Below are 103593 nucleotides of genomic sequence, written 5' to 3' on the forward strand. Positions count from 1 at the left end.
ATGGCTTCGCCCTCGGCCGTGCGCTGCTGTTTGGGGGTCAGGCTGCGCGTGTTGCGCACGTCGGGCAGGAAGGTGATCGAGAACTTGCAGTAGAAATTCACGCGTCGGGCGTACATCTCCACCAGCGCGGCGACCTCTTTCGAATCGGTCTTCCCGATGACTATCAGTTCGATCGACATGCCTTACAGGTCGGTGTTCCACTCGCCGTCGGCTCCGGCATAGATCACCGGCCGCGACTTTTCCACCCCTTTGAGCCACTCGTAGGCCTTGTACATGTTGTATCCGTTGCCCGAATCGCCGCCCAGCGCGTAGGCGATCACCGAGGTGAAATTGCGCGAACGGTAGTACATGGCTTTCACCCGCTCGAGAAACTCCCCGGCCAGCGCCGGGTCGTTCGAGGGGGTGCCGCCGACGCGGCGGTCGTCGCGCTTTTCGGGCGCGTCGATGTTGGCCCGGTCGATCACGTAAAGGCCCAGTTCGTCGCACAGTTCGTAGAACCAGGCCGGCTGCGGATAGTCCGGAGCGATCGTATTCACACCTTTGGCTCTCAGGGCTTTGAGTTGCGTGAGGGTCGTCTTGCGGTCGGCCCCGGCGTTGTAGGTGGAAGCGTTGATTTTCAGCTCCTTACCCAGCCGCACGATCTTACCGTCGCGCAACTCCGTCTTGCCGAAGCCCACCCGCAGGGGCATGTACTCCTTGTAGGCGCCCTGGCGGCGCGAGAAGAGCATCACCCGGTAGAGCGGCGGATTCTTGGCCCCGGCCTCCCACTTGTTCTCGAAAGTGTGGTAGATGTAGGGGCGGAAGCGCACGGTATCCGTCGATCGGCCCGGAATACGGACCTCGACGATGTTGAAATCGAGCAGTTTGCCCTGCGGCGAATAAATGTCGTAGCCCACCTCGACGGGCTCTTCGTAATTAAAAGCGTTTTGGGCGATGATCCGCAGGTCCAGCACGCCGAAATTGCGGCCTGCGGAGTCGGGAACGAGTGCGATCTCGAAATCGCGGATCGAGCGTTTGTTCTGGTAGTAGAGGTAGCTGTTCTCGTAGGGGGTGCGTGCGACCGACGGGGCGTTGAGCTGCGCCCGTTGGCCGGGGTAGCGGATCAGCCGGATGGTGTTGGCGCCCTCGCGGATCGCGGGCGTGAGGAGGAATTCGGCGGGCGTGGCGTAGTCCTCGACCTTGCCCACCAGCGTGTCGTTCACCCAAAGCGCATAGGCCGAGGGGACGTTCTCGAGGTGCAGGTAGACTTCGCCGTCGGTCCAGACATAGGGTATTTCGATCCGGGCCTCGGCTAGCTCGCCCTCTCCGGTCGAAGCCAGCGTGCGGGGTGCAAAGTCGATTGTATGGCCCGAACCGGCGCGGTTGCGCGCCTCGGCGTCGTGGCGCGTATCGTAGGGGATCACCTCCGTGCGGTAGATGCGTCCGGCCTGTTGCGCTGCAACGGCGGCGGTGGCGAAGAGGGCGGCCGCAAGCAATATCGTTCGTTTCATCGTGTACATAAATATAGGTCGGACAAAGGTACTTTTTTTTCACGAAACCGCAAACTGTATCTTTCCGCCGCCCTGCCGCGCACGGGAGGCGGTGCCCGGGTTCGGCCCATTCGGGACGGCGAGCGGGCCGAAACGTCGAATTTCGGTGCAGGGATTTTGTTCCCGGCGCGATTTTTACTACTTTTAGGCGCATTTTTCAGATAAACCCATGATCCGCACCGTCAATGTCTTCTCTCCGGGGGATTCGCGCAGCATAACCCTTTGGTCGAACGTCCCTTACATGCTTTGCCGCGCGCTGGAGCGCTGCGGCTACCGGGTCAACCGCATCGACTACCACGACAACGCTTTCCGCCGCCGCAAGTGGCTCAAGCCATTGGTCAGGCTGTGCGACGTAATCCGTCTTTTGGGGATCAATTTCAGCGTCTACACCTGGTTCTACTACCGTTCGGCCGACCGGAAGATCCGGGAGGCCGACCGGAAATTTCCGGCCGACCTCCAGATCACCACCTCGTTCGACATGTGCAACCGCTTCTCCGCGAAGCCCAACGTGGTGATCGGCGACTGGACGCAGGAGTACCTCTACCGCCGCCGGCTGCACCGCCGCGTCAAGGGACACGACCGGGTGCGCATCCTGCGCCAGAAGCAGGCCATCGAGCGGAGCGACTACGTGGTGTCGCTCTTCCCGCAATGCGCCGAAGACATGCGTGTGCACTACGACAATCCGCGCATCTTCCACTTGGGATGCAATGCCGTCAACTCGGTTTACGACGGGGTGTTCGACCCCGAGGCGGTCTGCCGCGACAAAGCCTCCTCGCGCAAGATTCTGTTCGTGGGCCGCAAACGGTACCTGCGTGCTGCGCGCCTTTTGGTCGAGAGCTTTGCCGACCTGCTGTTGTCGCAGCCCGATGCCGAACTGCACATCGTCGGGCTGTCGGCTTCGGATCTGAAAGTTCCCCCCCCCGCTGCCGCAAGCGTCCATTTTTACGGTTATCTGAACAAGGCCGACGCCGCCCAATGCGCGCAGTATTACCGCCTGATGCTGGAGGCGCGGGTCTTTGCCAACCCCACGCCGCTCTGGGGCGGCTACTCCTCGACCATCGAGGCCATGTATTTCTGCAATCCGGTCCTGATCTCGCCCTACGAAGATTTCACGGCCGAGTTCGGGGCCGACAATCCTTTCACCTACTACTGTCCCGAATTTACGCGCCAAGGGCTTGCGGGGGTGTTGGAGGGTATCTTCTCCGAGCCCGCCGAAGCCTATGCCGCCCGGTGCCGGGCCGCCCGGGCCGCGGTGGCGGAGTACACGTGGGAGAACTGGGTTCGCCGGCTGATCGCCCTGGTCGAAAAGGGGTGAACGGCGAACCGGGCGTATTCGAATTATCGACCGCAAGATTTCGTTGTATAAGTAAAAAACCGTATCTTTGCTGCTTCGGTAAGAGACCGTTTCAAAATGCAAGATATGAAAACGCAGAGAATCGCAGAAATTCTGAAGTCGGGTGTCGTGGACACAGACATCGTCGTCAAAGGTTGGGTGCGCACCAAGCGCGGGAACAAGAACGTGGCTTTCATCGCCCTCAACGACGGCTCGTGCGTAACCAATATCCAGGTGGTCGTCGACCTGCAACAGATCGCCGAGGAGCAGCTCAAGACCGTAACCACGGGCGCCTGCATCCGGGTGGACGGGCGGCTGGTGGCCTCGCCGGGCCAGGGGCAGGGCGTCGAGGTGCAGGCCGCGAAGATCGAGGTGTACGGCACGGCCGACCCCGAGAGCTACCCCTTGCAGAAGAAAGGGCACTCGCTGGAGTTCCTGCGCGACATCGCCTACCTGCGTCCGCGAACCAATACGTTCGGCGCCGTGCTGCGCATCCGCCACGCCATGGCCTACGCCATCCACGAGTATTTCAACCGCGAGGGCTTCTACTATTTCCACACCCCGATCATCACCGCCTCGGACTGCGAGGGCGCCGGAGCCATGTTCCAGGTGACGACGCTCGATGTGAACGACCCGCCCCGCACCGAGGAGGGCCGGATCGACTACTCGAAAGACTTTTTCGGCAAGGCGTGCAACCTCACCGTCTCGGGGCAACTCGAGGGCGAGCTGGGCGCGCTGTCGCTGGGCCGCATCTATACGTTCGGCCCCACGTTCCGGGCCGAAAACTCCAACACGCCGCGCCACGCTTCGGAGTTCTGGATGATCGAACCCGAAGCGGCGTTCTACGAACTGGAAGACAACATGGAGTTGGCCGAGGATTTCCTCAAATACCTGATCCGCTATGCGCTGGAGCATTGTGCCGAGGACCTCGCGTTCATGAACAAAATGTGGGACAAGGGGCTGCTGGAACGGCTGAATTTCGTGCTGGAAAACGATTTCAAGCGCCTCGACTACACCGAGGGCATCGAGATACTCCAGGCTTCGGGCCGCAAGTTCGAGTTCCCGTGCGAGTGGGGCTGCGACCTGCAATCGGAGCACGAACGTTACCTGGTCGAGGAGCATTTCAAGCGACCGGTAATTCTCATCAACTATCCCAAAGAGATCAAGGCGTTCTACATGAAGCAGAACGACGACGGCAAGACGGTACGCGCCATGGACGTGCTGTTCCCCGGGATCGGCGAGATCATCGGCGGTTCGGAGCGGGAGGCAGACTACGGAAAACTGCATGCACGTGTCAAGGAGCTTGGGATGAGCGAGAAAGAGCTTTGGTGGTACCTCGATACGCGCCGCTGGGGTTCCGCCCCCCACTCGGGCTTCGGCCTTGGCTTCGACCGGCTGCTGCTCTTCGTGACGGGTATGACCAACATCCGCGACGTGCAGCCGTTCCCCCGGACACCGCAGCACGCTGACTTTTAGGATAACCGCCTGCGAAATGTTTCCGTCGCAGGCGGTTTGCCGAGGTTCGCAACGGTTTTTCGTGGTCCGCAATGGGCTTGTCCGGCAACCCGGACCGGACGAACCGGGAGGCAAATCGACTGTTGGAACGAATTTTGCCCGGATGCGGCCGGTTCCGGGCCGCAGCCCCGAACGAGGGGCTATTACGATCCTCGATATGAAGAGACCGAATTGAACGTGTGAAATCTCAATTTGGTAAAAAAATATGGCAATCAATCAGAAACAGGTTCTCTCCCTCCAGCAGAAACTCTCTCCGCAGCAAATTCAGATGATCAAGCTGCTGGAGCTGCCCACCGTGCAGCTCGAACAGCGCATCAAACAGGAGATCGAGGACAACATCGTGCTCGAAGAGGAGGAGCGCTCCCCGGAGGAGGATGGGCAGGAACCCCAGCAGATTTCGGTGGACGAGTACCTGCGCGAGGACGATACGCCCTCGTACAAGAGCCGGGTCAACAACTATTCGAAAGACGACAAGCAGCGTCCGATCTTCCTCACGGGCGGCCGCTCGTTGCAGGAGTACCTCGTAGAGCAGTTGGGCTACCGCAACCTCTCGGAGCGCGACATGCGGCTGGCGGTCTACCTCATAGGCAGCATCGACGAGGACGGCTACCTCCGCCGCGATCTGGAGTCCGTCTCCGACGACATCGCTTTCACGGTGGGGATCGAAACCTCGGTCGAGGAGCTCGAGCGCCTGCTGGGCATTCTGCACGAGCTGGAACCGGCCGGTGTCGGGGCCCGCAACTTGCAGGAGTGCCTGCTGTTGCAGATGGCGCAGATGCCCATCAACACCCGTCCCCGGCGGCTGGCCCGCAAGATACTGACCTCTTATTTCGAGGAGTTCGTCAAGAAACATTACGAGAAGCTGATGGCGCGGCTGCAAATCTCGGAGGACGATTTCCGCGAAGCCATCGCCGAGATCAAGCACCTCTCGCCCAAGCCCGGCAACCTCTACACCGAGGGCGGCACCGACACGACGCCCTATATCATTCCGGATTTCATCCTCGACTACCAGGACGGCCATTTCCAGCTCTCGCTCAACTCCTACAACGTCCCGGAGGTGCGCGTCAACCGCCGCTATATGGAGATGATCCGCGAAATGGTCTCCTCGGACGGCACCGTCAAGGAGAAGGACCGGGAGGCGATCCAGTTCGTGAAGAACAAGATCGACTCGGCCAAGTGGTTCATCTCGGCCATCAAGCAGCGGCACGACACGCTCATGCGCACGATGCAGACCATCCTCGACTACCAGGAGGAGTATTTCAAGGACGGCGACAAGTCCAAGCTGCGGCCCATGATCCTCAAGGACATCGCCGACCGCACGGGGCTCGATGTCTCGACCATCTCGCGTGTGGTGAACAGCAAATACGTGCAGACGCAGTTCGGGATCATCCTGCTTAAATCGCTCTTCTCGGAGGCGATGCAGACCGATTCGGGCGAGGAGGTGTCGAGCTACGAGATCAAGAACATCCTCCAGGAGTGCATCGACGAGGAGGACAAGCGCCACCCGCTCACGGACGAGACGCTGATGGATATTCTCAACTCCAAAGGGTACCGCATCGCCCGGCGCACGGTGGCCAAATACCGCGAAATGCTGGGTATTCCCGTGGCGCGGCTGCGCAAGCAGATTTAGACGGAGCGGAGGCTAAGGTGAAAGGTGAAAGGTGAAAGGTGAAAGGTGAATTGGGGTAGGGCAGTTTTAGTGCTCCGAGCCACCGAGTACAGAGCACCCGATCTCTGAGCTTGTCCAGTCGCAAAAAGGGTGAAAGAATTCGCCCCGGAAGGCCTGAATGCACGGCCGCAACCAGTTGTAACCCGACGGAGCTTGATCGCACAAGGTTCGGAATGACAGATGGAGTCTTCGGCGGCCGCAGTCCGAAGCCACCCGGTGAGTGCATCGCATTGTGAGGGGCCTAATTGATCCGCAAACGGCGGTCCGCAAACGGGGTAGATCGAATAATTTTAAATGACGATTAAGTAAAAAATGAACTATACCAAACTTGCATCCGCCCTTTCGTGGGCGTTCCATCCGTTCGTGCTGCCCCTCTACCTGATCGCGGTCCTGCTGACGCTCACGGTCTTCGCCCAATACCCCGCGGGCGTGAAATTCTACCTGCTGTGGGTGGTTGTGCTTTACACGATGGTTATTCCGCTGCTGATGCTGGGTGTACTGCGGTCGCTGGGCCGCATCTCGTCCTACCGGATCGACGACCGCCGGGAACGGCTGCTGCCCCTGCTGATCGGCGCCGTCTGCTACCTGCTCTGCGCCCTGACCATCGCCAAAATCCCCTCGGTGATCTTCCTGCGCAAGTTCATGGTGGCCGCCGCCTGCTGCGAGGCGATGTGCCTGGTGGTATCGCTCTACTGGAAGATCAGCCTGCACCTGACGGCCATGGGTGCCGCCGTGGCGCTGCTGGTGGTGATGAACGTCGTGGGCGTAGGCAACATGCTCGTGCCGCTGATGATCGCCATTCTCTCGGCCGGGGCGCTGGCCTCGGCCCGCCTTTACCTCGGCTGCCACAACGGACGGCAGGTGTTGGCCGGCTTCGCGGGCGGCTATGCCGTGGCGACGCTCGCGGTGCTCTTTCTCTGAAAAACGAAAGGCAGCCTGCTTAGCAGGCTGCCCCGTCCGGTCGCACTTTGCAAGACACTACCAGGCAGAAATCTTGTTCGGATCGAAATAGGAAGCATGATTCCCGTATGCCGTCGTGCCCGAACCCCACTCCGAAGCCTTGTAGGCAGCGACGGCACCGGAGGGCACCTTGACCGTCCAGCCGGCCATCGTTTCCCTGGACATCCAGTCCGAAAGATCCCCGTTAGCGAGGGTATAATACACTACCGTCGGTGGCGTCGTTCCCTCGAAGAGGATCGTGCCGGGTCTGTTCTCCCAGTAGAATGCGCAATCGGCCAGCGATTCCAGCGATGCGGGCAACTCGATACGCTCCATCGGAACGTAGTTGAACGCCGACTGCTCGATGCGCTTCAAACCGTCGGGGAAATCCACCGAATTCATGTTGTTGCAGGAGGCAAAGGCCCGTCGGCCGATGACCTCGAGGCTTGCGGGCAGCTTGCCCAGCACCAGATTGTCGCACTGAGCGAACGCATCGTTTTGAATCTCGGTGATCTGGTCCGGAAGCGAAATGTGCGAAAGGGCGTGACACATGTAGAAGCAATCCGCGGGCACGACGGTGATTCCCGGGTCGATGTCGACCGAGGCGAGTTGCGTGCAGCCGTAGAACGCGCCCTGGCCCAGCGTGGTGACCGTGGCGGGAATGCGGATATTGGTGAGGCGCGGGCAGGCTTCGAACGTCCAGCCCGGAATCTCGCTCACGGTCGAGGGGATGCGCAGGGTGAAAATGCCGCAGCCGTAGAAAGTCGACTGGGAGAGCGTTTCGAGCCCCTCGTTCAGCACGACCGTTTCCAGGTTGGTGCACCCCTCGAAAATCCAGCGGCCCAGCGTGCGGGTGCTCTTCGGGAACTCGATCTGCGAAAGCGAGGTGCAATGGTAGAATGCCGAATTGAGGACAGTTTCGAGCCGGTCGCCCAGGTCGATCCGACGCAGTGCCGAGCAGCCTTGGAAAGCCCATTGCCCGATCTGCACCGGATTGCCCGCGTCGATGTATTCGAGGGCCTGGCAATTCACGAAAGCGGCCTCCTCGATCCCGCCCACGCTTTCGGGCAGGATCACGCGCCGCAGCGTCGTGTTGGGCGCCGCTTCGTTGAAAGCCAGTCCGCGGTCGGGCATCGAAGCCAGATCGGTCATCGAGAGGTCGAGAACCTCCAGTGCGGTCAGTGTCGTGCGGATGTATTCGAAATCCGTGGCGTCGATGCTGCCTTTCAAGGCCAGCCGGGTAACCGCCGGATTGATACCGGCAGCGTTCAGACCGCCGGCCGTGCTGGTGCCGATAGCCCCCTCGAAATATTTTACGGGGCGCGTTACCGACTGCTCGCGGCCTTTCGAGTCCACGATCGTGACTTTCAAGAGAGCCGTCTCGGCAAGTGCGATGTTTTCGGGAGCGGTCAGCGTCACATACGAACTGCCTGCAACGGGTTTGTCCTCGGCGTTGTACTCGGGCAGGGTGACCTTTACGCCCCAGACCTTGTCCGTGGCAGCCGAGCGGGTCTGAATGTCCATGCCCGTGCCGTTTTCGTTGGTTACGGCTGCCGTCATGGCGGTGAAATCCCCTTTCTTGAGTGTTGCGGGGAATACCAGCGTCACCTTGTTGTTCTCCCTCGATGCGAAGAACGTCTGGTAGCTGTCGAACGCGACCGTCACCGCACTTTTGCGCGGCAGGGTGATCTTGGTCGTTCCGTCGGCCAGCGTGAAAGTTACGTTGTCGGGGTCGGAGGTGTCCACACCGTCCTTGGCGAAAATGGCATCGCCCTGGGCGCCCGTGGCGGGCACTTTGGCTCCGTTGTCGAGTAGCCACTCGTTGTCGACTTTCCAGTAGAGCACGCCCTCGAATTCCGCTACGCTGATCTGCGGGGTATCTCCTTTCGGTCCGGTGGGTCCGGTGGGTCCAGTGGGTCCGGCAGGACCCGTGGCGCCCGCTTCCCCGTCGGTGCCGGAGGCGGGAATCTTGTTCCCCTCCTCATCGAGAATGTAGGTGGGATCGGCCTGACCGATCTGCACCGTCCAGTAGTATTTTCCGTCGATGAACTGCTTCACGCCGATAATCGGGGTGATACCGTCCTGGGCATCTACGCCGTGGCGGATGGAGATGGGGGTGCTTTTTTCGAAAGCGATCGTGTAGCCGACCTCTTTCGACCCCTCCATGATGGGCGTTATGCCCGTGATAAAGTCCTTTGCTTCCAGGGCGGAAACCAGCTCCTGCAAGGCGCCGATCTGTCCGTTGACCGTGTTGCACCAGTGCTCCAGGTTTTCGACCCGTTTTTCGAGGTCGTTCACGTCTTTGCGCAATCCCGTGTCGTCGTAGTCGTCGCACGACGCCAGGGCCGCCGCTGCCAGAAGCAGCATCCCGTAAAATTTCAGTTTTTTCATGCCAGATTTTTTTGTGAATGGATTAGATAGGTATACAACAAGCCCCACCTGCCTGCGGACCGGTGACAGGCGGACGGGGCTTGAAAATTAAATAATAAGGTGTTCGGATATTAAGCGAATGACCGGAAAATCCCCCCCCCACGGAGGGCGGCAGAAAGTAACAGGCAGGCGAAAGCGGTATGTTGTGTTCACACGCATCGAGGCAGTTATGGTTAAACAAAGATAATGAATTTATCCGACAATCCAAATCCTCTCCGGCAGTGCACTGCACGACCGAACAACCGGCCGGTTCTGTCCTCGGCTTCCGCAACGGGCGACAGGTGCCGGCCGGCTTTGCGGGCGGCTAAGGGGTAGTCGCACCCAGGGGCTGCTTCTCTGAGAATCCCGGTCGCGGATCGAAAAAGGGACGAGCCGCACGACCCGTCCCCTTTTTTGACGTCTAATTCTTAATTCTTGATTGGTTATACGCACCCTTGCGCCAGCATGGCGTTGGCCACTTTCATGAAGCCGCCGATATTGGCGCCCACCACATAGTTGACGTATCCGTCGGGTTGGGTGCCGTAGCGGACGCAGACCGCGTGGATGTTCTGCATGATCGATTTCAGCCGGGCATCGACCTCTTCGGGCGTCCAGCTCAGGCGCATCGAGTTCTGGCACATCTCCAGCCCCGAGGTGGCCACGCCTCCGGCGTTGGCCGCCTTGCCCGGGGCGAAGAGCAGGCGGTGCTCGTGGAAGATGCGGATGGCTTCGGGCGTCGAGGGCATGTTGGCGCCCTCGGCCACGCACTGGCAGCCGTTGTCGACGAGCACCTGCGCCTCCAGGCCGTTCAGCTCGTTCTGCGTGGCGCACGGCATGGCGATGTCGCACCGCTCGCCCCACGGACGCTCGCCCGCATGGTAGGTGGCCGAGGGGTAGCGGTCGGCGTACTCCTTGATGCGGCCCCGGAAGACGTTCTTCAGCTCCATGACGTATTCGAGTTTCCCGGCGTCGATTCCCTCCGGGTCGCAGATGTAGCCCGACGAGTCGGAGAGCGTGATGACCCGGGCGCCCAGTTCGGTGGCTTTGCGGCAGGCGTATTGGGCCACGTTGCCCGAGCCCGAGATGCAGACGGTTTTGCCCTCGAACGTCGTGCCGCGCGTCGAAAGCATCTCCTGGGCGAAATAGCAGGCCCCGTAGCCCGTCGCCTCGGGGCGCAGGGGGCTGCCGCCCCAGTCGCGGCCCTTGCCGGTGAGCGTGCCGGTGAACTCGTCCCTCAGACGCTTGTACTGGCCGAACAGGAAGCCGATTTCGCGGCCGCCGACGCCGATGTCGCCCGCAGGGACGTCGGTGTCCTGGCCGATGTGGCGTTGCAGTTCGGTCATGAACGACTGGCAGAATTTCATCACCTCGTTGTCCGACTTGCCCTTGGGGTCGAAATCCGAACCGCCCTTGCCACCGCCCATCGGCAGGGTCGTCAGGCTGTTCTTGAAGGTCTGCTCGAAAGCCAGGAACTTGAGGATCGAGAGGTTGACCGAGGGGTGGAAGCGGATGCCGCCCTTGTAGGGACCGATGGCGCTGTTCATCTGCACGCGGTAGCCGCGGTTGATCTCGATTTCGCCCCGGTCGTTGAGCCACGGCACACGGAAGATCACGATCCGCTCGGGTTCGGCGATGCGTTCGAGAATCTTCATCCGTTGCAGCACGGGACTCTGGACGATGTGCGGGGCCAGCGACTCGGCCACCTCGCGCACGGCCTGGTGGAACTCCGGTTCGTTCGGGTTGCGTGCGATGAAGCGGTTCATGAAATCTTCGACCCACTGTCGGATTTGTTCATTCATAAGCGAGGGTAGGGTTTTGTCTGTTTTCGGGGTTAAAAATAGTGCATCCGGATGTGTTTTGCAAATTCTTTAAGAAATCGGTTCCCCGGACCGAAGCGGGCATGGGGCCGGTCTGCTTGCGGTCCGGCGACCGCGGCGGCTTGCGGGGTTTTGATCCGTAACGAAAAAGGACGGATTCGCTGTGAATCCGTCATGCAGGAAAAAGTTATCGAAAAGTTATCGACTTTTCGGGGCTGAACTTGAATGTCGCCGCCGAGGCGTTGCTCAGAGCGTCTCCAGTTCCTTGAGCCATACGGCCGCCGAAGCGTCGGAGGGCATGCGCCAGTCGCCGCGGGGCGAGAGGGCCACCGAGCCGACTTTGGGACCGTCGGGCATGGCCGAACGCTTGAACTGTTGCGCGAAGAAGCGGCGGATGAAGACCCTGAGCCATTTGAGGATCGTCGTCCGGTCGTAGGTGCCCCCGAATGCGGTCTCGGCCAGGAACAGCATCTTCGCGGGTCCGTAGCCGGAGCGCAGGAAATGGTAGAGGAAAAAGTCGTGCAACTCGTAAGGGCCGACCAACTCTTCGGTCTTCTGGGCGATGCTCCCCCGGCTGTCGGCGGGCAGCAATTCGGGGCTGACGGGCGTGTCGACGATGTCGTGCAGGGTGTCCCGCGCCGCCGGGTCCTTTTCCGTGTCGGCGGCCCAGCTGACCAGGTGGCGCACCAGCGTCTTGGGCACCGATGCGTTCACGCCGTACATCGACATCTGATCGCCGTTGTAGGTGGCCCACCCCAGGGCCAGTTCCGACAGGTCGCCCGTGCCGACGACCAGCGCCGACTCCATGTTGGCCACATCCATCAATACCTGCGTCCGTTCACGCGCCTGGCTGTTCTCGTAGGCGACCGAGCGGTCTTCGGGGTCCAACCCTATGTCACGGAAATGCTGCGTGCAGGCGTCCCGGATGGGAATTTCGCGGGACGTGACGCCCAGCTGCCGCATCAGATCGAGGGCATTGCGGTAGGTGCGGTCCGTGGTCCCGAATCCGGGCATGGTGATGGCGATGATGCCTCGCCGGTCGAGCCCCAGCTTGTCGAACGTGCGGACCGCGACCAGCAGAGCCAGCGTCGAATCCAGCCCGCCCGAAATACCGATCACGACGCGCTCGCAGCGGGTGTGGCGGAGCCGCCGGGCCAGTCCGTGCGACTGAATCTGGAAAATCTCCTCGCAACGTGCGTTGCGCAGGGTTTCGTCCCCGGGTACGAACGGCAGCGGGTCGATGTCGCGGTCGAGCGCCGCGGCGCGCAGCCCCTCGGGGACCTCCATCTCGATGACGGTATTTTCGGTCGCGCCCTGCCCTTGCCGGAACGAGGTGTTGCGTCGGCGCTCGAACTCCAGCCGCTCCAAGTCCACGTCGGCGACGACGAGCTGCTCGCCGAGCGAGAAGCGCTCTGCTTCCCTCAAGATACGGCCGTTCTCGGCCACGAGCGCGTTGCCGGCGAAGACCAGGTCGGTCGAGGATTCGCCGAACCCCGCCGAGCAGTAGACATAGGCCGAAATCGTGCGGCCCGACTGCTGGGCTACCAGCTGTCGGAGGTAGTCGTGCTTGCCCACCGCCTCGGGCGAGGCCGAGAGGTTGAAAATCACTTTTGCGCCGTTCAGCGCCAGTTGCGACGAGGGGGGCACGGCCGCCCAGAGGTCCTCGCAAATCTCGATGCCGAACTCCGCGCTGTTGACCTCGAACGTCAGGTCGGCGCCGAAATCCGCTTTCCGGCCCGCCACGGCGATCTGTTCTTCGGTGATGCCCGCGCCCGATGCGAACCAGCGGTTTTCGTAGAACTCCGTGTAGTCGGGAATGTAGGTCTTGGGCACCACGCCCAGTATGCGGCCCTGCGAGAAGACCACGGCGCAGTTGTAAAGCGACGAGCCGTGGCGCAGCGGCGCGCCGGCGATCATCGTCAGCGGCAGTTTGCGCGTCGTGCGCACCAGCTCCTCCAGCGCTGCGTCGGCCGCGTCGAGCAGCGCGGGCTGCAACAGCAGGTCGCCGCAGGTATAGGCCGTCAGCGCCAACTCGGGGAAGACGACGATCTCGACGCCCCGCTGCGCGCCCTCTTCGGCCAGCGCGGTGATCCGCGCAGCGTTGTAGTCGCAGTCGGCGACGCGCAGGTGCGGGATGGCCGCCGCTACTTTCAGAAAACCGAAATTATCCATAGCTTCGCTAATTGAGAATTAAAAATGAAGAATTAAAAATTAAAAATTGGCGACGGTTCCGTGTTGTAGATGCACTTTGGCGATAGAAAAAACTGTTAATTCTTAATTTTTCATTCTTAATTTTTAATTGTCAGCATTCCGCCCACAGCTGCGCCAAGTTGAGGATCACCTGCTGGGCCTTGCGCATGGTGGTCAGGGAGCAGTACTCGAACTTGCCGTGGAAATTCATGCCTCCCGTGAAGAGGTTGGGGCACGGGAGGCCCATGAACGAGAGGCGCGCGCCGTCCGTGCCGCCGCGTATGGGCCGCACGAGCGGCTCCACGCCCGCCATCCGCATCGCTTCGATCGCCTTGTCGATCACCTGCGGATGGGGTTCGACCATCTTGCGCATATTGAAATATTGGTCTTTAAGCACAAGGGTCAGCACCTCGTCTCCGTACCGCTTTTTCAGCAAATCGACCGCAGCCCACATAAAGACCTTGCGCTGCTCGAAGCGCTCGGCGTCGTGGTCGCGGATGATGTAGCTGATCGCGGCTTTCTCGATCGTGCCGTTCAGTGCGACGCAGTGGTAGAAACCCTCGTAGCCCTCGGTGTGCTCGGGCCGCTCGGCCGCGGGCAGCAACGCCTGCAACTCGCAGGCCACCTCGATGGCGTTGATCATCTTGTTTTTGGCGTAGCCCGGGTGGACGTTGCGGCCCTGAATTTCGATCTTGGCGCTCGCGGCGTTGAAATTTTCGTACTCCAGTTCGCCCTCCATGCCACCGTCGACCGTGTAGGCGAAATCGGCGCCGAATGCGGCCACGTCGAAATAATCGACCCCGCGCCCCACCTCCTCGTCGGGGGTGAAGCCGATCCGGATCTTGCCGTGCCGCATCTCGGGATGCTCCATCAGGTACTCCGCAGCGGTCATGATCTCCGCCACGCCCGCCTTGTCGTCCGCACCCAGAAGCGTCGTGCCGTCGGTGTGGATGAGGGTGTGGCCCTTGAAAAAGGCCAGTTCGGGGAACTCCGCGACCCGCATCGTCAGCTGCCCGTTGAGCGCGATGTCGCCGCCGTCGTACTCCTCGATGATGCGGGGCCGGACGTTCTCTCCGCTCATGTCGGGCGAGGTGTCGACGTGGGCGATGAAGCCGATGACGGGCGCATTCTCGAGTCCCGGCGAGGCGGGGATCGTGCCCATGACGTAGCCGTTTCGGTCCATCACGACCTCCGTAAGGCCCAGCGTCAGCATCTCGTCGTGCAGGGCTTTGAGCAGCACTTTCTGCTTCTCAGTCGAGGGAAAGGTCGTGCTCTCCTCCGAAGACTGCGTGTCGTAGGAGACGTATTTAAGGAAGCGTTCTTTAAGTTCCATCTAATAGTGAATTGTGAATTATGAATATTCTTTCTTGGCCCGGACCGTATGCCATGCGAAATAGCCGATCAAAAGCAGGTACATGGCCAGGCCCACCCATTCCGCGGCGTTCGAGGCGGCCCAGCCCGAGAGGAACCAGTCCACGTTGAGGAATTTCAAAAGGGCGCTCACTACGCCCATCAGGGCGCCGCCCGCGATGAATCCCGAGGCGATCAGCGTGCCGCGGTCGAAGCGGGCCTTGTTCAGCGCCTCGTCCTGCGAGCGGGTCGAAACCCACCAGGCCACCAGGCCGCCAACCACCAGCGGTGCGTTCAGCTCCATCGGGATGAACATGCCCAGCGCGAATGCCAGGGCCGGAACGCCGATCGCCGTCAGCACCAGCGCCAGCGCCGCACCGCAGAAATAGAGCATCCACGGGGTCTGGCCGCCCGTCATAAGCGGCTGGATCACCGCAGCCATGGCATTGGCCTGCGGAGCGACCAGCGCACCCTCGCCCACGAAGCCGTACGACTTGTTGAGGATAATCATCACGCCCGCCACGGTGGCGGCTGCAACCAGCGTGCCGAGGAATTTCCACGACTCCTGCTTTTTGGGCGTCGTGCCGAGCCAGTAACCGATCTTGAGGTCCGTAATGAAGCCTCCGGCCATCGAGAGCGCCGTGCAGACCACGCCGCCGATGATGAGCGCGGCGGTCATGCCCGTCGTGCCGCTCAGACCCACGCTCACGAGGATCAGCGACGAGAGGATCAGCGTCATGAGCGTCATGCCCGAGACGGGGTTGGTGCCCACGATGGCGATGGCGTTGGCCGCCACGGTGGTGAAGAGGAACGAGATGACGAAGACGATCAGAATGGCCGTTACCGACTGTACCCAGCCGTCCAGCAGCCCGAAATGGAAGAAGACGAAGACCGAGATCAGCGTGGCCACCAGAATCGTCAGCACGCGCTTCATCGTCAGGTCGCGCTCCGTGCGCACGGTCGTGGCCTCGGGGGCCGAGCCCTTGCCGCCGAATTCCGAGACGGCCAGCCCGACGGCCTGCCGGATGATCTTCGACTGCCGGACGATGCCGATGATGCCCGCCATGGCGATGCCGCCGATACCCAGCGGTTTGCCGATGAACGCAAAGAGGTTTTCGGGCGTGAAGATGCCCGCGGGGTCGGCCATGAGGTCGGCGCGCGTGACGCCCAACATCGAGACCAGTGCTGCGGGATCGATGGCCCCCTGGAGCGACCCGACCAGCGGGACGACCAGGAACCACACCAGACACGATCCGGCGGTGATGATGAGGGCATATTTCAGTCCGATGATGTAGCCCAGACCGAGCACCGCGGCCGAGGTGTTGAGCGAAAAGACCACCTTGAACCGGTCGGCGGCCGCGGCGCCCCACTCCGCCATGCGGGTCGAGACCGACTCGGTCCACAGGCCGAACGTGCCGACCGCGAAATCGTAGAGTCCGCCGACGACTCCCGCTACGGCCAGCAGTTTGGCCTGGTTGCCGCCCTTTTCGCCCGAGACGAGCACTTCGGTGGTCGCCGTGGCTTCGGGGAACGGGTACTTGCCGTGCATCTCCTTGACGAAATACTTGCGGAACGGAATCAGCAGCACGATGCCTAACAGGCCGCCGAAAAGCGACGAGAGGAACACCTGCCAGAATGCGGCTTCGAGCCCGAGGATGTAGAGCGCCGGCAGGGTGAAGATGGCGCCCGCGACGATCACGCCCGACGAGGCGCCGATGGACTGGATGATGACGTTCTGGCCGAGCATGTTTTTCTTGCCCAGGACGTTGCCCATGCCCACGGCGATGATGGCGATGGGGATGGCGGCTTCGAATACCTGCCCGACTTTCAGCCCCAGAAAGGCCGCTGCGGCCGAGAAGACGACGGCCATCACGACGCCCATCCCGACCGAGTAGGGCGTCACCTCGCGCGGTGTGGCCGAGGCGGGCATGACGGGGGTGTAGGTTTCGCCCGGCCGGAGTTCGCGGTAGGCGTTCTCGGGCAGCGAGGTTTGTAGTTTTTCCTGTTCCATCAAGGTGTAATTATGAATTTCGAATTTTGAATTCTGAATTGCAATCTTTCGGCAAGAGCCGAAAGATTATCGGTTGTCGCCGCTGCCCGTGAGGTGGTTGCGCTGCATGCGCGAGCGGAGTTTTGTGACGTTCATCTGCGCCACCTCGTCCAGTTCGTAGCCCAGGTCGCGCGCGAGCGTGGCGCAGTACCACAGTACGTCGCCGATCTCCTTGACGATTTCGAGCCGCTTCTCGTCGGTGAACTCTTCGCCGCCGTCGCGGATGACTTTCTTGACTTTGTCGGCTACCTCGCCCGCTTCGCCCGTCAGGCCGAGCGTGGGGTAGATGATGCGCCGATTGTCGGGGTAGATGGCCGTTTCGAGGGCGTGCTGCTGGTATTCGTTGAGTGTCATGTCTTTGGGTTTTACACGTACTTAATCGGACAAAAATAGCAAAATAATTTTACAAACGGCATGAAAAAGCCCCGTTTCCTGCCGGGGCGGGGCGTGTCGGGTTGTCAGGCGGCCCGAAAGTTTTATCCGAAGCCGCTGCCGCTCGGGGGCGGTTCGGTTCCGCGGTCGACCCGGGGGCGAGCCGTCCGGATCAGAGCAGTTCCACGCTCCGCTCCAGCCCGGTGCCGCGTGAACCCTTGACGAGCACGAGCGGGTCAGAGCAGTTCCACGCTCCGCTCCAGTCCGACGCCGCGCGAATCTTTGCCGAGCCGTCCGGGTCAGAGTCATCCCACACTCCGCTCCAGTCCGACGTCGCGCGAATTATCTTTGCCCAGCCGTCCGGATCAGAGCAGTTCCACGCTCCGCTCCAGTCCGACGCCGCGCGAACCCTTGACGAGTATGAGCGCATCGGCAGGCGGGTTTTGTCCGAGAGCCGCACAAAGCGCCTCACACGAGGGGTAGAGCGTCGTGTTGGCGGGCTTATCCGCCAGGCTCTCCCAGGCCAGGGCGAACTCCCCGCCGACGAGCAGCAGCTGCGCCCGGGGGTCCGTAGCGGCCAGACGGATGACGGCGGCATGCTCCTCCGCGGACCAGTCGCCCAGTTCGAGCATGTCGCCCAGAATCAATATCCGGCGGCTGCGGCCGGCGAGCGGTTCGGTCAGGAAGTTCGTGACCGAAGCGCGCATACTCGACGGATTGGCGTTGTAGCAATCCACCACGAGCGTGTTGCGCGACGTCTGAATGCGCTGCGAACGGTTGTTGTCGGGCGTGTAGGAGGCGATGGCGTGGCGGATGCGGTCGTCGTCCACGTCGAAATAGCGGCCCACGGCCACCGCGGCGGCGATGTTGAAGCGGTTGTAGTCCCCCTCCAGGTGGTGCTCCACCCCGTCGGCCAGCCGCGTCGAGTAGTACTCCGCAGCCAGTCCATACCGCTCGGCCGCCAGCGCCGTGAGCACCTCGTCTTCGGAGCGGACGAATGCGCGGCCGCCGTTCGCCGCCAGGTAATCGAGCAGTTCGCCCTTGCCGCGGCGCACCCTCTCCGGACCGCCGAACCCTGCGAGGTGGGCGCGGCCGATGTTGGTCACCAGGCCGTAGTTCGGCTGGGCGATCGAGGCCAAAAGGGCGATCTCCCCGCATGCGCTGGCGCCCATCTCCACCACCCCGAACTCCGTGTCGCGGTCCATCGCAAGCAGCGTGAGCGGCACGCCGATGTGGTTGTTGAGGTTGCCCCGGGTGGCATAGACCGTAAAACGCTCGGCCAGTACGCGGCTGACAAGTTCCTTGGTGGTGGTCTTGCCGTTGCTGCCCGTGATCGCCAGAATCGGGATGGAGAGTGCGCGGCGGTGTTCGCGCGCCAGCTCCTGCAAGGCGCGGAGCGTGTCGTCGACCAGCAGCGTGCGCTCGCCCCTCACCGCCGAGGGGTCGTCCACCACGGCGCAAAAAGCCCCTTTGGCGAGCGCTTCGGCGGCGAACCGGTTGCCGTCGAACGTCGGCCCGTGCAGGGCGAAAAAGAGCGAATCCGGTTCGATCCGCCGCGAGTCGGTCGAGATGCGGGGGTGTTCGCGGAAAAGGTCGTAGAGTGCGGACATGAAAAACGTCAGATGTGTTTCTCGCCGTCGTTGAATTTCACCTCGTCGATGAATTTCTTGATGTTCTGCTCGTCCGAGCGGGGGCAGATCATCAGCACGTCCTCCGTGTCGACGACGATGAAGTCCTTCAGGCCGCTGATGACGGCGATCTTGCCCTGCGGCAGCGAGACGATCGACGAGCGCGTGTCGTAGAGGTAGCAGCCCGTTTCGGGTATGGCGTTGGCATAACGGTCCTTGCGCGAATGCTGGTAGACCGAGCCCCAGGTACCCACGTCGCTCCAGCCGAACTCGCCGCAGCGGACGTAGACGTTGTCGGCTTTCTCCATGATGCCGTAGTCGATCGAGATGGCGCGGCACTCCGCGAAAGCCATTTCCACCACGTTCTTCTCGGCGTCGGTGCCCAGCGCGCGCTGCACGCCGCCGAAGAGCATGTGGTGCTCGGGGAGGTATTTCCGGAACGCTTCGACTATCGTGTCCACTTTCCAGATGAAGATACCCGAGTTCCAGAAGAACTCGCCGGTCTGGAGGAACGTCTGGGCCAGCTCCAGGTCGGGTTTCTCGGTGAAGCACTTGACCTTGCTGATGGGGCGGGTGTCCGAGACCTGGATGTAGCCGTAGCCCGTATCCGGACGCGTGGGTTTGATACCCACGGTCAAAAGGGCGTCGTGCGCCGAGGCGAACTCCAGGCATTCGGAGATGATCGCCCGGAAATCGTCTTCGTTGAGGATCAGGTGGTCCGAGGGGGTGACGATCATCTCGGCGTCGGGGTCGTGCTTCTGCAAGGTGTAGGCCGCGTAGGCGATGCAGGGGGCGGTGTTGCGGCCGATGGGTTCGCACAACACCTGCTCTTGGCCGATCTCGGGGATGTGCTCCAGCACCAGGTCCTTGTACCGGCGGTTGGTGACGACCAGGAAATTCTCCGCCGGAACGAGCTTTGCGAAACGCTCGTAGGTATGGCGGATAAACGATTTTCCGGTCCCGAGGATGTCGAGGAACTGTTTGGGCATCGTCTGCCGGCTCTTGGGCCAGAAGCGGGAACCGATACCGCCCGCCATGATGACGCAATATTTGTTGCTTGCCATGAGTTATAAGGTTGCAAGTCCGGCCGATTCGGTTTCTTCCGCTCCGAAATCCTTTCGGCCACGAACCCGCCGGACCTGCGTTACGGCGTCCGCGACGCCCGGTTCGTGCTTCACTCTGCGCGCATCTCCCTTTTTAAGGGGAGTCCAGCCCGCAAGGGGGCGGACAAGTTAATGGCGCAAAACCACACAAAGATAAAAATATTTTGTAACTTTGCCGCCTGTTGCAGAAATTAAATTTTTTTCGCCGGCCATGAAGATCAGACTTTTCACCCTGCCCAACCTGCTGACCCTTTCGAACCTCCTTTGCGGATCGTTCGCGGCGGTTGCGGCGTTGGTCTCCGGCAATCTGACGGCCGCGTTCTGGCTGGTCGTCGCTGCGGCCGTGTTCGACTTTTTCGACGGTTTCGCGGCGCGTCTGTTGGGGCAGAGTTCGCCCATCGGGTTGCAGCTCGATTCGCTGGCCGACGACATCTCGTTCGGCTTCGCTCCCGCGGCCGTGCTTTACACGCTCTACGAACGAATGCAGGGTGTGTGGCTGCCCGATACGGGGTACGCCTCGCTGGCGGTCTTCGTCTTTGCGGCTTTCGCGGCCCTGCGGCTGGCCAAGTTCAATATCGACGAGACGCAGCATGCCGAGTTCGCGGGTCTTCCGACCCCTGCCGCAACGCTTTTCTGCGTCTCGCTGGGCCTGTTGGCCGAGGTGCGCGGTCTCGAAATACCGCGCGAGGCGGTGCTGGCCGTGGCCGCGGTTCTTTCGCTGATGATGGTCTCGCCGGTGCGGATGTTCGCCCTGAAATTCGCGGGCTTCGGCTGGCGGGGCAATGAAATCCGGTACGGGTTCATCCTTTTCGCCGTGGCGGCGGTCCTGCTGTTGGGAGTTTACTCGATTCCGCTCGTCATCGCGGTCTACGTGCTGGTTTCGCTCGTCCGCTGGCTGGGGTGCCGGAAGCGGGAGTAATTGCATATTTAAAATTTTTTAATTATCTTTGCCGCGGATTTCCGCTCTTTGGGTCGATATGTCGGGATTTTCGAAAGCAATATTGCTCACGCTCTGGTTCGGTCTGCTTCTTGCAGTGCCCCGGGAGGTGCGTTCGCAGAATTTCGATGCCAAGTCGATCATGCGGGCGCAGCAGCGGGGCGAGTCGGGCAGCCTCTACGGGGGCAATCCGTTCGAGCAGACCGACGAGGAGAACCCCGATGCCGAGCCGCAGGACACGACCAAGAAAGAGCGCAAGATCCGCAAGCCGCTCGAATCCTATTTCTTCAGCGATTCGGTGCGCTCGCTGCCCAATTTCAAGTGGCACGTGCGGCGCGACTACAACCGGGTCGAGATCGCGGATATGGACACCACGCTGACCGATTACCGCATCGACTACCCGTTCTACCGCGAGGATGTGGGCGACCTGGCGCAGGGCGCACTGGGCCAGACCTCGCTGCCGCTCAACTATTTCCGTCGGCCCCAGTTCTTTGATTTCAGTTTTGCCAGTCCCTACTACGCCTACATCTACGACATGGAGAACGTCCCGTTCTACAACACGAAAAAACCCATGATCCGGCTCAGTTACGCCGAGTCGGGGCAGAAGCGTTACCGGGAGGAGAATTTCGGCATCATGCACGCGCAGAACATTTCGCCCACTACCGGGTTCAATGTCGACTACAAGGCGCGCGGCACGCGCGGCCAGTACGTCTGGTCGCGGACCAAGAATCACAACCTCGCGGTGGCGTTCAACCACACCGGGCGCCGCTATTCGGTTCATGCGGGGTACTACAACAACCACATCGAGCAGCAGGAGAACGGTGGCGTGGTCGGAAAGTGGGCCATTGCCGACACCACGTTCCAAATGCCCTCGGGCGTGCCGATGAAGCTCTCCGACGCCGAGGCCGAGAACCTCTACCGCAACAACGCCTTTTTCGTCACGCAGTCGTACGGCATTCCGTTGCAGCGGCTCACCGAGAGCGACTTTTCGATGGCGAACCTCTCGGCGGTCTATGTGGGGCACTCGTTCGAGTACAGCTCGTGGAGCAAGGTCTACACCGACCAGCGGGCCTCGTACATCGATGAGCGGGGGCACCGCGACGAGGCGGGCAATTTCGTTCCGGATACGCTCATGTATTACCAGAACTGGTATATCAACCCGCTCGAAACGCGCGACTCGCTCTACGAGCGCAACATTTCCAACCGCTTCTTCGTCCAGGCGCAGCCCTGGGACCGAAACGGCGTGGTGGGCACGATCGACGCGGGCGTGGGGCTCGACCTGCACACCTACTCGCAGTTCGAGCTGAACGACTACATGACCGGAAAGTATACGAAAGTAAACAAGACCAGCTATTTCGTCTACGGCTCGGTCGGCGGCAAAATAAAGAAGTATGTCGACTGGGATGCGAATTTCAAATTCTTCCCGTCGGGATACAGAGGCGGAGACATGACCCTCGGCGCACACCTGGCGCTCACGGGATTTCTCCGCGGACACCCCCTGATTCTCGAAGGCAGGTTCACGATGGACCGCCGTTCGCCATCCTACTGGCAGGAGAATCTATTCTCGAACCACTACATGTGGTCCGCTCCTTTGAACAAGGAGAATGAGACTCGTTTCGAGGTCAAGTTTTCGGTTCCCGATTTCGCATTCGAAGCGGGAGCGTGGCAAGGAGTCGTCACGGACAAGATCTACTACGGTCCGGACAGCCACGTCGCCCAGAGCGACGGAAACGTCAGCCTGACGAGCGTGTATGCTCGCAAAGATTTCCGCTTAGGCGGACTTCATTTGGACAACAGGGTATTGTTGCAGTGGAGTACGGATCAAGAAGTCATACCCGTTCCGCTTTTGAGCGCCTACCTCTCGTATTACTACGAATTTTGGGTGGTGCGCAACGTACTGCGCTTACAGATCGGTCTGGACGGACATTACCACACACGGTATTATGCGCCCGGTTACAACCCCGCTCTGTCGGTGTACTACAACCAACGCGAGGTCGAGGTGGGGAACTATCCCTACGTGGACGCTTTCGTGATGGGAAAGTGGAAGAGGATGCGGATATTTCTCAAGTATCAGCATGTCAACAAGGGACTGTTCGGCAACGGAGAGTATTTCTCGGCGGCGGGTTATCCGCTCAATCCGGGCATGTTCAAGATAGGTATCTCATGGGGTTTCTATGATTAGCGTATTGTTCTGCGCGGTATAAGCTGCCCGCAAAACAACCATTTATGTTAAAAAAGACAGTTTTAACGTTTGCGTTCTTAACCATTCTTACCACTTTTTACGGCTTCAACGCCCAGTTCAGCGCACCCGTGACGGATGACATGCTGCTGAACGAAGAGAAGACCGGGGTTCCGGACAATTCGCTACTCACGGAGGGCGATTACGTGATCTCGGTGTACGACAACCTCATTCGCAACATCAGCGAGCAGGAGGGGCACGACTGGCGGCTCATGTCGGCCATCGCCTACCACGAGTCGCGCTTCACGGCGGACATCACCTCGCGCAGCGGAGCCCGCGGGCTGATGCAGATCATGCCTTCGGTGGCGCGTCAGTTCGATGTGCCGCAGGAGCGGGTAGCCAATCCCGAGACCAATGTCTGGCTGGCCAACAAGCTGCTCTCGAAGATCAAGACGACGCTGCGCCTGCCGGAAAGCACCTCCGAGAAAGACCGCATGGCGCTCGTCCTGGCCGCGTACAACAGCGGCATCGGCCATGTGAGCGATGCGCGCCGCCTGGCCCGCGCGAACGGCGAGGATCCCAATTCGTGGGAGGTCGTGGCCCGCTACCTGCAACTCAAGGCGGACCCCGCGTACTACGAAAACGCAGTGGTCAAGTGCGGCCGTTTCACCGGCAGCCGGCAGACGCTGGCCTACGTGAACGACGTGATAGGACGCTACGACAAATACTGCCGCATTACCCGACGGTAACGACGGACAGGAGATGATAAAAAGCAGCACCTCGCTTCAGGCGGGGTGCTGTTTTTTTGTGCGGCTGCGGGAGGCAAGGCCGTTGCGGCCGGCCGGACAAGAAAGCGCGGCCCGGTTTCTTGAGTCGGGCCGCGCCTGTCGAACGGGGCGTGGAGCCTATTGCCCGCTGTCGGGCAGCGGGTCGTAGACGAGTTCGAAATCGTCGAGCCACATTTTGCTGTCGCGGCTTCCGGTGAAATAGTCGCCCCAGCGCGAGGCCGAGCAGACGACCATGATGTGCGTCGGGCGCAGGCTTTTGTCGGGGTAGTCGATCGGAATGGTGATCTGCTGCCACTCGGCGACGCTTTCGGTCAGGATGCGTTCGCCGTAGCCGATCACGTCCTTGCCGCGGGGGTTGAAGAATGTCTTCACGTCGCGTGTGTCGATGCTTACGGGCGAGTGGTCGGTGCCCATCAGTTCGCCCCCCTTGGCCAGGCCGTACTCCTCCTTGGTCCAGGTGCCCAACGCCACGAAGATGCTGCCGTTGTCCGGATCGCCCTTTTGGATGGTCATGCCTGCCGGTACGCCGCTGACGTCGGTGATGGTTCCGCGGATGTACTTGACCCAGAGGCGCAGGGCCGTGGGGCGCAGCGTAAAGGGCCGTCCGAAATTCACCACGCCGTGCGTCACGCCGCGAATGCCGGCGAACTCTCCGGTAAAGAGGTTCCCGGCCGCCAGTTTGACGGCCACGTAGGTCGATTCGAGCCGGGCCGATTTGCGGCCCGTGCTGCCCGGGCGCAGGTCCGTTTCGTCCGGCGTGGTGACGTTGTATTTGTCGCCAAGGGTGACGGCGCCGTTGTTGCCCGAGCCCCAATAGGCCGTCTCCTCGGACAGGAATGGGAGCCACGGCTTGCCGGGTTTCGACCAATCCTCCAGGCCGCTGTTGGGCAGCTGCTCGACGCCCTGGGTCGTGACGGTCTCGGGGAGGGTCTCCTCGTCGCCGCAGTAGGAGACGAACTGGTAGGTGGTGCCGGGCTGGCTGGCGAATGCGGCCGAGAACGAACCGCCCTCGATCTGCACGTTCGGCACCTCGAACCACTCGCCGGAGGTCCCGATCCGGTAGCGGAATCCCATGCGGTCGACGCCCTCGATGCCCGTGCCGCGCAGCCAGATGGTCTTGGACCAGGCGTCGACGGCTTCGGTCCGTACGGTCTTGTCCGTCGGCAGCACGTAGAGCACCCACCTTTCGGTGCGGCCGTGGAAAGCGACGTCGACGAAATGGGGCGTGCCGAGCGTCGGGTCGTCGGGGTCGGGCGAACTGTAATCGAGCGTCGAGAGCTCCTCGATCGAGGGCGAGCAGACCGTAATATCCTCGGGACCGAGTTTGAGGGCGGTGATCGCCACCCGGCTGCGGTCGGCGTTTTTGGCTACGTAGGCCGTGGCGATGCGGTTTTCGAGGTCGAAATCGCTTTCGCCGACCTGTCCGGCGACGCTGAAGATGCGGGGAACGGTCTGCTCGGCCACGATCTGCCACGCATAGTCCTGGTAGAGCGAGAGCGTGACGTAGAGGGGCGTCCGCAGGTCGAACGTCCCGGTCAGGCTGCGCGAGGTGCGGATCCGGTCGAGAAACGTCTGCGGGTCGATGTTGGTGTTGTGGGCGTCGATGGCGAAAGTCACCTCGTCGATCTCGACGTTTTGAATGTCGGTGGTCTCGTCGAGCGTCAGGGTGGCGGTCCGGTTCGTCAAATCGATGCGCGGCTCGGAAAACCCCTTGCCCGCGATCCCGTTGATGTGTACCTCGACCGTGGGATAGGGTATGTCGTTCTCGATGCACGCCGCCGCGAAGAGCGCCGCGACCGGGAACAGGATGCGTATTAAGCGTCTCATGTCTATCTCTTTTTCTTGTCCCACAAATGGATCGTCATGCCGATGTTGATGGCCGCGATGTTGAGTTTGAACTTCATGTTCGAAGCCTTGCGCGAACCGATCTTGTTGCCCTCGGCGTCCCGCTGCGTCACGTTGGTGTACTGGATGCCTCCCAGTCCGAACGAGAGCGTGGCGCAGACGTTGGGGAAGATGTAGACCGCCGCTCCCGGATTAAACGAAAGTTTGACCTGCGTATTGTCGCTCAAAGAGTGTTTTATCTCGCCGTTCGACTCGTAGGAGAACTCCGACGACCCGGTCGAGACGGCCAGCTCGAACTCGGCGAAGAGGCCGAAACGCCCCTTGGGATCGAGCCCCGCATAGGAGCGGTGGAAGATGCCGAACGAGTAGTTGTCGCTCGTCAGATCGAGGTAGGGCAGGTTGAGCGAGACGTCGTTGCTCTCGCCCAGGTCGAACAGCGCGCCCTTGTCGAGCGTGCCGCCCACGTGGGTGTAGCCGAAGCGCACGCCCACGCAGTTGTTGTCGCGGTAGAAATAGCCCGCGAAAGGCTTGACGGTGGCGATGGTTCCCGAAGCGTTGATGTTGTCCAATACGAGCATGAAATCGGTGTCGTCGCTCGACAGGGTGCCGTAGGAGGCCGTCAGTCCGGTCATTACCTCGCCCTTGTAGGCGAACTTGATCTTGTTGATCTCGCGGTCCATGCGGCGGCGCGTGGGCAGAAATCGCTGCTTGCGGCGCTCGACCTCGGTCAGGGTGTGCGATGGCTGTTGTATGACGGATGCGGCAAGGGTTTCGGCCGCGGTCTTCGTCCCGGTTTGGGCAACGGGGCCTCCAACGGTTTCGGCAGCCTCGGTCTCGGTAACGGCTTCGGCTGCGGTCCGGTAGGGAGCGGAAACCGGCTCGGGCCCGACGATCTGCATCGGTGCCTGGTCTTCCGCCTCCTCCTGTGTTTGCGCAGCGGTCGTTGCGGGAGCGGTTCCGGTTGCAGGCGCGGCGGCGAATTCTTCAATCGGTTCGTTTCCGGCTTCCGCGATTTCGGTTTCACGACCTGCCGGTGCGCTCTGCGAAAGCGTCTTTTGCGCAGGCGCGGCCTCGGCGATGCTCTCGGGCGCACGCTCCGCAGAGGAGAACAGCTGCTCCGGATCTTCCGTTCCGGTCGACAAGAGCGGTTCCGCTGCGGCAGCCGTCGCCTCGTCCGCCGCGGGTCGTTTGCTGGCACACGAGATGGGCAGGATCAGCAGCAATAGGAGTATGAATCGTGTCATGTGTTTGCGGTTTTAGAGGTAGAAAGCCATGCCCAGGCCGATGGAGAAGATGTTGACCTTGAAATTCATCATGCTCGTCGTCCGGTGGCCCACCGTCACCTGGTTGTGCACCTGCTTGGCGCGGTCGTAGGTGATACCCATCACGCCGACGTTGACTTCGACGGCCATGTTGTTCGTGGCGAATGCGATGATGCCCGGCGAGATGCCCAGCGAGAGGGTGTAGCCCGTCTCGTAGGTGCCCTTGACGGGAGAGTCGTTGGCAAAACGCGCCTCGGTGCCGCCGGCCGAGAGCTGCATCTCGTTGAAGAGCGCGAAACGCTTGCTGCGCCCCAGCGGAATGTACTGCCGCCAGATCACCGCCACCTGATAGGAGTGCTTCAGGGAGTAGAAATCCCTGAGGTTGATATCGACGTTCGAATCCTCGTTGCCGAAATTGAGCTGCGCCTTGTCCAGTTTCAAGAGCGTGCGCGAGTAGATGAAACGCCCTCCGAGGGCCATGTTGTCGCGGAATGCATAGGCGATCATCGGGCTTACGCGGAACGTGTAGCCTTTCGAATTGATCCCCTCGACCACCAGGAACTGGTAGCCCTTGTTGGAGTGGGTCGAGTAGGAGGCCGTGCCGCCGAAAATCCACTGCCCCTTGGGGACGAAGAGGTTGTGGGTGTCGGTAAGCCCGCGCTGGCGCCGCATTTCGTTGATCGTGAGCGGTCGTTCCGCGATGACCGGCGTGTCGGCCGCAGGGAGGCTCCCGCCCTCGGGAATTTGCTGTGCCCGCAGCGTTTGTCCGGCCGCCGCGAGGCAGACGAGTAGCAGCGTGCGGAGTGTCTGTATGCGCATGGTCGTGCGTTTAGTCGTTAATATACCCATTCGAAATCGTCGGCCCACAGGTGGTTGTCGCGGCACCCGTTGAAGAAATCTCCGTAGGCGTTGGCCGAAAGGGAGATTACCAGCGTGTAGTTGCCTGTGGGGGCCGCTGCGTCCTTGTCGTACCAGTGTATTTGCAGGGAGTGGTCCGTCGAAACGAGTGCATCGCCGGCGGTCGACTGCTCGATCCACATCGAGCCGTAGCCCAGGATCTTCCCCTCGTTCACGCTCTCCATGCCGTTTTCCGGGTCCCACGAACCGCTGCACGTCGAGCTGCCGATGATGTTGAACGTCGAAGCGACCTCGTGTCTTCCGCTCCAGTTCACGATGGCTACGAACACGCGCGCCTTGTCCTGCTCGCCGATAGCCAGCGGTCCGCCCGCCTTGTTGTCGGTGACCTTGCCGACCTGGGCATGGTATTTCAGCCGCAGGGCACGGGGCCGGGCGGTGTAGGTATAGGGTTGGCCGAATCCCACCGTTCCCGTCGTGCCGCTCATGTTGAACGTGCCTGTGAAGAGATTTCCGGCAGCCGGGGCGGCAATGTAGTAGGTCGACTGCATGTTGGCGTAGTGGTTGGTCCCGGCCGACCCTTGCGTGCAGAGCGTCTTGGTGTTGTTGTTGTTTCCGCTGCCCCAGAACGTCGAGTTCTTGCTGTCCGATACCGTGAAACAGGGCAGCGAACCGTTCTCCATGTCGCCGTCGCGGATGATGTCGCCGGTCGGGGTGGCGATCGTGAGCGGATACTCCCTTTCGCCGAGCAGCGCGCGGCATTCGTAGCTTTTTCCGGCGGAGATACCCGTGCCCGCTTTTTGGGTGTATACGGTTTGTGCTTTAGAGTTGACCGACGCAACCCACTCGGGCCGGAAAGTGGCCGTGTAGTGTCCCTCGCCGTCGGCGGTGCCGGCCGCCTCCTGCCACTCTCCGCCGGGGGTGCGCATGCCGAACGTCACGGACGTGACTGCCGGATCGAGCACCAGCGCTTTCAGGGTGAGGGTGTTGTGCCACAGGTCGCAGTCCGCGGCCGCGGGCTTCAGTATGCCCTGCAAGCGGAAAACTGCGTCGGTCGTGAGCGTCCCGCCCGCATTGTCGGCGACGCTGAACCGCAGCGTCTGCTCACCGCCCGGGCGGCCCGCGAAGAAAGCGTCGGAGAGGGTTACCGTGAGCGTGTTCTCATCGGGATGCTCCGCCGTGACGCCCTCGATGGGTGTCGTGGCTGCGGCCAGCAGGTCGCAGGTCTCGCCGCCGAAGAGGAGCCTCGCCTCGGTCATCGGCTTGACGGTCGAGATGTTGAACCGCTTTTCGCCCGTGAGGAAGTTCTGCACCTCCTCGATGTCGAATCCGTCGCCCTCGATCGTCGGATCGGGGCTGAAGATGATCGTGTCGTCCGCATCGTCGGTCGAGTCGTCCACCACCAGTTCGAACACACCCTCGATGAAGCCGGGCAGGTCGGGTTTGTAGGTGAACGTAAGCGTGTATTTGCCGAAGCTTTGGATGCCGGTCATGGTTCCGGTCTTGACGATGAGCCCCTTGTCTGCATGTTCGCCGCGGAACTGCCATGCGAGCGTGGTCATGCCCTCCGGCAGAACGAAATAGCCTGCCGCGTCGGCCGTGTAGTGCAGCACGGGAGTGGTCCCAGATTCGATGAGTTTTTCATCGAACGTCTCGGCGGCCATCACCCAGGCGTCGCGGTTCGTGCCGAAATTCTCGGCGACGCCCTCGTCGAATTTGACCTCGACCACCGTGTTTTGCAGTTTGCACGCAACCTCTACCGGGGTGGTCTCTCGGGCCACGACGGTGAACGGCTGTTCGCCCTTGTAGAATCGCCGGGTGAACGAGGCCGGGACGCTTTCGCCCGCCTCCACCGCGATACGGTATTCTCCGGCGAGCAGTTCGAGCCGTGCGGGCAGGTCGGCGCGGGAGGTGTACTTGCGGATCAGTTCGCCCGAGGCCTTGTAGATACGAACGGTGAGGTAGTCGAGCGGTTCGTAATCCCCGCTGTCGGCCGTGCGGGTCGTCGTGATCCGCAGCGCCAGCGCGCCCGTGCCGTCAGTCGTGTCGGGCACCGGCTCTTTCGAGCAGGCCAGCGCCAGCAGCGCGAGGGCCGGAACGAGGTATTTCAGGAGTCGTCTCATTGTTTGGTCGTTGCGGGTTGTACCATCGTCAGCACCGCGGCGGTCTTGCCGCCCGCGTTGTCGATCACTTCCAGGTGGAATTTGTAGGTGTTGGGAACGCCCGGAGTAGACGGGTCGAGGTCCTTGAGAATCCCGACGAACGTCGCCCCGACGGGGAACGTGACGGCGGTCCGGTCCTTTACCTGGTCGAGCACGGGGAAGCCGACGAAACTGCCCAGGAATTCGGCCTGATCCTGATTCACGGTGCAGAGGTCGAACCACTCGAGCAGCGAAGACATACTCACCGCTTCGAGCAGGGGAACGAGCGCCTCGGATTCGATCCGGACCCGCAGGGCCTGGATGCCGCCCTCGGGCGCCTCGATGTCGATGATGACATCCTCGGCCGCCTCCAGCACGTAGGGCTGGGCAATATCGTGTCCTGCCATCACGATGGTCGGTCCCTCGTTCGTTTCGTTGTTGCGGTCCACCGTCAGCACGAGCGAGGCTTGGGCCGTCTGTCCCTCGGCGTCGGTTACGGTGAATGCGAACGTGTGCGTGCCGTCGAAGCCGTAGAGCAGCCACGGCAGCTGACCGCCGATATAGAATGTCTTTTCGGCGGCATGCAGCACGTCGTCGCCCACGGGGAATCCGAAGCCCTGCAACAGCGCCGCCGGGGCGCCCGAAACGGTGCAGAGGTCGAATGCGGCGGGAATGCCGGTATCGCCGAGCGCCGTGAGGAACTCGGGGCTGGTCGAGGTGATCGCCACCTCGAACGAGGCGACCCGGCCGGGGGCCGCGACTCCGATCTCGAACGGTTCCGAGCAGAGGTTGTTCTCATCGAAGAGCGACGCCTTGAGCCGGAACGGCGTACCGAACTCATGCCCCGTCCACCCGAGGGTCGGCGCCTCGACAAGCGGTGCCTCCTCGTAGACCGGCTCCCATAGATTCTCGGTGCCGTTGACGGTGATCGTCTCGTCGAGGATGAAACTGTCCACCACGATGTCGAATTTCGCGTTGCCCTTGTCGGCGTAGTCGATCACCAGCGTGATCTTGCGCCACTGCCCGGCACGCACGCCCTTGATCTGCTTCGAGAATTTTACGGCGCCGCCCTCCACGAATTCGCCCTCGAGCCGGAAATCGAGCGTATTCTCCTCGGCCTCGGACAGAAAGAACGCCGCGCGGGTTTCGCCGATCTCGAACGTCGTGCGGGCGCTGCCGATCGTGACGGTGGCGGCGGTATTCTTGCTCAGCTGCTCGGCCAGGTCGACCGCGCACAGCAGCGTCACCTTGATATTTTGCAGCGTGCAGACCACCTTGTCGATGGTCGTGGGCTTGTTCTTGAGGATCGTGAACGCGTGCGAGGTGCCGTAGACCGGCTTGTCCCAGGCGACGGGCTGGAGGGCTGCCGGGTCTGCCGAGCAGATTTCCATCCGGTAGCTGCCGACGGGCAGTTCCAGCGGTTTTTCCTGCAAGGCCGCCCGCAGTTCACCGTAGGTCGATTGGTAGACCGAAACGTCCTCGGCATCGAAAATTTCGACCGTATAGCCGTCGGTGTCCGGCGCCGTCCGGGTCGATTTGGCCGTGGGTCGCTGCGTCTCGTCCTCCGTGTCGTCGGGCCGGGTGTCGGTCTGGGCGTCGAAAATCACGCGCAGGTCCATGGCACCCGTCAGGAATCCGGTCGCCTGTCCGACGGGTTCTTCCGGCTCGGTATTCTTCTTGTAGGGCGGTTCTTCGTTCACGCAGCCCGCGAAGAGCGCGATCGCGGTCATTGCCGCCAGCATCTTGGTAAGAGTCTTCATATCGCTTGTCGTTTTTTTATTCGTTGTCCGGAATGGCTCCGTCGTTCAGCTCGACGGGAATCAAGCGTTCCTCGACGAAATCTTCAGTCAGATTTATCTTCAGCGTCACGCTGCCCGCCTCGCGGGCGTCGAACAGGAACGTGTGGCGCGTGCGGGGCGCGGTGGCTTCGAGCACCTGCTCGGGGAACGTGTAGGGACGGTCGAACGCCGTTCCGGTCTGGCTCTGGAGCATGGCCGTGCCGTTGAGCGTCAGCCGCGTGCCGGCTTTGACCCAGACGGCCGGGTCGGCCGTTTCGGCCCCGGGCGTGAAGCGGAACGAGTTGCCCGACTCGGTGGTCAGTGTGAACTCTGCGTCGTGGAAATAGGCAAGGAACGCCTCGGTGGCGCGCACCGCGGTCTGCGAGTTGGCCACACGGGCCGTGACGGTCGCCCGATTGAGTTGGCGGGCTTTGATCTCGATCGTCTCCTCGCCCGTGTAGTACGGTTTGTCCGCGCCCTCGGCTTCGGGGTCTCCCCAAACGATCCGGGCCGTGTAGCTGCCCTTGACCAGCAGTTCGTCGCTTCGGTCGAAAGCCGCGAGGTTCTCCCACGTTCGGTCGTAGTCGTCGCCCGTGATTCGGAGTGCGAACTCGTCGGCCGAGGGTGCGGGCCCGGTTTCGACCTGGGCGCGGGTTGCGATCCGGTTGTCGGCGGCGGCTTGCAGCGCGAGCCGTCCGCAGCCGTCCGAACCCTCTTCGGTTGCGGTTTTCGAGCATCCCGCCGCCACGAGCAGCGCCGATGCGAAAAGAGCTATTGCGTGTTTTTTCATGGCGTAGTCGGTTAGTGGGCGATGGATACTTTTACGTTGTCGATGTAGATGTAATAGAAATAGGAACCGCTGAAACCGCCGTCGCTGCCGTAGGCGACCCAACTCAGACGCGTATTGTTCCGGCCCGTCGCGGTGAAAGGCGTGATCTTCTGATTGACATTGGTGTAGGAACCGTTCGTGTTGGCCGTGATGTTTCCGGCCTGCGATTCGATGTCCGCATTGGCTCCGTTCTGAAGGCCCGCTGCGGTCGAGGTCCCGTATTTGAGTTTGGGTGCGCCCTTGTTAGTCGAACCGCTGTAATCAAAATTGATGCGGACATTGACCGACTTTCCGGCCTTGATTCCCGCGAGCGGTGCCGAATCCATACGGGCTTCGTAATCGGCATAAACCCACAGGCCTCCTTCTCGATGGCCCGCGATCCGCACGCTTTTGCCTGCCTGGCCGCCTGCGCGGGCCGCCGACCAGCCGGAGAGTCCGGGAATCCAGATGGCTGCCGGGTCGTTGTTGGCTCCGGTCGCGCCTTCGCCGTCGGAAAAAGTCGTTACCGTATCGAAATTCTCCTCCAACAGGTAGGGCACCGCCAATTCCTGCTTGTTTTCCGTAGACCACGCTTCGACCGCATCGAATTTCACGCTCTTACGGACCACGGCGCTCTCCGACTCGTACTCGACCTCGACCTCGCGGCCCGAGAGGCGGTCCTCCCAAGAGGGCTTGAGCATGATGGTATGCGTTCCGTTGGCATCGGGCCGGAACTCCAGCGTGTTCGAATCGTTGCCGAACGTGGCGTCGGCCGGAGCCGTCAGCTTGATGCGCGTCACCGCCTCGCCCAGGGTCGCCGTTCCCTTTTCGGCGGGCAGCGCGAAGCGCAGCCGCGTGAAGAGGCGCCCCGCGGCGGGCACGTTGTAGTCGATGGGTGTGGTGCGGCCCGGCCGGAAATCCTTGCCGGCGAAGGAGGCCGTTTTCGACTCGCAGGTCTGCCCCAGCGCAACGATTTCAATCGGCTGGTCTTCGGGAATATCCAGAGGCCGGATAGCCGCGAACACCACGTCGCCGGCGTTCTTCGGTTCGGCGAAGCGGAGCGTCAGCGTATTCGAACCTCCGGTCAGCACGCTTTCAGCCTCGGGATCGGCCGCGTCGACCGTCAGCCGTCCCACGACGGGTTGGGGAAAGGTCAGCTGCAACTCCGAGACGGGTTCGTTCAGGTCGTTGCGGGGGATGCTGATCTTCAGCACGTGGACCTTGTGGGTGAAATGCAGGCTGATGATGTCGCTGTTGTCGCCCTCGGCGAGCGCCTCCGCGCCCGCCACCGGATCGGCGACCATTACCAGGCAAGGTATCTTCCGGCTGCCGTCCTGCACGGCCGGAATGTCGAACGAGGCGCGCGTACCGTCTACGGCCGCGGGCCGGGGCGATACGGCGTAATAATTATAGGTCCCTGCCTCCATCTGCGGAATGTCGGCCGTGAACTTGGCCGCGTTCCAGTCGGCGTTGTAGTGGTAGAGGGCGAATTCGTGCGCCGAGAGGGCGAACGTGCCCCCCCCCGTATGCTCGGCCCAGAGGGCGATCCGGTCGTCGGTGTTCCACTTGACCGTGATGCCCTCCTCGTCGATCTCGCTGCGGGTCACGGCCTGGGAGGCGATTTCGATCCGCGGACCGGAGGCCACCGTCACCCGTATGGTTTTCGCGTCCGGCTGCGCATCCTCCTCCGCCCGCTGGGAGCACGAGGCAATCAGCAGCGGCAGCACGGCCAGCATTTTCCAAAACGTTATTCGCATAGCGCTGAGTCTTTTATTAAGATGTGCAAAAATAGCCAGCCGCACGTTTGTACGGAAATAAATTCAACGAACACCCCGATTTTCATCACGAACAGACCGCTTTGCGGGTTTTCGCACAGAGCGTTTGCGCACGAAAAAAGGCCTGCCGCAAGGCAGACCTTTTCTTTTCGGACGATCGGAAAGACGCTCCGAACGGGCGGAAACGTTTATTTGACGTACCGGTCGAGCCAGCCGAAAAATTCGCGGTTCCAGACCAGCGAGTTCTGGGGCTTGAACACCTGGTGCGCTTCGTTCTCGAACGCCACCAGCCGGGCCGGAATGCCCCTTACGCGGGCCGCCGTAAAGGCTTCGAGCGACTGCGTGTAGGGGATGCGGTAATCCTTTTCTCCGGTGAAGATCAGCATAGGCGTGTCCCACCGGTCGACGAACTTGTGGGGCGAATTGGCGTAGGAGCGCTGCGCCGTGGCATTCGCCTTGTCCCAGTAGGGGCCTCCGTAATCGTTGTTGACGAACCACAACTCCTCCGTCTGGCCGTACATCGAATCGAAATCGAAGATGCCGCAGTGGGCGATGAACGCCTTGAAACGCTTGTCGTGGTTCCCCGCGAGGAAGAAGACCGAATAGCCGCCGTACGATGCGCCCACGCACCCCATGCGGGACTGGTCGGCCCACGGCTCGCGGGCCACGTCGTCGATGGCCGCGAGGTAGTCGCGGATGTTCTGTCCCGAGTAGTCGCCCGAAATCTGGTCGAGCCACTCCTGCCCGAACGAGGGCAGGCCCCGGCGGTTGGGCGCCACGACGACGTACCCTTGCGCGGCCATGAGCTGAAAGTTCCAGCGGTAGCTCCACGCCTGCGACACCACGCTCTGCGGGCCGCCCTGGCAGTAGAGCAGCACGGGGTATTTCCTGGCGGGGTCGAAATCGGGCGGCAGGATCACCCATGTGAGCATCTGCTTGCGGTCGGTGGTCTCGACCCAGCGTTTCTGCACCTCGCCCATCCGAATGCGGTCGTAGACGGGTTTGTTGATGGCCGAAAACTGTCGCAGCGCGCCGTTCGCGGGGTTCACCTCGTAGAATTCGGTGTCGGACGAGATCGTACACAGTTCGGCCACGATGCGATCCCCGGCCCGGCTGAACGCATTGATGTCGTGGTCGCCCGCGGTGAGCACCTCGACCTCGCCGTCTTCGACGGCCACGCGGCAGATCTGGTGCGTGGCCTCGATCGGGGCGATGAACCAGACGCTTTCATTGCCGTCCCAGACGACGTTCAGGGCGTTGTAGTCGAAATCCTTGGTGAGGTCCGTCAGGCGTCCCGTCTCCAGATCGCAGACCAGCAGCCGCTCCTTGTCCGACTCGTTGCCGGGGCGGCGCTGCGAGCGGAACGCGATTTTCCGGTCGTCGGGCGACCAGACGGGGTATTTGTCGTAGCCGACCATCTCGGCCAGGTCGAGGACCGCCTCGCCCGGCCCTGCGTTACGGCCCGTGAGGGGTTTGCAGATATTGCGGGTTTCGCCCGTCGCGGTGTCGTAGACGAAAATATCCGAATCGGTCGAGACGGCGTATTCGGTGCCCTTCAGCGGCTTGCAGGTGTAGGCCACTTTGTCGCCCGCATGGTTCCAGGCGATCTCGGCCATGTCGAAATAGGGAGCCAGCGGGGTGTCCCATGCCGCCTGCGGGCCGATAATGTCAACGCCCGGCTGCATTTTCCCGCCCGTCAGATCGCCCACGAAGAGGTGCATGTGCTCGCCCTCGTCCCAGTAGTCCCAGTGGCGGACCATCAGGTCGTCGTAGATGCGGGCACGGGACTTGTCCAGGTCCTTGTGGATGTCCGCCGAACGGCGGTCGGCCGCCTGCACGCGCTGCACGTACCACGCCCGGTCGCCCGCGGGGCTGATGCCGAAGCCCTCGACGTCGCGGTCGAAATCCGAGAGTTGCCGTGCGTCGCCGCCCGCGGGGTTCATCGCCCATACCTGCATCTTTCCGCTGCGGTCCGAGAGGAAATAGATCGCTTTCCCGTCGGCGCTCCACCGGGGCGAGACGTTGTTCGAGGAGGTGTCCGTCAGGCGGGTCACAGCGCCCGAGGCGAGGTCCTGCACCCAGAGGGTCGTTACGCCGCGGTTTTCGGCCATCGAGTAGTCGGTCTGCTGGTAGAGCAGGGTCATGCCGTCGGGCGAGAGCGACGACGAGCCGGCGCGGCTCATCTTCCACATCACCTCGGGGGTCAGTATGCCCCGGGCCGTCTCTTCGGCCGTCAGGGCGTTGTCGATCTTCAGGGGTTCGGGGCGCCGCTCGCACGCGCCCAGCCCCGCAGCTGCAATAGCCATAAGGAGCATGATTTTTTTCATTTTCGTCGGGGTTTCTCTATTTATTTCTACCTTTGTTACTCTAAAAATCGGAAAACATGGACCGCACCGTTTATTTTGCAGACAAGGCCGTGCTCTTTACTGCACACGATCCCTCGGGCGCTTATCATGCGGTGGCCGCCGACATGTCCGGGGCCGTTTCACGCGACAAGGTACTCAAAATTTTGGAAACGCACAACCCGGTGGCGCTCGTTTCGGCGGACCCCGAGCGCGCTTTCGGGACTTTCGCCGCCGGGTTCACGCAGGTGGAAGCCGCCGGGGGCGTGGTTGTGAACGAGGGGGGCGAGTGGCTGATGATCCGCCGCAACGGCCGCTGGGACCTCCCGAAAGGGCATGTCGAGTGCGGCGAAGACACCCCCGCGTGCGCGGCCCGCGAGATCGGGGAGGAGACGGGCGTCTGCGCCGAGGTCGGGCGTCCGCTGTGCGACACGTGGCACGCCTACTGGTTTCCCCGAACGGCCCGCTGGGAGCTCAAGCACACGCATTGGTACCTCCTGCGCGCCACGGGCTGCCATACGCTTGCGCCTCAGACGGAGGAGGGGATCGAAGAGGTCGCGTGGTGCTCCCCCGAGCGCGTCGAGGAGAATCTGCGGGGCTCCTTTCCCACCATCCGCTGCGTGGCCGCCGCGATGAAAAACCGAAAATAATCCGCCCGACTGCATGACCCGAACATCCTGCCTGCATTCCAAACCCCACTACGCCATTCTCGACGGCCTGCGCGGCGTGGCCGCCGTGCTGGTGGTCCTCTTCCACCTCTTCGAAACCTTTGCCGCCGACCGCTTCGATTACGTCATCGACCACGGCTACCTGGCCGTCGATTTCTTCTTCATCCTCTCGGGCTTCGTGATCGGGTACGCCTACGACGACCGCTGGGGCCGGATGACGTGGCGCGATTTCGTCAAGCGGCGGCTCATCCGCCTGCACCCGATGGTCGTCATGGGCATGGCGATCGGCGCCGTCTGCTACTACGGGGGCGACTCTTCGGCCTTTTCGGTCATCGGAGAGACCCCGGTGTGGAAGATGCTCTTGCTGCTCGGGCTCGGGTGCTTGATGATCCCCGTGCCGCCGTCGATGGACATCCGCGGCTGGACGGAGACCTATCCGCTCGACGGTCCCGCCTGGTCGCTGATGTTCGAGTACATCGCCAATATCCTCTACATGCTCCTGCTGCGCCGCCTGCCGACGCTGCTGTTGGGCGTGGCCGTAGCTGCGGCCGCGGCCGCGACCGTCTGGCTGGGCATCACGGGACCCAACGGCGACTTTATCGGCGGCTGGGCCCTGACCGGGCACGAACTCACGGTGGGATTCGTGCGGCTGGCCTATCCGTTCCTGATGGGACTGCTCATGGCGCGCATGAACCGCCTGATCCGCATCCGGGCGGCGTTCTGGGTGTGCAGCCTCGCGCTCATCGCCGTCTTCGTCTCGCCCCGACTGGGCGGCCCGGAGTGGGTGAACGGGCTCTACGAGGCGGGCTGCATCCTGCTCGTCTTTCCGCTCATCGTGGCCGCCGGCGCCGGAGGCCGCATCTCGGGCCGCTTCTCGACGGCGGCCTGCCGTTTTTTGGGCGACATCTCCTATCCGCTCTACATCACGCATTACCCCCTGATCTACCTCTATACGGGTTGGGCCAGCGACGTGCATCCGTCGCCCGGAGCGGCCGCGGGGTACGGCGCGCTGCTACTGGCGGGGAGCCTGGGGATTGCCTGGGTGTGCCTGCGCTTCTACGATCTGCCCGTGTGGGCGTGGCTGACGCGGCGGTGGCTCGAAAGGAGGCGTTCCGCATAAAGCGTAACGCTTCGGTCGGAACAGCCCGTCTCGTCGGGTCAGGCGAAGAGGTCGTTGAACGTCTCGGTCATGCTCGGGTGGGTGTAGATCCCCTCGCTCAGTTCGCGGGCCGTGATGCCGTGCCGCATGGCCAGCGCCACCGCGTCGATGACTTCGACCGACGAGGGCCCGAAGAGCGTGCAGCCTACGACGAGGTCCGTGCTGCGGTCGATCACGGCCTTGAGCAGCCCCTCGGCCGAACTCATCGTCCGGGCGCGGGGGATCGTCGAGACGTCGATCCGGTTCACGCGCACGTCGAGACCCTGCCCCGTGGCCTCCGCCTCGTGCAGCCCCACGTGCGAAAGGGGCGGCTCGATGTAGACCGAATAGGGAACCGGCCCGCGGTTGAGCGTGGTGCGTACGCCCTCGCCGAAAAGGGCGTCGCGGATAATGCGCGAATCGTCCAATGATATATAGGTAAACTGCGGGCCGCCCGTCACGTCGCCCGCAGCGTAGACGCCCGGCGCGGAGGTTTCGAGGTGCTCGTCGACCCGGATCGCGCCCCGCTCGTCGGTTTGAATGCCGGCGGCCTTGAGGTTCAGCCCTCCGGTGGCCGGGCGGCGGCCCGTGGCCAGCAGCACGGCGTCCGCTTCGAGCGCATAGCCGGCGGCCTCCGCCTCGCCCGCCACGTCGATCCGCACGCCCTGCACCGTGTCCTGCACCGCGGCGACCCGGGTGCCTGTCCGGAATGCGATCCCGCGCTTTTCGAGCACCCCGCGCACGGCTTCGGCCACGTCGCGGTCCTCGTGCGGCAGCAGTTCCGAAGCGCTTTCGAGCACGGTCACCGCGGAGCCGAACGAAGCGTACATCGAGGCGAACTCCAGTCCGATGTATCCGCCGCCGATCACCGCCAGCCGATGCGGCAGCCGCTCCAGCTCCATGATCGTCGTGCTGGTGTAGACCCGGTTGCTTTCGGTCAGCCCCCGGATGGGCGGAATGACGGTCTCGGAGCCGGTGTCGAGGATGATGCGGCGTCCGGCCAGCAGCTCGACGCTCCGGGCCCCTTTCACCGCCACCTCGTGCGGCGAGATGAAACTGCCCTCGCCCGTCCAGAGGTCGATCAGCGGGTTGTCGGCCAGCTTGCGGTAGTTCAGTTCGCGCAGCGACTCGACGAGCGCTTTCTTTTCGGCGATGGACTGCCGGTAGTAATCCTGCCGCTGCCCGAACGATTGGGGGCGGCTGGCCGCGGCCAGCGATGCCTTGTGGATGAGGAACTTGGTGGGGATGCAGCCGATGTTGATGCAGGTGCCGCCGTACATTCGCTGGGAACGTTCCACCAGGGCCACGCTCCAGCCGCGCGCGGCCAGCTGCCCGGCGAGGGTCTTGCCGGCCTTTCCGAATCCGATGATCAGGGCGTCGTACTCTTTCATAGTGCTTCCTTTTTGTTGTCGAAACGATACCGATGCAAATTTCGGGTCTTTTCGCCGCGCAGGCGTCGAACCCTTTCCGCCGGGGGTGCAAAAAAACGGACACGCGAGGGGCGTGTCCGTTTCTGCCGAAGCGTCAAGTGACTATTGCTGCATGGCGCGGGCGACCCCCTCGGCGATCTGGTCGATGGCCGTCTGCAATTTGCCGCCGATCATCATCTTCATCATCGTGTTCAGTTCGACGTGCAGCACCAGCCGCATGCGGGTGTCCGCGTCGGAAACCTTGTGCAGCTGGATCCAGAACGCGAAATCGAGCGGCACGCCGCCGTCGTCGCCTACGATCTTGACGTGCCGCGGCTCGGCGCGCTCCTCCATGCGGAGTTTCACGGTGAACCCCTTGGCCTTGAACGAACAGGTGTCCTCTGTGGCCTGCCACTCCTCGACGCGCTCCTCAACGGCGGGCGTGAGGTTGTCGAAGCGGCTGACGACGCTGTAAATCTGCTCCGCGGGGCGGAGAATGCGGTGTTGTTTGGAGATGTATTCCTGCATGTAGTCTTGTTTAGATAACGGTGGTATCGGGTGCGGCCCAGAAGCGCTCCTCGTCGGAGGTCAGCATGTCGCTGCCCTCGAGCTTGAATCCCCCGAATCCGGGCGGCAGCAGGACCACGGAGCGGCCTTCGTAACGGTTCTCCTTGCCGTATCCGGTCTGCTCCCAGCAAATGAACCAGTAGAGATTCTTGGCCCAGTAGGCGAGGTATTCGTCGTCGGGGGCGGTTTCGAGCAGGGGGTGAACCCGCATCGGCGCCCCGTCGATGGTGCGGCGGCGCATCTGCTGAAGCGAGAGCGGTGTGCCGTCCGGATCGGAGACCCAGGCACGCTCGTCGGAGTCGATCATGGCCCATTGCTGCCGCTCGGGCAGCCAGACGATGTTGACCACATGGCAGTCGCTGTCGAGCGAGTCGGCCGGCAGACAGGTCACGAAGCGGTTTGTGATCCCCGAGGCGAGCAGCAGTTCGTGCAGGAGGATCGAGTGCAGCCGGCAGTTGAACGCCGGTTCCACCTCGCGCGTGTACTCCCACAGCCCGATGGCGTCGCGCCGCCGGGGATAGACCTTTTGGTTTTCGTGGGGGATGTGGGCCGCGACGAAGCGCGCCACGGCGAGTGTGTTCTCCCACGTCGACGCGCCGGGCGCAAGCAGCGTGTCGAGCCGGAAATAGGTGCGTATTTCACGTGCCTGCACGTTGTCCTGCACGTAGGCGAAGCGGTAGGCTACGCTGTCGGACTGGTAGCCTGCGGCACTGCGCAGCAACTCGGCACGCCGCTCCAGCTCCCCACCGGAATGCGATGCGCAGCCGGCGAGCAGTGCACCCGCAGCCACGGCGGATAGGATTTTCAAGGTTTTTTTCATGGGTATTTGTTTTTCGGGAACAGTCTATTCGATCTCGAACGTGCGGGCTGTGTCGCTGTCCACGGCGATGCGCACCGTGACGACATTCTCGGGAAGCAGCTGCTCGATCTTCTCGGGCCACTCCACCAGGCAGAGGTCGCCCGAGTAGAAATACTCCTCGTACCCCAGATCGAAGGCTTCGCGCGGATCGTCGATGCGGTAGAAATCGAAATGGAAGATACGGCGGTTCCCCGCACCCCGGTACTGGTTGACGATGGCGAACGTGGGGCTGGTCACCGTATCCGTGACGCCCAGCAGGGCGGCTATTTCGCGGATGAGCGTGGTTTTCCCGGCACCCATTTCGCCGCGCAGGGCAACCACCGTGCGGCGGCCGGTCTGGGCAATGACCGCCTCGGCGACCTGCGGGAGCTCGTCCTCGGCGGTGATGTGGATGGTTCTCATGTTATTGTTTCGGTTTCAGAACGATGTACGGTACGATCATCTCCTCCATCGATATTCCGCCGTGCTGGAACGTGTTGCGGTAGTAGCGGATGTGGCGGTTGGCGTCGTTGTTGTAGACCAGAAAGTCGGTGTTGTAGGCGAAGATGTAGCTCGACGTGAGGTTGCTCGACGGCAGCTGGATGTCCTCCGGGCGGAGCACCTCGTAGACCTCGCGCGAGTTGTACGCCAGGTTGCGCCCCGTCTTGTAGCGCAGGTTGGCCGAGGTTTCGCGGTCGCCGGTCACTTTCACCGGGTTGTCCACGCGGATGGTGCCGTGGTCCGAGGTGATGACCACCGTATGCCCCCTCTCGGAGAGCATCTTGAGGATGGTATAGAGGTCCGAATGTTCGAACCACGAGCGCGTCAGCGAGCGGAATGCCGCCTCGTCTTCGGTCAGCTCGCGGATGATGTCGGTCTCGGTGCGCGCGTGGGAGAGAATGTCCAGGAAATTGTAGATGATAACCGAAAAATCGGCATCGTAGACCTTTTGGATGTTGTCCACCAGGCGCCGTCCCTGTTCGGGCCGCACCAGCTTGTCGAACGAGAATTTCCACTGCTTGCCGTTCTGGGTCATCAGCCGCCGCAGGAACTCCTCCTCGTACTGGTTCTTGCCGCCCTCCTCGTTGTCGTTGAGCCATTTCTGCGGCATCAGACGGTCGATGGCCAGCGGCATCAGCCCCGCGAATACGGCGTTGCGCGCATACTGGGTGGCCGTGGGGAGGATGGCGCAGTAGAAATCGTCCTGCGCCACGTCGTACCAGCCCCGCAGCAGGGACGAGATGGAGCGCCACTGGTCGTAGCGGAAATTGTCGATCAAGAGCAGCGTGGTCTTCCGGTTCTCGTCGGCCACCGGGAAGATGCGGTTGCGCATGAGCGTGTGCGACATGACGGGCGTGTCGTCCGCACGCTTGTTGATCCAGTCGTAGTAGTTGCGGCGCACGAATTTCGAGAACTCCTGGTTGGCCTCGCTCTTCTGGTAGGCGAGCACCTCCTTGATGCTCTTGTCGGTCGAGGAGTCCAGCTCGATCTCCCAGCCCGTCAGACGGCGGTAGAGCGAGCACCAGTCGGCGAACGTGTCGGCCATTTGCAGCGACTGGGTGATGCGGCCGAACTCCGAGCGGTAGTCGGCCGTGGTCTGCTCCGTGACGAGCTGCTGCGAGTGGACGTTCTTCTTGATCGAGAGCAGCACCTGGTTGGGGTTGACGGGCTTGATCAGGTAGTCGGCGATCTTCGAACCGACGGCCTTGTCCATGATGTTCTCCTCCTCGCTCTTGGTGACCATGATCACGGGCGTGGTGGGCCGCACCTCCTTGATCTTGGGGAGGGTTTCGAGCCCCGTCATGCCGGGCATCATCTCATCGAGGATTATCAGGTCGTAGGCCTCCTCCGAAGCCATGTCGATGGCATCGTAACCGTTGTTGCACGTCTCGACCTCGTAGCCTTTCTGCTGAAGAAAAAGCACGTGGGGCTTGAGGAGTTCGACCTCGTCGTCTACCCAGAGTATTTTGACCATACTGCTTGAATTGGTTTGCAAAATTAGCGATTTTTAGATCAAACGCAAAAACCCCGCGGTTTATTGGCTGCATCGGGTTATTTCGCCGGCTGCTGCGCGGAAGAGCGCTGGCGGGACCGGCGTTGCGAAAAATTTAATTTTTCTCATAACATAGTGTCTTTCAATTTGTTGTTAGAATTTAAGGCGGCTCGGAAGGTAATTAATTAACCCACTGACACAGAATATTTTGATTTTTGGTTCGGTTTTGCCCGATATTTGTTATCGTGTTGTGGTAGTGGAAAGTAGGACGCGGATTAAAAAACGTGAAAAAATTTCCGGGTTTATTGGCGGAAATACAAATAAAGCGTATATTTGCAGTCCGAATGTTTTGCAGGGAACTTAATATTTTAAAAACTAATAATTATGACAAAGGCAGATATCGTAAGCGAAATCGCTAAGAGCACCGGCGTTGAGAAAGTGCAGGTGCAGGCCATCGTCGAAGCTTTCATGGATAGCATCAAGACGTCGCTGACCAATAACAACAACGTGTACCTGCGCGGCTTCGGCAGTTTCATCGTGAAGAAGCGTGCTCAGAAAGTTGCCCGCAACATTTCCAAGAACACGACCATTACCATCCCCGAACACAACATTCCTGCTTTCAAGCCCGCCAAGAGCTTCGCAGCGAAAGTAAAATAACTCAACGAATAAATCAAGAACCTCTAAAATCAAAGGACTATGCCAAACGGAAAGAAGCATAAGCGTCACAAGATGGCTACCCACAAGCGCAAGAAACGTCTTCGCAAGAATCGCCACAAGAAAAAGTAGGGTAGCACCTTCGTGCTAACGATAGATAAAGCTAAAGGGGCCCGGGGCTCTTTTAGCTTTACCTGTTTTTGAACTTGCGCGGCTCCTGCCGCATTTTACCCGACCCGAACGCCCGCCGTGCGCGTGTCCGGTCTTCCCATTGGAGTTATCCGCCACTTCATCGCAAAAGGCGCACCGATACTAATTTCAGCCATTCGCCGCTCCGTCGGAGCGCGCACACGATAAATGAACAGAGAATTAATCGTCAACGTCAACCCGACCGAAATCTCCATCGCCCTGTGCGAGGACAAGGTCCTGGTCGAGCTCAACAAGGAGCAGAGCCAGACGGGTTTCGCCGTAGGAGACATCTACCTGGGCAAGGTACGCAAGATCATGCCTGGTCTGAATGCGGCATTCGTCAACATAGGACACGAAAAGGACGCTTTCATCCACTACCTCGACCTAGGGACCCAGTTCCCCTCGTTGCAGAAGTTGGTCGATTCGCAGCAGCCCGGCAAGCGGGGCATGCGCGTCGAGGGGATGAAACTCGAACCTCCCGTCGAGAAATCGGGCAAGATCGCCTCGTACCTCCAGGTCGGGCAGTCCATCATGGTACAAGTCGCCAAGGAGGCCATTTCGACCAAGGGGCCGCGCCTGACGGCCGACATCTCGCTCGCGGGCCGCAACGTGGTGCTGGTTCCGTTCTCGTCCAAGGTCTTTCTCTCGCAGAAGATTCGCTCGACGGACGAGAAGAAGCGCCTGCGCCGCATTGCCGCCGCCGTGCTGCCCAAGAATTTCGGCGTCATCATCCGTACCGCGGCCATGGAAGCCAGGGACGAGGACATCGAACACGATATCCAGACCCAGATCGACCGCTGGCGCAAGACCTGTGCGGCGATCAAGAAGAGTACGGCCCCGGCCCAGTTGATGAGCGAGATGAACCGCGCCAATACGATCATCCGCGACTCGCTGAACGGTTCCTTTTCGCAGATCGCCGTGGACGACGAGGCCATGTACAAGGAGATCCGCAACTACATCCGCGAGATCGACCCCGAAAAGGAGAAGATCGTCAAGCTCTACCGCGGCAACGTACCGATCTTCGACAACTTCGACATCTCGAAGCAGATCAAGTCGCTCTTCGCCAAGTACGTGTCGCTGCGCCGGGGCGCTTATCTCATCATCGAGCGCACCGAGGCCATGAACGTCATCGACGTCAACTCGGGCAACCGCACCAAGGCCGAGGACAACCAGGAGCAGACGGCGATGGACGTCAACCTCGCGGCGGCCAAGGAGATCGCCCGCCAGTTGCGCCTGCGGGACCTGGGCGGCATCGTCATCATCGATTTCATCGACCTGCACAAGGCCCAGAACAAACAGGCCCTGTTCGACGAGATGGTCCGCCTGATGGCCACCGACAAGGCCAAGCATACGGTGCTGCCGCTCACGAAATTCGGGCTGATGCAGATCACACGCCAGCGTGTGCGCCCCGTGGCCGTGGAGAACGTCTCCGACGTCTGCCCCACCTGCAACGGCTCGGGCAAGATCGAACCCACGGTTCTGCTCGACAAGAAGATCGAGAACCAGATTTCGTTCCTCACCGAGGACCGGGGCCAAAAGTTCATCAAGCTCGTGGTCAGCCCCTACGTGGCCGCCTACCTCAAAAAGGGCCTCTGGTCGTTGCGCCGCCGCTGGGAGTGGAAATACAAAGTGCGTCTGGAGATCGCCGAGGACCAGAGCGTCGGCATCGTCGAGGTGCATTACCACGACAAGAAAGACACGGACTTAATCAACAAGTGATTTCGATTCTCGCGGGCACCTTTCGTGCTTCCCTTGTCGTCCGGGACAGACGCATACCTGAGTATGCTCCTGTCTCGTCCGTCGCACGAAACACGAAATCTGCTCCACGACAATCAAAATCCGGCGCAGCTCGCCTGAAATCGAAAATCGATTTTATCGAGTAGCGGTGGCATGAAGATGATTTTTAATTTTTAATTCTTAATTTTGAATTGTCGATGACCGCCCGTGAGCAGCTGGCGCAGTTCGCCGCAGGCGCGAAAGCCCTCCCGAAACTGTGCCGCGAATACAAGAACCGAAGCGCAACCGTCCATCTGAAAGAGCTGGTCGGCGGGGCGCTTTCGTTTTATGCCGCCGCGGCCGTGGCCCGCACGGGCGGCGTACACCTCTTCGTGGCCGAGGACCGCGACGCCGCGGCCTACCTCCTGAACGACTTTTACAACCTCCTGGACGAAAGCCGTGTCTATTTCTTTCCCACGTCGTGGAAGCGTACGGTGGCCTCGGGCACCGAGGATGCGCAGGGCGTGGTGCAGCGTACCGCAGCCCTCAATGCCTTGCGCGGTTTCGCGGGCAAGGGCTACCTGGTCCTCTGCACCTGGCCCGAAGCGCTGGCCGAGCGGGTCGCCGACGCCGAGGCCATCGAGCGGGGCACGATCGCGGTCGGGGTGGGCGACCGCATCTCGATCGAGGTGCTGGTCGACGCCCTGACGGAAGCCGCGTTCCGGCGCGTGGATTTCGTCTACGAACCCGGCCAGTACTCGGTCCGCGGCGGTATCGTGGACGTCTTCTCCTACTCCGAGAGCAAACCCTACCGGCTCGATTTCTTCGGCGACGAGGTCGACTCGATCCGCCGTTTCAACATCTCCAGCCAGCTCTCGGCCGACAAGTTGGAACGGGTGGAGATCCAGCCCGACCTCTCGGGTCAGACCGCGGGCGCAAGGGTTTCGCTGGCGCAATTCGCCGACAGCGAGGCCGCCTGGTGGTTCTACGACCCCGATTTCGTGCTGCGCCGGGTCAACGACGTGCGCCGCCGGACGCTTCAGGATATGGAGGAGCCCGAGCGGATCGACACGCTGCTCACCTCGCGCAACGGCCTTTTGGCCGACCTTGCGGACAACCGGCTTTTCGTGCTGCGCGACAACCTCCCCGAGCGCCCCGCAACGGCCTCGGTCCGGTTCTCCACGGCGCCGCAGCCCCGCTTCAACAAGAATTTCGAGCTGCTTGCGGACGACATGATCCGCAACGCGCTGCGCGGTTACGAGACATTCATCCTCTCGGAGAACAAGGCGCAGGTCGAGCGGCTGGAGAACATCTTCCACCAGATCGGCCGCGGGCAGGCCGTCGTCCGGGCGATCTCGACGACCCTGCACGAGGGGTTCGTCGACAACGACCTGAAGCTCTGCCTCTACACCGACCACCAGATTTTCGACCGTTACCAGCGCTACCGCATCAACGGCGAAATCCGGCGCGACGAGCAGCTGACCGTGGCCGAGCTGAACCAGCTGCGCCCGGGCGACTACGTCGTCCACATCGACCACGGCGTCGGCCGCTTCGACGGGCTGGTCAAGATCGACGAGAACGGCAAGCAGCACGAAGCCATCAAACTGGTTTACAAGGACGGCGACGTGCTGTTCGTCAACGTCCACTCGCTCCACCGCATCGCCCGCTACAAGGCCGGCGACGGCGAGCCGCCGAGGGTCTACAAGCTGGGCAGCGGCGCCTGGCAGAAGCTCAAGAACGCCGCCAAGAAAGCCGTCAAGGACATCTCGCGCGAGCTGATCGCCCTCTATGCCCGGCGCAAGGCCTCCAAGGGCTTCGCCTTTTCGCCCGACAGCTACCTGCAACACGAGCTGGAAGCCTCGTTCCAGTGGGAGGACACGCCCGATCAGCAGGCGGCCACCGCGGCCGTCAAGAAAGACATGGAGTCCGACCAGCCGATGGACCGCCTCATCTGCGGCGACGTGGGATTCGGCAAGACCGAGGTGGCCATCCGTGCGGCGTTCAAGGCGGCCGTCGACGGCAAGCAGGTCGCCGTGCTGGTCCCCACGACCATCCTGGCGTTGCAGCACTACCGTTCGTTCTCGGAGCGCCTGCGCGACTTTCCCGTGCGGGTCGAATACCTCAACCGCACCAAATCGTCCAAGGAGGTGGCCCGTATCCGCGAGGAGCTGGCTGCCGGCAAGATCGACATCCTGATCGGCACGCACAAGATGCTGGGCCGGCAGATCGTCTTCCGCGATCTGGGGCTGCTGGTCATCGACGAAGAGCAGAAATTCGGCGTCGCGGCCAAGGAGAAACTCACGCAGATGAGCGTGGCGGTCGACACCCTGACCCTCACCGCGACCCCCATTCCGCGCACGTTGCAGTTCTCGCTGATGGGGTCGCGCGACCTGTCGGTCATCTCGACGCCCCCGCCCAACCGCCAGCCCATCCACACCGAGTCGCACGCTTTCTCCGAGGAGATCGTCCGCGACGCAATCGAGGCCGAACTGGCGCGCGGCGGCCAGGTCTATTTCGTCCACAACCGCGTCGACGACCTTCTGACGCTCCAGGGGCTCATCACGAGGCTCTGTCCCAAGGCCCGTGTGGGCGTGGGGCACGGGCGCATGCCCGCCGAGCAGTTGGAGAAGCTGATCATGAATTTCATCTACGGGGAGTTCGACGTGCTGCTCTCGACGACCATCGTCGAGAACGGCATCGACATCCCCAACGCCAATACGATCATCGTCAACGACGCCCAGCATTTCGGCCTGAGCGACCTGCACCAGCTGCGCGGCCGCGTGGGACGCTCCGACCGCAAGGCCTATTGCTACCTGCTCTCGCCGCCCGACGAGCTGCTCTCGTCCGATGCGCGGCGGCGCCTGCGGGCCATCGAGGAGTTCTCCGACCTCGGGTCGGGCTTCAACATCGCCATGCAGGATTTGGACATCCGCGGTGCGGGCAACCTGTTAGGTGCCGAGCAGAGCGGCTTCATCGCCGACATCGGCTTCGAAACCTACCAGAAGATCATGAACGAAGCGGTGGCCGAGTTGCGGGCCGAGGGGCTGCACGTCGCGGGGCTCAGCGCCGACGAGGAGCAGGTGGTGGGCCGGATGCGCTACATCGACGACGCACTCATCGACATCGAGGTCGAAGCGGGTCTTCCGGACAGCTACGTGGCCCAGCAGGCCGAGCGCCTCAAACTCTACCGCGAGCTGGATTCCATTCAGGACGAAGAGGCTTTGCAGGCGTTCGAGAGCCGCCTGGCGGACCGTTTCGGGCCCCTGCCGCGCGCCGCGACGGAGCTCCTGAACGTGGTGCGCCTCCGTTGGGAAGCCATCCGCCTGGGCATGGAGCGCGTGAAAGTCAAGAACGGGCTGATGATCGTCCATTTCGTGGGCGAGGAGGATTCGCCCTACTACAAGAGCGAAACGTTCATGGAGCTGCTGCGCCGCGTGACGCAGCGTCCCGACCGGTTCGTTCTCAAGCAGCACAATAATCGGCTGGGAATGACCGTTAGAAATGTCAAAGACATCGAAGACGCTTACAAAACGTTGCAGCAGTTGTGAATTTAATCGTTGACATCGGAAACACCCTCCTCAAACTGGCTGTTTTCGACCGAGGCCGCCTGGTCGCCCAGCGCAGCGCCGAGCGGCTGCATCCGGCGCTGCTCGGCGAGTTGCTCGACGCCTATCCTGTCCGGCAGGCCATCGTGGCCTCCACGCGCGGCGAGGCGGACGAGGTGCTGGAGCTGCTCGGCCCGCGGGTCGAACGCTGCCTGGAGTTCACCTCCCAGACGCCCGTGCCCATCGCAAACGACTACCTCACGCCCGAAACGCTGGGCCGCGACCGTCTGGCCGCCGCCGTCGGTGCGGCGACGCTCTATCCGGGGCGCAACGTGCTGATCGTCGATTTCGGCACAGCGCTTACGATCGACCTGGTGACTGCCGACAACACGTTCCGCGGCGGGGTGATCTCCCCGGGGATGCACACCCGCTTCCGGTCGCTGCACGACTATACGGCCCGTCTGCCGCTCTGCTGCGCTACGGCGGACGAGGAGCTGCTGGGGCGCACGACCGAGGAGGCCATCTCGCGCGGGGTGATGCACTCCCTGACTTTCGAGATCGAGGGCCATATAGCCCGGATGCGGGAAAAAATCGACGATTTGCAGGTAATTTTTACCGGTGGGGACGCGAAATGCTTTGTGAAAAGAATTAAAAACACGATATTTGCAAATTGTAATCTGGTATTTACGGGACTGGATCGAATTTTAGAGTATAATGCAAGTGAAGAACCCCATAATTAAACTGGTTGTCGCGGCAGCCGCGATGCTTCCATGCGCCGTTGCGGCCCAGACAAGCAGTATCAACGCCTTCTCCCCCTATACCATGTACGGCATCGGCGAGCTGAATACGCCCGGAACGCTGCCGATGCGGTCGATGGGCGGTGTCGGCGTGGCCATGCGTTCGTCCGGTACGATCAACCTGATGAACCCCGCGGCTTACAGTGCTGCGGCGCCGAAGAGCTTTCTCTTCAATTTCGGCCTGGAGGGGCAGAACTACTACAACGCGCAGACCGCCGAGGGCATCTCCAAGCGCACGGCTTACAATACGTTCAATTTCCACGACATCGCCTTCCAGTTTCCCATCGCCAAGAAATTGGGCCTGGGCTTCAGCCTCACCCCGTACAGTTCGGTAGGCTATCGCGTCAAGTACGACCACCCCTTTTCGGCCACCGATCCCGTCTGGGGCAACGTGGGGCGCATCCAGTACCAGTACCAGGGCGAGGGCGACGTGACGGAGGTCAAGGTCGGCATGGGCTGGGAGATTTTCAAGAATTTCTCGGTCGGCCTGGCCGCACAGTATTACTGGGGCGACATCGACCGTTCGTTCGTCATGACCCCGCAGTCCATCACGGGCGACGGCACGTTCACCTCGTCCGTCGGGCAGGACAATTACAGCATCTCCTCCTTCAAGGGGCAGGTGGGCGTCCAGTGGAACGCCATCCTGGACAAGAAACGCGCCCTGACCTTCGGCGCGGCGTTCGATTTCGGCGGCGATCTGAGTCCGCGCGTCACCAAGCGCATCTACGTGGGCGACCTCTACAATACGGTGGTCAAGGGAGACACGACGCATATGGCACTGGTATTGCCGCGTCAGCTTACGGCGGGTGTATTCTACCAGACGGCCAAGTGGTCCATCGGGCTGGATTACACCTACCAGAACTGGGGTGGCAGCAACAGTCGCACCGAATCGACCGGCGTGAGCGGTCCCGACCAAACCTCCTTCGAGGTGGCCTATGCCAATACGAGCACCGTCAAGTTCGGCGTGGAGTATACCCCTGCCCGCTACGACGTGCGCCGCTTCCTCAAGCGCTGGTCCTACCGCGCGGGCTTCCGCTACGGCGACTACAACCAGACCTACAACGGCCATCGGCTGTCGCAGTATGCCGTCACGGTGGGCGTGGGCGTTCCCGTGAAGTTCCTCTCGATCTCGGGCATCGACGTGGGCTTCGAATACGGACGCCGCGGCTATAACGTGGCCGAACGCATCGGGCTGGTGCGGCAGCAGTATTTCAAGTTCGCCGTCGGCTTCACGCTCTTTGCGGGCGACGAGAACGGCGAGTACTGGTTCCTGCGGCCCAAATACGATTAGAACGATAACTGAACTGACATAACAACAAAAATTAATCTGACCGATGAAAAACGTTAAATTCCTGCTGACCGCGGCGTGCGCGCTTTTCGCAGTTGCCGCGACGGCTCAAACCGATTTCAGCTCCCCGCAGTATGCCAAATGGGGCGATACGCCCGAAGCGCGGGAACAGAACATTCTGAACAGCAATTTTCTGAAGGAGTCGTGCGACAACCGCGAGTACAACCAGGCCGCGCACTATTTCCAGGAGCTGGTCAAGAATTGTCCCACGGCCTCGGAGAATATCTACGTGCGCGGTGCCGTAGTCTACAAGAATAAGATCAACCGCGCCAAGAGCCTGGCCGAGAAGAACCAGATGATCGACTCGCTGCTCTTGACCTACGACCTGCGGGCCGAGTATTTCGGCGACCACCCCAAGCGCGGCCGCGCCTACATTCTCGATCGCAAGGCACGTGAGTTTGTGACCTTCAAGCCCAACGACCGTGCCGGCATCCGCCAGGCATTCCGCGAGGCGATCGAAGCAGCCGGCGAGAATCCCGATCCGGAGACCATCGTACTCTATTTCGGCAACCTCTGCGACGACTACAAGAATACCGACGAGGTGATGCCCGACGAGATCATCGCCGAGTACGACCGGCTTACGCCCTACTTTGCGAACAATCCCGAAGCCGCCGAGTACAAAAACCAGTTCGATGCGGCCTTCGGTCTGAGCGGTGCGGCCAGCTGCGAGAACCTCGAAAAACTCTTCCGCGCCAAGATGGAAGCCGCTCCCGACGATGAGGCCCTCCTCTCGCAGGCTGTTTCGCTCATGTCGCGCGCCAAGTGTGACGGCGACTACTATTTCTCGCTGGCCGAAAAGTACTATCAGGTCAAACCTTCGTCCGAGACGGCCATGTTCCTGGCCCAGGCTTTCCAGAACAAGGGCGATTACGCCAAGGCCACCAAGTACCTCAATGAGTCGCTGGCTGTCGAGCAGGACCCCGCCGAGCGCCAGAAGTTGCTCGTGCGCATCGGACTGGTCGAGCTGGTGTCCAACAACATGCAGGGTGCCGCGGCCGCTGCGCGTCAGGCCCGCGATCTGAATCCCGAGGATGGCGTTCCCTATTTCATCCTGGCCCAGTGCTACGCCGCTTCGGCTGCCAACTGCGGCGGATTCAACGGTCAGGCCACCTTCTGGGCTGCTTACGACACGATGGCCAAGGCTGTCGAGCTGTTGCAGGACGACACCGACTACCTGCCCGCCGCCAAGACCTATCTTGCGGCCTACCGCAGCCGCTTCCCCTCCTCCGAGGAGTGTTTCTTCAACGAGTTGCAGGAGGGCGCACGCTATACGGTCAACTGCGGCACCGCTGCGGGTGTTGCAACCACCGTCCGCGCACGCTAAGCGGCTTTACGGCGACGTATGACTCGACGCGCATTACGATATGCCCTGGTAGCACTCTCCCTTGCGGGGAGTGCTATCTTGCTATTCTCCTGCGAGCAGACACGGAAGGGCGATTCCGCGGCGGCCGAGGAGACGATGATGACCGAGTACAGCGAGAACCTCTCGATCGTCATGTCGCAGAACGGCCGCCGCTCGTACCATTTCGTCACGCCGCTCGTCGAAGGCTATTCGCTGGCCCGCGAACCCTACCGCGAATTCCGCAAGGGGGTCAAGATCACCACCTACCAGGACGACTCCCTCTCTACGGTCGACGCCGTGCTGACGGCCAACTACGCCATCTACTACGAGAAGCGCGACCTGTGGGAGGCGCGCGGCGACGTGGTGGTGGTCAAGTCCGACGGCAAGACCCTCTACACCCAGCAGTTGTTCTGGAACGCCAAGACCAAGAAGATCTATTCGAACGTCGATTCGAAGATCGTGCAGACCGGGGGCCGCGACGTCTTCATCGGCGAGGGTTTCGAGTCCGACGAGGAGTTCAAGGACTGGCGCTTCCGCCGGATGAAAGGGCGCATGGAGGTCGAGGTGACGCCCACCGACCAGACCGATTCCACGGCCGCCGACTCACCCCGGGAGCGCTCCACTGCCTCTTCTCGTGAGCGCTCCGGCGCCTCATCCGTGCCGTCCGATACCCCCGCAGCTGCGGATGCGCGCCCCGTGCCGCCTCCCCGGCCCGCGCGCCGGGCTGCCCGTCCCGACCAAAGCGCGTCGCAGACGGTCCGTTCGGCCGGGACCCTCCGCGCCCTGCCCGATCGAACCGAACGGACTGTGCCGCTCCGACTGCAATCTGCGCCTTTGAAAACCGTCGAGGCCCCGTCGCAGGCCGACGCCCGGACCGCCGTCTCGGAGCCGCAGGCCGCCTCCGCCTCTTTGCAGCCGGGTAGCCCGCAGGCCGCCGCCTCCGACGCCCGGACCGCCGCCCCGGGGCCGCAGGCCGTCCTCTCCGACACGACACGAACAAGCCGCTGATATGGTTACCTCCGTCATCCTGATTCTGGTCATGCTGCTGCTGTCCGCTTTCTTCTCGGGCATGGAGATCGCTTTCACGAGCAAGAACCGCCTCAAACTGGAGATCGACCGCAAGCAGAGCCGCCTGTTCGACTACATCGCCGACATCTTCGCCCGCCATCCGGGACAGTATATTACGACGATCCTCGTGGGCAACAACATCGCGCTGGTCATCTACTCGCTCTGCATGTCGATGCTGCTGCGCGGCCTGTTCAGCGCCGCGGGGTGGGAGGGTGCCGCCCGCGACGGCTCGGTGGCCGTCGAAACGGCCGTTTCGACCGTCATCATCATCTTCGCGGCCGAGTTCCTGCCCAAATCCGTCTTCCGCAACAACCCCAATTTCTACTACCGTGCCCTGGCGCCGGTCATCTACTTTTTCTACCTTGTGCTCTATCCCGTCGCGCGGCTCACGACGCTCCTTTCGCAGGGTATCCTGCGTCTTTTGGGCCGCCGCGTGCACACCGAGGCCATTCCGCCGCGTTTCGGCCACGACGACCTGGCCGCGCTGCTCGACACGAACAACTCCGAGCAGCGCCCCGAGCCGGACAACGAATTCAAACTCTTCCAGAACGCGCTGGATTTCGCCGACCTGCGCGTGAGGGACTGCATGATTCCCCGCGTCGACATCGAAGCGGTCGACATCGAGGACACCTCCATCGAGCAGCTCACCGCCCGCTTCGTCGATACGAAATACTCGCGCATCTTCGTCTGGCGCAACAACATCGACAACATCATCGGTTACGTCAACTCCAAGAGCCTCTTCACGGCGCCCCGGCGGGTCGAGGAGGTGATGATGGCCGTCAATTTCGTCCCCGAAACCATGCCCCTGCAACTCGTGTTGCAGAATTTCATCCGCCACCGTTCGAACATCGCCGTGGTGATCGACGAATTCGGCGGCACGGCGGGCGTCATCTCGCTCGAAGACGTGCTGGAGCAGATATTCGGCGAGATCGAGGACGAGCACGACGTCCCGGACCTGACGGAAAAACAGGTCGGGGCGGGCGAGTACGTTCTCTCGTGCCGCCTGGAGGTCAAGTACCTGAACGAAAAGTACGACCTGGGCATCGAGGAGAGCCGCGAGTACGACACGCTGGCCGGCTTCATCATCTTCCATTACCAGGGTATCCCCTCGGCCGGCGAGACCCTCTTCGTCGGGGGCCTGCAACTGCGTATCCTGCGCACGACCCGCTCACGCATCGAACTGGCGCGGGTGAAAAAATTGTAGTACAATATCGATCTAATCGGAATAAAATTACTACCTTTGACTGCTATTTCGGAAATATACGATAATTAACAATTTATATGGCAAGTTTAAACACTCTACGTACCAAGTTCGGCATCGTGCTCTCGATCATCATCGCACTGGCGCTCTTGGCTTTCATTCTCTCTCTGAAGACCGAAATGGGCTTCGCAGGCAACGACCCCAAAGTCGGTGAAATCGACGGCGAAAAGGTCAACTACTCGGAGTATTACGACCAGTGGGAACGGATCAAGTCCCGGAACAACGTGCAGGAGAACGACGAGCAGCAGTCGGCCATGCTTTCAAACGCCGCGTGGCAGGCGCTGGTCTCAAAATACGTCCTGAAGCCCGGTTTCGAGAAGATCGGAATCCGTGTTACCGAGCCCGAGCGGCTGGCCCTTGTCAGCGGCGAGCAGCCCTCGCAGGCGTTCTACAACGCATTCGCCGACCCCCGCACGGGCGAGTACGACGTCGCTGCCATCTCCGAATTCCTCTCGCAGGCCCAGACCAGCCCCGAGGCGGCCGCAGCCTGGGCCCAGCTCAACGAGGAGGCCCGGCTGGAGCGCGAGGTGGGCAAGTTCCTGGGCCTTGTGAAAGGAGGCGCCTACGTCAATTCGCTGGAGGTCGCCTCGGGCGTCGAGGCTGCCAACGAGACTTTCTCGGGCCAGTGGGCCGGCAAGAAATACGCTTCGGTCCCCGACTCGCTCTTCAACGTTTCCAAGGGCGACATCAAGGCCTATTACAACAGCCATAAAAACATGTTCCGCCAGACCCCGTCGCGCACGCTGACCTATGTGGTATTCGAGGTCGCCCCGACGGACGACGACCTGCTGGCGCTCGAAAAGAGCGTTCGTGAGGTCGGCGCCGAGTTCGCCGCAACGGACAACCTGCGTTCGTTCGTGCGCGCCAACCGCAACGGCCGCATCGCCGACGCCTATGTCTCGGCCGCGCAGTTGACCCCCGAGGAGGCCGAAGCCCTGCTGGCCGGCAAGACCTACGGTCCCGTGCTGAAGAACAACGAGTGGACCATGGCCCGCGTCGTCGACTCGAAGATGGTCGCCGACTCGCTGGGCATCCGCCACATCGTGCTTCCCTATACGCAGGAGCAGCTGGCCGACAGCCTGCTGGGCGTCATTCGCGCCGGCGGCGATTTCGCACAGCTTGCCGCCCGCTACTCGGTCTACGACCAGACGGCCGCCAACGGCGGCGAGGTGGGTGTCATGCCTTTCTCGGCTTTCTCGGGCGAGTTCGCCGAGGCGTTGGCCGGAGCCAAAAAGGGCGACGTGGTGAAGATCGCCTCGGGCGATGCCATCCAACTGATGCAGGTCTATCGCGCCGACAAACCCTCGAAGCACATGCAGGTGGCCTCGATCACCTATCCGGTCGAAGCCTCCTCGGCCACGCGCCGCGAGGCGCACAACCAGGCCGGCACGTTCACCGTCAATGCCAAGGGTTCCGCCGAGGCGTTCAACGAAGCCGCCTCGGCCGCAGCCGTTACGCCCCGCGTAGCCACGCTCTCCGAGGGCGAGCGCATGCTGCGCGGTGTGGAGGATTCGCGCGAGGTCGCCCGCTGGGCGCACGGCGCCCAGGAGGGCGATCTGTCGGAGATTTTCACCGTCGGCAACGATTACGTCATCGCCATGCTGACCGAAATCGACGAGAACGAATTTACCCCCATCGGCAAGGTCGCACCGCAGATCCGCGCGCAACTGCTCCGCGACAAAAAATACGACTACATCGTCAAGGAAATTTCGGGTGCGACGCTCGCCGATCAGGCCGCGAGCCTCGGTTCGGAGGTGGCCGAGTTCGACGGAGTGACTTTCGCCTCGTACTACATCAACGGTCCCGGCGTGGAGCCCCGTCTGGTCGGAGCGATTACGGCGGCCGACAAGGGCGCCCTCTCTGCCCCCGTCAAGGGCCTCTCGGGCGTCTATGTCTTCCAGGTGGATGACATCCGCACCGAAGAGAAGCAGACCCCCGAGGGCGAAAAGGTGCGTGCGCAGGCGATGGCCGAGAGCATGGCGCAGCAGTACTCGTTCCAGGCCATTCAGCAAATGGCCAAGATCCGGGACCTGCGCGGCAAATATTTCTAAGCCGCCAGCGAGGTTTCCCGATCACGAATTACCAACAGGTTACGGTCCACCAACCGTAACCTTTTTTTGTAATGATGCAAGTGAACCGACAGTGTGGAAAGGAAATTGCAAACGTCCTCTCGAACTAAAACCGTTTGCACATGCTCGAATACGAAATTTTGGGAAACAGCCTCCAGACCTGGCTCATCTCCATCCTCTTCGTGCTGGGGGCGTTCGTGATCGTCAAACTCCTGTCGCTGTTAGGCCGCAAGGTGATCCAGCCCTTTGTCACGCGCACCCGCACGCAGGTGGACGACATCATCTACTATGCGCTCGATTCGCCCGTCAAATTCGCTGTGATGCTGCTGGGTATCTGGATTGCCATCCACAAACTGGTCTATCCCGACGACCTGGTGCGCTACGTCGACAAAACCTACCGCATCCTGATTGTGCTGGACATCACCTGGGTCCTCGCGCGGCTCTCCACGGCCCTGCTCCAGCGATACTGGGGCCACCATGCGAGCGGCCACGTCCAGAAAATGATGCCCGTGGTGCGGCGCACGGTGCTGGTGCTGATCTGGATCGTCGGCGTCATCACGGCCCTGAGCAACGTGGGGGTCGACATCAACGCCCTGTGGGGGACGCTCGGTATCGGCGGCGTCGCATTGGCGCTGGCGGCGCAGGACACGGTCAAGAACATCCTCGGAGCCATCACCATCTTCACCGACAAACCGTTCGGCATCGGCGACACGATCAACGTCAACGGCATGGAGGGCACCGTGGTGGACGTCGGGCTGCGCAGCACGCGGATTCTGGGTTACGACCGCCGCATCACGAGCGTCCCGAACTACAAGATCACCGACGCCAACATCGTCAACATCACCTCCGAACCCATGCGGCGCGCGATGGTCAAGGTGGGGGTGACCTACGACACCTCGGCCGAAAAGATGCGGCAGGCGCTGGAGCTTCTGCGCGGACTGCCCGCGCAGGTCAAGGACGTGTCGGACAAACCCTCCGACATCACGGCCTATTTCTCTGCCTATGCCGATTCGGCGCTCGAAATCACGTTCTACTATTATATCGAGAAGCAGGGCGACATCCTGGGGGTTACGTCCGCCATGAACCTGGCGATTCTGGCCGCTTTCAACGGCGCGGGGCTTCAGTTCGCGTTCCCCACGCGGACCGTGCTGGTGCAGGACACGAAATCCTCCGGCGACGAGTCGTCCGACGCTCCCGCGAAATCCGACAAATCCGACGAATCCGACAAACCCGCGAAATCCGACAAATCGCAAGCCTGACCTATGGAAACTCCGAACAATCACCCCGACCCCGCGACGCTCGACTCTTTCGACAAATACCCCGTCTATGCGGGCGACGACCTCGAACTGGTCTACACGCCGCAAGAAGCGCGTTTCACGCTCTGGGCCCCCACGGCGACCCGGGCGCGGCTGAACCTCTACGATACCGGCCAGGGCGGCGAGCCCGCCGAGCGGCTGGAGATGAATCCCTCGGACGACGGCACCTGGCGCATCGCGGTTGAACGCGACCTGAAAGGCAAATTCTACACTTTCCAGATCGAGCACGACGGCCGCTGGCTCGACGAAACCCCCGGCATCTGGGCCCGGGCGGTGGGCGTCAACGGCGACCGGGCGGCGGTCATCGACCTGCGCGACACCGACCCCGAGGGGTGGGACGCGGACCGTGCGCCCGAGCTGAAGATGTACTCCGACACGATTCTCTACGAGCTGCACCACCGCGATTTCAGCGTCGCCGAGGATTCGGGTATCGAGCACAAAGGGAAATTTTTGGCTCTGACCGAGACGGGCACCCGGACGCCCGAGGGGCTCGCGTCGGGATTGGACCACCTCAAGGAGCTGGGCGTGACGCACATCCATATCCTGCCGTCGTTCGACTACGCGACCGTCGACGAGACGCGGCTCCAGGACAAGAGTTACAACTGGGGCTACGACCCCAAGAACTACAACGTCCCCGAGGGGAGTTACTCGACCGACCCGGCCGACCCGCTGGTGCGCATCCGCGAGTTCAAGCAGATGGTCAAGAGCCTCCACGACAACGGCTTGCGCATTGTGCTCGACGTGGTCTACAACCACACCGCCACGGTCGACCACTCCGCTTTCACGCTCACCGTGCCGGGCTATTTCTACCGTCAGAATCCCGACGGGAGCTACTCCAACGGCTCGGGCTGCGGCAACGAAACGGCTTCGGAGCGCGAGATGGTCCGCCGCTACATCGTCGAGTCGGTCAAGTACTGGGCCCGCGAGTACCACATCGACGGCTTCCGCTTCGACCTGATGGGCATCCACGACATCGAGACGATGAACCGCCTGCGGGCCGAGCTCTCCGCGATCGACCCCACGATCTTCATCTACGGCGAGGGGTGGCTGGCCGACGCTTCGCCGCTGCCCGAGGAGGAGCGGGCCGTGCGCGACCACGTGAACCGGATGGAGGGCATCGCCGTCTTCTGCGACGATTTCCGAGACGGCGTCAGGGGCAGTACGTTCGACGAGAAGAATCCCGGCTACGCTTCGGGCAATATCGCCGGCCATGTCGAGCCGGTCAAATTTGGGATCGTGGGCGCCACCGACCATCCGCAGGTCGATTACGGCGGGCTCCTGTACGCCTCCGCGCCCTATGCCGCCGCGCCGTCGCAGGCCGTTACGTTCGTCTCGAGCCACGACGGCTACGCCCTGGTGGACAAACTGAAACTCTCGGTCGAGGGCGAGCACGCCGAGGACGAACTGCCGGCCATGACCGAACTGGCATTCGCCATCATGCTCACGGCCCAGGGCGTGCCGTTCATCCGCGGCGGCGAGGAGATGATGCAGGACAAGCAGGGCGAGCCCAACACGTTCCGCTCGCCCGACGCCGTCAACCGCATCGACTGGTCGCTCAAGGACCGGCACCGCGACGTTTTCGAGTTTGTCCGCGACCTGATCGCCCTGCGCCGGGCCCACCCGGCTTTCCGCATCCCGACGGCCGAGGGGTTGCGGCAGTGGCTCCATTTCCTCGATACGGGCGACTCGGGCATCCTGGCTTACACGTTGGGAGAATTCGCCAACGGCGACGCATGGAAAGAGATCGCGGTGGCGTTCAACGGCAACCGCCACGAGGCCGGATTTTCGCTTCCCGAGGGGGAGTGGCGCGTGGCCTGCCGCGACGGACGGGTCGATCCCGACGGCCGCGAGCACCTGGCGGGCGGAGCGGTGAAACTCGCCCCCTCTTCGGCGCTCGTCGTCTACCGGGAGTAAGCGCCCGACCTCAAATGATTGCGCCCTCCCGATCCGGGTTGCGGCGCTCGGGCTGCGGCGTCCGGACAGCGGTTTCCGAACTGCGACACTCGGGTTGCGGCGCCCGCCCGCAAAAACCGGGTAGCCCCTCCCGAACGGGTTTTCCGACCGCACCCGCATCCGCATCCGCAACATGAAAGCTGCGGAACGCACCGAAACTGCGCCGGTCGGGCCGGCTACTCCGTCTCCTGCCTGTTCGGGGCGGGCAGCGTTCCGGATACCTTCATTTTGAACGTCGAACCGCTGGGGAGAACGATTACGTCGTCCGATGTGAGGCGTAGCGTGACGGTTGCCCGGTCGGTTACATATGGATACTTTATACTGGGGAAATTGATGTTGCCGAATCCTTTTGTGTCCCCTTTGGGGATGGAAATGGTCTCGGAGAGGTCCTGATATCCGCCCGGCATGTCGCACTCCGCCGTTACGTGGATGAGGACGTCCTTGTCGAGCGCTTCGGAAAGTTCGACGAGGAAATTATACAGAATACCATCATAACCGACATGAATCTCGACCTCGGTTTCCGAGAAACTGGCCGTGGGTGCCGTCCCCGTTCCCCGGATACGGAGTACCAGGTTGCCGGCTTCGGCTGTCGAGAAGCCCGGTGTCGCCGCCGAAACGGAGACGGTCGCCGTCCCCGTTATCAGCGCGATCGGATAGCCTTTCTTGAGAAATCGGATCGTTCCGCTGCCGGTTTTTTCGCCTTTGGGTACGGTGATCGTCCTGTCCACGAGCTCGACCCCGCCCTCATCGCACGCGACCCGGAGGTCGAACACCGCCTCCGCCGCCGCTGGGGCGGATAGCGTGACGGTGATCCGCTTGTCGAAATCCGTCTCGCCCACCACCACGTCCAGTCCGTCCGTCGAGAGCGTGGCCCCGTTCGCTCCCGCGACCTTCAGCCGTACCGAGGAGGGATCGCCGATCCGCGCGTTTTCGGACGCGATCCTCAGGTGGCTGACCCCCTCGACTCCCGCCTGAAACACGGCCGGATCGTACACCAGGTTGAACCTAAGCTCGGTTCCCCCCCCCCTTGTCGAAGCGGATTTCATCGGCCTCTATATCCGTCCGCCAGCCGTCCGTGATCGTATTGTCCCTGTCGTAGGCGAGCGCGAAGAGGATGGGTTGTTCGGCTGCTTTGTCGAGCCGGATGGTTACCGGAACCGCGGTCTGCCCGTCGTCGACGAACACCTCGGTGGCGTCGCAGTGGAACGTAGCGACTACCCGGTCATCTTTGCGGTCTGAATCTTTCCGGCATCCTGCTCCCGCCACCACGGCGAATGCGGCAATCCAGATGGTCATCTTTTTCATAGGCTCTCTTGTTGGCTGTTTGCGATAAATATAGTTAAAATTTCTTTTTCCGAACAGCTTTTTACGATATTTGTACTTGTAAACCGCAAAAAACCATCCGTCATGCAAAATTTCACCTACCGCAACCCCACCGAACTGGTCTTCGGCCGGGGTACGATCGCCCGTCTGGGCAAACTCATTCCCGCCGACAAGCGCGTCATGCTCACTTTCGGGGGCGGCAGCGTCCGGCGCAACGGCGTCTACGACCAGGTCGCCCGGGCGCTCGAGGGCCGCGAATGGGTCGAATTCTGGGGCATCGAAGCCAACCCCTCGGTCGAGACCCTGCGCGAAGCCATCGCCCTGGGCAAGCAGGAGGGGGTCGATTTCCTCGTGGCCGTGGGCGGCGGATCGGTCATCGACGGCACCAAACTCATCGCCGCCGCGCTCCTGACGGACGAGGACCCCTGGGACCTCGTGCTGCGCGGCCGCGCCGAGCGGACCGTGCCGCTGGCCACGGTGCTCACCATGGCGGCCACGGGCTCCGAGATGAACTCCGGCGCGGTGATCTCGCGCTACGAGACCCGGGAGAAATACGCTTTCTACGGCGACTATCCCCGTTTCTCGATCCTCGATCCCGAGTGCCTCTACTCGCTGCCCGCGCGGCAGATCGCCTGCGGTCTGGCCGATACGTTCGTCCACGTGCTGGAGCAGTACATGACCACGCCGGGCCAGTCGCGCCTGATGGACCGCTGGGCCGAGGGCATCCTCCACACGGTGATCGAGATCGCGCCCAAAATCCGCGAAAACCCCCGCGACTACGACACCATGTCCGAATACATGCTCTCGGCGACGCTGGCGCTGAACGACATGATCCGCATGGGCGTCACGCAGGACTGGGCCACCCACATGATCGGCCACGAACTGACGGCGTTGCACGGCCTGACGCACGGGGCCACGCTGGCTATCGTCATCGGCGGAACGCTCCGCGTGCTGCGCGACCAGAAGCGCGGCAAACTGCTCCAATACGCCGCGCGCATCTGGGGCCTGACGGACGGCGCCGAGGAGGAGCGCATCGAGCGCGCCATCGTCCGCACCGAAGAGTTCTTCCGCTCGCTGGGGCTCAAGACCCGACTTTCCGAGGAGGGGATCGGCGAGGAGACGATCTCCGAGATCGAGCGCCGCTTCACGGCCGCGGACGACCGCTTCGGCGAGGCGCAGAACGTCGACGGGGCGATGGCCCGCCGGATTCTGGAAGCCTGCCTTTGAGCAATTAAGAATTGAGAATTAAGAATTAAAAATTGCATTCTTGCAACCGGATACGCGCGAAACGGCCGCATGGGAGGAACCATGCGGCCGTTAGTCTTAGGGAGTGTTCGGCGGCTATTCGTCCACCCCGAACGTCGAGACGGTCAGCCCGCCCAGCGCATCGACCGTGATTCCGTACTCGCCGGGCTCGACGCCTTTCAGTACGATCAGGTAGGAGCTCCCGCCGAACCGGCGCGAGGTAAAGGGCTGCCGCTCCAGGGTATTCGATTTGCGGTCGCCGAACGTGCCGACCGATCCGTATTCGGCGATCCGCATCTTCTTCTTGACCTTGAACCGAAAGACCGAGATCATCGACATGGGATCGATCCGGTTGTCGGGCACGCGGACGATGAAAGCGATCCCGTCCTCCGCTCGGAAGCGGACATAGGCCCGCGGGCCGTTGAGCGTCATCTCGTCGATGTGGTCCTTGCCGATGCCGAAGAGTTTCTGCCCGGTCGACGAGCGGTGGCGGGGCGTGAGGCTCTCCTGTACTAACTGTTCCGTAGTGTCGTCCGGGCGGATGGCCAGCACCTGGCCCATGAATTCGGGTTCGGGAAATTCGGGGACCGCGGCCGCAGTCGCGGGTGTTCCGGTTACCGCGGTTGCCGCAGGCACAGCCGAGGTAGCGGGGGTCGCGGAAATTGCGAGGGGCTCCGGGGTCGCGGGGACCTCGCCGGTCTGGGCGGCTGCGGTTGCGACGGTGCAGGCGGCCAGGAGAAGCAGGAACGGTTTTTTCATTTTCATCGGAATTGCGTGCCCAAGATAGTTCAAAAAGTCCCTCCGCCCAAATTTTCGGGCCGCAACTTTTCATCGCAGGCCATAAAAATACCCTCCGGAACGAATCCGGAGGGTATTCTTCAACAGACGCCCGCTCTTACTCCTCGAGCAGGATTTCCAGAATCTTGATCGCAGCCGTTGCAATCGGGGTGCCGGGGCCGAAGATGGCGGCGGCGCCGTCCTTGTACAACTGGTCGTAATCCTGTGCGGGGATCACGCCGCCGACGATGACGATGATGTCCTCGCGGCCCAGCTTCTTCAGCTCGGCGATGATCTGCGGCACGAGCGTGAGGTGGCCGGCGGCCAGCGACGAAACGCCCACCACGTGCACGTCGTTCTCGACGGCCTGCTTGGCGGCCTCCGCCGGGGTCTGGAAGAGCGGTCCCATGTCGACGTCGAAGCCGATGTCGGCATAGCCCGTGGCGACCACCTTGGCGCCGCGGTCGTGGCCGTCCTGGCCCAGCTTGGCGATCATCACGCGGGGCTGACGGCCCTCTTTGCGGGCGAATTCGGCGCACAGCTCCTTGGCGCGCTCGAACGATTTGTCGTTTTTCACTTCTGAAGAGTATACACCTGATATGGAACGGATAACAGCTTTGTAGCGGCCCACGACCACCTCGCAGGCGTCCGAAATTTCGCCCAGCGACGCGCGGACCTTGGCGGCCTCGACGGCCAGCTCCAGCAGGTTGCCCTGCTTGGTGCGGACGCACTCGGTGATGGCCTCGAGCGCCCGCTTCACGGCCGCTTCGTCGCGCGAGGCGCGCAACTCCTCGAGACGCTTGATCTGGCTCTCGCGCACGGCGGTGTTGTCCACGGCGAGGATATCGATCGGAGCCTCCTTTTCGAGGCGGTACTCGTTGATACCGATGATTTTCTCCATCCCCGAGTCGATGCGGGCCTGCTTGCGGGCCGACGCCTCCTCGATGCGCATCTTCGGAATGCCGGTCTCGATAGCCTTGGCCATGCCGCCCAGCTTTTCGACCTCCTCGATCCGTTCCCACGCCTTGTGGGCGATCTCGTTGGTGAGCGCCTCGACGTAGTAGGAACCGGCCCACGGGTCGACCTCGCGGGTGACGGAGGTCTCCTCCTGGATGTAAATCTGGGTGTTACGCGCAATGCGCGCCGAGAAATCGGTCGGCAGCGCGATGGCCTCGTCCAGCGCGTTGGTGTGCAGCGACTGCGTATGGCCGAGCGCGGCGCCCATGGCCTCGATCGCGGTGCGGGCCACGTTGTTGAACGGGTCCTGTTCCGTCAGCGACCAGCCCGAGGTCTGCGAGTGGGTGCGCAGCGCCAGCGACTTGGGGTTCTTGGGCTCGAACTGCTTGACGATCTTGGCCCACAGCATGCGGGCCGCGCGCATCTTGGCAATCTCCATAAAGTGGTTCATGCCGATGGCCCAGAAGAACGAGAGGCGCGGTGCGAACGCGTCGATCGACATGCCGGCGTTGACGCCCGCGCGGAGGTACTCCAGGCCGTCGGCCAGCGTGTACGCCAGCTCGATATCGGCCGTGGCGCCCGCCTCCTGCATGTGGTAGCCCGAGATGGAGATCGAGTTGAACTTGGGCATGTTCTTCGAGGTGTACTCGAAGATGTCGGCGATGATGCGCATCGAGAACTCGGGCGGATAGATATAGGTGTTGCGCACCATGAACTCCTTGAGGATGTCGTTCTGGATCGTACCCGAGAGCTGGTCGAGCGTGCAGCCCTGCTCCAGGCCCGTAACGATGTAGAATGCCAGAATAGGCAGCACGGCGCCGTTCATGGTCATCGACACCGACATGCGGTCCAAGGGAATACCGTTGAAGAGCACTTTCATGTCCTCCACCGAGCAGATCGACACACCGGCCTTGCCCACGTCGCCCACCACGCGCGGGTGGTCGGCGTCGTAGCCGCGGTGCGTTGCGAGGTCGAAGGCCACCGAGAGGCCTTTCTGGCCGGCCGCGAGGTTGCGGCGGTAGAATGCGTTGGACTCCTCGGCGGTCGAGAATCCGGCGTACTGGCGGATGGTCCAGGGACGCATCACGTACATGGTCGAATAGGGACCCCTCAGGAACGGGGCGATGCCCGCGGCATAGTTCAGGTGTTCCATGCCTGCGAGATCCTCGGCCGTGTAGGCCCCCTTGACGGGAATCTGTTCGGCCGTCAGCCACGGCTCGACCTGTCCGCAGCCTTTCGAGGCGCAGCAGCTTTTCTGTGCGCCTCCGTCGTATTTCAGTTCGGTAAATTTCGCTCTCATGATTAGATTCCCATCTCTTTAAGGTAGAACTTCAGTGTTTCGAGGACGTTGGATTTCACGTTGATGAAATTCGTGATCCCCTGGGCCTCCAGTTCGGGGGTGCAGGCCGGTGCGCCTGCCACCACGAGGATGGCCTTGCCCGCGAGCAACTCCTTGACGCGGGGCGCTGCCACGGCGTAGTCGTCATCCGCGGCGCAGACCACCACGATTTCGGCCTTGGATGCAAGGGCCGCCTCGACGCCCTCCTCGACCGACTTGAAGAACGTGTTGTCGATCACGCGGATGCCGGCGCAGGCGAAGAAATTCGACGAGAACTGGGCGCGGGCGCGGGCCATTGCGAGGCTGCCGCACGTGAGCATGAACGCCTTGGGCTCCTTGCCCGAGCGGTCCACGTGCAGACGCATCTCCTCGAACGCCATGGCGCCGCGGTAGGGTGTGAGGGTGTTGCCCTCGGCCGCGGGACGGGTGACGGCCTCTGCGGTGATCTCCTCGGGAGCCACCTCCGTGAAATTGGGGTACTGGTTGGCGCCCAGCAGCGTCTGACGGCGCGTGGCGATGGCCTTGTCCTTGGCGGCGGCCGAAGCGGCTACGCGCTCGCGGACGAAGCCCGCCTCGTATGCCGCGGTATAGCCGCCCTTTTCCTCGATCTCGAGGAAGAGCTTCCATGCCTGGTCGGCGATCGATTGGGTGAGGTTCTCGATGTAGTACGAACCGCCCGCGGGGTCTACCACCTGGTCGAAATGCGACTCGTGCTTCAGGAGCAGCTCGACGTTGCGCGCGATGCGCTTCGAGAACTCCGTAGGGGCCTCGAACGCCCGGTCGAACGGCGTCACCTCCAGCGAGTGCACCCCGCCGATGGCGGCCGACATGGCTTCGGTCGTGCCGCGCAGCATGTTGACATAGGGGTCGTAGACGGTCTGGTTCCAGCGCGAGGTCTCGGCGTGGATCATCATTTTCGAGGCGCAGTTCTTTTCGGGGTTGTAGGCCTTGACGATGTTGGCCCACAGCATGCGGGCGGCGCGCAGCTTGGCGATCTCCATGAAATAGTTGGAGGTCACCGAGAACGAGAAGCGCAGCTTGCGGGCCGCCTGGTCGACGGTAAGTCCCGCTTCGGTCAGCCGCACGAGGTAGTCGTGGCCGGCCGAGAGGGCGAACGCCAGCTCCTCGACGAGGGTCGATCCGGCGTTGCCGAACGTCTGGGCGTTGACCGTCACGATGCGGACGTGCTTGTACTCGGCCGTCCGGCGGATCAGCTCGGCGATGCGTGCGAAGCACTTTTCGCCGTTCGCGGAGCAGAACGCGCCTTTGGTCGAAAGGCCGCGCACCAGCGGGTCGATCGAGAAAGCGATGTGCGCCTCCTCTTTGGCCACGCCGTCGCGTTCGAGTTTTGCGAGCACCAGCTCGGCCGCGTCGCCCACTTTCACGCCGCAGAACACGATCTCGACGGCCGGGATCGAAATGCCCTCGAGCAGCGTGTCGAGGTCCTCGGCCGAGAAATCCTCGCGCGTGAGGCAGAAGCCGAGCGAATCGACGCCCGCGTTGAGGAGCTTCAGCGCCTCGGCGTTGGCCTGCTTGGGGCATGCGACCGTCACGGTCTGGTGGACGTGCCAGCGGTTGTGTGCGCGCACACCGCGGACATAAGGGAACTCGCCTGCCTGCGAGCCCAGGAATCGGAGACCCTCGAGGTTCTCGGCGCGGTAGTAGGGACGGACCGAGAAACCCTCGCCCGTGCGCCACACCAGTTTGCGCTCGTAGTCAGCCCCTTTCAGGTCGGCTGCAATCACCTCTTCCCATTGCTCGGTCGTAACCGGTGGAAACTCGGTGAACAGCTTTTCACGTGTGGAATTTGCCATAACTATTTAGAGATTAGTAAGTGTTGTTTCAAAATTGCTCGTAAAGGTACAAAATATTCGGCGAATGGCGCAAGAAATTGTTAATAAAATAACAGCCTGCGGGATTTATCGTGCGATTCCGCGGGCCGTTCGGTTGCGGACCGGATCGAACGGTTTTCGGAAGAATAGTTGAAAATTTTACTATTTAGCTTCGAAAAAGGCCGATTTGCAAAATTCGTGTTTTTCGGGATTTGCGTTGAAAAATGGGTGTGTTTTCCGGAAAATAGCTGAAAATTTCGGGATGTTGGCTGAAAAATAGACCTTTTTTTCGGAAAAATGCTGAAAAATTATGCTGTTTTTCGAAAAATAGCACTTTTTGTAAAAACAACATGACCGAAAAAAACATACCTTTGTAGTCGAATTACGAACCCAAAAAACAGAAAAGATGTCATTGCTCCGATTCAAGATGGTCGACGCGGCCATCAACCACACGGCCGTCGAGGTGAAAGCCCCCGAAGGACGCCCCTCGGATTATTTCGGCGCCAAGGTCTTCGGGCGCGCGGCCATGCGCAAATACCTCGACCGGAAGACCTACGAGGCGCTGCTCGACACGATGCAGAACGGCACGCCGCTGACGCGCGAGGTGGCAGACGGCATCGCCGCCGGCATGCGGCAGTGGGCGCTTGAACACGGAGCCGACCACTATACCCACTGGTTCCAGCCCCTCACGGGCGGCACGGCCGAGAAGCACGATGCGTTCGCGCAGCCCGACGGCCTGGGCGGGGTGCTCGAGGAGTTCTCCGGCAAGCTCTTGGTGCAGCAGGAGCCCGATGCCTCGTCGTTCCCCAACGGCGGCATCCGCAATACGTTCGAGGCGCGCGGCTATTCGGCCTGGGACCCCACCTCGCCCGCATTCATCGTCGACACCACGCTCTGCATCCCCACGGTCTTCATCTCCTACACGGGCGAGGCGCTCGACTACAAGGTGCCCCTCCTGCGGTCGATCTCGGCCGTGGACCGCGCCGCCACGGAGGTGTGCCGCTATTTCGACAAGAACGTGCAGCGGGTCATCTCCTACCTGGGCTGGGAGCAGGAGTATTTCCTGGTGGACGAGAGCCTCTGGGCCGTGCGTCCCGACCTGATGCTCACGGGCCGCACGCTCATGGGCCACGAGTCGGCCAAGAACCAGCAGCTCGAAGACCACTATTTCGGAGCCATCCCCACGCGGGTTATGGCCTTTATGAAAGACCTCGAATACGAGTGCCTCAAGCTGGGCATTCCGGTCAAGACGCGCCACAACGAGGTGGCCCCCAACCAGTACGAGCTGGCTCCGGTCTACGAGGAGGCCAACCTGGCCAACGACCATAACCAGCTGCTGATGACCATCATGGACAAGATCGCCCGCCGCCACAAGTTCCGCGTGCTGCTGCACGAAAAACCTTTCAAGGGGATCAACGGCTCGGGCAAGCACAACAACTGGTCGCTCGGAACCGACACGGGCGTCAACCTGCTCGGCCCGGGCAAGACCGCTTCGGAGAACCTCCAGTTCATCACCTTTCTGGTGAACATCGTTTCGGCCGTCCACAAACACAACGGGCTGCTGAAAGCCGCCATCATGAGCGCCACGAACGCCCACCGGCTGGGCGCCAACGAAGCGCCCCCGGCGATCATCTCGACGTTCCTCGGCACGCAGGTCTCCGCCGTGCTGGACAAACTGGCCGCGTCGAAAGGCGACGACGCGATCCGCTTCGACGCCAAAAACGTCTTTCGCATGAGCGGCATCTCGCACATGCCGACGCTGCTGCTGGACAACACCGACCGCAACCGCACCTCGCCGTTCGCGTTTACGGGCAACCGCTTCGAATTCCGCGCCGTGGGGTCGTCGGACAACTGCGCCGAGGCGATGATCGTGCTCAACGCCGCCGTGGCGCACGAGCTGACGGGGTTCCGCCAGCGCGTGGATGCGAAGATCGAGGGGGGCATGAAGAAAGAGAAAGCGATCTACGAGGAGCTCAAGTCGATGATAAAGGCGTGCTGCCCGGTGCGTTTCGACGGCAACGGCTATTCGGACGAATGGAAAGCCGAAGCTGCGCGGCGCGGCCTGGACTGCGAGACCTCCACGCCCCGGATCTTCGATCGCTACCTCGACCCCGAGACGCTGCGCATGTTCTCCGAAACGGGCGTCTTCACCGAGGTCGAACTCCAGGCCCGCACCGAGGTCAAGTGGGAGACCTACACCAAGAAGATCCAGATCGAGGGGCGCGTCCTGGGCGACCTGACGATGAACCACATCGTTCCCATCGCATCGAAATACGAAGCGATGCTGTTGGACAAGGTCTACAAGATGTCGCAGATCGGATGGGTCAAAACGATGGCCGACAAGGCGCTGATCCGCAAGATACAGGACCATACGGCCGCGATCCAGAAACTCACCGACGAGATGATCGAAGCCCGCAAGCGGGCCAACCGCATCGAGGATCAGCGCGAGAAAGCCATCGCCTACCACGATACGGTGGCCGTCCGCTTCGACGAAATCCGCTACCATGTCGACAAGCTGGAGGAGATCGTCGACGACCAGATCTGGCCGCTGCCCAAGTACCGCGAGCTGCTCTTTATCCGGTAGGATTCCGTGCTGCTGTGGAGAATTCCTCGGTCCCGCGGGAAAACCGCGGGACTTTTTCCGTTATCCCGCCGGCCCCTCCCCGCTCCCTGTTCCCCGCTCCTGGTCGGCAGGTCGCCTGGTCGATCCTTGGCATTCCTCACCTGCGCCCGGAATGACCTGGTTTATTGTCACCGCTGCACAAAGTTCGGGAACAATAATTGTGAATTTTGAATTGTGAATTTTGAATTGCACAAAGCCCCTGCCTCCGCACAGAAAACCGGGAACCTCTCGAAAGGGGTTCCCGGTTCGGTTTCAGGCAATGCCCGAGGTTTAGTCCTCGTTGCCGTACATGTGCTCGACGTAGATGGCGTGCTGCATGGCCTCGCGCTTGGCGATCGACGGCTTGGTGAAATACTGGCGGCGGCGAAGCTCTTTCAGCACGCCCGTGCGCTCGTATTTGCGTTTGAATTTCTTCAGGGCGCGTTCGATGTTTTCGCCCTCCTTTACCGGCATGATAATCATAGTGATCCTGTTTTTTGTTATTTTTCGTTTCTATTTTTCCAATTTCGGCAGGGTTGCCTGTCGCAGGCCCCTGCGGTGTCGAAAGGTTTATTCGTCTGTCGGGTCCGCTTTTCGAGAGAAACCGAGGTAGGGCGACAGCCGCGCTGCCTCCTCCGGGGTCAATATGTGGTCTTCGATCATCTCTTCAGCGGTGCTCCAACCTCCTTTCAACTGTCTTGTTTTGAGTAATTTCCTCAGTGTGCGCGAGGCGATGTAGGGGTGCCGTCCGAGCACATTCGGGGATGCAAAGTTAACATCAATTTTCCGAATTTTGCAACTATCGCAGTAAATTTGTTTCAAAATCGTCTCGTAGTTGCGTTCCGTAACGCCCGGAACCTCGGCCAGCTGCTCCGGGGAGTGGAAGCCGCCGAGCCGTTCGCGGTAGGCCATGATCGGGCCGACGGTCCGCTCGCCGATCCCCGCGATGCTGCGCAGCGTGGCCGAGTCGGCCGTGTTCAGTTCGACGGGCTGCTCCCAGGGTTTGGGCTTGCGCTCGGGAAAGATCAGGTAGGGTTCGAGCGCCGAGGCGAGCGAATCCGAGACGACGAAACACTCGCGCACGTCCTCCATGTCGTAGAAGCCGCTCAAATCGCGGCGGTCGATGAAGACCTTGGCCTGCCGGCGGGAGAGGGCGCCGATGGCCCGCAGGTAGCGGGCGCTCACGGTGTCGACGCGGAACGGCTCGACGGCGATCGGCTCGGCGACGATCCGTCCGGGACGGTACTCGCGCGGTGCGACGGCGTATTTGCGGCCGATGCGGATGTAGGGCCGGAGCGCCCGGAAGAGCGAGTCGCCGATGCCGTAGCAGAGCGCCACGTCCTCGGGGATGCGGAAAATCTTGCGGGCCGCGCGGTATTTCACCAGGCTGACGGCTTCGTGGCGCGTGAGCCCCATCTCGCGCAACTCGTCATAGCCCACGGTGTTGGGATCGAACGGCGTGAGCCGCAGCGAGTCCCGCCGCGTCTCCAGTTCGGCGGCGGCGCTGCGGGCCGCTTCGGGATCGACCCGCGGGCGGACGAAGAGAAAGCCGAGGATGACCAGCAGCGCCAGCGCCACGAAGACGACCGTGCCGCGGATTTCACGTTCCGTAAAGAGTGCCATACCTTTATTTATGTCTAAGTTGCTCGAGTGCGTTTTTCACCGAACCGTACCGAAGCAGCAAATCCCGGGCCTCTCGCTGCGACAATCCCGTCGCCCGGACGATCATGCGCGTGCCCCGCTCGATGAGTTTGTCGTTCGAAAGCTGCATGTGGACCATGCGGTTGCCCTCGACACGCCCCAGGCGGATCATCACGGCCGTCGAGAGCATGTTGAGCATCAGTTTCTGCGCCGTGCCCGCTTTCATGCGGGTCGATCCGGTTACGAACTCGGGTCCTACGACCGCTTCGAGCGCATACTCCGCCTCGGCGGCCAGGGGCGACGAGGGGTTGCAGGTAACGGCGGCCGTGAGCAGCCCCTCGCGCCGGGCGCGGCGGATGCCGCCGAGGACGTAGGGCGTGGTGCCCGAGGCGGCGATGCCAACCAGCGTGTCGCAGGCCGCGGGGCGGTAGGGCGCCATGTCGCGCCAGGCGCCCGCAGGGTCGTCCTCGGCATGCTCCACGGCCCGGCGCAGGGCCCCGTCGCCGCCCGCGATCAGGCCGATCACCCGGTCGTGTGAGATGCCGAACGTCGGAGGCAGCTCCGAAGCATCCGTGACGCCGAGCCGGCCGCTCGTCCCGGCACCTATATAAAACAGGCGGCCGCCGCCGCGCATCCGTTCGACGATGCGCTCCACGAGCTGCTCCATCGTGGGGATCACGGCCGCGACGGCCTCGTGGACCCGGGCGTCCTCGCGGTTGATGCCCACGAGCAGGTCGTGGACCGACATTTGTTCCAGGTGGTCGTATGCGGACTCCCGTTCGGTGATTCTATCTTCCATCGTGGTAGGCGATCAGCCCGTCGGCAGGCGATTGAACGATGCGTTGCACGCGGCGTCCGGCCTCGTGCATGGCCGTTCGCAGCAGCTCCCCGAAATGGGCCGCCACGCCCCCGACGAACGATACCGGAAGGTCGGCGGGGTAGCGGCCGAGGTTGCGCGCGGCGAACTGGCGGAACGATCCGACGACCATCTCGCGGACCTCCGGAACGGCGGTGTGTGCGCACACAACGGGTGCGAGCGAGGCCAGGAAGCGGTTGGCGGCCGGCTCGGCGTAGACGCGGCGGAGGATCTGTTCGTAGGTCATGCCGGTCGCCGTCAGCAGCTCCTCGCGCAATGGGATGTGTCCCTTGAAAACCCCGTTGAGGAGGTTGCGGCCCAGCACCGCGCCGCTGCCCTCGTCGCCGAGGATGTAGCCCAGCGGGGGCACCGTCGCCACGATCCCGCCACCGCGGCAGTGGCACGAGTTGGACCCCGTGCCCAGGATGCAGGCGATGCCCTCCCCACGGCCGAACAAGGCGCGCGCAGCCCCCAACAGGTCCGACTCGACGCCGATGCGCGGGGCGCCGAAGCGTTCGCGGAGCGCCGTGGCCATTTTGCGGGTGGCCTCGGGAAATTGCGGCCCGCAGCCGGCGCCGTAGAAATGGACCTCGTCGACCTCTGCGCACGGCGGCACGAGCGCGAGGGTGTCGAGCACCTGCCGCCCCGTTTGGTGGAGGGCGTTGATCCCCGGTGTGCGGATACGCCGGACCCCGTCCCGCTCCGCGAGCAGCCACGTACATTGGGTCGATCCGCTGTCTGCGATCAGTATCATCGCTCAAATGTACGCATTTTGGGCGAAATCTGCGAAATTTCCATGCAACTAAATTTTTTAGTTGAAAAACTATGGAAAATAGTTGTATGTGGAATTTTTTTAGTTACCTTTGCTTCGGGAAGCGATCAAAACCGAAAAGAATGGAAAAACTGACACGACGCGAAGAGGAGCTGATGCACTGCTTCTGGAAGCACGGGGCGTTGTTCGTGCGCGAGATCGTGGCCCTTTCGCCCGATCCCAAACCCCATTTCAACACCCTCTCGACGATGGTGCGCGCGCTCGAAGCCAAAGGGTATGTGGCCCACAAGGCATTCGGCGGGACCTATCAATACTACCCGCTCGTGAGCGAGGAGGAGTTCTCGCGCCGCACCCTGAGCAGCGTGATCGCCCGCTATTTCGAAAACTCCTGCCTCGGGGCCGTCTCGGCGCTGGTCGAGGAGGAGCGCATCTCGGTCGGGGAGCTGCGCGAACTGATCGCGCGCATCGAAAACCAAAATCGAGGATAGCCATGTACGACCTGTTGCTATACAGTCTGAAAGCGGGAGCCTCTCTGGCGGCGTTCTTTCTCTTCTTCAAGCTGCTGCTCAGCCGCGAAACCTTTCATCGGCTCAACCGCATGCTGGTGCTGGGGGCCGTGGTGCTCTCGTTCGTGCTGCCGCTGTGCGTGGTGACCGTCTACCGGGAATTGCCCGTACAGCCCGTCCTGCCGGCGGTGCCGGTCCTCGACCAGATGCCGGCCGCCGTACCCGCTGAGGAGGAGGCCGGCTTCGCCTGGGAGACGCTTGCGGGTGCGCTCTTCGCCGCCGGAGCCGTGGCGGCGTTGCTCAGGACGCTCTGTTCGCTGGCGTGCGTGCTTCGCCTGGTGCGCCGAGGCCGGCGCGAGCGGCTCGAGGGCGGAAGCGTGCTGGTGCACTCCGCCCGGACGGGAGTGCCTTTCAGCTGGTGGCGTTATATCGTCATCCCGGACGAGGACCTCGCGCACAGCGGCCGCGAAATACTCCTCCACGAGCAGGCCCACCTGCGGCTGCGCCACTCGGCCGACCTGCTGCTGATGGACCTGGCGGGGTGTCTGCAATGGTTCAATCCCGCGTTCTGGCTCCTCAGACGCGAATTGCGGGCCATCCACGAATACGAGGCCGACCGCGAGGTGCTGCGCAGCGGCGCGGACCCGAAAGCGTATCAGATGCTCCTGGTGCGCAAAGCGGCCGGGCCGGGGTGGTACTCCGTGGCCAACAGTTTCAACCACAGTAAACTCAAAAACCGAATCGACATGATGTTGCGCAGAAAATCATCGCGGTGGGCCGGAGCCAAGGCGCTCCTGGCGCTGCCGCTGGCGGCTCTCGCAGTGGGAGCTTTCGCCGAAACGAGCTATGTTGTCCCCCAAATCGAACCGGCTGCGGGCGATACGCTCGCACTTTCGAAAACCGAAATCACCCTGCGCGGCGTGCCCGGTGAGCCGCTGGTCGTGGTGGACCGGCGCGTGCTGGCTTCGGCCCGGGCGCTCGACTCGCTCGATGCCGCAAAGATCGCTTCGATCACCGTGCTGCGGGACTCGACGGCGACGCTTCTCTACGGCACGCAGGCGCGCAACGGCGTGGTCATCGTGACCACCAAACCGGATTCGGCCTCATTCCGCAAACCCGAATTTCGCGGCGAGATCGGACTGGTGGCGTTCCGGATCGACTCCTCGCAGCAGAATCGTTCCTCGCAAATCGATCTGCGGCTCGAAAGGGATACCTTGCAGACGGGAGCCGTTCAGACCGATAATGCCCGGCGGGTTCATATCCGCCAAAGAGGTACCAAGGGCAACCCCCTTTTTCTGGTCGACGGGGTGGAGGTCTCCGACTTGAAGGACCTCAACCCGCAGCAGATCGAGAGCATGGAGGTAATCAAGAAGATGACCGATGAAGTCCGCGAGCGGGGCTATACGGGGGTGGTTCGCATCACGACCAGGCGAGGAAGCGATTTTCGGGCTCCCGATCCGGAGCGCATCGAACGCGAGGTGGTTCGGAGCACACAAGAGGGGCTCCGTTCGGCCCAGGAGGGGATCGATGCGGCCCGCAAGGTGCTGGAGAGTGCCCGCGAGCAGATCCCCGCAAAGCAGTGGGAGCAGGCTCAGCGGGATCTGAAAAAGGCGCAGAAGCAGCTCGACCAGACGCGCGAACAGCTTGCGGAGGCGCGCCGCAAACGGGCCGAAGCGGCGCGGTCCGAGGGCCGGATCGTCTGGGGCGGCGAAGGCGTTGCGACGGAACAGGAGAAGACGGTCGTCGAGCGGGACGGAAAGCAGGGCGTGACGATCTACCGCGGAGAGGTGACGCTGCTCGGAGCGCCCGATGTCGGTCTGATTCTGCTCAACGGCAAGCGGGCGACCAAGGCAGATGTCGAGCGGATCGCACCCAAAAAGATTCGCAGCATGGCGGTTTACAGCGGCGAGGAGGCGCTGCGCAAATTCGGCGAGGAGGGGCGCGACGGCGTGCTGGTGATCCGAACGCGCAAGTAAGGCGGGTTGCCCCTCCCCAAAAAAAGAGTTCTCCGGAGCGGCTGCGGTCGCTCCGGATTTTTTTCGCCCCGTCGCTGGGGGGGGAAGAGGATGCGCCCGCAATTCTTGCGGCCGGGCAGGCACCCCGCGGAAGAGCTATGATAAGGAGGCGGGGTAGGCGGGGGTGGCGCCGGGCTGCGAGCAGACCCAGGCCGCGATGCGCGAGGCGAACGACTGCGCCTGCCAGAGGTCGTGTCCGGCGACCAGCTGCGCGCAGAACGCCGCCGTAAACGAGTCGCCCGCACCCACCGTATCGACCGCCGGAGTGCGGTTTGCGGGCGGAATGAGGTAGGCGGATTCGCGGTCGCGCCGGAAGATGCGGCTCCCCGCGGCTCCCTCCGTAAGAATGGCCGTCTCGAGGTTGGGATGGCGCGCAAGCAGTGCCCGGCACAGGGAGGCGCCGTCGTCCGCCAGCCGGTAACCGGTCAGGCACTCGATCACCGCGGGTGCCTCCTCGTCGCTGATCTTGACGATATTGCAGCGGCGGAGCGACTCCTCGATGACGGCGCGCGAGAAATAGCGTTGGCGGATGTTGACGTCGAACACGCGCAGCGTCCGGCGTTCGGAGCGGATCATTGTGTCCAGAAAGCGGCGGACCGTGCGGTGCGAAGCCTCGCTGCGTTGGGCCAGCGACCCGAACGCCACCACCTCGGTGCGGCAGGCCAGCCGTTCCAGCTCCTCCGACCACGCCATTTCGTCCCAGGCGCCGGGCAGAATTTCGTAGCTGTTGACCCCGGCGGCGTCCCGGCGCTTGTTGACCACCCCCGTCCGGCCTCCCGGCACGCGGCAGAGCGCGTCGCACAGGCCGCGTTCGCGCAACTCGTCTATCACCATGCGGCCCCGCTCGTCGTCGCCCACGGCGCTGACCACATGCACCTCGGCGGCATCGGGGCCGAACACGAGGCGCGCACACTTGAGAAAGTGGTCTGCGAAATTGGCGGGCGCGCCGCCGAACGTGTATTCGCCCGTTTCGGTGTCGTAGTCGTACAACACCTCGCCCAGCCCTACGGCGACGATTCTCTTCGGGTTGTCCATCGCTATTCCAGTTCCCAGTCCGAGCCGTCCTTGCGGTCCTTGACGCGGATACCCGCGGCGGCCAACCCGTCGCGGATGCGGTCCGAGGCGGCCCAGTCCTTTGCGGCGCGGGCCTTGAGCCGTTCGTCCAACAGCATCTCCACCAAGGGGGTCACATAGTCCCGCGTGCAGGCCGCGCCGACCGATTTCTCGTCCCGGAGGCCCAGGATGTCGAACGCATAGCGCTGCACGGTGGCCGTGAGGGTCTGAAGATCGGCGGCCGTGATCGTCTGCGCGCCGTCGACCAGCTGGTTGATCGTGCGCACCCAGTCGAAGAGGGCCGAGATGACCATCGGCGAGTTGAGGTCGTCGTCCATCGCCGCGCGGCACCGCTCCTCCAGCTCCGCGGGATCGACGGTCGAGACTGCCGCGGGTTTGATCTTGGCGAGCGCCTCGATGCCTTTCATCAGGCGGTCGAGCCCCTTTTCGGCCGCTTGCAGCGCCTCGTTCGAAAAGTCGAGCGTCGAACGGTAGTGGGCCTGGAGGACGAAGAAACGGATGGTCATCGGCGTATAGGCCTGCGCCAGCAGTTTGTGCGAACCGGTGAAGAGCTCCTCGAGGGTGATGAAATTGCCCAGCGACTTGCCCATCTTCTGGCCGTTGATCGTGATCATGTTGTTGTGGACCCAGTAGCGGGCCGAGTCGTGGCCCAAGGCCGCCGTCGACTGCGCGATCTCGCACTCGTGGTGTGGGAACATCAGGTCCATGCCTCCGCCGTGGATGTCGAAGCGCTCGCCCAGGTAGCGCGTCGACATGGCCGAGCACTCCATGTGCCACCCCGGGAACCCCTCGCTCCAGGGCGAGGGCCAGCGCATGATGTGTTCGGGCGAGGCTTTCTTCCAGAGGGCGAAATCGTAGGAGTGGCGCTTGTCCGACTGGCCGTCCAGTTCGCGCGTGTTGGCGATTATATCGTCCAGGTTGCGGCCCGAAAGGCGGCCGTAGTTGTAGACGGCGTTGTATTTCTCGACGTCGAAATAGACCGAACCGTTCGAGACATAGGCATAGCCGTCATCGAGGATTCGCCGGATGAACTCGATCTGCTCGATGATATGGCCCGACGCATGGGGTTCGATCGAGGGCGTGAGCACGTTGAGCGCGTCCATCGCCCGGTGGTAGCGCTCGGTGTAGTAATGCGCCACCTCCATCGGTTCGAGCTGCTCGAGCCGTGCTTTCTTGGCGATCTTGTCCTCGCCCTCGTCGGCGTCGTGTTCGAGGTGTCCCACGTCGGTGATGTTGCGCACGTAGCGCACCTTGTAGCCCGCGGCCCTCAGGTAGCGGAACATCAGGTCGAACGTCACGGCGGGCCGGGCGTGGCCCAGGTGCGGATCGCCGTAGACCGTGGGGCCGCAGACGTACATGCCCACGCGCCCTTCGACGAGCGGTTCGAACGGCTCCTTGCGGCGAGTGAGCGTATTGTAGAGTTGGAGTTTCGATTCCATAATCCGAAATTTTAGGCAAAATTAACAATTTAAATCCAATTCCGGGAAATTATCGCTACCTTTGTCCCGATAATAATGCGCGTTGGTCTGACGCTTCCCCGTTTTTCCCTCCGTGATTATACGAAAACACCCGTTATTTTCCGGCTCCGATGCCGGAGCAAAACCGATATGCAATGACATTCGATGAACTCAATCTGACAGAACCCATCCTCCGCGCCGTCGTGGAGAAAGGCTATACCGTGCCCACCCCCATCCAGCAGCAGGCCATACCGCCCGCACTCGACGGGCGCGACCTGATCGGCTGCGCCCAGACCGGCACGGGCAAGACGGCCGCTTTCACCCTCCCCATCCTGCAACTGCTCGCGGCCGAACGCGTCCGCGGACGCCGCCCCGTGCGGGCCCTGGTGCTCACGCCGACGCGCGAGCTGGCCATCCAGATCGACGAGTGCTGCCGCGACTACGCCCGCTACACCGAACTGCGCCACGCCGTGATCTTCGGCGGCGTCAACCAGCGGCCGCAGGTCGATGCGCTCCAACGGGGCGTCGATCTGCTGATCGCCACGCCGGGCCGCCTCTTGGATTTGATCGGTCAGGGGCTGCTGACCCTCGCCGAGGTGCGCTATTTCGTGCTGGACGAGGCCGACCGCATGCTCGACATGGGTTTCATCCACGACATCCGCCGCATCCTGCCGATGCTCCCTCCGAAGCGGCAGACGCTCTTTTTCTCGGCCACCATGCCCGACGAAATACGCCGCCTCACCACGACCATCCTGCACGATCCGGTCACGGTGACCGTGACGCCCCCGGCCTCGGTCGTGGAGACCATCCGCCAGACGGTCTTTTTTGCTGAAAAGGCCGAGAAACGCGAGCTGCTGATCCGCCTGCTGCGTGCGCGCAGCGAGGAGTCGGTGCTGGTCTTTTCGCGCACCAAGCACGGTGCCGACCGCATCGCCCGCATCCTGACGAAAGCCGGAATCGAAGCCCGCGCCATCCACGGCGACAAGTCGCAGGGTGCTCGCGAACGGGCCATGAACGATTTCCGTTCGGGTCGCTGCCGCGTGCTGATCGCCACCGACATCGCCGCGCGCGGCATCGACATTTCGGAGCTGCCGCTCGTCGTCAACTACGACCTGCCGGAGGTGCCCGAAACCTACGTCCACCGCATCGGCCGCACGGGGCGCGCCGGGTGCGAGGGCACGGCCATCGCGTTCTGCTCCGAGGAGGAGCGGCCGCTGCTGCGCGACATCGAAAAACTCACGGGGCTGGCCCTCTCGGCCATCGACGACGAGGGAGAATACACGCTGGAAAAGGGCGTTCCCGCTGCGGCCCCGCGCAGGCAGTCCGAGCGGCGGAAGCCGCTCCCGGGCCGTTCCTCGGGGGCGTCGCACGGAGCCGTCGAGCCGAAGAGCCGCGCTGCCGCACCGGGGGCAAAATCGCAGGAGCGCACTGCGGCGCAACCGGCCGCCGGAACGACGCCCCGCAGTTCGCGGCCGCACCGCCGTCGCCGCCCGCAGCACGGCGAAAGGACCCGAAAATGACGATTTCGCGCGCCGCAGTGTAATAAGATTGGATATTAAGCGTTTAATGATTACTTTTGCCCTATTAATACGAGAACCACGGAAAATATGACATCTTTCAAACGCTGGAACAACATCACCGGATGGGCGGTCTTCATCGTCGCGGCGACCGTCTACCTGATGACCATGGAGCCGGTTTCGAGCCTCTGGGACTGCTCCGAATTCATCGCCACCTCCTACAAACTCGAGGTGGGACACCCGCCCGGGGCCCCGCTCTTCATGATGCTGGCGCGCCTGGCCACGCTCTTCGCACTGGGCGACCCCGACGGCGTGGGCATCGCCGTCAACGCGATGAACTCGCTGGCGAGCGCATTCTGCATTCTCTTTCTGTTCTGGACCGTCACGCACCTGGCACGCCGGCTGGTGACGCGCAACGGCGGCGAGCTGACCGCGGCCAACACCTGGGCCATCCTGGGCGCCGGAGCCGTCGGAGCGCTGGCCTATACGTTCACCGACACGTTCTGGTTCTCGGCCATCGAGGGCGAGGTCTACGCCCTCTCGTCGATGTTCACGGCGCTGGTGGTGTGGCTGATGCTCAAGTGGGAGGAGCAGGCCGACGAGCCGCACTCCTCGCGCTGGATCGTGCTGATCGCCTACCTGATGGGCCTCTCGATCGGCGTGCACATCCTGAACCTTTTGACCATCCCCGCGCTGGTCTTCATCTGGTATTTCCGCAAGACGCAGCGGGTGACGCTCCGGGGCGTGGTCTACGCTACGCTCGCGGCGGCCGCCATGCTGATCTTCATCAACGGCATCGTCATCCCCTACACGGTCTACATCGGGGCGATGATCGACCTGTTCTTCGTCAACACGCTGGGCCTGCCGGTCAATTCGGGCATGGTCCTCTTCGCTCTGGCGCTCATTCTCGGCTTGGGTTGGGCCTCGTGGGAGACGCACAAGCGCGGCAAGGTGGTGTGGAACATCCTGCTGCTCTCGACGACGATGATCTTGATCGGCTACTCGTCGTACGCCTCCATGACCATCCGCGCGGCGGCCAACCCCCCGATGAACTCCAACAACCCGAACAACCCCCATGCGCTGCTCTCGGTGCTGAACCGCGACCAGTACGGCGACCGCCCGCTCCTGTACGGCGCCTACTACTCGGCGCCGCCCGAGGGGTACAAGGAAAAGTCGTTCTACTACCTTGACGAGGACGGCCGCTACAAGCCCGCCACGGTAATTTCGGGCTACACCCACGCTCCCGAGTTCATGCACCTCTTCCCCCGCATGTGGGACTACCGCAAGGGCGAGAAAGAGTACAAGCAGTGGGGCGCCTACCGCACCAAGATCGAAACCCTGCGCAACGAGAAAGGGGAGATCGTCCGCGACGAGGAGGGACGCCCCGTGCGCGGCGAGGTGCTCGATTTCGGGCGTCCGCGCGTCTACGACGACGGGTACGAGAAACGCACGGTGATCGAGCCGACGTTCTGGGAGAACCTCAACTATTTCTTCACTTACCAGCTCAACTACATGTACTGGCGCTATTTCCTCTGGAATTTCGTGGGGCGCCAGAGCGACATACAACCCTCGCGCACGACCATCACCGACGGCAACTGGCTCTCGGGCATCCGGTGGATCGACGAAAAGTACCTCGGCCCGCAGGACGACCTGCCGCGCGAGGTGGCCGAGAACCGGGGCCGCAACACCTACTATTTCCTGCCGTTCCTCCTGGGGCTGATCGGTTTGCTCTACCAGTTGAACCGCGACCAGCGCAATTTCACCATCGTCATGTGGCTCTTCGTCATGACGGGCATCGCGCTGGTGGTCTATTTCAACTCCTCGCCCTCGGAACCGCGCGAACGCGATTACGTCTACGCCGGCTCGTTCTACGCCTTCTCGATCTGGATCGGGCTGGGCGTGCTGGCCGTCTACGATTTTTTCGCCCGGCTTCTTAAACGGCGCAACGTGTTGACGGCCGCCGCCGCTACGGTGGTGTGCCTGGGCGTGCCGGCGATCCTCGCAGCCCAGAACTGGGACGACCACGACCGTTCGGGCCGCTACATGGCCCGCGACATCGGCTGGAACTACCTCCAGTCGACGCTGCCCAACTCCATCATCCTCAACTACGGCGACAACGACACGTTCCCCCTGTGGAACAACCAGGAGGTCTACGGCGTGCGTCCCGACGTGCGGATCATGAACACCTCCTACCTGGGCGGCGAATGGTACATCGACGAGATGAAGACCCGGGCCAACGAGGCGGCAGGCGTGCCGTTCTCGCTGCCCAAGAGCAAATACACGTTCGTCAACGACTGGGTCCCCGTGGACAACCGACCCCTCGACCGGGTGGTCGAACTCAAAGAGGTGATCGATTTCGTCCGCATGGACGATCCCCGCTCCAAACTCAAACTGGCGGACGGAACGCTGGTGGACTACATCCCCGCCAAGCGGATCGCCCTGCCGGTGAACAAGGAGAACGCCATCGCCTCGGGCATCGTGGCTGAAAAGGACCGCGACAAGATGGTCGACACGGTCTACATCGAGCTGCGGAAAAACTCGCTGGACAAGAACCAGCTGATGATCCTCGACATGCTGGCCAATTTCGACTGGAAACGCCCGATCTACCTCACGCAGGTCTACATCTTCCAGGACCTCGGGCTGATGGACTACCTCCAGTTCGACGGCTACGCCTACCGCTTCGTGCCGATCCGCACTCCGGTCCAAAGCCCCTACGAGATCGGGCGCATCGATACCGACTATGCGGCTCCGCTGCTGAGGGACACGTTCCGCTACGGCAACCTCGCCGACCCCGAGGTCTATGTCGACTATTTCCTGCAATACAACCTCTCGGCTTCGCACGCCCGCGATGCGTTCGCGCGTGTAGCCAAGGAGCTGCTGCGCGAAAATCGCGTGGACGAGGCGGTCGAACTGCTCGATCTGAGCCTCGAACGTCTCCCGACCGACCAGATCCGCTTCACCGACTCCAACACCTATCCGCTTATCGAGGCCTACTATGCCGCATCGGCGCTGGGGGCTGCGGGTGCCGCCGAGAAAGGCGACGCACTGACGCGCGAATATGTCCGCACGCTGATCGAATACATCGAGTACTACCTGCGCTTCGAGGGCGTGCAGGGAGACATGGTGTCGTCCCTGATCGACGAGAAGCTCGACCAGCTGGGCGACGTCTACTACCTGGCCACCTACGCCGGCCGCAAGGAGGTGCTTGGCGAGCTGAACGCCTACTACCGCTCGCTGGGCGTGGGCGAGGACAACCTGGTCGACGTGGGCGACAAGCCCGGCCGCCCGGCCGACTCGACGCTGCTTCCCCCGGCGGAGTAGCGGTCCCGATACGAACAACGACCCCCTGTCGTCATGCGGACGGCAGGGGGTTGTCGTTTTACCTCGAAAACCGGTAGTAGGTCCCCAGCGGGAGCTGCTTCTGGCCGCGGTCGGTGAAGCACAGTTCGCCCCACTGCTCCTCGCGCGGCGGGCCGAACGCCTGCCTGACGGCTGTGCGGGCCAGTGTCGAACTGAGGCCCATCGAGTAGAGGTTCAGTACCAGAAAAGCCCCCTCAGGCTCCAGCAGCTCGGCGCAGCAGGCGAGCATTTCGCCTATGTTGTCCTCCAGAATCCACTTTTCGCCGTTCGCGCCGCGTCCGTAGGCCGGCGGATCGAGGACGATACCCCGGTAGCGGCTGCCGCGCCGGACCTCGCGGCGGACGAATTTCAAGGCGTCCTCGACGATCCAGCGCACGCCGTCCAGCCCGCTCAGCTCCATGTTCTCGCGCGCCCACGTCACCACCTGCCGCACCGAATCTACGTGCGTGGTCTCGGCTCCCGCGGCCCGGGCCGCGAGGGTCGCGCCGCCCGTGTAGGCAAAGAGGTTCAACACCCGGGGCGCCTCGCCCGCGGCCGCCAGCCCGATGCAGTTGTCGTAGATGAAATTCCAGTTGGCGGCCTGCTCGGGAAAGATGCCCACGTGCTTGAACGAGGTGAGCGCCAGCCGCATGCGCAGCCGCATCGCGCCGTAGGCATACCTTACGGTCCAGCGGTCGGGCATCTTCGGCCCGAGCCGCCACTCGCCCCGCTCGTCGCTGCGCCCGTCGCGCCGGAACGAGGCGTCGGCCATTTGCCGCCACGCCTCCTCCGAAAGCGTGGGCCGCCAGATGGCCTGCGGCTCGGGACGGCGCGTCACGTAGTCGCCGAAGCGTTCGAGTTTCTCGAACGACCCCGAATCGATCAGTTCGTACTCCCCGAAATCGGGGGTCAGTTGTTCCTGCATGATCTGTTATTTTTTGCTCTCGTTCTCGCTCTTTCGCTTGCCGCAATCCACCAGCGACATCTCGCACCGCGCGCAGTCGAACTCCAGGCGGTAACGCTGCGCACCCCGCTCCAGGAAGAGGTCGCCGCCGATCCGGTGTTTTTCCAGCAGGCACTCGCCCAGTTCGCGGCGGATGCAGTAGGCCGAGCGCATCACCCGCCGCCCGTCGGTCGTGGGCGCGAGGTCCAGCCCCCGCTCGACGGTGCGCACCCCGTGGTCGCGGTAGAATGCTTCGGCCAGCCGGTTGGTCACGTTGTACTCGGGCGTGAGGTTTTCGAGGGGGTATCGGGCCGTCGGTTTTTCCGAAAAGATGCAGTGTGTGCGCACACACTGCATCCTTGCCTGCAACAGCCGCTCTAATCCCTCCCGGCGCAACTCGGCCGCAAGCGAGGCGGGCACGAACCACTCCGCACCCGAAACCTCGACCTCGCGCACCGCGAAGATCGTGTCGCCGCTGCGGGATGCCTGCGCGCGGAGCGCGGCGGCGTTGGCCTCGGGATCGCGGGCCTTTTCGAGCGCGACGGAGCGGTGGGCAGAAGCTGTAATTCCCTCGCAATCGGTATATTGCACCACAAGTCCCGCTGCCGACGCTTCGATGCGCGCCGCTGTCCGTATTACGCGCCGCGTGCGGCTGGCCTCCAGTTGGCGGGCGAAGCGGCGGTCGTGGTTGCGGAAGATTTCCACCCCCGCGGCGATCCCCTCCATGCGGTCGGGCAGGACGCTCTCTCCGTCTATGGCGTTCACGCAGGTGCCGGTCAACCCCTTTGGGGTGAGGAAGCAGATTCCGTCGCCGGGTGCCAGTGTGTGCGCACACACCGTCTTTTCGAGGCGGAATCCGCGGCGGTCGCACCGCGCGACGCGGCCGATCCGTTCGCCGACCGACTTGGGCGTATCGAACGAGGCCACGCCCCGGCGTTTGCCGTCCAGATAGTACTCCGACGCGCCGCGCGTAAAACTCTTGGCCGGGTCGGGCACGAAATCCGGCACGCTCTCGCCGACGGAGGCCCGCACGAGGTGCGGACGCTGTCGCAGCGCCTCGTCCACGGCCCGGCGGTAGTGGGCGACGATGTTTTTGATGTAGTTGACGTCCTTGAGCCGCCCCTCGATCTTGAGCGACCGCACGCCTGCGTCCAGCAGGTCGCCGATGCGTCCCGAGAGGTCCATGTCACGCACCGACAAGAGGTGTTTGCCCGCGAGGTGGGTGCGACCGGCCCCGTCGGTGAGGTCCCACCCGAGGCGGCAGGGCTGGCTGCACGCCCCGCGGTTGCCGCTGCGCGCGGAGAGCGAACGCGACAGGAAGCAGCGGCCGCTGTACCCCACGCAGATCGCTCCGTGGACGAAGCACTCTATCTGTGCCGTGGTCGCGGCGCAGATCGCCCGGATCTCTTCGAGTGAGAGGGCCCGTTCGAGAATCACGCGCGCAAAGCCCGCTTCGGCGAGAAAACGCACCTCGTCGGGCGTCGTGTTGCACACCTGCGTCGACGCGTGCAGCTCCACGGGGAGGTTCATGCGCCTGAGGGCCATGTCCTGCACGATCAGGGCGTCGATGCCCGCCGCGATCAGCTCGCGGGCCTGCTGCTCGGCGGCTTCCAGCTCGTCGTCCCACAGGAGCGTGTTGAGCGTGGCGTGGACCCGCACCCCGAAGCGGTGGGCGTACTCCGCCACGCGGGCGATCTCTTCGACCGTATTGCCCGCGGCCTGCCGCGCACCGAACCGCGCACCGCCGATATAGACGGCATCGGCGCCGTAATCCACGGCGGCGACGGCCGATGCGTAATCTTTGGCGGGAGCCAACAGTTCGACGGTTTTCATTTTGCAAATTTACGAATTAGATCGCAAACGGAAGACTCTGCGAAACGAAAAAGCCCTCGGCAGGCGGCCAAGGGCTTCGAACGAGGAGTTACTCCAGATAAATTTCCTTGCATTTCGAATAGCGGGTTTCTTTCAACTCTCCCGTTGCATAATCGTGAATATAAACATAACTTTCGTAGGTGCATACGTTCCCCTCATAGCGGTAATTCTTCGTTTCAAAAGACAGCTTGCCCATCACGGTAGCATTGTATCCGGTGCCGGTGGGAGTATAGTATTGTTTCATTCCGATAACACGCAGCTTGTCATCGTATTGGTACTCGTAAGCGAGATACTCTTTCCCCGTGCTGTCGTATTCGTACCGTTTGAGGAGCTTACCGCTGCCGTAGTCCCACATGTTCGCGGGCCCGGCTGTACCGCCCGGATTCTCCGTGCCGCCGCCCGGCGTGTTCGAATTGCCGCCCGGGCCGGGGGCCTGTTCCTTGTCGCCTCCGCAGGCGTGGATCGTGATGCTTACGCAAAGCCCCAGCAGGAAAGCTGCGGCCAGCATGCTCAGTTTTCGTATCATATCGTTCCCGTTTTTCGCCCCGCGTCGGGGCAGGTTCATGGATGTAGGACAAATATAGGAATTTCCTGCGAATTGCGGTACACATTCACGCAATTTTTGTATTTTTGCAACTCGTATATTCGAAACTCAATAAAACACCATACCATGCTTACCGTAAAGCAAATCCGCGAGGACAAAGAGGCTGCCGTGCGCCGGCTGGCAAAGAAAGGCGTGGACGCTGCCCCCATCGTCGAGCGCATCGTCACGCTCGACGACCGCCGCCGGGCCATTCAGACCGAACTGGATGCCACGCTGGCCGCCCAGAACAAGGCCGCCAAGGAGATCGGGGCGCTCATGGGTCAGGGACGCCGCGAGGAGGCCGAGGAGCGCAAACGCTTCGTCGGCGACCTGAAAGAGAGATCGACCCGGTTGCAGGCCGAATCGCGCGACGTGCAGGAGGAGTTGCAGGCGGAGCTCGTGTCGCTGCCGAATTTCCCGGCCGAGATCGTCCCCGAGGGTCGGACGGCCGAGGACAATGAGGTCGTCAAGCTGGTCGAAAGTTACACCGAGCTGCCCGAGAACCCGCTGCCCCACTGGGAGCTGGCGCGCAAATACGACATCATCGATTTCGACCTGGGCGTGAAGCTCACCGGCGCCGGATTCCCCGTCTACAAGGGAAAGGGAGCCCGGCTTCAGCGCGCGCTGATAAACTACTTTCTCGACTGCAACACGCGGGCCGGATATCTGGAGGTCGAACCGCCGGTGCTGGTCAACGAGGCTTCGGGCTTCGGCACGGGTCAGCTGCCCGACAAGGAGGGGCAGATGTACCACGCCACGGCCGATAATTTCTACCTCGTCCCCACGGCCGAGGTGCCGGTGACGAACATCTACCGCGACGTAATTCTCGACGAGCAGGATTTTCCCGTCAAGCTGACCGCCTACACCCCCTGTTTCCGGCGCGAGGCCGGCTCGTACGGCAAGGACGTGCGCGGGCTGAACCGCCTGCACCAGTTCGACAAGGTGGAGATCGTGCAGTTGTCGCTGCCCGAGGCGTCGTACGAAGCGCTGGACGGCATGGTGGCGCACGTCGAGGGGATCGTCCGCTCGCTGGGGCTGCCCTACCGCATCCTGCGCCTGTGCGGCGGCGACATGTCGTTCACCTCGGCCCTGACGTACGATTTCGAGGTCTACTCCGAGGCGCAGAAACGCTGGCTGGAGGTCTCGTCGGTGTCGAATTTCGAATCGTTCCAGGCCAACCGGCTCCACCTGCGCTACCGCGACGCCGGGAAACGCACCCAGCTGGCCCACACGCTCAACGGTTCGTCGCTGGCCCTGCCGCGCATCGTGGCCGCGCTGCTGGAGAATTTCCAGACTCCCGAGGGCATCCGCATCCCCGAGGTGCTGATTCCCTACACGGGGTTTGATATTATCGAATAAGTTTTATATATTTGTCCGAACCAAACACACTTTAACAATAAATTTTTTACGAAAATGGCTTACAAAATTACCGACGCATGCGTGGCATGCGGCAGCTGCATCGAAGAGTGCCCGACCGAAGCGATCTCGGCAGGCGATATCTACGTCATCGATCCCGACAAGTGCATCGACTGCGGCACCTGCGCAGGCGTTTGCCCCAGCGAAGCGATCATTCCGGAATAAACCCCGCTCGCCGGTTCAAAACATAAGCGGACCCTTTCGGGGGTCCGCTTTGTTGTTGGAAGAGGGGGCGATTCGGAATTTTGGACGCGGGTGGTTGGAGGGTGAGGCCTCGACGAGCTTGGATAGGCTTGCGACTCCCGACGTTCGCTCGGGGATTGAGGACGGGTTCAGGGGTGTGGATGGGATAGCGGCTGGGGGAGAAGAGAGCGGTTCGCAGCCAGCGGAGGTCTGCTCGAAGCCTGAGGCAGAGTGCAGTCCTTCGCCCGGGGTGGCTGCGGACTGCCGCCGCCTCGGGCGGCGAAGAACAGAAACGGAAGATTCCTCCCGTTCGTTCGGAATGACAGTTATTTGCGATTTTCGCTCGGGGAGCATGCCCGATAGGTTTGCGAACCCTCGACCGGGCTCGGGCGGCGAAGAACAGAAACGGAAGATTCCTCCCGTTCGTTCGGAATGACAGTTATTTGCGATTTTCGCTCGACTTTCGCACGGGGATCGGAAAATGATTATCGAATGCTACTCATAGAGCAGGTACCGGGTACGCAGTGCTTTGTAGCGCTCGACCCCGGGCTGCCAGCGGTCGCGTATTTCCGAGGCGGAGGCACCTTCGAGAATCATCTGCCGCACCCAGCCGACGCCGACCAGTTTTTCGAACATCGGCGTGAAGAAGCGTTCGCCCATCCCCAGCGTGCGGTAGGCGTCGAGCAGGTAGTCGAGCGAAAAGCCGACGGAGCGGGCCTCCGCGAGCGGCATGGCCCTCAGATCGACCCCGTAGCAGAGCCGCCCCTCGAGCGGCGGGTGCTTGGCTCCAGCCGTCGGGCGGGGCGTGAAAGAGAAGCCGCGGTCGGGAAAGGCGGGATGGCCGTAGACCTCGAACGGCGCGTCGGTGCCGCGTCCGACGCTGACCGGAGTGCCCTCGAACGGGCAGAGCGACGCATAGAGGTAGATGGCCCGTTGGGAGCGGAGGTTGGGCGAGGGGGCTACGGGGAGGAGGTATTCGGTGGCGTGGGTGTAGTTGCGGCAGGGAACGACGGTCGGTTCGCACCGGCGGGTCCACCCCTCGCCCGCGGCCATGCGGGCGATTTCGCCCATCGTCAGGCCGTGCAGCATGGGGATCGGCAGCGCCCCGACACCCGATTTGAAGCGCATATCGAGCACCGGACCGTCGATGTGGTCGCCCAAGGGGTTGGGGCGGTCGAGGACGACGACCCGCCGCCCGAATTCGGCGCAGGCGTCCAGCATGCGGAGCATCGATATATAATAGGTGTAGAAGCGCAGCCCCACGTCCTGCATGTCGACCACCAGCACGTCGAACAACTGCATCGACTCGTCCGAGGGACGTTGGGCATTGCCGTCGTAGAGCGACCGGATGGAAATACCCGTCGCGGGGTCCGTGTCGCTGCGGACCGCCTCCCCGGCATCGGCCGTGCCGCGGAAGCCGTGCTCGGGCGAGAAGATCGCCCGCACATCGAAGCCGCAGCCGTGGAGCAGATCGGCCAGATGGACCCGCCCGTCGCGTGCGGCGCCGGGGGCGCCGGGCATATCGGCCACGGCGGTGTGGTTGGCGAGCAGCGCCACGCGGTGACCTCTCAGAAGCGGAAAGTAGGCGGCCGTGTCGGTCATTCCGACCAGTACGGGCTCGGCGGCCAGCACATCGGCGGCGAGGAGAAGCGCCGAGAGAAGCGAAACAATTTTCTTCATGGTTGAACAAAGATACGATAAAAATTTTATCTTTGTGGTGAGCCCTAACCCTTACGACCATGAAACCCTGCCTTTCGCTGCTGCTGCTTTCGGCCCTGCTGCCGATGGCCTCTCTTTCCGGCAACCGTTGCGCCGCTCCCGAGGAGTCGCGGGATTCGGTGCGCGTGCTGCTGCACGATTTCGAAGAGGAGTTCGTGCGCACGCAGCAAAACGTGCGCGCCAACACGCCTCCGACAGGCGGTTACACGCGCTCGGTGTACGACATTTACCGCGACCTGAGCGACGAACGGGTGCTGCTGGCGCGCCGGCTCATCCGCCGTCCACACCCGAGCCGCTACGCGACCTGTCAGGCCCAGATCAGTTTTTTTGTGCTGCCCCGCGACAGTTCGCTCCGGCAGGTAGAACGCTTCCTGCTCTCGATCGACAGCCTGGCCGGGAAGCCCGCGCCCTGCCCCGAGGAGTTCCGCGAGCTGGAAAACTCCTTGCAGGATTTCCCGCGCGGACTGCGCAAATTCGTCATCTCCGATTTCCGGCCCGAGATGCGCATACCGGCCGACAGCGTGGTCTACATGACCCCGGCGCTGCGCAGCAAACTGACCGAATGCCTGAGGATGGCCTGGGAGAATGACATGCACCCCGAGGTGCTCGAACGGGTCAACGTCTATGTCCCCGTCCGGCGCGGGCTGATGGACGGACTGCGCATCGGCAAGCCGTTCGTGGTGAACTACGTGCTGCTGGAGCAGGACCCGCGGCGCGCCTATGTCAGCATCCTGACGGAGAACGCCGAGGTGCACGGAATGGTGCTGGTCCGCGGCGAAGACGGCGTGTGGCGCATCCGCACGGCCCGGATGCTCGGGAGGTTCGTTTCCTAAGACGTTCAGGACGTGGCCCCGAACTCCATCAGGTAGGCCTTGATGAACTCATCCAGGCAGCCGTCCATCACCGATTCGACGGCCGAGGTCTGGACCCCCGTGCGGTGGTCCTTGACGCGGCGGTCGTCGAAGACGTAGGAGCGGATCTGCGAACCCCATTCGATCTTCTTCTTCGAGGCTTCGAGCGCCTGCTGCGTGGCCATGCGCTTGTCCAGTTCGCGCTGGTACAGCTTGCATTTGAGGAGCCGCATGGCGTTTTCGCGGTTCATCAGCTGCGAGCGGGTCTCCATGTTCTCGATCAGGTACTCGACTGGTTCGCCCGTATCGGCGTCCTTGCCGTGGTAGCGCAGGCGCACGGCCGTCTCGACCTTGTTGACGTTCTGCCCCCCGGCCCCCGACGAACGGAACGTGTCCCACTCGATGTCCGAGGGGTTGACCGTGATCTCGATCGTATCGTCCACGGCGGGCGAGACGAAGACCGACGCAAAGGTGGTCTGCCGCTTGTTGTTGGCGTTGAAAGGCGAGAGGCGCACCATGCGGTGCACGCCGTTCTCGCTCTTGAGGTAGCCGTAGGCGTAGTCGCCCTCGAATTCGAGCGTACACGATTTGACACCCACCTCGTCGCCCGCCTGGTAGTCGAGCACCCGGACCTTGTAGCCGTGCGCCTCGCCCCAGCGGGTATACATGCGCATGAGCATCGAGGCCCAGTCGAGCGCTTCGGTACCTCCGGCTCCGGCGTTGATGTCCAGAATGGCGCCCAGCTTGTCCTCCTCGCGGCGCAGCATGTTGCGCATCTCGAGTTTCTCGATGCGTTCGAGCGTGCGTGCGTACTGTTCGTCCATCTCGGCCTCCGTGACCACACCCTCACGCACGAAATCGGGCATCAGCACAAGGTCCTCGACCTCGCGGCGGATGGCGTCGTACTCCTCGACCCACGCCTTGATCCCGGCCACCTTGCGCAGTTGTTCGCGCGCGGCGGCCGGATCGTCCCAGAAAGCGGGCTCCTGGGTCTTCTCCTCCTCGTTTCTGAGGTCGATGCGCTTCTGCTCGATGTTCAGACAGCGTTCCAGCGCTTCGCGTCGCTGCTCGATCTCCTTGATCTGTTCGGCTAATACCATATCTTAAAATTTCGTGTTCAGTTTGCGGGCCGCGAACTCCAGGATGAGATCGGCTGAGCCCTCCTCGCCCAGCACCGACGAGTTCAGGCAGAGGTGGTAGGTCGAAGCCACGCCCCAGGTGCGCGAGCTGAAATAGTTGTAGTAGGCCGCGCGCTTGGCGTCGATGCGCGCCATCGTGGCGCGGGCCTGCTCCTCCGTGCAGCCGCTGCGGTTGCGGATGCGACGGATGCGGCAGGCGTCGTCGGCCGTGATGAAGACGCTGACCGCACGCGGGTGTTCGCGCAGGATGTAGTCGGCGCAGCGCCCCACGAAGATGCACGACTCGCGGGCGGCCACCGAGCGGATCACGTCGCTCTGGATTTGGAACAGCGCCTCGCTCGACAGCACGTTCGTGCAGCCTCCGTCGTCGCCCGCGAACGGGGCGCGCAGGTAGCCCATCAGTGTGGGGAACAGCCCCTTGGACTCTTTCTCGTCGGCTTTTTCGAAGATTTCGGGCGAGAGGCCGCTCTCCTCGGCCGCCAGGTTGATCAGCTCCTTGTCGTAGAGCTTCACGCCCAGCCGCCGGGCGATGAGCTCCCCGACGGTCCGACCGCCGCTGCCTATCTGGCGGCCGATGTTGATGACGAATTTCTCTTGCATAGGGCTACGATTCGTTGGCGGAGCGGGCCGCGATCTGCGCCCGGAATCTCCGCAGTTGGTATGTGAGCATGAAGAAAGCGACCAGCGAGGCCAGGAGGTCCGAGAGCGGCATGGCGCACCAGACGCCCCAGCTGCCGTCCCAGCGGGTCAGCTCGTCGAAAAGCCGGGGCAGGAACAACAGCCCCGGCAGCAGGAACAGCAGTTGGCGCGAGAGCGAGAGGAAGATCGCTTTCGAAGCCATGCCGATGCTGAGGAAAAAATTGGTGGCCACCATCTGAAAGCCGATGATGGGGAAGAAGACGAAGACGATGCGCATGCCCTCGACCGAGAGTCGGATCAACTCGCGGTCGGTCGTGAAGAGCGACACGGCCAGGCGCGGCGCCAGCTCGCCGATCAGGAAGCCCGTCGAGGTGATGCACGTGGCGCCGATGATCGTCAACTTGAGTGCCCGGAGCACCCGTTCGTATTGCCGGGCGCCGAAATTGTAGCCCGCGATGGGCTGCATGCCCTGGTTGATGCCCAGCACGATCATCACGAAGAAGAACGCCAGGCGGTTGACGATGCCGTAGGCGCCGATCATCAGGTCGCCGCCGTACTGCTTGAGCCCCTTGTTGATCAGGATGACGATGAAGCAGGCCGCCAGGTTCATCAGAAAGGGCGACATGCCGATCGAGAGCATGTCGCCGACGATCTTGCGGCGCAGGCGGTAGATGCCGCGGCGGAAGTGGAGCAGTTCGTTCTTGTTCGAGAGGATGCGCACCTGCCACACGAGCGAGATGACCTGCGCCAGCACCGTGGCGATGGCCGCGCCGCGGATGCCCCAGCCGAAGCCGAAGATGAAGATCGGGTCGAGGATGGTGTTGATGACGACCGTGTTGACGGTGGCGTACATCGATTTGCGGGGGTGTCCCGAGGCGCGCAGCACAGCGTTGAGTCCCAAGTACATGTGCGTGACGACATTGCCCGCAAGGATCACGGTCATGTACTCGCGGGCATAGCCGATGGTGGCCTCGCTGGCCCCGAAGAAATAGAGGATGGGGTCGAGGAACACCAGCGCCAGCGCGCCGAACACCACGCCGATCACCAGGTTGAGCACCACGACGTTGCCCAGCACGCGCTGTGCGGTTTCGTAGTCCCGCTGGCCCAGGCGCATCGAGATGAGCGTGGCGGCGCCCACGCCCACCAGCGAGCCGAACGCCGCCGCCAGGTTCATCAGCGGGAACGTCAGCGCCAGCCCCGAGATGGCAAGGGGGCCGACGCCGTGGCCGATGAAGATGCTGTCGACCATGTTATAGAGCGACGAGGCCGTCATGGCGATGATGGCCGGGACGGCATATTGCACCAACAGCTTGCGGATACGCTCGGTGCCGAGCTCCATGGCTGCCGATTTCGAGTCTGTCATAAATTCTATTTTTGTGTGGTACAAAAATACGACTTTTTTTAAGAATCGGCATGGACCCGGGCGGAAAAGGGGCTAAATGAGTCTCCGGAAAGGATGCGGAACAGGGACAGCGGCATGCGAGGGGACTTGCCATCCGGAAATTCGATGAATACTCGGTTCGTGAGCGCAAGCCGGAACGCCCTTTGCTTGGAGGTGCAAACGACCAGGTATTGTGAATTGGAAACGATATGAGTATACTTACCCTTGTATTCGGTATTTTGAGCGGGTCGCTGCTTTCGGTGCTGGTGGGAATCGTCGGCAGCCGGCGGCGCATCGGTTTCGGCTGGGCGTTTCTCATCAGCCTCCTGCTTACGCCCGTGGTGGGGCTGATCGTCGCGCTGCTGACCGACCCGCTGCCCGACGGCGGCAAGCGCTGGGGCTGCGTGGGGACGGTGGTGGCTATTTTGGGGCTGCTCTTTCTGCTCGTGTTCCTGCTGCTGTTGCTGGCCGGAGGGGCGTTGATCGCGGCCGTCTGAGATGGGGTTTCTGCGTGTGTTTTTTTTATAAAACGTAGTAGATCAATATGCCCGCGCCGGCCGAGAGGACGATCAGCAGAATGGGGTTGACCTTGCACCACGAACCGGCGAAGACCCCGCCGAAGAGGAGCCAGCTCCAGATGTCGATGAAATTGCGGTCGTCGGGGTTGTTACCGTGCGGGAACATCAAGAGCAGGGCCGCGGCGGCGATCATGCCGATCACCACGGGACGCATGCCCCGCATGGCGCCCTCGACCAGGCGGTTGTTCCGCAGCCGCATGAAGAAGCGCGCCACCAGGATCATCAGCGTCAGCGACGGCATGCAGACGGCGAATGTGGCGATCGCGGAGCCCAGGATGCCGCACCAGAGATGTCCGGTCTGCATCCCGACCGTGTAACCCACATAAGTGGCCGAATTGATGGCGATGGGACCGGGGGTGATCTGCGAGACGGCCACGATGTCGGCGAACTGGGCGTTGGTGAGCCACTGGTGCTGGACGACCACCTCGTTCTGGATCAGCGAGAGCATGGCATAGCCTCCGCCGAATCCGAAAAATCCGATCTTGAGGTAGCTGATGAAGAGTTGCCAGAGAATCATACGGAATGAAGAATTAAGAATTAAGAATTAAAAATTGGAAATCTGTCCGTTGAGGTGGCAGCTGTGAAATTGCTGTTCCGCATTGGTTTTGCTTTCGCTTCCATATCATTTTTAATTCTTAATTTTTCATTTTTAATTTGCTTATGCACAACTCCCATGCGATGCCCGCGGCGGCGGCTCCGGCGAGCACGTAGACGGGCGACCAGCCGAGCCACCAGACCGCCAGGGCCGTGGCGGCGATGACGGCGAGCATCGTCCAGTGCAGCCCGCGGGCCAGGGAGATCACCGGACCGATGATGAGCGCCACGACGGCCGGACGCATCCCTTTGAACGCTGCGTCGACGACAGGATTCTGCCGGATGTCGGCGAAAAAGAGCGCGATCACGAGGATGATGACGAACGAGGGCAGCACCGTACCCAAAAGCGCTGCTGCCGCGCCGCGCAGGCCGCGGACCTTGTAGCCCACGAAGACCGAGGTGTTGACGGCGATGGGACCTGGGACCGACTGCGCGAGGGTCAGCAGGTTGAGAAACTCGGCCTGCTCGATCCACTTGCGTTTGACGATCAGCTCCCGTTCGATCAGCGGCAGCATGGCGTAGCCTCCGCCGAAAGTGAAGAGGCCGATCTTGAGAAACGAGAAGAAGATGGTTCGAAGCGGTTGCATCATGCGTTGCGTTGTTTTTTGCCCAGCAGGGTGCGGATGCCGTCGATGAAGGTCATCGGATGGGTCGGGGCGCCCGGCAGCCACAGATCGACCCGGTGGATGTCGAGAAAGGTGCGGTCGACGGCGCGGCTGTCGGCGAACAGACCGCCCGAGACGGCTTCCGTGCCGCAGGCGACGAGTACCTTGGGCTCGGCCACCGCATCCCAGCACAGTTGCAAAGCCTCTGCCATGTTCGCCGTCAGCGGACCGGTGAGGACCACGCCGTCGGCGTGGCGCGGCGAGGCGGTGAAGCCGATGCCGAAGCGGCCGAGGTCGAAATTGACGTTGCCCGTTGCGTTGAGCTCCATCTCGACCGAGGCGTCGCCGCCGGCCGAGACCTCGCGCAGCTGAAGCGTGCGGCCGAAAAAGCGACCCAGTTCGGGCCGCACGGCCGCGGGGTCGAACGGAACCGACAGCTGACCGGGCCGCAGCACAAGCCCTGCGCGGGTGGGCGAGCCGAGGCGGTAGTCGTTTGTAAAGCGCACGTTGCGCGGGGCACGGCGGGCGCACTCGCCGCAGAAGAGGCAGCGGCCCAGGTCGAGCGTGAACGGCTCGGCCGAGAGCGCTCCGGTGGGACAGATCGCCGCGGCGCTTTGCAGCTCTTGTATCTCGTCGGTCGCGGTCAGCACGGGCCGGCCCCTGAAAGCCGGGGTCAGCTCCACGGCGTCCAGGTCGGGGATCGCCTGCCGGCCGTGGCTTTTGAAAACGCGTATTTTGGGTAGGATCATGGAAGGTGAAAAGTGAAAGGTGAAAAGTGAAAAGTGGGCTGTGCCGGGCGGAACTCACAGATCATGGCCGCAGTAGGAGAGGTTGAAGCTCTTGTTGCAGATCGGGAAATCGGAGATGCCCTCGCCGCGCACGGCCAGCGCTAGGGCCAGCCAGTTGTGCAGGCTCGGGTCCGCGATGCGGCAGGCCGCGATCCGGCCCGCCTCGTCGGTCACGAGGACGTGGCAGGTCTCGCCCCGCCACCCCTCGACGAGTCCGAATGCGAGCGAGCGGGGCCGGAGCGGCGCCGTATAGTCGGGCGACGGGCAGGGATTTTCGCCGGCGGCATATTTGCGCTCGTAAAGCTCCAGCAGGCGGTCGATGTACGAGGCCGATTGCAGCACCTCGCGGCAGCGGAGCGTGAGGCGCGCCATCACGTCGCCCTGCATCTTGACGATGCTGCGGTGGTGCAGGCACTTGGCGTAGCTGCCCCACGGGTGCGAGGTGCGGATGTCGCGCGGCGCGCCGCTGGCCCGGGCCGCTTGGCCCACGCCGCCGATGCGGAGCATCTCCTCGCGCGGAACCGTGCCGCACTGCTCGAAGCGGGCCAGCACCGAGGGCGCCGATTTCAGATCGTGGCGCACCTCGTCGAAGCGGCGGGCGATTTCGCGGACGTTGCGGTGGATCATCGCGGCCGTGTCGGGGGTGAGCGGGTGATCGGTGCCGTGGGGCCGCACGAGCCCCTTGCCGAAGCGGTTGCCGCACCACGCCTGGGTGGTGTTGATGGTCATGGTGCGCAGGGCCTCGGAGGCCACCTGCCCCAACTGGTAGCCGATGTCCATCGCCAGGGCCCCCGTGTCGGCGATCTGCATGGCCATGCGTTCGAGTTCGAGAGCCAGGGTCCGCTCGCGCTCCAGTTCGGCGGGGCGGACGTGGCCCGTGAGCTTCTCGACGGCTTCGGCAAAGGCCGTGGCGTGTGCGACGGCGCTGTCGCCGGCGACGGATTCCGCCAGACAAAACTGTCTGAGGCGGTTGTCGGTGCTTTCGAATGCGTGTTCGACGCCGCGGTGCTGATAGCCCAGGGCGATCTCGAGGTGGAGGACCTGCTCGCCGTGGCAGATGAAGCGAAAGGCGCCCGGCTCGATGATGCCCGCATGGATCGGTCCGACATTGACCTCGTGGAGCGAGCGGCCCTCGATGCGGTAGAACGGGTAGTTGTCGATCGAACTCGAGCGGTTGCGGCGGTCGAACGCAAAGCGCAGCGGCTTGGGCCACGGCAGGTCGCGGAACTCCACGCCATAGCGCTCGGCGATGTCCCGCTCGAACGGGTGCAACTGCGCATGGAGGGCCGTCAGAGAGGGCAGGGCGGTCTCTTCGTAGTAGCCCAGGGCGTGCGAGGCGACGAGGACCTGCGACTGCTCGTCGTCGAGCAGGAGGCAGTAGAAGCGCATCCGGTCGCCGTCGGGGAGTGCGAAATAGTGGGCCACGTGGTAGCGCGGGTCGGCCAGCCGCCGGCTCAGGTCGTCGTAAAAGGCGGCGTAGGAGACTTCGGGGATCAGTTCGAGCGGCACGGCGGCCGCGGTGTTGTCGGTGATGTACCAGTTCATAGCGTAGCGATTCGGTCGATGAGTTCCAAAAGCGCCCGGGGCTGCCACAGCCCCGCGACCAGGGCCGCGAGCAGCAGCGTGAGCGCCGACCACGACAGGCGCCGGTCGGCGCGCGAGGGGTGCAGGCGGTCCTGGTTGGGCTGGTAGCAGAGCCGCAAGAGGCGCGAGCAGAACGACCAGATGACGATGCAGAGCAGAAGCAGCAGGGCCGCCACGAGCCACCACCTGCCCGCCGAGACGACCTGGGAGAGAATCGTCAGCTCGGAGCGGAAGAGCGGCGAGGGCGGAAAGGCCGCCAGGGCGACCATGCCCGCCAGAAGACCCACGGCGCCCACGCGGTTGATGCGCATGTAGTCGCCCAGGCGGTTGATGCGGTAGCCATTGTAGACCTGCCGCACGACGGCCATTTGCAGAAAGAGGCTGCTCTTGATCAAGGTGTGGAAGACGACGTGGAAGACAGCGGCCCAGACCCCGGCGCCGCCGATACCCAGCCCGATGGCGGCGATGCCCATGTTCTCGACCGTCGAGTAGGAGAGAAAACGCTTGTAGTTGTTGGTGCGGCGCAGGAAGAGCGCGCCGACCACGAGCGACAGCACCCCCGTGAGGAGCAGCACCGAGCGCACCCAGGGGAAAACCTCGGTGGCGGCGAGCGTGCGGTAGACGCGCAGGATGGCCACGAACCCGGCGTTGACGAGCCCCGTGGAGATCAGCGCCGAGGCGGGCGAGGGGGCCGCGAAATTGGCGTCGACGCCCACGGTGTAGAGCGGGAAAAGCTCCATCTTGCAGCTGTATCCGCAGAGGATCAGAAGAAACGCGGTCTTCAGGTAGAGCGGGTTGCCCGCGGCGGCGGCCGCCGTGAGGGCGTCGTACGAGAGGGATTCGCTCCGCGTGGCGGCGGCCAGGAGCAGGATGCCCAGGTAGGCCGTGGCGATGCCCGTCGAGCAGACGAAGACGTATTTCCAAGCCGCTTCGAGCGCCTGCGCCGTGCGGCGGTGGTAGATGATGCCCGCCGAGCAGAGGGTGGTGGCCTCCAGAAAGATCCACGTGACGGCCAGGTTCGAGGCGAAATAGGCCCCGGCGATGGCTGCGGTGAGGAGCATCAGAAGCGCGAAATAGAGCCGCGCGGAGGCGGGGTCGCTGCCCGCGAGGTAGGCCTCGGAGTGGAAGAAGACGAAGAGCGACACGACGACCAGCAGGGCGTAGAAGAGAATTCCCGTGGCGTCGAACGCGAACCACGAACCCGAGCCGGTGCCGGCGCCCGCGGAGAAGAGCCAGGCCAGCAGGCCGGCCTGCACCGTATAGAAAAGGGCGCCGCAGAGACGGACGGCGCGGCGGCTGCGCGCAAGCAGCGCGGCCGAAGCCGTGAGGACCGATAAAAGGAGATAGAGCCAGATCATGGGTCAGTCTTTTACGCGGGTGAGCGAATCGGCGTCGCCGGCGTGGAGCCGGAGGTCGATCCGGGTGAAGAAGAGGCCCAGCATGAGCACCGAGATGAGGATGTCCAGCAGGATGGCGACGTTGAGGAGCAGCGGCATCTCGACGCCGATGGCTGTCGAAAAGAGGAATACGCCGTTCTCGATGGCCAGGAAGCCGACCATGTGCGCGAAGATGCGGCGGCGCAGGACGATCAGGATCAGGCCGCTCAAAAGGGCGTACAAGGCCACGCCGAAGAAGAGCGGGTCGACGGCCGGATCGTCGATGTAACGGGTGACCGAAGCGCTGACGGCCAGCGCCCCGAGCGACAGAAGCAGCGCGTGGAACTGCGTCGAGCCGGAGCGCAGGACGCGGTTGGTGCGGGTGCGGCGGATGATCCGCAGCAGCAGCCACGGCACCAGCAGGCCCTTGAATGCGAGGGTCTCGGCCGCCACGAACAACAGTTCGGGCGCAGCGGCGGCGTGCAGGCGCAGAAGCGCGATGACGAAGAGCAGCCAGCCCTGCAAGCCGACGAGCAGGGCGAAATTGCGGAATCGCTCGGTGATCGCAAGGTAGACGAGCGTGAGGGTGTAGAGCAGGAGCAGCGGGAGGATCATTGGATACCGATGTTGAGTCGCAGCAGGCAGCCCGTGAAGAAGAGCACGAAAGCCAGTGCGGCGACGGTGAGCAGGAACGTGGTGTTGCGGGCCAGTTTATTGCGCGCGCGGGTCGATTCGACCAGGCCCACCGAGAGGCCCGTCAGTACGACCGCGAGCGGAGCCGCGGCCCACCAGCCGAGCGAGAGAGCCGCAGCGGCGGCATTGGCGGCGAGCATCGAGAGGGCGGCGGTCTTGAGCCAGCCGGCCATGCGGATGAACGCCAGATCGACGCCGCAGTAGTCGAGGCACATGACCTCGTGGATCATCGTCAGCTCGAGGTGCGTGCGCGGGTCGTCGACGGGGATGCGGCCGCTCTCGGCGAAGACGATCTTCATGAGGAGGACGGCTGCAAGGAGCAGCACGACGGTCGTCTCGGGGTCGCCCGGGGCACTTTCGGCGAAGATGCGCGCAAAGGAGACGTGACCCGTCAGGAGCGCCAGCGTGCCGAGGGAGAGCATCAGCGCGGGCTCCAGGAGCGCGCCGTAGAGCGCTTCGCGGCTGGCGCCCATGCCCTCGAATGCGCTGCCCGTGTCGAGGGCCGCCAGTACGAGGGCGAAGCGGCCCAGGGCGAGCACATAGGCGAAAACGACCAGGTCGCCCTCGAATGAGAGAAGCGGCGGCAGGCCGCCGACCGGGATCATCAGCGCGGCGACCAGCGCCGTGCCCAGCACCACCGACGGGGCGGCGCGGAAGAGCGCCGAGACGGTCGGGGAGTAGACGGCGCCCTTGCGCAAGAGCAGCCGTACGTCGTAGAGGTGCTGGGCGAAGCGGATGCCCCGGCGGCCGGACAGGCGCGCCCGCGTGCGGTTGACGAGGCCCGGAATCAGGAGGGCCGTCACAAGGAGCAGGATTGTATTCAGCAGACTCATCGTTAAATCAGATTGAGTATGGACAGGAGAAATACCAGGGCCAGGAACGCCAGCGCGAAGAGCACGTAGTGGTTGATCTTGCCCGTGCGCAGGCGCATGACGCGCTGGTTGAGAATTCGCAGCAGTTCGACCCACCAGGCCGAGAAGAGGCGGTCGATGCGGTCCTTGCGGCGGATGTCGAACGTGTGGGCCGAAGGGAATATCTCGCCTTTGGGGACGGCCGTGCCCTCGCCGCTTTGCTGCGTGAGGGAGGGGACGATGGATTGAAGCCCCTCGGAGTAGGATTCTCCCGTGTACTGCATCCGGTCGTTGGGCGCCGTGAAGCCGCAGCCCCAGGTCGGACCCGCCGTCACGCGCCGGCCGCGCAGCAACCGGCGGCGCACGTAGAGCAGCAGTCCGACGAACGCAAGAAGCAGCCACGCCGTGCGGCTGAGGGCAGCGAGGGCGGGCGAGAGGAGCCACTGGGAGGCGTCGGCGGGGGTGGCGACGAAGAAGCCCGTGGCACGGATGACTACGCCCACGGCCGTGGCGGGGAAGAGCCCGACGAAGAGGATTCCCGCCAGCGGGATCGCCATGGCGGCGATCGAGATGCTGTCGGCCTCCGAGGCTTCGGCCACGGCATGCGAGCGGGGCGATCCCAGGAAGACCGTGCCGCAGAGTTTGGTGAAAGCCAGTACCACCAGCCCTCCGATCAGCGCCAGCGCCGCCAGTGCTCCGGCCGAGAGGAGCGTGTCGCTGCCCGAAGCAATGCCGTTCAGCAGCCCCAGGTAGATCAGCAGCTCCGAAACCAGCCCGTTGAGGGGCGGCAGGGCGCAGATGGCCGCCGAACCCGTGAGAAAGAGCAGCGTGGTGAGGGGCATGTGTTTCGACAGGCCGCCCAGCGCGTCGAGCGAGGTGGTTCGGGTGCGCGCCAGGACGTTGCCCGCGCCGAAGAAGAGCAGCGACTTGAAGAGCGAGTGGTTGAACGTGTGCAGCAGGGCGCCCGCCAGGCCCGCGAGGGCCATGGGACTGTTGCCCGCGGATTTGCCCAGCGCGGCGATCCCCAGGCCCAGGAGGATGATGCCGATGTTCTCGATCGAGGAGTAGGCCAACAGGCGCTTCATGTCGTTCTGCGACGCGGCCAGAACGACGCCCCACAGCCCCGTGACGATGCCTGCCGCGAGCAGGACGACGCCCGCGGTATGGAGCAGGTCGGGGTCGGCGATGGCGGCCGTGGTGCGCAGGATGCCGTAGATGCCCGTCTTGATCATCACGCCCGACATGAGGGCCGAGACGTGCGACGGGGCTGCCGGATGGGCTTCGGGGAGCCAGACGTGCAGCGGAAAGAGGCCCGCCTTGATGCCGAAACCCGCGAGGAAGACGAGGTAGAGCGGCAGGGCGGGCTGCGTGCGGAAAAAGGCGCTCAGGGCGCTCCACGAAGCGGAGCCCGCGGCGGCGTCGAGCCGGACGAAGCCGACGACGAGCAGCACGAAGCCCACGTGCATCATGATGAGGTAGTTCAGCGCAGCCCGCCGCACCTCGCGTCGCCGGGCGTCGTAGAGAATCAGCAGAAAGGACGCAATGGTCATCAGCTCCCACGCGAAGAGGAACGAGTAGCCACCGTCGGAGGTGACCACGCCCTGCATCGAGAGGACCAGCACGACCAGCGCCGTGTAGTGCAGCGAGACGTGGGCCGGGGATTTGTCCGCCAGGTGTTCGGTGAGGTAGCCCTTGGAGTAGAGCGCGGCGGCCACCGACCCGATGGTGATCAGCAGCACGAAAAAGGCCGAAAGCGGGTCCATCGAACCCGTGTCGGTGCCGAAGAGCGGAGCCTGGAACTCCCACAGCAGCCCCGCATCGGCGCCCGAGAGCACGCCGACGGCCCGGATGGACGCATAACCGGCTGCGGCGGCGATCAGCAGGAGCGCGGTCCACGCTTTCGACTTGAGCGGGGTCAGAAAAACGGCGGCCGTCGTGACGGCAAGGGCGAGTAGGGTGAAGAGGAGCAAAGCGAAAAAGGTGAAAGGTGAAAGGTGAAAGGTGAAAGGTGAAAGGTGAAAGGTGAAAGGTGAAAGGTGAAAGGTGAAAGGTGAAAGGTGA

The 103593-nt window shown here is 62.7% G+C and carries 79 protein-coding genes and 1 pseudogene (1 of these 80 cut by a window edge); 30 read left to right on the top strand and 50 right to left on the bottom strand.

Annotation, left to right across the window (positions count from 1 at the left end):
* A protein-coding gene (gene rlmH / locus ACMQ11_RS10505) for a 23S rRNA (pseudouridine(1915)-N(3))-methyltransferase RlmH (protein ID WP_418992727.1) crosses the window boundary here: on the bottom strand, window positions 1–179 show its 5' portion. The gene continues 295 nt to the left of window position 1, outside the view; 179 of the gene's 474 nt are visible here — the first part of the coding sequence; the start codon lies at window positions 177–179; the stop codon falls past the left edge of the window.
* A gap of 3 nt (window positions 180–182) precedes the next feature.
* Window positions 183–1490, bottom strand: coding sequence for a glycoside hydrolase family 2 TIM barrel-domain containing protein (locus ACMQ11_RS10510; protein WP_418992728.1), 1308 nt, complete (start codon window positions 1488–1490; stop codon window positions 183–185).
* 208 nt (window positions 1491–1698) lie between these two features.
* On the opposite strand from ACMQ11_RS10510, the gene ACMQ11_RS10515 reads away from it, so the two are divergent.
* The 4 genes from ACMQ11_RS10515 (at window position 1699) to ACMQ11_RS10530 (ending at window position 6967) form a co-directional block, all read left to right on the top strand.
* Window positions 1699–2844, top strand: a complete 1146-nt coding sequence (locus tag ACMQ11_RS10515) for a glycosyltransferase (protein ID WP_418992729.1) — start codon at window positions 1699–1701, stop codon at window positions 2842–2844.
* A gap of 105 nt (window positions 2845–2949) precedes the next feature.
* Window positions 2950–4338 (top strand): asparagine--tRNA ligase, encoded by a 1389-nt coding sequence (gene asnS / locus ACMQ11_RS10520; RefSeq protein WP_418992730.1) that lies wholly within the window; start codon window positions 2950–2952, stop codon window positions 4336–4338.
* 244 nt (window positions 4339–4582) lie between these two features.
* Window positions 4583–6007 (top strand): RNA polymerase factor sigma-54, encoded by a 1425-nt coding sequence (gene rpoN / locus ACMQ11_RS10525; protein ID WP_418992731.1) that lies wholly within the window; start codon window positions 4583–4585, stop codon window positions 6005–6007.
* 351 nt (window positions 6008–6358) lie between these two features.
* Complete coding sequence (locus ACMQ11_RS10530) at window positions 6359–6967, top strand: hypothetical protein (RefSeq protein ID WP_418992732.1); 609 nt, start codon at window positions 6359–6361, stop codon at window positions 6965–6967.
* 57 nt (window positions 6968–7024) lie between these two features.
* Here the strand turns inward: ACMQ11_RS10530 and ACMQ11_RS10535 are convergent, their stop codons facing one another.
* The 9 genes from ACMQ11_RS10535 to ACMQ11_RS10575 form a co-directional block, all read right to left on the bottom strand.
* Complete coding sequence (locus ACMQ11_RS10535) at window positions 7025–9376, bottom strand: leucine-rich repeat protein (protein ID WP_418992733.1); 2352 nt, start codon at window positions 9374–9376, stop codon at window positions 7025–7027.
* A 461-nt stretch (window positions 9377–9837) separates the two neighbouring features.
* Window positions 9838–11193: an NADP-specific glutamate dehydrogenase gene (gene gdhA, locus ACMQ11_RS10540; protein WP_418992734.1), complete on the bottom strand. Its 1356-nt coding sequence runs from the start codon at window positions 11191–11193 to the stop codon at window positions 9838–9840.
* A gap of 264 nt (window positions 11194–11457) precedes the next feature.
* Window positions 11458–13383 carry an NAD(+) synthase gene (locus ACMQ11_RS10545; protein ID WP_418992735.1) on the bottom strand — a complete coding sequence of 642 codons (1926 nt, stop codon included), beginning with the start codon at window positions 13381–13383 and terminating at the stop codon, window positions 11458–11460.
* A gap of 130 nt (window positions 13384–13513) precedes the next feature.
* Window positions 13514–14734 carry a peptidase T gene (gene pepT, locus ACMQ11_RS10550; RefSeq protein WP_418992736.1) on the bottom strand — a complete coding sequence of 407 codons (1221 nt, stop codon included), beginning with the start codon at window positions 14732–14734 and terminating at the stop codon, window positions 13514–13516.
* An 18-nt stretch (window positions 14735–14752) separates the two neighbouring features.
* A complete protein-coding gene (locus ACMQ11_RS10555) occupies window positions 14753–16762 on the bottom strand; it encodes an OPT family oligopeptide transporter (RefSeq protein WP_418992737.1) in 2010 nt (669 codons plus the stop codon).
* 66 nt (window positions 16763–16828) lie between these two features.
* Window positions 16829–17155, bottom strand: a complete 327-nt coding sequence (locus tag ACMQ11_RS10560; RefSeq protein ID WP_418992738.1) for a nucleoside triphosphate pyrophosphohydrolase family protein — start codon at window positions 17153–17155, stop codon at window positions 16829–16831.
* Window positions 17156–17345: 190 nt separating this feature from the next.
* Window positions 17346–17489 carry a hypothetical protein gene (locus ACMQ11_RS10565; RefSeq protein WP_418992739.1) on the bottom strand — a complete coding sequence of 48 codons (144 nt, stop codon included), beginning with the start codon at window positions 17487–17489 and terminating at the stop codon, window positions 17346–17348.
* A 49-nt stretch (window positions 17490–17538) separates the two neighbouring features.
* A complete protein-coding gene (locus ACMQ11_RS10570) occupies window positions 17539–18783 on the bottom strand; it encodes a UDP-N-acetylmuramoyl-tripeptide--D-alanyl-D-alanine ligase (protein ID WP_418992740.1) in 1245 nt (414 codons plus the stop codon).
* Between the two features lie 8 nt (window positions 18784–18791).
* Window positions 18792–19865: a mannose-1-phosphate guanylyltransferase gene (locus tag ACMQ11_RS10575; protein ID WP_418992741.1), complete on the bottom strand. Its 1074-nt coding sequence runs from the start codon at window positions 19863–19865 to the stop codon at window positions 18792–18794.
* A 250-nt stretch (window positions 19866–20115) separates the two neighbouring features.
* On the opposite strand from ACMQ11_RS10575, the gene pssA reads away from it, so the two are divergent.
* Genes pssA through ACMQ11_RS10590 form a run of 3 tightly spaced genes read left to right on the top strand, consistent with a single transcriptional unit; the run spans window position 20116 to window position 23769 of the window.
* Window positions 20116–20823 (top strand): CDP-diacylglycerol--serine O-phosphatidyltransferase, encoded by a 708-nt coding sequence (gene pssA / locus ACMQ11_RS10580; RefSeq protein ID WP_418992742.1) that lies wholly within the window; start codon window positions 20116–20118, stop codon window positions 20821–20823.
* Window positions 20824–20881: 58 nt separating this feature from the next.
* The gene (locus tag ACMQ11_RS10585; protein WP_418992743.1) at window positions 20882–23023 is read left to right on the top strand and encodes a putative porin; all 2142 of its coding nucleotides are present in this window, start codon (window positions 20882–20884) and stop codon (window positions 23021–23023) included.
* Between the two features lie 44 nt (window positions 23024–23067).
* A complete protein-coding gene (locus tag ACMQ11_RS10590) occupies window positions 23068–23769 on the top strand; it encodes a transglycosylase SLT domain-containing protein (protein WP_418992744.1) in 702 nt (233 codons plus the stop codon).
* A gap of 156 nt (window positions 23770–23925) precedes the next feature.
* Here ACMQ11_RS10590 and ACMQ11_RS10595 read toward each other — a convergent pair whose 3' ends face one another.
* From ACMQ11_RS10595 to ACMQ11_RS10630, 8 genes are all read right to left on the bottom strand, one after another.
* Complete coding sequence (locus ACMQ11_RS10595) at window positions 23926–25635, bottom strand: PCMD domain-containing protein (RefSeq protein WP_418992745.1); 1710 nt, start codon at window positions 25633–25635, stop codon at window positions 23926–23928.
* Window positions 25636–25637: 2 nt separating this feature from the next.
* Window positions 25638–26897 (bottom strand): hypothetical protein, encoded by a 1260-nt coding sequence (locus ACMQ11_RS10600; RefSeq protein WP_418992746.1) that lies wholly within the window; start codon window positions 26895–26897, stop codon window positions 25638–25640.
* Between the two features lie 12 nt (window positions 26898–26909).
* Window positions 26910–27734: a hypothetical protein gene (locus ACMQ11_RS10605; RefSeq protein WP_418992747.1), complete on the bottom strand. Its 825-nt coding sequence runs from the start codon at window positions 27732–27734 to the stop codon at window positions 26910–26912.
* A gap of 17 nt (window positions 27735–27751) precedes the next feature.
* Window positions 27752–29893 (bottom strand): DUF4493 domain-containing protein, encoded by a 2142-nt coding sequence (locus tag ACMQ11_RS10610; protein ID WP_418992748.1) that lies wholly within the window; start codon window positions 29891–29893, stop codon window positions 27752–27754.
* Window positions 29890–31671, bottom strand: coding sequence for a DUF4493 domain-containing protein (locus tag ACMQ11_RS10615; RefSeq protein ID WP_418992749.1), 1782 nt, complete (start codon window positions 31669–31671; stop codon window positions 29890–29892). Before ACMQ11_RS10615 ends, ACMQ11_RS10610 begins: the two co-directional genes overlap by 4 nt.
* A 16-nt stretch (window positions 31672–31687) precedes the next feature.
* Window positions 31688–32479, bottom strand: a complete 792-nt coding sequence (locus tag ACMQ11_RS10620) for a DUF4493 domain-containing protein (protein ID WP_418992750.1) — start codon at window positions 32477–32479, stop codon at window positions 31688–31690.
* An 11-nt stretch (window positions 32480–32490) separates the two neighbouring features.
* Window positions 32491–34254, bottom strand: a complete 1764-nt coding sequence (locus ACMQ11_RS10625) for a fimbrillin family protein (RefSeq protein ID WP_418992751.1) — start codon at window positions 34252–34254, stop codon at window positions 32491–32493.
* Between the two features lie 206 nt (window positions 34255–34460).
* On the bottom strand, window positions 34461–36578 hold the full coding sequence (locus ACMQ11_RS10630; RefSeq protein WP_418992752.1) for an alpha/beta fold hydrolase: 2118 nt from the start codon (window positions 36576–36578) through the stop codon (window positions 34461–34463).
* 77 nt (window positions 36579–36655) lie between these two features.
* Between ACMQ11_RS10630 and ACMQ11_RS10635 the strand changes: the two genes are divergently transcribed.
* Both ACMQ11_RS10635 and ACMQ11_RS10640 read left to right on the top strand, forming a co-directional pair.
* Window positions 36656–37264, top strand: coding sequence for an NUDIX hydrolase (locus ACMQ11_RS10635; protein WP_418992753.1), 609 nt, complete (start codon window positions 36656–36658; stop codon window positions 37262–37264).
* Window positions 37265–37277: 13 nt separating this feature from the next.
* A complete protein-coding gene (locus ACMQ11_RS10640; protein ID WP_418992754.1) occupies window positions 37278–38402 on the top strand; it encodes an acyltransferase family protein in 1125 nt (374 codons plus the stop codon).
* Window positions 38403–38440: 38 nt separating this feature from the next.
* Here the strand turns inward: ACMQ11_RS10640 and ACMQ11_RS10645 are convergent, their stop codons facing one another.
* The 5 genes from ACMQ11_RS10645 to ACMQ11_RS10665 form a co-directional block, all read right to left on the bottom strand.
* On the bottom strand, window positions 38441–39811 hold the full coding sequence (locus ACMQ11_RS10645; protein ID WP_418992755.1) for an FAD-dependent oxidoreductase: 1371 nt from the start codon (window positions 39809–39811) through the stop codon (window positions 38441–38443).
* A gap of 141 nt (window positions 39812–39952) precedes the next feature.
* Window positions 39953–40357, bottom strand: coding sequence for a polyketide cyclase (locus tag ACMQ11_RS10650; protein ID WP_418992756.1), 405 nt, complete (start codon window positions 40355–40357; stop codon window positions 39953–39955).
* A gap of 10 nt (window positions 40358–40367) precedes the next feature.
* Entirely contained in the window at window positions 40368–41216 is an 849-nt protein-coding gene (locus ACMQ11_RS10655) for a transglutaminase domain-containing protein (RefSeq protein ID WP_418992757.1), read from the bottom strand.
* Window positions 41217–41240: 24 nt separating this feature from the next.
* Window positions 41241–41657: a tRNA (adenosine(37)-N6)-threonylcarbamoyltransferase complex ATPase subunit type 1 TsaE gene (tsaE, locus tag ACMQ11_RS10660; RefSeq protein ID WP_418992758.1), complete on the bottom strand. Its 417-nt coding sequence runs from the start codon at window positions 41655–41657 to the stop codon at window positions 41241–41243.
* Window position 41658: 1 nt separating this feature from the next.
* Window positions 41659–43209, bottom strand: a complete 1551-nt coding sequence (locus ACMQ11_RS10665; protein ID WP_418992759.1) for a response regulator — start codon at window positions 43207–43209, stop codon at window positions 41659–41661.
* Between the two features lie 402 nt (window positions 43210–43611).
* Between ACMQ11_RS10665 and ACMQ11_RS10670 the strand changes: the two genes are divergently transcribed.
* The 11 genes and pseudogenes from ACMQ11_RS10670 (at window position 43612) to pulA (ending at window position 60446) form a co-directional block, all read left to right on the top strand.
* Window positions 43612–43884, top strand: coding sequence for an HU family DNA-binding protein (locus ACMQ11_RS10670; protein ID WP_418992760.1), 273 nt, complete (start codon window positions 43612–43614; stop codon window positions 43882–43884).
* A gap of 354 nt (window positions 43885–44238) precedes the next feature.
* Entirely contained in the window at window positions 44239–45789 is a 1551-nt protein-coding gene (locus tag ACMQ11_RS10675; RefSeq protein ID WP_418992761.1) for an Rne/Rng family ribonuclease, read from the top strand.
* Between the two features lie 215 nt (window positions 45790–46004).
* Window positions 46005–49334 (top strand): transcription-repair coupling factor, encoded by a 3330-nt coding sequence (mfd, locus tag ACMQ11_RS10680; RefSeq protein ID WP_418992762.1) that lies wholly within the window; start codon window positions 46005–46007, stop codon window positions 49332–49334.
* Window positions 49331–50071, top strand: a complete 741-nt coding sequence (locus tag ACMQ11_RS10685) for a type III pantothenate kinase (protein WP_418992763.1) — start codon at window positions 49331–49333, stop codon at window positions 50069–50071. The genes mfd and ACMQ11_RS10685 overlap by 4 nt, the downstream gene beginning before the upstream one ends.
* Window positions 50046–51419, top strand: coding sequence for an OmpP1/FadL family transporter (locus tag ACMQ11_RS10690; protein WP_418992764.1), 1374 nt, complete (start codon window positions 50046–50048; stop codon window positions 51417–51419). The genes ACMQ11_RS10685 and ACMQ11_RS10690 overlap by 26 nt, the downstream gene beginning before the upstream one ends.
* A gap of 43 nt (window positions 51420–51462) precedes the next feature.
* A complete protein-coding gene (locus ACMQ11_RS10695; protein ID WP_418992765.1) occupies window positions 51463–52800 on the top strand; it encodes a tetratricopeptide repeat protein in 1338 nt (445 codons plus the stop codon).
* 18 nt (window positions 52801–52818) lie between these two features.
* A pseudogene (gene lptC, locus ACMQ11_RS10700) lies at window positions 52819–53385 on the top strand (LPS export ABC transporter periplasmic protein LptC); the annotation flags it as partial.
* A gap of 442 nt (window positions 53386–53827) precedes the next feature.
* On the top strand, window positions 53828–55090 hold the full coding sequence (locus ACMQ11_RS10705; protein WP_418992766.1) for a hemolysin family protein: 1263 nt from the start codon (window positions 53828–53830) through the stop codon (window positions 55088–55090).
* Between the two features lie 77 nt (window positions 55091–55167).
* Window positions 55168–57198, top strand: coding sequence for a SurA N-terminal domain-containing protein (locus tag ACMQ11_RS10710; protein WP_418992767.1), 2031 nt, complete (start codon window positions 55168–55170; stop codon window positions 57196–57198).
* 140 nt (window positions 57199–57338) lie between these two features.
* Window positions 57339–58475 carry a mechanosensitive ion channel family protein gene (locus ACMQ11_RS10715; protein WP_418992768.1) on the top strand — a complete coding sequence of 379 codons (1137 nt, stop codon included), beginning with the start codon at window positions 57339–57341 and terminating at the stop codon, window positions 58473–58475.
* 3 nt (window positions 58476–58478) lie between these two features.
* Window positions 58479–60446 (top strand): type I pullulanase, encoded by a 1968-nt coding sequence (gene pulA / locus ACMQ11_RS10720; protein ID WP_418992769.1) that lies wholly within the window; start codon window positions 58479–58481, stop codon window positions 60444–60446.
* Between the two features lie 215 nt (window positions 60447–60661).
* On the opposite strand, the gene ACMQ11_RS10725 is transcribed toward pulA, so the two are convergent.
* Window positions 60662–61531, bottom strand: coding sequence for a hypothetical protein (locus ACMQ11_RS10725; protein WP_418992770.1), 870 nt, complete (start codon window positions 61529–61531; stop codon window positions 60662–60664).
* On the bottom strand, window positions 61491–61790 hold the full coding sequence (locus tag ACMQ11_RS10730; RefSeq protein ID WP_418992771.1) for a hypothetical protein: 300 nt from the start codon (window positions 61788–61790) through the stop codon (window positions 61491–61493). The genes ACMQ11_RS10725 and ACMQ11_RS10730 overlap by 41 nt, the downstream gene beginning before the upstream one ends.
* 102 nt (window positions 61791–61892) lie before the next feature.
* On the opposite strand from ACMQ11_RS10730, the gene ACMQ11_RS10735 reads away from it, so the two are divergent.
* Window positions 61893–63035, top strand: coding sequence for an iron-containing alcohol dehydrogenase (locus tag ACMQ11_RS10735; protein ID WP_418992772.1), 1143 nt, complete (start codon window positions 61893–61895; stop codon window positions 63033–63035).
* 114 nt (window positions 63036–63149) lie between these two features.
* Here ACMQ11_RS10735 and ACMQ11_RS10740 read toward each other — a convergent pair whose 3' ends face one another.
* The 3 genes from ACMQ11_RS10740 to ACMQ11_RS10750 form a co-directional block, all read right to left on the bottom strand.
* Window positions 63150–63812 carry a hypothetical protein gene (locus tag ACMQ11_RS10740; RefSeq protein ID WP_418992773.1) on the bottom strand — a complete coding sequence of 221 codons (663 nt, stop codon included), beginning with the start codon at window positions 63810–63812 and terminating at the stop codon, window positions 63150–63152.
* Between the two features lie 136 nt (window positions 63813–63948).
* Window positions 63949–66087, bottom strand: coding sequence for a methylmalonyl-CoA mutase (gene scpA, locus ACMQ11_RS10745; RefSeq protein WP_418992774.1), 2139 nt, complete (start codon window positions 66085–66087; stop codon window positions 63949–63951).
* Window positions 66088–66089: 2 nt separating this feature from the next.
* Window positions 66090–67940 carry a methylmalonyl-CoA mutase family protein gene (locus ACMQ11_RS10750; RefSeq protein ID WP_418992775.1) on the bottom strand — a complete coding sequence of 617 codons (1851 nt, stop codon included), beginning with the start codon at window positions 67938–67940 and terminating at the stop codon, window positions 66090–66092.
* A 424-nt stretch (window positions 67941–68364) separates the two neighbouring features.
* Between ACMQ11_RS10750 and ACMQ11_RS10755 the strand changes: the two genes are divergently transcribed.
* A complete protein-coding gene (locus ACMQ11_RS10755; RefSeq protein WP_418992776.1) occupies window positions 68365–70542 on the top strand; it encodes a glutamine synthetase III in 2178 nt (725 codons plus the stop codon).
* Window positions 70543–70851: 309 nt separating this feature from the next.
* On the opposite strand, the gene rpsU is transcribed toward ACMQ11_RS10755, so the two are convergent.
* The 4 genes from rpsU to ACMQ11_RS10775 form a co-directional block, all read right to left on the bottom strand.
* The gene (gene rpsU, locus ACMQ11_RS10760; protein WP_418992777.1) at window positions 70852–71043 is read right to left on the bottom strand and encodes a 30S ribosomal protein S21; all 192 of its coding nucleotides are present in this window, start codon (window positions 71041–71043) and stop codon (window positions 70852–70854) included.
* Between the two features lie 87 nt (window positions 71044–71130).
* On the bottom strand, window positions 71131–72183 hold the full coding sequence (locus ACMQ11_RS10765) for a helix-hairpin-helix domain-containing protein (RefSeq protein WP_418992778.1): 1053 nt from the start codon (window positions 72181–72183) through the stop codon (window positions 71131–71133).
* A 4-nt stretch (window positions 72184–72187) separates the two neighbouring features.
* Window positions 72188–73000 (bottom strand): N-acetylmuramic acid 6-phosphate etherase, encoded by an 813-nt coding sequence (locus ACMQ11_RS10770; RefSeq protein WP_418992779.1) that lies wholly within the window; start codon window positions 72998–73000, stop codon window positions 72188–72190.
* Window positions 72990–73811 (bottom strand): ATPase, encoded by an 822-nt coding sequence (locus ACMQ11_RS10775; RefSeq protein ID WP_418992780.1) that lies wholly within the window; start codon window positions 73809–73811, stop codon window positions 72990–72992. Before ACMQ11_RS10775 ends, ACMQ11_RS10770 begins: the two co-directional genes overlap by 11 nt.
* Window positions 73812–73951: 140 nt before the next feature.
* Here ACMQ11_RS10775 and ACMQ11_RS10780 point away from each other — a divergent pair, with 140 nt between their 5' ends.
* Together ACMQ11_RS10780 and ACMQ11_RS10785 are read left to right on the top strand one after the other, a co-directional pair.
* Entirely contained in the window at window positions 73952–74317 is a 366-nt protein-coding gene (locus ACMQ11_RS10780) for a BlaI/MecI/CopY family transcriptional regulator (protein WP_418992781.1), read from the top strand.
* A gap of 2 nt (window positions 74318–74319) precedes the next feature.
* The gene (locus ACMQ11_RS10785; protein ID WP_418992782.1) at window positions 74320–76311 is read left to right on the top strand and encodes a M56 family metallopeptidase; all 1992 of its coding nucleotides are present in this window, start codon (window positions 74320–74322) and stop codon (window positions 76309–76311) included.
* Window positions 76312–76446: 135 nt separating this feature from the next.
* On the opposite strand, the gene ACMQ11_RS10790 is transcribed toward ACMQ11_RS10785, so the two are convergent.
* Entirely contained in the window at window positions 76447–77385 is a 939-nt protein-coding gene (locus ACMQ11_RS10790) for a carbohydrate kinase family protein (protein WP_418992783.1), read from the bottom strand.
* Between the two features lie 2 nt (window positions 77386–77387).
* On the bottom strand, window positions 77388–78863 hold the full coding sequence (cysS, locus tag ACMQ11_RS10795; protein ID WP_418992784.1) for a cysteine--tRNA ligase: 1476 nt from the start codon (window positions 78861–78863) through the stop codon (window positions 77388–77390).
* A 173-nt stretch (window positions 78864–79036) separates the two neighbouring features.
* Between cysS and ACMQ11_RS10800 the strand changes: the two genes are divergently transcribed.
* Both ACMQ11_RS10800 and ACMQ11_RS10805 read left to right on the top strand, forming a co-directional pair.
* Window positions 79037–80401 (top strand): DEAD/DEAH box helicase, encoded by a 1365-nt coding sequence (locus ACMQ11_RS10800; RefSeq protein ID WP_418992785.1) that lies wholly within the window; start codon window positions 79037–79039, stop codon window positions 80399–80401.
* An 87-nt stretch (window positions 80402–80488) separates the two neighbouring features.
* A complete protein-coding gene (locus ACMQ11_RS10805; protein WP_418992786.1) occupies window positions 80489–83719 on the top strand; it encodes a DUF2723 domain-containing protein in 3231 nt (1076 codons plus the stop codon).
* A 58-nt stretch (window positions 83720–83777) separates the two neighbouring features.
* On the opposite strand, the gene ACMQ11_RS10810 is transcribed toward ACMQ11_RS10805, so the two are convergent.
* The 3 genes from ACMQ11_RS10810 to ACMQ11_RS10820 all read right to left on the bottom strand — a co-directional run bounded on the left by ACMQ11_RS10810 (window position 83778) and on the right by ACMQ11_RS10820 (window position 87078).
* Window positions 83778–84662, bottom strand: coding sequence for a class I SAM-dependent methyltransferase (locus tag ACMQ11_RS10810; protein WP_418992787.1), 885 nt, complete (start codon window positions 84660–84662; stop codon window positions 83778–83780).
* 6 nt (window positions 84663–84668) lie between these two features.
* Window positions 84669–86513, bottom strand: coding sequence for a peptidase U32 family protein (locus tag ACMQ11_RS10815; protein WP_418992788.1), 1845 nt, complete (start codon window positions 86511–86513; stop codon window positions 84669–84671).
* A gap of 88 nt (window positions 86514–86601) precedes the next feature.
* Window positions 86602–87078 carry a hypothetical protein gene (locus ACMQ11_RS10820; protein WP_418992789.1) on the bottom strand — a complete coding sequence of 159 codons (477 nt, stop codon included), beginning with the start codon at window positions 87076–87078 and terminating at the stop codon, window positions 86602–86604.
* A 144-nt stretch (window positions 87079–87222) separates the two neighbouring features.
* Between ACMQ11_RS10820 and serS the strand changes: the two genes are divergently transcribed.
* A complete protein-coding gene (gene serS, locus ACMQ11_RS10825; protein WP_418992790.1) occupies window positions 87223–88494 on the top strand; it encodes a serine--tRNA ligase in 1272 nt (423 codons plus the stop codon).
* Window positions 88495–88548: 54 nt separating this feature from the next.
* Window positions 88549–88716, top strand: a complete 168-nt coding sequence (locus tag ACMQ11_RS10830) for a DUF362 domain-containing protein (protein WP_418992791.1) — start codon at window positions 88549–88551, stop codon at window positions 88714–88716.
* Window positions 88717–89229: 513 nt separating this feature from the next.
* Here ACMQ11_RS10830 and ACMQ11_RS10835 read toward each other — a convergent pair.
* On the bottom strand, window positions 89230–90414 hold the full coding sequence (locus tag ACMQ11_RS10835) for an exo-beta-N-acetylmuramidase NamZ domain-containing protein (RefSeq protein ID WP_418992792.1): 1185 nt from the start codon (window positions 90412–90414) through the stop codon (window positions 89230–89232).
* Window positions 90415–90473: 59 nt separating this feature from the next.
* On the opposite strand from ACMQ11_RS10835, the gene ACMQ11_RS10840 reads away from it, so the two are divergent.
* Entirely contained in the window at window positions 90474–91286 is an 813-nt protein-coding gene (locus ACMQ11_RS10840) for a hypothetical protein (RefSeq protein ID WP_418992793.1), read from the top strand.
* Window positions 91287–91291: 5 nt separating this feature from the next.
* Here the strand turns inward: ACMQ11_RS10840 and prfB are convergent, their stop codons facing one another.
* Genes prfB through ACMQ11_RS10855 form a run of 3 tightly spaced genes read right to left on the bottom strand, consistent with a single transcriptional unit; the run spans window position 91292 to window position 94445 of the window.
* Entirely contained in the window at window positions 91292–92404 is a 1113-nt protein-coding gene (prfB, locus tag ACMQ11_RS10845) for a peptide chain release factor 2 (protein WP_418992794.1), read from the bottom strand.
* 3 nt (window positions 92405–92407) lie between these two features.
* The gene (locus ACMQ11_RS10850) at window positions 92408–93043 is read right to left on the bottom strand and encodes an AAA family ATPase (RefSeq protein WP_418992795.1); all 636 of its coding nucleotides are present in this window, start codon (window positions 93041–93043) and stop codon (window positions 92408–92410) included.
* Window positions 93044–93047: 4 nt separating this feature from the next.
* On the bottom strand, window positions 93048–94445 hold the full coding sequence (locus ACMQ11_RS10855; RefSeq protein ID WP_418992796.1) for an MATE family efflux transporter: 1398 nt from the start codon (window positions 94443–94445) through the stop codon (window positions 93048–93050).
* 227 nt (window positions 94446–94672) lie between these two features.
* Here ACMQ11_RS10855 and ACMQ11_RS10860 point away from each other — a divergent pair, with 227 nt between their 5' ends.
* Window positions 94673–94960: a hypothetical protein gene (locus ACMQ11_RS10860; RefSeq protein WP_418992797.1), complete on the top strand. Its 288-nt coding sequence runs from the start codon at window positions 94673–94675 to the stop codon at window positions 94958–94960.
* Between the two features lie 25 nt (window positions 94961–94985).
* Here the strand turns inward: ACMQ11_RS10860 and ACMQ11_RS10865 are convergent, their stop codons facing one another.
* From ACMQ11_RS10865 to ACMQ11_RS10900, 8 genes are all read right to left on the bottom strand, one after another.
* The gene (locus ACMQ11_RS10865; RefSeq protein ID WP_418992798.1) at window positions 94986–95558 is read right to left on the bottom strand and encodes a chromate transporter; all 573 of its coding nucleotides are present in this window, start codon (window positions 95556–95558) and stop codon (window positions 94986–94988) included.
* Between the two features lie 118 nt (window positions 95559–95676).
* Window positions 95677–96222 carry a chromate transporter gene (locus tag ACMQ11_RS10870; RefSeq protein WP_418992805.1) on the bottom strand — a complete coding sequence of 182 codons (546 nt, stop codon included), beginning with the start codon at window positions 96220–96222 and terminating at the stop codon, window positions 95677–95679.
* On the bottom strand, window positions 96222–96989 hold the full coding sequence (locus ACMQ11_RS10875) for an NADH:ubiquinone oxidoreductase (RefSeq protein ID WP_418992799.1): 768 nt from the start codon (window positions 96987–96989) through the stop codon (window positions 96222–96224). The genes ACMQ11_RS10870 and ACMQ11_RS10875 overlap by 1 nt, the downstream gene beginning before the upstream one ends.
* A gap of 54 nt (window positions 96990–97043) precedes the next feature.
* Complete coding sequence (locus ACMQ11_RS10880) at window positions 97044–98573, bottom strand: NADH dehydrogenase subunit (protein WP_418992800.1); 1530 nt, start codon at window positions 98571–98573, stop codon at window positions 97044–97046.
* Window positions 98570–99970 carry a complex I subunit 5 family protein gene (locus tag ACMQ11_RS10885; RefSeq protein WP_418992801.1) on the bottom strand — a complete coding sequence of 467 codons (1401 nt, stop codon included), beginning with the start codon at window positions 99968–99970 and terminating at the stop codon, window positions 98570–98572. The genes ACMQ11_RS10880 and ACMQ11_RS10885 overlap by 4 nt, the downstream gene beginning before the upstream one ends.
* Window positions 99971–99973: 3 nt before the next feature.
* Window positions 99974–100603, bottom strand: coding sequence for a hypothetical protein (locus ACMQ11_RS10890; RefSeq protein ID WP_418992802.1), 630 nt, complete (start codon window positions 100601–100603; stop codon window positions 99974–99976).
* Window positions 100600–101514: a respiratory chain complex I subunit 1 family protein gene (locus tag ACMQ11_RS10895; RefSeq protein WP_418992803.1), complete on the bottom strand. Its 915-nt coding sequence runs from the start codon at window positions 101512–101514 to the stop codon at window positions 100600–100602. The genes ACMQ11_RS10890 and ACMQ11_RS10895 overlap by 4 nt, the downstream gene beginning before the upstream one ends.
* 2 nt (window positions 101515–101516) lie before the next feature.
* A partial coding sequence (locus ACMQ11_RS10900; RefSeq protein WP_418992804.1) for a proton-conducting transporter membrane subunit occupies window positions 101517–103593 on the bottom strand: 2077 nt, incomplete at its 5' end.

Source organism: Alistipes sp., assembly GCF_048465575.1.
In the GTDB taxonomy this organism is placed as follows: domain Bacteria; phylum Bacteroidota; class Bacteroidia; order Bacteroidales; family Rikenellaceae; genus Alistipes.

Excerpts from the sequence above, each read along its gene's own strand:
- ACMQ11_RS10510 (WP_418992728.1), bottom strand. The coding sequence starts at position 1,490 with ATGAAACGAACGATATTGCTTGCGGCCGCCCTCTTCGCCACCGCCGCC.
- ACMQ11_RS10515 (WP_418992729.1), top strand. The coding sequence starts at position 1,699 with ATGATCCGCACCGTCAATGTCTTCTCTCCGGGGGATTCGCGCAGCATA.
- asnS (WP_418992730.1), top strand. The coding sequence starts at position 2,950 with ATGAAAACGCAGAGAATCGCAGAAATTCTGAAGTCGGGTGTCGTGGAC.
- rpoN (WP_418992731.1), top strand. The coding sequence starts at position 4,583 with ATGGCAATCAATCAGAAACAGGTTCTCTCCCTCCAGCAGAAACTCTCT.
- ACMQ11_RS10530 (WP_418992732.1), top strand. The coding sequence starts at position 6,359 with ATGAACTATACCAAACTTGCATCCGCCCTTTCGTGGGCGTTCCATCCG.
- ACMQ11_RS10535 (WP_418992733.1), bottom strand. The coding sequence starts at position 9,376 with ATGAAAAAACTGAAATTTTACGGGATGCTGCTTCTGGCAGCGGCGGCC.
- gdhA (WP_418992734.1), bottom strand. The coding sequence starts at position 11,193 with ATGAATGAACAAATCCGACAGTGGGTCGAAGATTTCATGAACCGCTTC.
- ACMQ11_RS10545 (WP_418992735.1), bottom strand. The coding sequence starts at position 13,383 with ATGGATAATTTCGGTTTTCTGAAAGTAGCGGCGGCCATCCCGCACCTG.
- pepT (WP_418992736.1), bottom strand. The coding sequence starts at position 14,734 with ATGGAACTTAAAGAACGCTTCCTTAAATACGTCTCCTACGACACGCAG.
- ACMQ11_RS10555 (WP_418992737.1), bottom strand. The coding sequence starts at position 16,762 with ATGGAACAGGAAAAACTACAAACCTCGCTGCCCGAGAACGCCTACCGC.
- ACMQ11_RS10560 (WP_418992738.1), bottom strand. The coding sequence starts at position 17,155 with ATGACACTCAACGAATACCAGCAGCACGCCCTCGAAACGGCCATCTAC.
- ACMQ11_RS10570 (WP_418992740.1), bottom strand. The coding sequence starts at position 18,783 with ATGTCCGCACTCTACGACCTTTTCCGCGAACACCCCCGCATCTCGACC.
- ACMQ11_RS10575 (WP_418992741.1), bottom strand. The coding sequence starts at position 19,865 with ATGGCAAGCAACAAATATTGCGTCATCATGGCGGGCGGTATCGGTTCC.
- pssA (WP_418992742.1), top strand. The coding sequence starts at position 20,116 with ATGAAGATCAGACTTTTCACCCTGCCCAACCTGCTGACCCTTTCGAAC.
- ACMQ11_RS10585 (WP_418992743.1), top strand. The coding sequence starts at position 20,882 with ATGTCGGGATTTTCGAAAGCAATATTGCTCACGCTCTGGTTCGGTCTG.
- ACMQ11_RS10590 (WP_418992744.1), top strand. The coding sequence starts at position 23,068 with ATGTTAAAAAAGACAGTTTTAACGTTTGCGTTCTTAACCATTCTTACC.
- ACMQ11_RS10595 (WP_418992745.1), bottom strand. The coding sequence starts at position 25,635 with ATGAGACGCTTAATACGCATCCTGTTCCCGGTCGCGGCGCTCTTCGCG.
- ACMQ11_RS10600 (WP_418992746.1), bottom strand. The coding sequence starts at position 26,897 with ATGACACGATTCATACTCCTATTGCTGCTGATCCTGCCCATCTCGTGT.
- ACMQ11_RS10605 (WP_418992747.1), bottom strand. The coding sequence starts at position 27,734 with ATGCGCATACAGACACTCCGCACGCTGCTACTCGTCTGCCTCGCGGCG.
- ACMQ11_RS10610 (WP_418992748.1), bottom strand. The coding sequence starts at position 29,893 with ATGAGACGACTCCTGAAATACCTCGTTCCGGCCCTCGCGCTGCTGGCG.
- ACMQ11_RS10615 (WP_418992749.1), bottom strand. The coding sequence starts at position 31,671 with ATGAAGACTCTTACCAAGATGCTGGCGGCAATGACCGCGATCGCGCTC.
- ACMQ11_RS10620 (WP_418992750.1), bottom strand. The coding sequence starts at position 32,479 with ATGAAAAAACACGCAATAGCTCTTTTCGCATCGGCGCTGCTCGTGGCG.
- ACMQ11_RS10625 (WP_418992751.1), bottom strand. The coding sequence starts at position 34,254 with ATGCGAATAACGTTTTGGAAAATGCTGGCCGTGCTGCCGCTGCTGATT.
- ACMQ11_RS10630 (WP_418992752.1), bottom strand. The coding sequence starts at position 36,578 with ATGGCTATTGCAGCTGCGGGGCTGGGCGCGTGCGAGCGGCGCCCCGAA.
- ACMQ11_RS10635 (WP_418992753.1), top strand. The coding sequence starts at position 36,656 with ATGGACCGCACCGTTTATTTTGCAGACAAGGCCGTGCTCTTTACTGCA.
- ACMQ11_RS10640 (WP_418992754.1), top strand. The coding sequence starts at position 37,278 with ATGACCCGAACATCCTGCCTGCATTCCAAACCCCACTACGCCATTCTC.
- ACMQ11_RS10645 (WP_418992755.1), bottom strand. The coding sequence starts at position 39,811 with ATGAAAGAGTACGACGCCCTGATCATCGGATTCGGAAAGGCCGGCAAG.
- ACMQ11_RS10650 (WP_418992756.1), bottom strand. The coding sequence starts at position 40,357 with ATGCAGGAATACATCTCCAAACAACACCGCATTCTCCGCCCCGCGGAG.
- ACMQ11_RS10655 (WP_418992757.1), bottom strand. The coding sequence starts at position 41,216 with ATGAAAAAAACCTTGAAAATCCTATCCGCCGTGGCTGCGGGTGCACTG.
- tsaE (WP_418992758.1), bottom strand. The coding sequence starts at position 41,657 with ATGAGAACCATCCACATCACCGCCGAGGACGAGCTCCCGCAGGTCGCC.
- ACMQ11_RS10665 (WP_418992759.1), bottom strand. The coding sequence starts at position 43,209 with ATGGTCAAAATACTCTGGGTAGACGACGAGGTCGAACTCCTCAAGCCC.
- ACMQ11_RS10670 (WP_418992760.1), top strand. The coding sequence starts at position 43,612 with ATGACAAAGGCAGATATCGTAAGCGAAATCGCTAAGAGCACCGGCGTT.
- ACMQ11_RS10675 (WP_418992761.1), top strand. The coding sequence starts at position 44,239 with ATGAACAGAGAATTAATCGTCAACGTCAACCCGACCGAAATCTCCATC.
- mfd (WP_418992762.1), top strand. The coding sequence starts at position 46,005 with ATGACCGCCCGTGAGCAGCTGGCGCAGTTCGCCGCAGGCGCGAAAGCC.
- ACMQ11_RS10690 (WP_418992764.1), top strand. The coding sequence starts at position 50,046 with ATGCAAGTGAAGAACCCCATAATTAAACTGGTTGTCGCGGCAGCCGCG.
- ACMQ11_RS10695 (WP_418992765.1), top strand. The coding sequence starts at position 51,463 with ATGAAAAACGTTAAATTCCTGCTGACCGCGGCGTGCGCGCTTTTCGCA.
- ACMQ11_RS10705 (WP_418992766.1), top strand. The coding sequence starts at position 53,828 with ATGGTTACCTCCGTCATCCTGATTCTGGTCATGCTGCTGCTGTCCGCT.
- ACMQ11_RS10710 (WP_418992767.1), top strand. The coding sequence starts at position 55,168 with ATGGCAAGTTTAAACACTCTACGTACCAAGTTCGGCATCGTGCTCTCG.
- ACMQ11_RS10715 (WP_418992768.1), top strand. The coding sequence starts at position 57,339 with ATGCTCGAATACGAAATTTTGGGAAACAGCCTCCAGACCTGGCTCATC.
- pulA (WP_418992769.1), top strand. The coding sequence starts at position 58,479 with ATGGAAACTCCGAACAATCACCCCGACCCCGCGACGCTCGACTCTTTC.
- ACMQ11_RS10725 (WP_418992770.1), bottom strand. The coding sequence starts at position 61,531 with ATGAAATCCGCTTCGACAAGGGGGGGGGGAACCGAGCTTAGGTTCAAC.
- ACMQ11_RS10730 (WP_418992771.1), bottom strand. The coding sequence starts at position 61,790 with ATGAAAAAGATGACCATCTGGATTGCCGCATTCGCCGTGGTGGCGGGA.
- ACMQ11_RS10735 (WP_418992772.1), top strand. The coding sequence starts at position 61,893 with ATGCAAAATTTCACCTACCGCAACCCCACCGAACTGGTCTTCGGCCGG.
- ACMQ11_RS10740 (WP_418992773.1), bottom strand. The coding sequence starts at position 63,812 with ATGAAAAAACCGTTCCTGCTTCTCCTGGCCGCCTGCACCGTCGCAACC.
- scpA (WP_418992774.1), bottom strand. The coding sequence starts at position 66,087 with ATGAGAGCGAAATTTACCGAACTGAAATACGACGGAGGCGCACAGAAA.
- ACMQ11_RS10750 (WP_418992775.1), bottom strand. The coding sequence starts at position 67,940 with ATGGCAAATTCCACACGTGAAAAGCTGTTCACCGAGTTTCCACCGGTT.
- ACMQ11_RS10755 (WP_418992776.1), top strand. The coding sequence starts at position 68,365 with ATGTCATTGCTCCGATTCAAGATGGTCGACGCGGCCATCAACCACACG.
- rpsU (WP_418992777.1), bottom strand. The coding sequence starts at position 71,043 with ATGATTATCATGCCGGTAAAGGAGGGCGAAAACATCGAACGCGCCCTG.
- ACMQ11_RS10765 (WP_418992778.1), bottom strand. The coding sequence starts at position 72,183 with ATGGCACTCTTTACGGAACGTGAAATCCGCGGCACGGTCGTCTTCGTG.
- ACMQ11_RS10770 (WP_418992779.1), bottom strand. The coding sequence starts at position 73,000 with ATGGAAGATAGAATCACCGAACGGGAGTCCGCATACGACCACCTGGAA.
- ACMQ11_RS10775 (WP_418992780.1), bottom strand. The coding sequence starts at position 73,811 with ATGATACTGATCGCAGACAGCGGATCGACCCAATGTACGTGGCTGCTC.
- ACMQ11_RS10780 (WP_418992781.1), top strand. The coding sequence starts at position 73,952 with ATGGAAAAACTGACACGACGCGAAGAGGAGCTGATGCACTGCTTCTGG.
- ACMQ11_RS10785 (WP_418992782.1), top strand. The coding sequence starts at position 74,320 with ATGTACGACCTGTTGCTATACAGTCTGAAAGCGGGAGCCTCTCTGGCG.
- ACMQ11_RS10790 (WP_418992783.1), bottom strand. The coding sequence starts at position 77,385 with ATGGACAACCCGAAGAGAATCGTCGCCGTAGGGCTGGGCGAGGTGTTG.
- cysS (WP_418992784.1), bottom strand. The coding sequence starts at position 78,863 with ATGGAATCGAAACTCCAACTCTACAATACGCTCACTCGCCGCAAGGAG.
- ACMQ11_RS10800 (WP_418992785.1), top strand. The coding sequence starts at position 79,037 with ATGACATTCGATGAACTCAATCTGACAGAACCCATCCTCCGCGCCGTC.
- ACMQ11_RS10805 (WP_418992786.1), top strand. The coding sequence starts at position 80,489 with ATGACATCTTTCAAACGCTGGAACAACATCACCGGATGGGCGGTCTTC.
- ACMQ11_RS10810 (WP_418992787.1), bottom strand. The coding sequence starts at position 84,662 with ATGCAGGAACAACTGACCCCCGATTTCGGGGAGTACGAACTGATCGAT.
- ACMQ11_RS10815 (WP_418992788.1), bottom strand. The coding sequence starts at position 86,513 with ATGAAAACCGTCGAACTGTTGGCTCCCGCCAAAGATTACGCATCGGCC.
- ACMQ11_RS10820 (WP_418992789.1), bottom strand. The coding sequence starts at position 87,078 with ATGATACGAAAACTGAGCATGCTGGCCGCAGCTTTCCTGCTGGGGCTT.
- serS (WP_418992790.1), top strand. The coding sequence starts at position 87,223 with ATGCTTACCGTAAAGCAAATCCGCGAGGACAAAGAGGCTGCCGTGCGC.
- ACMQ11_RS10830 (WP_418992791.1), top strand. The coding sequence starts at position 88,549 with ATGGCTTACAAAATTACCGACGCATGCGTGGCATGCGGCAGCTGCATC.
- ACMQ11_RS10835 (WP_418992792.1), bottom strand. The coding sequence starts at position 90,414 with ATGAAGAAAATTGTTTCGCTTCTCTCGGCGCTTCTCCTCGCCGCCGAT.
- ACMQ11_RS10840 (WP_418992793.1), top strand. The coding sequence starts at position 90,474 with ATGAAACCCTGCCTTTCGCTGCTGCTGCTTTCGGCCCTGCTGCCGATG.
- prfB (WP_418992794.1), bottom strand. The coding sequence starts at position 92,404 with ATGGTATTAGCCGAACAGATCAAGGAGATCGAGCAGCGACGCGAAGCG.
- ACMQ11_RS10850 (WP_418992795.1), bottom strand. The coding sequence starts at position 93,043 with ATGCAAGAGAAATTCGTCATCAACATCGGCCGCCAGATAGGCAGCGGC.
- ACMQ11_RS10855 (WP_418992796.1), bottom strand. The coding sequence starts at position 94,445 with ATGACAGACTCGAAATCGGCAGCCATGGAGCTCGGCACCGAGCGTATC.
- ACMQ11_RS10860 (WP_418992797.1), top strand. The coding sequence starts at position 94,673 with ATGAGTATACTTACCCTTGTATTCGGTATTTTGAGCGGGTCGCTGCTT.
- ACMQ11_RS10865 (WP_418992798.1), bottom strand. The coding sequence starts at position 95,558 with ATGATTCTCTGGCAACTCTTCATCAGCTACCTCAAGATCGGATTTTTC.
- ACMQ11_RS10870 (WP_418992805.1), bottom strand. The coding sequence starts at position 96,222 with ATGCAACCGCTTCGAACCATCTTCTTCTCGTTTCTCAAGATCGGCCTC.
- ACMQ11_RS10875 (WP_418992799.1), bottom strand. The coding sequence starts at position 96,989 with ATGATCCTACCCAAAATACGCGTTTTCAAAAGCCACGGCCGGCAGGCG.
- ACMQ11_RS10880 (WP_418992800.1), bottom strand. The coding sequence starts at position 98,573 with ATGAACTGGTACATCACCGACAACACCGCGGCCGCCGTGCCGCTCGAA.
- ACMQ11_RS10885 (WP_418992801.1), bottom strand. The coding sequence starts at position 99,970 with ATGATCTGGCTCTATCTCCTTTTATCGGTCCTCACGGCTTCGGCCGCG.
- ACMQ11_RS10890 (WP_418992802.1), bottom strand. The coding sequence starts at position 100,603 with ATGATCCTCCCGCTGCTCCTGCTCTACACCCTCACGCTCGTCTACCTT.
- ACMQ11_RS10895 (WP_418992803.1), bottom strand. The coding sequence starts at position 101,514 with ATGAGTCTGCTGAATACAATCCTGCTCCTTGTGACGGCCCTCCTGATT.